This is a genomic window from Paenibacillus andongensis (genome assembly GCF_025369935.1).
Classification (GTDB): domain Bacteria; phylum Bacillota; class Bacilli; order Paenibacillales; family NBRC-103111; genus Paenibacillus_E; species Paenibacillus_E andongensis.
In genome coordinates this window covers 5,934,429-6,049,771 of the sequence record NZ_CP104467.1, presented here as the reverse complement: position 1 = coordinate 6,049,771, position 115,343 = coordinate 5,934,429, and the positions used below count along the sequence as shown (strand labels likewise).

At 44.5% G+C, this 115,343-nt stretch carries 104 protein-coding genes and 2 pseudogenes (2 of these 106 cut by a window edge); 88 read left to right on the top strand and 18 right to left on the bottom strand.

From position 1 onward, the window contains the following. Nucleotides 1-358, top strand: partial view of a solute symporter family protein gene (locus tag NYR53_RS27090; protein WP_261302200.1) — the 3' portion only. The gene continues 1,169 nt to the left of window position 1, outside the view; 358 of the gene's 1,527 nt are visible here — the last part of the coding sequence; its start codon lies off the left edge, out of view; the stop codon is at nucleotides 356-358. A 1-nt stretch (nucleotide 359) separates the two neighbouring features. On the opposite strand, the gene NYR53_RS27085 is transcribed toward NYR53_RS27090, so the two are convergent. After that, the gene (locus NYR53_RS27085; RefSeq protein WP_261302199.1) at nucleotides 360-1,160 is read right to left on the bottom strand and encodes a WYL domain-containing protein; all 801 of its coding nucleotides are present in this window, start codon (nucleotides 1,158-1,160) and stop codon (nucleotides 360-362) included. Next, a complete protein-coding gene (locus NYR53_RS27080) occupies nucleotides 1,135-2,460 on the bottom strand; it encodes a helix-turn-helix transcriptional regulator (protein WP_261302198.1) in 1,326 nt (441 codons plus the stop codon). The genes NYR53_RS27085 and NYR53_RS27080 overlap by 26 nt, the downstream gene beginning before the upstream one ends. 163 nt (nucleotides 2,461-2,623) lie before the next feature. Between NYR53_RS27080 and NYR53_RS27075 the strand changes: the two genes are divergently transcribed. The 13 genes from NYR53_RS27075 to NYR53_RS27015 all read left to right on the top strand — a co-directional run bounded on the left by NYR53_RS27075 (nucleotide 2,624) and on the right by NYR53_RS27015 (nucleotide 17,768). Continuing rightward, complete coding sequence (locus NYR53_RS27075; RefSeq protein WP_437180200.1) at nucleotides 2,624-4,036, top strand: RtcB family protein; 1,413 nt, start codon at nucleotides 2,624-2,626, stop codon at nucleotides 4,034-4,036. A 501-nt stretch (nucleotides 4,037-4,537) separates the two neighbouring features. Beyond that, nucleotides 4,538-5,653, top strand: coding sequence for a slipin family protein (locus tag NYR53_RS27070; protein ID WP_261302196.1), 1,116 nt, complete (start codon nucleotides 4,538-4,540; stop codon nucleotides 5,651-5,653). A 311-nt stretch (nucleotides 5,654-5,964) separates the two neighbouring features. Further along, a complete protein-coding gene (locus tag NYR53_RS27065; RefSeq protein ID WP_261302195.1) occupies nucleotides 5,965-6,750 on the top strand; it encodes a nucleotidyltransferase domain-containing protein in 786 nt (261 codons plus the stop codon). Nucleotides 6,751-6,765: 15 nt separating this feature from the next. Further along, nucleotides 6,766-8,187, top strand: coding sequence for an RtcB family protein (locus NYR53_RS27060; protein ID WP_261302194.1), 1,422 nt, complete (start codon nucleotides 6,766-6,768; stop codon nucleotides 8,185-8,187). Beyond that, on the top strand, nucleotides 8,184-9,491 hold the full coding sequence (locus NYR53_RS27055; RefSeq protein WP_261302193.1) for an AAA family ATPase: 1,308 nt from the start codon (nucleotides 8,184-8,186) through the stop codon (nucleotides 9,489-9,491). Before NYR53_RS27060 ends, NYR53_RS27055 begins: the two co-directional genes overlap by 4 nt. Before the next feature lie 175 nt (nucleotides 9,492-9,666). Next, a complete protein-coding gene (locus tag NYR53_RS27050) occupies nucleotides 9,667-10,521 on the top strand; it encodes a sugar phosphate isomerase/epimerase family protein (RefSeq protein ID WP_261302192.1) in 855 nt (284 codons plus the stop codon). Nucleotides 10,522-10,525: 4 nt separating this feature from the next. After that, the gene (locus NYR53_RS27045; protein WP_261302191.1) at nucleotides 10,526-11,548 is read left to right on the top strand and encodes a Gfo/Idh/MocA family protein; all 1,023 of its coding nucleotides are present in this window, start codon (nucleotides 10,526-10,528) and stop codon (nucleotides 11,546-11,548) included. A gap of 57 nt (nucleotides 11,549-11,605) precedes the next feature. After that, complete coding sequence (locus tag NYR53_RS27040) at nucleotides 11,606-12,376, top strand: glucosamine-6-phosphate deaminase (protein ID WP_261302190.1); 771 nt, start codon at nucleotides 11,606-11,608, stop codon at nucleotides 12,374-12,376. Beyond that, nucleotides 12,366-13,547, top strand: a complete 1,182-nt coding sequence (locus tag NYR53_RS27035) for an N-acetylglucosamine-6-phosphate deacetylase (protein WP_261302189.1) — start codon at nucleotides 12,366-12,368, stop codon at nucleotides 13,545-13,547. The genes NYR53_RS27040 and NYR53_RS27035 overlap by 11 nt, the downstream gene beginning before the upstream one ends. Then, a complete protein-coding gene (locus NYR53_RS27030; protein WP_261302188.1) occupies nucleotides 13,544-14,395 on the top strand; it encodes a sugar phosphate isomerase/epimerase family protein in 852 nt (283 codons plus the stop codon). The genes NYR53_RS27035 and NYR53_RS27030 overlap by 4 nt, the downstream gene beginning before the upstream one ends. Nucleotides 14,396-14,420: 25 nt before the next feature. Then, nucleotides 14,421-15,332, top strand: a complete 912-nt coding sequence (locus NYR53_RS27025; RefSeq protein ID WP_261302187.1) for an AraC family transcriptional regulator — start codon at nucleotides 14,421-14,423, stop codon at nucleotides 15,330-15,332. 22 nt (nucleotides 15,333-15,354) lie between these two features. After that, nucleotides 15,355-16,434, top strand: coding sequence for a Gfo/Idh/MocA family protein (locus NYR53_RS27020; RefSeq protein ID WP_261302186.1), 1,080 nt, complete (start codon nucleotides 15,355-15,357; stop codon nucleotides 16,432-16,434). Between the two features lie 20 nt (nucleotides 16,435-16,454). Continuing rightward, nucleotides 16,455-17,768 (top strand): Gfo/Idh/MocA family protein, encoded by a 1,314-nt coding sequence (locus tag NYR53_RS27015; RefSeq protein WP_261306536.1) that lies wholly within the window; start codon nucleotides 16,455-16,457, stop codon nucleotides 17,766-17,768. A 72-nt stretch (nucleotides 17,769-17,840) separates the two neighbouring features. Here NYR53_RS27015 and NYR53_RS27010 read toward each other — a convergent pair whose 3' ends face one another. Then, nucleotides 17,841-18,623: a helix-turn-helix domain-containing protein gene (locus NYR53_RS27010; protein ID WP_261302185.1), complete on the bottom strand. Its 783-nt coding sequence runs from the start codon at nucleotides 18,621-18,623 to the stop codon at nucleotides 17,841-17,843. Nucleotides 18,624-18,785: 162 nt separating this feature from the next. On the opposite strand from NYR53_RS27010, the gene NYR53_RS27005 reads away from it, so the two are divergent. The 12 genes and pseudogenes from NYR53_RS27005 (at nucleotide 18,786) to NYR53_RS26950 (ending at nucleotide 39,869) form a co-directional block, all read left to right on the top strand. Beyond that, nucleotides 18,786-19,553 carry a phytanoyl-CoA dioxygenase family protein gene (locus NYR53_RS27005; RefSeq protein WP_261302184.1) on the top strand — a complete coding sequence of 256 codons (768 nt, stop codon included), beginning with the start codon at nucleotides 18,786-18,788 and terminating at the stop codon, nucleotides 19,551-19,553. 186 nt (nucleotides 19,554-19,739) lie between these two features. Further along, nucleotides 19,740-20,666 (top strand): ABC transporter permease, encoded by a 927-nt coding sequence (locus tag NYR53_RS27000; protein ID WP_261302183.1) that lies wholly within the window; start codon nucleotides 19,740-19,742, stop codon nucleotides 20,664-20,666. A gap of 21 nt (nucleotides 20,667-20,687) precedes the next feature. Continuing rightward, the gene (locus tag NYR53_RS26995; protein WP_261302182.1) at nucleotides 20,688-21,563 is read left to right on the top strand and encodes a carbohydrate ABC transporter permease; all 876 of its coding nucleotides are present in this window, start codon (nucleotides 20,688-20,690) and stop codon (nucleotides 21,561-21,563) included. 22 nt (nucleotides 21,564-21,585) lie between these two features. After that, nucleotides 21,586-23,214, top strand: coding sequence for an extracellular solute-binding protein (locus tag NYR53_RS26990; RefSeq protein WP_261302181.1), 1,629 nt, complete (start codon nucleotides 21,586-21,588; stop codon nucleotides 23,212-23,214). A gap of 133 nt (nucleotides 23,215-23,347) precedes the next feature. Further along, entirely contained in the window at nucleotides 23,348-24,439 is a 1,092-nt protein-coding gene (locus NYR53_RS26985; protein WP_261302180.1) for a response regulator transcription factor, read from the top strand. Next, nucleotides 24,439-26,241: a sensor histidine kinase gene (locus tag NYR53_RS26980; RefSeq protein ID WP_261302179.1), complete on the top strand. Its 1,803-nt coding sequence runs from the start codon at nucleotides 24,439-24,441 to the stop codon at nucleotides 26,239-26,241. The genes NYR53_RS26985 and NYR53_RS26980 overlap by 1 nt, the downstream gene beginning before the upstream one ends. A gap of 349 nt (nucleotides 26,242-26,590) precedes the next feature. Next, complete coding sequence (locus tag NYR53_RS26975) at nucleotides 26,591-32,464, top strand: golvesin C-terminal-like domain-containing protein (RefSeq protein WP_261302178.1); 5,874 nt, start codon at nucleotides 26,591-26,593, stop codon at nucleotides 32,462-32,464. Nucleotides 32,465-32,556: 92 nt separating this feature from the next. Continuing rightward, nucleotides 32,557-33,309, top strand: a pseudogene (locus NYR53_RS26970) (VWA domain-containing protein); the annotation flags it as partial. Between the two features lie 164 nt (nucleotides 33,310-33,473). Beyond that, nucleotides 33,474-34,724, top strand: a complete 1,251-nt coding sequence (locus NYR53_RS26965) for a stalk domain-containing protein (protein ID WP_261302177.1) — start codon at nucleotides 33,474-33,476, stop codon at nucleotides 34,722-34,724. A gap of 59 nt (nucleotides 34,725-34,783) precedes the next feature. Continuing rightward, nucleotides 34,784-37,420, top strand: a complete 2,637-nt coding sequence (locus tag NYR53_RS26960) for a winged helix-turn-helix domain-containing protein (RefSeq protein WP_261302176.1) — start codon at nucleotides 34,784-34,786, stop codon at nucleotides 37,418-37,420. Nucleotides 37,421-37,512: 92 nt separating this feature from the next. After that, on the top strand, nucleotides 37,513-38,760 hold the full coding sequence (locus NYR53_RS26955) for an NAD(P)/FAD-dependent oxidoreductase (RefSeq protein ID WP_261302175.1): 1,248 nt from the start codon (nucleotides 37,513-37,515) through the stop codon (nucleotides 38,758-38,760). Between the two features lie 152 nt (nucleotides 38,761-38,912). After that, entirely contained in the window at nucleotides 38,913-39,869 is a 957-nt protein-coding gene (locus NYR53_RS26950; protein WP_261302174.1) for a 3'-5' exoribonuclease YhaM family protein, read from the top strand. A 57-nt stretch (nucleotides 39,870-39,926) separates the two neighbouring features. Here the strand turns inward: NYR53_RS26950 and NYR53_RS26945 are convergent, their stop codons facing one another. Beyond that, nucleotides 39,927-40,388 carry an Lrp/AsnC family transcriptional regulator gene (locus tag NYR53_RS26945; RefSeq protein WP_261302173.1) on the bottom strand — a complete coding sequence of 154 codons (462 nt, stop codon included), beginning with the start codon at nucleotides 40,386-40,388 and terminating at the stop codon, nucleotides 39,927-39,929. Nucleotides 40,389-40,655: 267 nt separating this feature from the next. Here NYR53_RS26945 and NYR53_RS26940 point away from each other — a divergent pair, with 267 nt between their 5' ends. The 11 genes from NYR53_RS26940 to NYR53_RS26890 all read left to right on the top strand — a co-directional run bounded on the left by NYR53_RS26940 (nucleotide 40,656) and on the right by NYR53_RS26890 (nucleotide 53,935). Continuing rightward, nucleotides 40,656-42,041 (top strand): amidohydrolase family protein, encoded by a 1,386-nt coding sequence (locus tag NYR53_RS26940; RefSeq protein WP_261302172.1) that lies wholly within the window; start codon nucleotides 40,656-40,658, stop codon nucleotides 42,039-42,041. Between the two features lie 55 nt (nucleotides 42,042-42,096). Next, a complete protein-coding gene (locus tag NYR53_RS26935) occupies nucleotides 42,097-43,092 on the top strand; it encodes an aromatic ring-hydroxylating dioxygenase subunit alpha (RefSeq protein ID WP_261302171.1) in 996 nt (331 codons plus the stop codon). A 201-nt stretch (nucleotides 43,093-43,293) separates the two neighbouring features. After that, nucleotides 43,294-44,394, top strand: coding sequence for an ABC transporter substrate-binding protein (locus NYR53_RS26930; protein WP_261302170.1), 1,101 nt, complete (start codon nucleotides 43,294-43,296; stop codon nucleotides 44,392-44,394). Between the two features lie 46 nt (nucleotides 44,395-44,440). Continuing rightward, nucleotides 44,441-45,811: an amidohydrolase family protein gene (locus NYR53_RS26925; RefSeq protein ID WP_261306535.1), complete on the top strand. Its 1,371-nt coding sequence runs from the start codon at nucleotides 44,441-44,443 to the stop codon at nucleotides 45,809-45,811. 8 nt (nucleotides 45,812-45,819) lie between these two features. Further along, the gene (locus NYR53_RS26920) at nucleotides 45,820-46,536 is read left to right on the top strand and encodes an NAD(P)H-dependent oxidoreductase (protein ID WP_261302169.1); all 717 of its coding nucleotides are present in this window, start codon (nucleotides 45,820-45,822) and stop codon (nucleotides 46,534-46,536) included. A 120-nt stretch (nucleotides 46,537-46,656) separates the two neighbouring features. Next, complete coding sequence (locus NYR53_RS26915) at nucleotides 46,657-47,478, top strand: creatininase family protein (protein ID WP_261302168.1); 822 nt, start codon at nucleotides 46,657-46,659, stop codon at nucleotides 47,476-47,478. Between the two features lie 48 nt (nucleotides 47,479-47,526). Beyond that, nucleotides 47,527-48,324, top strand: a complete 798-nt coding sequence (locus NYR53_RS26910) for an ABC transporter ATP-binding protein (RefSeq protein WP_261306534.1) — start codon at nucleotides 47,527-47,529, stop codon at nucleotides 48,322-48,324. Nucleotides 48,325-48,345: 21 nt separating this feature from the next. Next, nucleotides 48,346-49,683 (top strand): FAD-binding oxidoreductase, encoded by a 1,338-nt coding sequence (locus tag NYR53_RS26905; protein ID WP_261302167.1) that lies wholly within the window; start codon nucleotides 48,346-48,348, stop codon nucleotides 49,681-49,683. A gap of 17 nt (nucleotides 49,684-49,700) precedes the next feature. Next, nucleotides 49,701-50,597 carry an ABC transporter permease gene (locus tag NYR53_RS26900; protein ID WP_437180078.1) on the top strand — a complete coding sequence of 299 codons (897 nt, stop codon included), beginning with the start codon at nucleotides 49,701-49,703 and terminating at the stop codon, nucleotides 50,595-50,597. A gap of 60 nt (nucleotides 50,598-50,657) precedes the next feature. Further along, nucleotides 50,658-51,878 (top strand): amidohydrolase family protein, encoded by a 1,221-nt coding sequence (locus NYR53_RS26895; RefSeq protein WP_261302166.1) that lies wholly within the window; start codon nucleotides 50,658-50,660, stop codon nucleotides 51,876-51,878. A gap of 158 nt (nucleotides 51,879-52,036) precedes the next feature. Then, nucleotides 52,037-53,935 carry an ATP-binding protein gene (locus tag NYR53_RS26890; protein WP_261302165.1) on the top strand — a complete coding sequence of 633 codons (1,899 nt, stop codon included), beginning with the start codon at nucleotides 52,037-52,039 and terminating at the stop codon, nucleotides 53,933-53,935. Nucleotides 53,936-53,984: 49 nt separating this feature from the next. Here the strand turns inward: NYR53_RS26890 and NYR53_RS26885 are convergent, their stop codons facing one another. Beyond that, nucleotides 53,985-54,224 carry an NHLP leader peptide family RiPP precursor gene (locus NYR53_RS26885; RefSeq protein ID WP_261302164.1) on the bottom strand — a complete coding sequence of 80 codons (240 nt, stop codon included), beginning with the start codon at nucleotides 54,222-54,224 and terminating at the stop codon, nucleotides 53,985-53,987. Nucleotides 54,225-54,304: 80 nt separating this feature from the next. Then, the gene (locus tag NYR53_RS26880) at nucleotides 54,305-55,237 is read right to left on the bottom strand and encodes a hypothetical protein (protein ID WP_261302163.1); all 933 of its coding nucleotides are present in this window, start codon (nucleotides 55,235-55,237) and stop codon (nucleotides 54,305-54,307) included. Between the two features lie 161 nt (nucleotides 55,238-55,398). Here NYR53_RS26880 and NYR53_RS26875 point away from each other — a divergent pair, with 161 nt between their 5' ends. The 6 genes from NYR53_RS26875 (at nucleotide 55,399) to NYR53_RS26850 (ending at nucleotide 61,141) form a co-directional block, all read left to right on the top strand. Beyond that, nucleotides 55,399-55,839, top strand: a complete 441-nt coding sequence (locus NYR53_RS26875) for a MarR family winged helix-turn-helix transcriptional regulator (RefSeq protein WP_047676650.1) — start codon at nucleotides 55,399-55,401, stop codon at nucleotides 55,837-55,839. A gap of 33 nt (nucleotides 55,840-55,872) precedes the next feature. Further along, nucleotides 55,873-56,793 carry an AEC family transporter gene (locus NYR53_RS26870; protein WP_261302162.1) on the top strand — a complete coding sequence of 307 codons (921 nt, stop codon included), beginning with the start codon at nucleotides 55,873-55,875 and terminating at the stop codon, nucleotides 56,791-56,793. Between the two features lie 88 nt (nucleotides 56,794-56,881). Then, nucleotides 56,882-57,184 carry a hypothetical protein gene (locus NYR53_RS26865; RefSeq protein ID WP_261302161.1) on the top strand — a complete coding sequence of 101 codons (303 nt, stop codon included), beginning with the start codon at nucleotides 56,882-56,884 and terminating at the stop codon, nucleotides 57,182-57,184. 39 nt (nucleotides 57,185-57,223) lie between these two features. Then, the gene (locus tag NYR53_RS26860) at nucleotides 57,224-57,586 is read left to right on the top strand and encodes a DUF423 domain-containing protein (RefSeq protein ID WP_261306532.1); all 363 of its coding nucleotides are present in this window, start codon (nucleotides 57,224-57,226) and stop codon (nucleotides 57,584-57,586) included. 136 nt (nucleotides 57,587-57,722) lie between these two features. Further along, nucleotides 57,723-59,258, top strand: coding sequence for a PAS domain-containing sensor histidine kinase (locus tag NYR53_RS26855; RefSeq protein ID WP_261302160.1), 1,536 nt, complete (start codon nucleotides 57,723-57,725; stop codon nucleotides 59,256-59,258). A gap of 14 nt (nucleotides 59,259-59,272) precedes the next feature. Beyond that, nucleotides 59,273-61,141, top strand: a complete 1,869-nt coding sequence (locus NYR53_RS26850) for a putative bifunctional diguanylate cyclase/phosphodiesterase (protein WP_261302159.1) — start codon at nucleotides 59,273-59,275, stop codon at nucleotides 61,139-61,141. 46 nt (nucleotides 61,142-61,187) lie between these two features. On the opposite strand, the gene NYR53_RS26845 is transcribed toward NYR53_RS26850, so the two are convergent. Next, the gene (locus NYR53_RS26845; RefSeq protein ID WP_261302158.1) at nucleotides 61,188-61,685 is read right to left on the bottom strand and encodes a hypothetical protein; all 498 of its coding nucleotides are present in this window, start codon (nucleotides 61,683-61,685) and stop codon (nucleotides 61,188-61,190) included. A 205-nt stretch (nucleotides 61,686-61,890) separates the two neighbouring features. On the opposite strand from NYR53_RS26845, the gene NYR53_RS26840 reads away from it, so the two are divergent. The 13 genes and pseudogenes from NYR53_RS26840 to NYR53_RS26780 all read left to right on the top strand — a co-directional run bounded on the left by NYR53_RS26840 (nucleotide 61,891) and on the right by NYR53_RS26780 (nucleotide 75,701). Next, on the top strand, nucleotides 61,891-62,403 hold the full coding sequence (locus NYR53_RS26840; RefSeq protein WP_261302157.1) for a DUF1003 domain-containing protein: 513 nt from the start codon (nucleotides 61,891-61,893) through the stop codon (nucleotides 62,401-62,403). Nucleotides 62,404-62,509: 106 nt separating this feature from the next. Next, nucleotides 62,510-62,812: a YunC family protein gene (locus NYR53_RS26835; RefSeq protein WP_029194411.1), complete on the top strand. Its 303-nt coding sequence runs from the start codon at nucleotides 62,510-62,512 to the stop codon at nucleotides 62,810-62,812. 231 nt (nucleotides 62,813-63,043) lie between these two features. Beyond that, the gene (locus NYR53_RS26830; protein WP_261306531.1) at nucleotides 63,044-63,835 is read left to right on the top strand and encodes a basic amino acid ABC transporter substrate-binding protein; all 792 of its coding nucleotides are present in this window, start codon (nucleotides 63,044-63,046) and stop codon (nucleotides 63,833-63,835) included. Nucleotides 63,836-63,915: 80 nt separating this feature from the next. Continuing rightward, the gene (locus NYR53_RS26825) at nucleotides 63,916-64,563 is read left to right on the top strand and encodes an amino acid ABC transporter permease (RefSeq protein WP_261302156.1); all 648 of its coding nucleotides are present in this window, start codon (nucleotides 63,916-63,918) and stop codon (nucleotides 64,561-64,563) included. Between the two features lie 13 nt (nucleotides 64,564-64,576). Beyond that, nucleotides 64,577-65,299 carry an amino acid ABC transporter ATP-binding protein gene (locus NYR53_RS26820; protein ID WP_261302155.1) on the top strand — a complete coding sequence of 241 codons (723 nt, stop codon included), beginning with the start codon at nucleotides 64,577-64,579 and terminating at the stop codon, nucleotides 65,297-65,299. Nucleotides 65,300-65,552: 253 nt separating this feature from the next. Further along, nucleotides 65,553-66,221, top strand: coding sequence for an ABC transporter ATP-binding protein (locus NYR53_RS26815; RefSeq protein ID WP_261306530.1), 669 nt, complete (start codon nucleotides 65,553-65,555; stop codon nucleotides 66,219-66,221). Next, nucleotides 66,211-67,245, top strand: coding sequence for an efflux RND transporter periplasmic adaptor subunit (locus tag NYR53_RS26810; RefSeq protein WP_261302154.1), 1,035 nt, complete (start codon nucleotides 66,211-66,213; stop codon nucleotides 67,243-67,245). Before NYR53_RS26815 ends, NYR53_RS26810 begins: the two co-directional genes overlap by 11 nt. Nucleotides 67,246-67,265: 20 nt before the next feature. Continuing rightward, nucleotides 67,266-70,160 carry an ABC transporter permease gene (locus NYR53_RS26805; RefSeq protein WP_261302153.1) on the top strand — a complete coding sequence of 965 codons (2,895 nt, stop codon included), beginning with the start codon at nucleotides 67,266-67,268 and terminating at the stop codon, nucleotides 70,158-70,160. 2 nt (nucleotides 70,161-70,162) lie between these two features. Then, nucleotides 70,163-71,041: an ABC transporter ATP-binding protein gene (locus NYR53_RS26800; protein WP_261302152.1), complete on the top strand. Its 879-nt coding sequence runs from the start codon at nucleotides 70,163-70,165 to the stop codon at nucleotides 71,039-71,041. Between the two features lie 221 nt (nucleotides 71,042-71,262). After that, entirely contained in the window at nucleotides 71,263-72,558 is a 1,296-nt protein-coding gene (locus NYR53_RS26795) for a homocysteine synthase (RefSeq protein WP_261302151.1), read from the top strand. A 194-nt stretch (nucleotides 72,559-72,752) separates the two neighbouring features. After that, nucleotides 72,753-73,515: pseudogene (locus NYR53_RS26790) on the top strand (M15 family metallopeptidase); the annotation flags it as partial. A gap of 179 nt (nucleotides 73,516-73,694) precedes the next feature. Beyond that, a complete protein-coding gene (locus NYR53_RS26785) occupies nucleotides 73,695-74,714 on the top strand; it encodes a Gfo/Idh/MocA family protein (protein ID WP_261302149.1) in 1,020 nt (339 codons plus the stop codon). A gap of 30 nt (nucleotides 74,715-74,744) precedes the next feature. Further along, on the top strand, nucleotides 74,745-75,701 hold the full coding sequence (locus NYR53_RS26780) for an AraC family transcriptional regulator (protein ID WP_261302148.1): 957 nt from the start codon (nucleotides 74,745-74,747) through the stop codon (nucleotides 75,699-75,701). Nucleotides 75,702-75,758: 57 nt separating this feature from the next. Here NYR53_RS26780 and mtnA read toward each other — a convergent pair whose 3' ends face one another. Both mtnA and mtnK read right to left on the bottom strand, forming a co-directional pair. Beyond that, nucleotides 75,759-76,850, bottom strand: coding sequence for an S-methyl-5-thioribose-1-phosphate isomerase (mtnA, locus tag NYR53_RS26775; protein ID WP_261302147.1), 1,092 nt, complete (start codon nucleotides 76,848-76,850; stop codon nucleotides 75,759-75,761). Next, on the bottom strand, nucleotides 76,847-78,073 hold the full coding sequence (gene mtnK / locus NYR53_RS26770; RefSeq protein WP_261302146.1) for an S-methyl-5-thioribose kinase: 1,227 nt from the start codon (nucleotides 78,071-78,073) through the stop codon (nucleotides 76,847-76,849). Before mtnK ends, mtnA begins: the two co-directional genes overlap by 4 nt. A gap of 207 nt (nucleotides 78,074-78,280) precedes the next feature. On the opposite strand from mtnK, the gene NYR53_RS26765 reads away from it, so the two are divergent. The 15 genes from NYR53_RS26765 to NYR53_RS26695 all read left to right on the top strand — a co-directional run bounded on the left by NYR53_RS26765 (nucleotide 78,281) and on the right by NYR53_RS26695 (nucleotide 91,393). Beyond that, nucleotides 78,281-78,733 carry a Dps family protein gene (locus NYR53_RS26765; protein ID WP_261302145.1) on the top strand — a complete coding sequence of 151 codons (453 nt, stop codon included), beginning with the start codon at nucleotides 78,281-78,283 and terminating at the stop codon, nucleotides 78,731-78,733. A gap of 90 nt (nucleotides 78,734-78,823) precedes the next feature. Beyond that, nucleotides 78,824-78,994 carry a hypothetical protein gene (locus NYR53_RS26760; protein ID WP_261302144.1) on the top strand — a complete coding sequence of 57 codons (171 nt, stop codon included), beginning with the start codon at nucleotides 78,824-78,826 and terminating at the stop codon, nucleotides 78,992-78,994. Nucleotides 78,995-79,369: 375 nt separating this feature from the next. After that, nucleotides 79,370-79,690: a helix-turn-helix domain-containing protein gene (locus NYR53_RS26755; RefSeq protein WP_261300830.1), complete on the top strand. Its 321-nt coding sequence runs from the start codon at nucleotides 79,370-79,372 to the stop codon at nucleotides 79,688-79,690. Next, a complete protein-coding gene (locus NYR53_RS26750; RefSeq protein WP_367618679.1) occupies nucleotides 79,645-80,622 on the top strand; it encodes an IS3 family transposase in 978 nt (325 codons plus the stop codon). Before NYR53_RS26755 ends, NYR53_RS26750 begins: the two co-directional genes overlap by 46 nt. A 562-nt stretch (nucleotides 80,623-81,184) precedes the next feature. Beyond that, complete coding sequence (locus NYR53_RS26745; RefSeq protein ID WP_261302143.1) at nucleotides 81,185-81,754, top strand: DUF1802 family protein; 570 nt, start codon at nucleotides 81,185-81,187, stop codon at nucleotides 81,752-81,754. Nucleotides 81,755-81,921: 167 nt separating this feature from the next. Further along, nucleotides 81,922-82,752, top strand: coding sequence for a Fe-S cluster assembly ATPase SufC (sufC, locus tag NYR53_RS26740; RefSeq protein ID WP_261302142.1), 831 nt, complete (start codon nucleotides 81,922-81,924; stop codon nucleotides 82,750-82,752). A 53-nt stretch (nucleotides 82,753-82,805) separates the two neighbouring features. Further along, nucleotides 82,806-84,101, top strand: coding sequence for a Fe-S cluster assembly protein SufD (gene sufD, locus NYR53_RS26735; RefSeq protein WP_261302141.1), 1,296 nt, complete (start codon nucleotides 82,806-82,808; stop codon nucleotides 84,099-84,101). Next, on the top strand, nucleotides 84,098-85,324 hold the full coding sequence (locus tag NYR53_RS26730; RefSeq protein WP_261302140.1) for a cysteine desulfurase: 1,227 nt from the start codon (nucleotides 84,098-84,100) through the stop codon (nucleotides 85,322-85,324). The genes sufD and NYR53_RS26730 overlap by 4 nt, the downstream gene beginning before the upstream one ends. Then, nucleotides 85,311-85,745, top strand: a complete 435-nt coding sequence (gene sufU, locus NYR53_RS26725) for a Fe-S cluster assembly sulfur transfer protein SufU (RefSeq protein ID WP_261302139.1) — start codon at nucleotides 85,311-85,313, stop codon at nucleotides 85,743-85,745. The genes NYR53_RS26730 and sufU overlap by 14 nt, the downstream gene beginning before the upstream one ends. A gap of 63 nt (nucleotides 85,746-85,808) precedes the next feature. Then, nucleotides 85,809-87,206: a Fe-S cluster assembly protein SufB gene (gene sufB / locus NYR53_RS26720; RefSeq protein ID WP_261302138.1), complete on the top strand. Its 1,398-nt coding sequence runs from the start codon at nucleotides 85,809-85,811 to the stop codon at nucleotides 87,204-87,206. A 215-nt stretch (nucleotides 87,207-87,421) separates the two neighbouring features. Next, nucleotides 87,422-88,525, top strand: a complete 1,104-nt coding sequence (locus NYR53_RS26715; RefSeq protein WP_261302137.1) for a C40 family peptidase — start codon at nucleotides 87,422-87,424, stop codon at nucleotides 88,523-88,525. Nucleotides 88,526-88,618: 93 nt separating this feature from the next. Further along, nucleotides 88,619-88,858, top strand: coding sequence for a hypothetical protein (locus NYR53_RS26710; protein WP_261302136.1), 240 nt, complete (start codon nucleotides 88,619-88,621; stop codon nucleotides 88,856-88,858). Then, nucleotides 88,855-89,514 carry a hypothetical protein gene (locus NYR53_RS26705; RefSeq protein WP_261302135.1) on the top strand — a complete coding sequence of 220 codons (660 nt, stop codon included), beginning with the start codon at nucleotides 88,855-88,857 and terminating at the stop codon, nucleotides 89,512-89,514. The genes NYR53_RS26710 and NYR53_RS26705 overlap by 4 nt, the downstream gene beginning before the upstream one ends. A gap of 5 nt (nucleotides 89,515-89,519) precedes the next feature. After that, nucleotides 89,520-90,716, top strand: a complete 1,197-nt coding sequence (locus tag NYR53_RS26700) for a glutathionylspermidine synthase family protein (protein WP_261302134.1) — start codon at nucleotides 89,520-89,522, stop codon at nucleotides 90,714-90,716. Next, on the top strand, nucleotides 90,713-91,393 hold the full coding sequence (locus tag NYR53_RS26695) for a hypothetical protein (RefSeq protein WP_261302133.1): 681 nt from the start codon (nucleotides 90,713-90,715) through the stop codon (nucleotides 91,391-91,393). Before NYR53_RS26700 ends, NYR53_RS26695 begins: the two co-directional genes overlap by 4 nt. Here the strand turns inward: NYR53_RS26695 and NYR53_RS26690 are convergent. Then, complete coding sequence (locus tag NYR53_RS26690) at nucleotides 91,378-92,298, bottom strand: IS3 family transposase (protein ID WP_261306485.1); 921 nt, start codon at nucleotides 92,296-92,298, stop codon at nucleotides 91,378-91,380. The two genes, NYR53_RS26695 and NYR53_RS26690, sit on opposite strands and share 16 nt — an antisense overlap. Before the next feature lie 11 nt (nucleotides 92,299-92,309). Beyond that, nucleotides 92,310-92,630: a helix-turn-helix domain-containing protein gene (locus tag NYR53_RS26685; RefSeq protein WP_261300830.1), complete on the bottom strand. Its 321-nt coding sequence runs from the start codon at nucleotides 92,628-92,630 to the stop codon at nucleotides 92,310-92,312. 132 nt (nucleotides 92,631-92,762) lie between these two features. On the opposite strand from NYR53_RS26685, the gene NYR53_RS26680 reads away from it, so the two are divergent. Beyond that, nucleotides 92,763-93,152 (top strand): DUF350 domain-containing protein, encoded by a 390-nt coding sequence (locus NYR53_RS26680; protein WP_261302132.1) that lies wholly within the window; start codon nucleotides 92,763-92,765, stop codon nucleotides 93,150-93,152. Here the strand turns inward: NYR53_RS26680 and NYR53_RS26675 are convergent, their stop codons facing one another. From NYR53_RS26675 to NYR53_RS34360, 3 genes are read right to left on the bottom strand one after another with little or no spacing between them, the layout of a single operon-like run. Next, complete coding sequence (locus NYR53_RS26675; RefSeq protein ID WP_261302131.1) at nucleotides 93,153-94,202, bottom strand: HD-GYP domain-containing protein; 1,050 nt, start codon at nucleotides 94,200-94,202, stop codon at nucleotides 93,153-93,155. A gap of 45 nt (nucleotides 94,203-94,247) precedes the next feature. Further along, nucleotides 94,248-95,312 carry a ThiF family adenylyltransferase gene (locus tag NYR53_RS26670; RefSeq protein WP_261302130.1) on the bottom strand — a complete coding sequence of 355 codons (1,065 nt, stop codon included), beginning with the start codon at nucleotides 95,310-95,312 and terminating at the stop codon, nucleotides 94,248-94,250. 22 nt (nucleotides 95,313-95,334) lie between these two features. Further along, a complete protein-coding gene (locus tag NYR53_RS34360; protein ID WP_290428962.1) occupies nucleotides 95,335-96,036 on the bottom strand; it encodes a molybdenum cofactor biosynthesis protein in 702 nt (233 codons plus the stop codon). Nucleotides 96,037-96,165: 129 nt separating this feature from the next. Between NYR53_RS34360 and NYR53_RS26655 the strand changes: the two genes are divergently transcribed. The 12 genes from NYR53_RS26655 (at nucleotide 96,166) to NYR53_RS26600 (ending at nucleotide 108,349) form a co-directional block, all read left to right on the top strand. After that, nucleotides 96,166-96,636 carry a hypothetical protein gene (locus NYR53_RS26655; protein ID WP_261302129.1) on the top strand — a complete coding sequence of 157 codons (471 nt, stop codon included), beginning with the start codon at nucleotides 96,166-96,168 and terminating at the stop codon, nucleotides 96,634-96,636. A gap of 68 nt (nucleotides 96,637-96,704) precedes the next feature. Further along, complete coding sequence (locus tag NYR53_RS26650) at nucleotides 96,705-98,165, top strand: bifunctional metallophosphatase/5'-nucleotidase (RefSeq protein WP_261302128.1); 1,461 nt, start codon at nucleotides 96,705-96,707, stop codon at nucleotides 98,163-98,165. A gap of 112 nt (nucleotides 98,166-98,277) precedes the next feature. Continuing rightward, a complete protein-coding gene (locus NYR53_RS26645; RefSeq protein ID WP_261302127.1) occupies nucleotides 98,278-99,090 on the top strand; it encodes an undecaprenyl-diphosphate phosphatase in 813 nt (270 codons plus the stop codon). A 117-nt stretch (nucleotides 99,091-99,207) separates the two neighbouring features. Then, the gene (locus NYR53_RS26640; RefSeq protein WP_261302126.1) at nucleotides 99,208-100,341 is read left to right on the top strand and encodes an HD-GYP domain-containing protein; all 1,134 of its coding nucleotides are present in this window, start codon (nucleotides 99,208-99,210) and stop codon (nucleotides 100,339-100,341) included. A 64-nt stretch (nucleotides 100,342-100,405) separates the two neighbouring features. Beyond that, nucleotides 100,406-102,634: an MMPL family transporter gene (locus NYR53_RS26635; protein WP_437180077.1), complete on the top strand. Its 2,229-nt coding sequence runs from the start codon at nucleotides 100,406-100,408 to the stop codon at nucleotides 102,632-102,634. 129 nt (nucleotides 102,635-102,763) lie between these two features. Next, the gene (yfkAB, locus tag NYR53_RS26630; protein WP_261302124.1) at nucleotides 102,764-103,891 is read left to right on the top strand and encodes a radical SAM/CxCxxxxC motif protein YfkAB; all 1,128 of its coding nucleotides are present in this window, start codon (nucleotides 102,764-102,766) and stop codon (nucleotides 103,889-103,891) included. Between the two features lie 25 nt (nucleotides 103,892-103,916). After that, on the top strand, nucleotides 103,917-105,254 hold the full coding sequence (locus NYR53_RS26625) for a hemolysin family protein (RefSeq protein ID WP_261302123.1): 1,338 nt from the start codon (nucleotides 103,917-103,919) through the stop codon (nucleotides 105,252-105,254). A 14-nt stretch (nucleotides 105,255-105,268) separates the two neighbouring features. After that, nucleotides 105,269-106,315, top strand: coding sequence for a sporulation integral membrane protein YtvI (gene ytvI, locus NYR53_RS26620; protein ID WP_261302122.1), 1,047 nt, complete (start codon nucleotides 105,269-105,271; stop codon nucleotides 106,313-106,315). Between the two features lie 28 nt (nucleotides 106,316-106,343). Next, the gene (locus tag NYR53_RS26615; RefSeq protein ID WP_261302121.1) at nucleotides 106,344-107,045 is read left to right on the top strand and encodes an HAD family hydrolase; all 702 of its coding nucleotides are present in this window, start codon (nucleotides 106,344-106,346) and stop codon (nucleotides 107,043-107,045) included. Between the two features lie 225 nt (nucleotides 107,046-107,270). Beyond that, the gene (locus tag NYR53_RS26610; protein WP_261302120.1) at nucleotides 107,271-107,501 is read left to right on the top strand and encodes a spore coat associated protein CotJA; all 231 of its coding nucleotides are present in this window, start codon (nucleotides 107,271-107,273) and stop codon (nucleotides 107,499-107,501) included. Continuing rightward, complete coding sequence (locus tag NYR53_RS26605; protein ID WP_261302119.1) at nucleotides 107,498-107,764, top strand: spore coat protein CotJB; 267 nt, start codon at nucleotides 107,498-107,500, stop codon at nucleotides 107,762-107,764. Before NYR53_RS26610 ends, NYR53_RS26605 begins: the two co-directional genes overlap by 4 nt. A 15-nt stretch (nucleotides 107,765-107,779) precedes the next feature. Beyond that, nucleotides 107,780-108,349, top strand: coding sequence for a manganese catalase family protein (locus NYR53_RS26600; protein WP_261302118.1), 570 nt, complete (start codon nucleotides 107,780-107,782; stop codon nucleotides 108,347-108,349). A gap of 469 nt (nucleotides 108,350-108,818) precedes the next feature. On the opposite strand, the gene NYR53_RS26595 is transcribed toward NYR53_RS26600, so the two are convergent. The 3 genes from NYR53_RS26595 to nagB form a co-directional block, all read right to left on the bottom strand. Then, the gene (locus NYR53_RS26595; protein WP_261302117.1) at nucleotides 108,819-109,577 is read right to left on the bottom strand and encodes a YdcF family protein; all 759 of its coding nucleotides are present in this window, start codon (nucleotides 109,575-109,577) and stop codon (nucleotides 108,819-108,821) included. A gap of 164 nt (nucleotides 109,578-109,741) precedes the next feature. Next, entirely contained in the window at nucleotides 109,742-110,914 is a 1,173-nt protein-coding gene (gene nagA / locus NYR53_RS26590) for an N-acetylglucosamine-6-phosphate deacetylase (RefSeq protein WP_261302116.1), read from the bottom strand. Further along, the gene (gene nagB, locus NYR53_RS26585) at nucleotides 110,911-111,639 is read right to left on the bottom strand and encodes a glucosamine-6-phosphate deaminase (RefSeq protein WP_261302115.1); all 729 of its coding nucleotides are present in this window, start codon (nucleotides 111,637-111,639) and stop codon (nucleotides 110,911-110,913) included. The genes nagA and nagB overlap by 4 nt, the downstream gene beginning before the upstream one ends. A gap of 266 nt (nucleotides 111,640-111,905) precedes the next feature. Between nagB and NYR53_RS26580 the strand changes: the two genes are divergently transcribed. From NYR53_RS26580 to NYR53_RS26565, 4 genes are all read left to right on the top strand, one after another. Then, on the top strand, nucleotides 111,906-112,574 hold the full coding sequence (locus NYR53_RS26580) for an HAD family hydrolase (RefSeq protein WP_261302114.1): 669 nt from the start codon (nucleotides 111,906-111,908) through the stop codon (nucleotides 112,572-112,574). Between the two features lie 78 nt (nucleotides 112,575-112,652). Beyond that, nucleotides 112,653-112,877: a spore germination protein gene (locus NYR53_RS26575; RefSeq protein WP_261302113.1), complete on the top strand. Its 225-nt coding sequence runs from the start codon at nucleotides 112,653-112,655 to the stop codon at nucleotides 112,875-112,877. Between the two features lie 210 nt (nucleotides 112,878-113,087). Next, nucleotides 113,088-114,086, top strand: a complete 999-nt coding sequence (locus tag NYR53_RS26570; protein WP_261302112.1) for a cation diffusion facilitator family transporter — start codon at nucleotides 113,088-113,090, stop codon at nucleotides 114,084-114,086. Between the two features lie 27 nt (nucleotides 114,087-114,113). Beyond that, nucleotides 114,114-114,488, top strand: a complete 375-nt coding sequence (locus tag NYR53_RS26565) for an ArsR/SmtB family transcription factor (RefSeq protein ID WP_261302111.1) — start codon at nucleotides 114,114-114,116, stop codon at nucleotides 114,486-114,488. Nucleotides 114,489-114,533: 45 nt separating this feature from the next. On the opposite strand, the gene NYR53_RS26560 is transcribed toward NYR53_RS26565, so the two are convergent. Further along, a protein-coding gene (locus tag NYR53_RS26560) for a YheC/YheD family endospore coat-associated protein (RefSeq protein WP_261302110.1) crosses the window boundary here: on the bottom strand, nucleotides 114,534-115,343 show its 3' portion. The gene runs 309 nt beyond the window's last position; the window shows 810 of its 1,119 coding nt (coding positions 310-1,119); its start codon lies beyond the right edge, outside the window; the stop codon is at nucleotides 114,534-114,536.

Genomic DNA, 115,343 nt, shown 5'->3' with positions numbered 1-115,343 from the left:
CGTGGCATTCCTTGTCTCTCTGGCTTTTGCAGTAGCTGCTTCTGCGAACTTGCCCTTACTTGTGCTTACGCTGTACTGGCGCAGATTCAATTCAACTGGTGCCATAATCGGACTGTTAACGGGACTTATCGCTTCGATCTTATTCGTGATTCTAAGTCCCAATGTGATGGATCCATCGTCAGGCTGGATTCGTTGTGAAGCGCTGTTCCCTTTGAATAATCCAGGGATTGTTTCTATTCCGCTTGGATTCCTTGGAGGGATCCTGGGTACCTTGCTAACTTCGAAGAAGAATGATCCGGATCATTACGATAAGATGATGGTTCAATCCCAATTGGCACGGGTGGAATTGAGTGAATAATCTATGTTTCCTCATACCTAGCCAAAGCTTTTTTGGCCGATTCAAGCATTCTCCTTTGCAAATGATCGCCTTGGGTGACACGCACCCGCTTGCCCAAGAAACGAAGTTTGCTAAGGACATATTCGGCTTCATTATTTAGAAAAGTTAATCGGATTGTATACGTTTCTCGAATTTCATCATAATCAACTTGCTTCTCAAAGCAAGAGAAGGCATATAAAATCCGCGATAACTCCCGATTGTATTCCTTTATAACCTCAATCGTTGCATGAATCTGACGTTTTTGCAGCAGTTTCTCTATGTCTAAGCCAATTTGGGCGACTCGCTCAGCAGAAATGGTCAATTCTTTGATCGATTCAATCTTGTCGAGCTTTGAACTCATCATCGCCCGATGTCTGATGTGATACCAGAGCAAGTACCATTCTTTTTTTACCAAGGAATACTCAAGCTTATAGGGATAAGCCATTTCATTGGTAAAAGTCCGATCATCCTTCACTTTGTAAGTAAGTTGGATAGCAGTTTGTCTTATAATGAATCGACGTAATGCGCGAAGCATCGGGTGATAGACCTGCTTCTCCTTACTTCGAGCTTTTTCAACAAAGGCTTCAGCAAAATCCAAGGTGTTCTCATCAACTAGCACAGATTCAAGCTTTTCTAGTGTTACTGGGGTGAAGGCATAGGACGCTGAGGGGTGGTTAAGCATGGTCTTCAGCCATGACCTTTCCTGTGAGGTGATCATGAAAGTGCCCGAATCCTCCAGCCGCGTGATCATTTGATAGTTAAATATTTTCTCGAACAGGTTCATAATACGCCTCAAGCTCCTTCCACTCCGATATCATCTCATTCCGAAAATAGAGGGGTTCAAGCACCTCGCAGCTGGATCCGAAGCTTCTAATCCAAGGCTTAATTTCCGTAGTTCCATTAACCTCTATCTCGAAAATAAACCAATCTGTCGTCTCTTCCGTAATCTCTCCCCACTGCCCCTGAAGCAGGACGCGATCTTTAATGAAATTCGGCCCCGTATCACCTGGGTTAAAAAATCTTACTTTCAAGGTAACCGATCGTCCGGTATCAAGAACCCAACTATGCTTTATACTCTCTTCCAATACACTTTTCTTCTCATCAAAAAGGATGGAGTCGACACGCTCACCATGCTCAATCTGAGTCATGCCTTCCATCCGATATTTCTTGATGCCATGCCGTGAATCATAAGCGAGAAGGTACCATCGTCCATATTGGTGATCGTAGACAATTTTGAGCGGTAATGTTTTTTGGAGCTTCCCTTCCATTTCACGTTCAAATAAGGGATTTGTATTTTTCGAAGAATAGGATTGCGAATTTTTGGGCGAAAAGTATAAGAAATCGATCTTGCAGCGATTTTGAATAGCTGATAGAAGGATGGACAGATGCGCTTCATCCAAAATACGTGAATGATAATGATATTTATAAAGGAATGGTTCTATGGATGCTGGTTCCGATGAGGTCCGATTCATATGCTTTTTAAGCCCATCTCGCAGTAAATAGCCTTGAACGGACGGTACCTGCGTATTCGACATCACATCGATAAAATCATAAAGGTCAATTAGCTCATCAAGTGTAAGCTCTTGGATTAAATCATTATGTATGCGATAACGATAGGGACGTGGTCCGGGTTCTTTTTTGATGACACCGACTTCTTCCAGATATTTTAAATCGTTTCGAATCGTCTTCTCGTCAGGAAGAGAGGAATCCGTTTGGATATCTTTACAACATACGTCCAGGAGTTCAATAGCGGTAAGGGGCTGCACATTCATAGTAGCAAGAAGCGTAGATATTCGCTGACTTTCGGATTCTTTCAATGACTTTGCTCGAAATAAGAACAGCAGCATAGGATCAGTTGAATCGAAATAGCTGTAACGAAGCATCTCGGCGAGTTCTTTCTTTTGCATATCTGGCGCCTGTTGATACATCGAAGCTACGATTTCTTTTAACCGACGTAATGTTTTATCAAAAGTATGGACCGAGATACCCAGCCTCTCCGCAAATTGCTGACGACTATATGCCCCGCTAGTGAGGACAAGCATACGCAGAAATTGAATTTCTTTATCAAAGCTTTCCTTAGCCATTTGAATCCCTCGCTCTTCAATTCAACCTTTAACTATTGTAACAGGGGAGAGATATGGAGAAAATGGAAAACTTTTCACCTGTCGTCATACTTTCACCATGTTCACTCCATCTCAAATAAGCGAAGATAGCTTTAGAAGAAAAACGGAGGTTAACCAAATGGATATGAAAACAAAGATACACGGCGGTAATCATTACGAAATGACATTAGAGCATGGTAATCTTCATGTTTTTGCTAATACGGATGTGTTCCAATCCTTTGAAAACAAAGTATTTGAAATGGCAGATAATAACCTGCGGATTCCGCGAAGTGTGCATATGAGCTACACCCCGGATGCCCATGTTGGTATTGGTACTTGTATTGGGACAACGGCAGTCTGGAGCATGAAAGACGGGTTCGTTTCCCCTTCAATTGTTGGCGTAGATATCGGCTGTGGCATGCGCGTGCATATGACATCCCTGCACAAAAGTGATATTCAAGACAAGGGAATTCGTAGAGCGCTGATCAAAGCGATCGAGAAATATGTTCCAACGAATGAGCGTACGAATACGAATTACTCGGATATCGATATCATGGATGTCGTTCAAAACGGATTAAAAGGACTTCCTGAGAAATATGTTCCGAATGAACAGTGGCTTACACATGTTGAAGAGTCTTCGTTCAAATTCGACCACGCCTACCTTGAGAATTTGCCTGCAAAAATCCGTAAGTATGCCCATGGACAGCTTGGGACGCTTGGCGGCGGGAACCATTTTATAGAGATTCAGTATCTAGAAGTGGCAGAGGCACATAAGGATTTAGCTGCAAAATGGGGCTTGTTCGACGGTCAGGTTGTCGTCATGATTCACTCTGGTTCTCGTGCATGGGGAGCTATGTTGGGGCAAGAATTCACCAAAGTGTTCAGAGAAGTAATGAACAGTTGGGGTATCGTAAATCCGGATCGGAATCTCTTATATGCGCCAATTGCAAGTCATGAAGGGCAAACCTACTTAAATCTGATGTATTCCGCACTGAATTTTGCAGTAAGTAATAGACATATGATTGCTTTCGGTGTTCGTGAAGCTTTTAAAGAAGTGTTTGGCGGGGATACTGAAATGCCGGTACTCTATGACCTTATGCATAACTATGCATTAAAGGAATTTCACCGCAATCAATCCATGCTCGTTCATCGAAAGGGAGCGACAAGAGCGCTGCCGCCAGGTCATTTTCTGAATACAGCTGCCTATAAAGAAACTGGGCATCCGGCATTAATCCCGGGTTCTATGGGGACCTCATCTTACATTATGGTGGGGAAAGAGGAAGGGCTGAAAAACTTCTACTCCATCTGTCACGGTGCGGGGAGGGCAAGATCACGGAAGGCAACGAAAGAGCTTGTCACCGTCGATCAATTCGCGCAATCGATGAAAGTTGGTACGGAAGATGAGATTCTGGTTAATCATCGTTCCCTGCAAACGATTCTTGATGAATGTCCACAAGCCTATAAGGATGTGGATCAGATTATTGATAGTGTTGTGGGCGCGTCGCTAGCAGATGTAGTGGCGACTTGTAAGCCGATGGTTGCGATTAAAGGTGTTTAAGAAAATCTAGTGATGATAGACGTCAATGGACGTATAATCATAAATTTGGATGTATGTACGGATGACTTTACTAAGGCTAGGATTTCAAATAGTCCGGCAGTGCTCACACATCCCTATGTGTTTGTATACTGTAATGTTCATTTCGGCGTGCATTCCCCTGGTGCAGGGGTTCGAATCCCCTATCGTGTGGAACGATTAGCTCAGTGGTAGAGCACTCGACTTCAATCGAGCGAAAAACATCCCCTATTGATCGCGTACTGGAGTCTTCTGTGGCTTTGAAATTGCACACTGCACTAAGGCTATGCAGTCTGCAGATACCGATTACACGAATGTTTACAAAAGTTTGTTAAGAATTGGACGATAAACGGTTTGATTGTGAAACTCGACAACTCCAACTAATTTTCAAATGGCTGTTATTCATTTCTTGTACTCTTAAGCAGAATTCCGCCCTAATTGCAGGAAGACTCCAAATATGTGATCCATTATTCAAGGAGGTATAACATGTTTAAAAAAGTGACGATACAAAATGACGAACGAGGACTGCTTTTTCGTAAAGGCAGTTACTATAAATGCTTACGGCCTGGAACATATCGGTTGTCTCCATTTTCGGATGATAACGTTATTATTCTTAATATTACGCAGCCTTTTAGCGTAAAAGGAAAAGACCTTCTGCTGTTTATGCATGACGAAATACTCATACAAGAGCTGGATATCGTGCTTGTCCAAGACAATGAATATGTGCTGCATTATGAAGACGGCAAATTTGTTGGGGTGTTGATAGCCGGGAACTATGCTTTTTGGAATGTTTTGAAAAAGCACACTTATCTTCGTGCGGATATACGTAATCCTGAATTACCAAAGGAAATTGATCCAGCTATCATTCCAAAGCTAATTGGTTACTATCAGACGTTTGATGTGGCTAGTCACGAAAGTGGAGCTTTGTTTTATAACCATGTTATGCAAAAGGAGCTGGCACCCGGAAAATATTATTTCTGGAAGGGACCTATAGGAGTCGCGGTGAAAACCGTCGATCTGCGCCAACAGCAAATGGATATGACGGGGCAAGAAATGATGACGGAGGATAAGGTAACACTGCGACTCAACTTTGTGTGCCAATATCGCATTTTGAATCCGCTTAGAGCTCTTGAAATCAAGTCGTTCGAAGAGCAGATGTACATTCAGCTGCAGCTTATTTTGCGTGAGTATGTAGGTACATTGAAGTTAGATGATTTGTTGAAAATGAAACAGGAAATCACCGTTTACGTTTTGTCGCGCTTGAATGAGAAAAGTCTAGATTATGGCGTGCAGTTCTTATCCGCAGGTGTGAAAGATATTATTCTGCCGGGTGATATTAAGGATATTCTGAATACGGTCTTGTTGGCTGAGAAGAAGGCTCAAGCCAATCTCATTACGCGGCGTGAGGAGACAGCTTCTACACGAAGCTTGCTCAATACGGCTAAGCTTATGGATGAGAACCAAACCCTGTTTCGTTTGAAGGAGCTTGAGTTTCTGGAGAAGATATGCGAGAAAATCGGGACGATTTCTTTCAACGGTGGAGGTAACCTACTAGAGCAGCTGAACTCGCTTGTTGGAGATAAAAACATTTCCAAGCAATGATAAATTATATTAATGGGCACGATCATTATAATTAATCTTTCCCGTCACAACAGATTGACAGTTCTTAGGTTTGACTCGTATGATGTTTGTAAATGAATGGAAAGGAGGCCGACGAAATGATTCGCAATCAAATTTCTATGAATAACCTGACAATTGAAAAGCAAAGCATATCATCGGTCTCAACCGGACTTATGACGAATACGTAGGTACTCCTTGAGTAGGCCTAGTTTAAATTTGACATGATAAAGCCGTAGACGATGTTGGTCTATGGCTTTTTTGCGTCCACATCATACGAAGAAAGGGTGAGTCCCATGACATTTTTTGATACGAGAAAAATAGATAGTGAGCTTAAACGAATTGAACAAGAGGAAGGCGTTCGGATCCTCTATGCTTGTGAATCGGGTAGTAGAGCCTGGGGATTTCCTTCGAAGGACAGTGATTATGATGTGAGGTTCATCTATGTAAGACCCGTAGACTGGTACTTATCTCTATTCGAGAAACGAGATGTTATTGAGCGTCCGATCAGCGATCAGCTCGACATTAACGGTTGGGATTTGAAAAAGGCACTGAACTTGTTTCGGAAATCGAACCCGCCCTTACTCGAATGGCTGCAGTCTCCGATTCAATATTTGGAGCAATACGGTGTAACGGAGAAAATCCGCGAGCTTTCACCGTTAACTTTTTCTCCACGGTCCAGTATGTACCACTATTTGCATATGGCCAAAGGGAACTTTCGGGAATATTTGCAGGGTGAGTATGTGAAAATCAAAAAGTATTTCTATGTGTTGCGGCCAATACTAGCTTGCCAGTGGATTGAAGAGCGCGGCAGCATGCCGCCGATGGATTTTGAGGATCTGGTGGAGCAAATGCTGCCGGAATCGAAATTAAAACAAGAAGTATATACGTTGTTGACGCGTAAGAAGGCTGGCGTCGAGTTCGACTTAGAGCCGAAAATTACAGTAATCAACGACTATTTAGATCGACAAATCGCTTATTTTGAAGAAACTGCCAAACATATCGCGGTCTCTGGAGAAAAGCAAGAAGCAGCATTAGATGCTTTATTCCGAGATGCGCTGAGGGAGGTTTGGGGTTCGTAGAGAGGAACAAAACGTATGAAAGAAAACTATATTCAACAGGTCCAGCTCCCATCGGGAGTTGTGCATGTATACGCAGGACCTGAATTATTTAAAGCTTTGGATTATCAAGTTTTTCAAATGGCTAACAACAATTTGCAGATTCCAAATCAAGTGTATATGAGCTATACACCTGACGTACACGTTGGTGTTGGTACTTGCATAGGCACGACAGCAGTATGGAATACGCATGACGGATATGTATCACCGTCCATTGTCGGTAGCGATATTGGCTGTGGCATGAAGGTGCATATGACGAATTTGCACAAGGCTGACCTGAAGGATGTGAAGCTGCGCCGCAAGCTGGTGAAGACGATCGAGAAGTACTTACCCGTGGAAGACCACGTACGTGGACATTTCTCGGACATCCGATTGGAACACATCGTCACCAAAGGGCTGCACGGACTTTCAAAGAAGTATATTCCCGACGGCTATACGCCGCGCAAGGCGACTTCGCTTACACATGTAGAAAGCAGCAAATTTACTTTGGATGAAAATGCATTGAATCGATTTCCGGACAACGTATGGCATCGGTCACATCGCCAGCTGGGGACGCTTGGGAATGGGAACCATTTTGCGGAGATTCAATCCATAGAGATTGCGGAAGAGAACCGTGAGGTGGCTGAAGCATGGGGACTATTTGATGGTCAAGTGGTCATTATGATTCATTCGGGCTCGCGTGCATGGGGTGGCTCTGTGAGTCAATATTGCAGCAATGATATGATGAAGGTCATGCGGATGAACGGATTAGGAACAGCGGATCCAAAGCTGCTATTTGCGCCATTAGATCATCCGACAGCTCAGACTTATGTAAATTTGATGTATTCAGCGCTCAATTATGCGGTTGTAAACCGCCATCTCATTGCCTATGCCATTCGTGAGGCTGGTAAGGATGTGTTTGGGTCGAAGTTTGAAATGACGACGCTTTATGATCTCATGCATAACTATGCTTGGGAGGAAAAGCATGAGGGGGAGTCCTATTTTGTGCATCGCAAAGGGGCGACGAGGTCGCTTCCGGCAGGCCATTCAAGCAATCCGCAGCCTTATTTAAATACAGGTCACCCAGCGTTGATTCCCGGTTCAATGGGGACAGCATCCTACATCATGGTAGGAGCCCCAGGCGGCAAAGCCAACTTTCACTCCATCTGTCATGGTGCAGGACGAATTCGCTCGCGCAGCGCGACGAAAAGATTGATAACTTTAAATGAATTTGCCTCTTCCATGCGAGTAGGTACGGATGAGGAAATTGTTGTTAACCAAAGGTCGTTAGAGTCAATTCTAGATGAATCACCTCAAGCTTATAAAGATGTAGATCAAATTATTGAAAGTGTTGTCGGAGCGGGATTGGCTGAGGTTGTAGCTAAATGTAAGCCCATGGCGGCAGTAAAAGGTGCTAAATGAATTATTTTCAGGGAGTAAGTTTGGAGGAATCAGCAGTAGTAACATTTTCGAATAGGTCGGAAGGCCGCTCGCTTTCAGCATATAGGGACTATGCCTATGTGCTGGAACGCATTCAAAATGTGCTTAGTGATAAATATGAACAGCATTTTGAAGCTTATCTGAGTGATGACAGGAAAGAAGAGTATTGGGAGCTGTTGGAGCAGGATGTGAAAACCGGCAGTGATGATGTGCATTTCGTCACTAGAATCTTCGACCATATGGAATCACGTGCATTCGGAATGGATGCGGAAAGTGAAGTATCGGCCTATCGGACGTTTCCTACACTGCGCAATAACGTTTTCGCTTACCCATCCTGGGGAATCGCATTAGCTAGAGTGCCTATCTTTCGTATGAATGGCGTTGGAGAAGAGGATTTTGTTTTTGCTGTGGATGATGAGAGTCTGCTCTGTTTTTTAGAACATGCCCGGCAGCGGCGTAGGGATTTGGACCGAAGACAAGTGACTGTTTTCACGGATGGCCCTCATGGCATGGAGAAGGAATTAGCTCCTATTACACGCATGGTCGACCGTTCGGAGGTCATTATGAAAGACGAAGTGAAGACTGATATTTATCGCTCTATCGATCAGTTTTTTGCTGAGGATCGTGCTTTTTTCAAAGAGTATCAGCTTCCTTACAAAAGAGGTGTTTTGCTTTACGGCAAACCTGGCAATGGAAAAACGACGCTAGTCAAATCGATTGCCGGCAGTGTGAAGGCTCCTGTTGCTTATTGGCAAATAACGGAGAATACGGGTAGCGAATCTATTCAAGAGGTGTTTCAAGCTGCGGCGAACATGGCGCCAATGATTCTTGTTATTGAGGATATCGACGCTATGCCTCAGCGGGCGAGGTCGTACTTTTTGAACATTTTGGATGGCGCGACTTCCAAAGAAGGCATTTTCCTCATTGGGACAACGAATTATCCGGAGCAAATTGATCCGGCACTTATGAACCGGGCAGGGAGATTCGACCGTGCTTATGAAATCAAGCTTCCAGATTTAGAGCTGAGACAAATCTATTTAGAACAAAAGGGGATAGGGAAGCTTCTGAGCGAAGAGTTGATTCGAGTAACGGCGAAACAAACGGAAGGGTTTACTTTTGCCCAGTTAAATGAATTGTATGTATCGGCTGCGCTTCATAGGCATTATGAGCAAAGCGTGAATATTGAGAAGCTGGTGAAATCGATGAAGTCGGATCTGCATAAAGGGCAAACGATGTCATGGATGAAAGAAGATTCAAATGTAAAAGTTGGGTTTTTGGTTAGTTGAAAATGTGATGACAAATAAGGATTTGTCCGAAGGACGGAGTGTATTGCTTAAAAAATGTAAATATACTTCGAAAAAAACGTCAACTTTTCACAAAACTTAATTGATATGATAAGAATCAAGTAACAAGAAGGCTAAGTACTGTGGTTAGAGCATAAAGAATGGTGGGATATAAATCTTGATATTGGAACGATTAGGTGTCTTGACGGATGAGGTCTCAGCAAATTTCGAAGAAGCGTTGGATTGGGCAGTCGAACAGGATTTAAAGCATGTAGAAGTTCGTGTCATTAACGGACAGAATGTTGTCACTCTTACTGACGATCAAGCCATCGAAGTGAGGCGTCAGGTGAAAACCCGCGGGTTATTCATTTCGGCTATCGCTTCCCCCTTGTTTAAATGTGCGCTGGATCCAAGCAGACCGATTGCCGCCGGAGATACTTTCGGTCAGAAAGAAGAGAGCGTTGAGGCACACTTTGTTAAGCTGAATCGCGCGACTCAGCTTGCTAAGCTGCTTGGCACAACACGGGTTCGTATTTTTTCGTTTTGGCGTGAAGCGGAACCGCAGCTTTATAGGGAAGATATTGTCCATCAGTTGCGGCAAGCTGCTCAAGAAGCCCGGAGTGAAGGTATACAGCTTTTGCTCGAGAATGAGCCTTCCTGCAATGGCGGCTTTGCGGAAGAAGTGGCTGAAATTGTGCGCAGTGTCGATTCGCCCGCTTTAAGGGGTTTATGGGATCCGGGCAACGAGGCATACGGTGGTCGTGAAGCATTTCCCGCAGGTTACGAATTCATGAAGGACGTTTTGGCTCATGTTCACCTTAAAGACTCTTATGTAACTGCAGACGGAACAGCACGTTGTGTGCCACTTGGTTCAGGCAGCGTGCCTGTGATTCCACATCTCAAAGCATTGTTGGCAGACGGATACGATGGACTCTTCACGATCGAAACGCATTACATTCCTGAGGGCGGCAGTCAGATGACCGGAACTCGTATGACGCTCGATGCGCTGCGTTCGCTACTAAGTGAGGTATAGCAAAATGAAAACGTGGAGATTTGGCATTATTGGATGCGGATCCGTCGCTGACTTTCATATTGAGGCCATCCGCGAGATCGAGGATGCAAGCTTAACCTTTGTTTCCAGCCGCAATGAAGCAAGAGTGAAAGCGGTTGCGAAGCAGGAGAATTGTGTTTGGACGACTGATTATCAAGAGTTGATCCATAGTCCGGATGTAGATATCGTCTGTGTGACGACTTCAAGCGGAAGTCATGCCCGCATTGGGCTAGATGTTTTGAACGCTAGAAAGCATCTAGTGCTGGAAAAACCGATTGCGATGAATACACATGATGCTTCAAAACTAGTACGCACGGCGAAAGAACGAGGGGTTACACTGTCTGTTATCTCCCAACGGCGCTTTGAAGCCCAGCATCAAGCAGTCAAACGTGTGTTAGATGAAGGAGCAATTGGCAGACTTCTACTCGTGGAGGCATCATTGTCATTTTCTCGTACGCAAGCCTATTATGACGCAGCCGATTGGCGGGGGACGATTGCCGAGGATGGTGGCGTTCTTATGAATCAAGGTATACACGTGTTGGATCTGTTGCTTTGGTTTGCCGGAGAGATTCATACGGTCTTTGGTAAAATAGCCACTCAAACGCATCAAATCGAAGCGGAAGACTTGGGGCTAGCAATTTTGCAATTCAAAAACGGTGCTTTCGGCACGATTATGGCTTCAACCAACATCCAACCAGGGTTCCCGGCAACCCTTAATCTCTATGGGGAAAAAGGGACTATTAAGTTGGAGGGTTCTTCCATTGTTCACTGGACTGTTCCAGGCATTAGCGAGCCCAACTGGACCCAAGCGAGAATATACGGAGGGATTTCTGATCCACGCAGTATTGTTTCTGATTTTCATCAAAGCCAGTTTATTGATGTGATAGCATCAATCGAAAGCGGCATACAACCTCTCGTTACTGGCGAGGACGGATTAAGGGCCGTGCAATTGGTTGAAGCCATCTATGAAAGCTCGGCCAAAGGTGTTCAGCTCATTATGGAAGTATAGCATCCTGAAGGATCTCTTTCGCATAGTTATTCGGATGATCGAGAGGAGTATGGAAATATGAATGAAATACCAATTGCCTATAAACAAACGGTAGATTCTTTGAAGGTTAAAGTATTTAACGATCGTCGTGCATTAGGGGCTGCTGCAGGCGCTGAAGTTGCTGCAAGGATCAAGCAATTGCTGTCCATAAAACAGGGCATTCGAATCATTTTTGCAGCGGCACCGTCACAAAATGAGCTTTTGACCTATTTGTCGGAGGATGAATCGATTGACTGGGCCCGAATTACAGCGTTCCATATGGATGAATATAACGGTTTGCCGATAAATGCGGCGCAAAAGTTCAGCCGTTTTCTCAGTGAGCGTCTGTTTGATCAAGTAAAGCCGGGTAAAGTGCATCTGATTGACAGCTCGAATGAGAGCGAGGAAGAATGCCACCGTTACGGAGAACTGCTTCGTCAGGCACCCATCGATATCGTGTGTCTTGGAATCGGTGAGAACGGGCATATCGCATTCAATGATCCACCAGTCGCTGACTTTAATGATCAGAAGGTTATCAAAGTGGTTGAACTGGATGACGCTTGCAAGCAGCAGCAGGTGAATGACGGTTGTTTCTCTTCCTTCGATGAAGTCCCCACTCATGCGCTTACACTGACTATCCCGACTTTGTTCTCTGGATCCCATTTGTTCTGCGTAGTCCCTGGGCCTACGAAACGTAAGGCGGTTGAGCGTACGCTTAACGGATCCATCTCAACGGAATGTCCGTCTACGATATTGCGGCAACATCCGGATTGTACTCTTTACGTAGATAGGGATTCTTATGGGAATTAAAGGCATGAACTTCGAAGCTATTCATTATGCAACGGGTGAGCCTATCTCGATCTGCATAGAACAAGGGGTTATTCGGAGCATTGAGTCGATCAGATCGGAGTACTCAGAATCGTCAAAGTTGGCTATTGTCGCTCCAGGACTAGTCGATCTGCAGATTAATGGTTATGCAAGTCATGATTTTAATCAAGTGCCGTATCCTGACCAGATGGTTAGTGAAGTGATTCGCAAGCTTTGGCAGGAAGGGGTGACTTCCTGCTTTCCAACGGTCATTACAAACAGTGTTCAAGCCATTCAAGAAGCTTTGGAATCGATAGCATTAGCATGCAAACATGATCCAGTTGCAGATCAAGGAATTGCCGGCATCCATCTAGAGGGTCCGTTCATTTCGCCGAATGACGGTGCTCGTGGAGCCCATAATTACGATCATGTTAGGCCTCCGGATTGGGAGTTGTTTAACCGTTGGCAGGAAGCAGCCGGTGGACGAATCCGTATTATCACGCTGTCACCAGAATGGCCGAACAGCGCTCCATTTATCGCCAAATGTACAGAAAATGGTGTAACCGTTTCGATTGGACACACATCCGCGACACCGGAACAAATAGGTGAAGCGGTGGAAGCGGGTGCTCGGATGTCAACTCATCTTGGTAACGGTGCTCATCTGATGATGCCTCGCCATCCTAATTATATCTGGGAGCAATTGGCTCAGGATCGGTTGTGGAGCTGTGTGATCGCTGATGGTTTTCACTTGCCTGATCAGGTATTGAAGGTTGTGTTTAAAGTGAAAGGTACCCAAGCTATGCTGGTAAGTGATGCGGTTTCCTTAAGCGGACTGCCGGCGGGTACTTACACAACGCACATAGGCGGTTCCGTCGTTTTAACGTCAGAGGGCAAGTTGCATCTTGCTGAAGACGAGCACCTCTTAGCTGGATCGGCGCAAATGCTGCTCAAGGGCATTGAGCATGTTACGAACCGGGAGCTTTCAGAATTAGCGGATGCTTGGGACATGGCTTCAGTAAGAACGTCCCGTTTTATGAAGCTACCTTCAGCTGCAGGCTTAACTCCAGGAGCACCGGCCGATTTAGTACTGTTCCGTAGAGAAGGAAGCCGAATTCGGTTGGAACGAACATTTAAGTTGGGCAAACAAGTCTTCTTGAGGGAGGAAAAAGAATGAAATTTGCTGCATTTAGTGGCGTATTTTTGGAGCATAGCATTCAAGAGGCGATGCTGTTATCCAAACAGCTAGGCATGGATGGTATTGAAATTGCCGTCCGCGAACACCATCTATCCTCAGCAATCAGCCAACCGCGGATCAAAGAAATGAAAGCACTGTCCGAACACTTGGAGCTCGAGATTCCTGTCTTGGCCACCTATACAGGTGGGTTTTCTACGGCAAGCGATATAGAATCCGAACGGACGTTCGAAGAATTTCAAAGGCTGCTTGACATTGCAAATCAGCTAAGTGCCTCGATGGTTCGTGTCTCACCAGGGGGTCCAAATGCCTTTATGGCACATGATTACCACTACGTTAAGGCGGCTTACTGGCTCAATCGTTGTGCGGAAGAAGCGCAGGCACATCAAATCAATATTATTATGGAAATTCATAATCAATCACTCATTGAAACCGTAGAAAGCAGCTTGCGTCTACTTGACCTAATCGCTTACGATAATATTGGCATGATCCATGATGCGGGAAATATGTATATAACTGACACCGATTACGGCCGCGATTCCGTATTGAAATTGGGCAAGCATTTATTTCATGTGCATGTTAAGGATGAGCTGCGTGTCAGTGAAGTTGGCGTTCCGGGCACGTTTATCAATACGACCCACCGAGGTGAAGAGATATTTCTTCAATGCCGTCTTGGCGAAGGGGAGGCTGATCATCAGCCGCTGTTTGAAGCTCTTCTCGAAACGGGCTATGCCGGTTGGGTGACTTTGGAGTGCCATGCCCCATTTCCTGCTTATGAACGATTGGCACACGATTTTCAATTTGTGAAGAAGCTGATGAGTCCATCATAATGACATGATTGTAGGTGGTTGTAATATGGGGATGGAAGGGGAAATACCCTTTTATCAAAGTAAGGATCAGCTTAATAAAGCGTTTCCTTTTAAAATCTTGCGTTACTCTAGCAGTCTGCTGAAGCAGCCTATGCATAGTCACGATTATGTTCAGATCGCTTATGTCCTACGCGGGGTATGCAATCATCAATTGCGCGGAAAGTCGCTTACAGTAAGCAGAGGCGATATTTTCATTATAGCTCCCAATACCAGGCACAGTCTGAGTGCAATCGAGGATAAAGAGTTCGAAGTGGTGCTTGTCGATTTTATACATCATCTAGTACAGGATCAATTAAAGCCTTTCTCTGATACGCTAAATCCTTTACTTCAGCATTCCGATGAGGACTATAAGATTCCTTTCATACACCAATCTTGGCTTCATTTCGGGAAAAGTAAGCAGATTTTCGTCGAGCAGCTTCTTCAGGATATTCAGGATGAATTTGAGCATCGTGAAGTTGGATTCGAACATTCGATCCTGCTTAATTTAGCCAAGCTGCTGATCCTCATTGACCGTGAATACCGAAAGGCGAAGAGGAAGCCTGCTAAACAACCAGCTCTTGCGGACAAACATCCAATCGATGATGTGAAACGATACATTTATGATAACTTTAGTCAAGATATTCCGATGGAGCATGGGGCATTCATAGCGAATATGGCGCCAGCTTATTTCAGCCATCAGTTTAAAAAAGAAACGGGACAAACGTTTGTTGATTTCGTCACTGAAGTACGAATCGAGAGGGCGATGGAGCTCATCCGTCGCGATACGCATACGATTACACAGATCGGGTTTCAGGTTGGATTCCATCATCTGAGCCATTTTATCCGAACCTTCAAGAAACGTTGCGGAATCACACCTACGGAATATAAAAAAACTTTCGGCAATAAATCTGTAAATTGACACGAGAAGAGGTGTACCATTTATGAGTCAAACGGTACTGAAGGTTGGGATTATTGGACAAGGTCGCAGCGGTCGCGACATTCATGGTAATTTGCTTGTACAAATTAAGGAATATTATCAGATTGTCGCAGTAGCCGATTCGATTGCAGAACGTCAGAAACGTGCGGAACAGGAGTATGGCTGCAAAGCCTATGATACATGGGAGGAAATGGTTGCGAACGAGGAGCTGGATTTGGTCGTCAACGCATCCCCAAGCCACTTGCATTTCCCAATCACTTTGGAGTTGTTAAATAAGGGGTTTCATGTGCTTTGTGAAAAACCGCTAGCGAAATCAGTGGAAGAAGTGGATCAACTGATTGAAGCTTCGGAACAATCTGGTAAAATATTGGCAGTATTTCAGCAATCCCGTTATCAGCCTGCATTTGTCCAGATTCAAAAAGTAATTAATTCCGGCGTACTAGGCCGTATCGTTCAGATTGATTTCTCCTTGAACGGCTTCGCTCGTCGTTGGGATTGGCAAACGCTGCAAAGCAACAATGGCGGTAACCTAATGAACACAGGACCGCACCCGTTGGATCAAGCGCTGCAATTGTTCGGAACGGATGTATTACCTCAAGTAATGTGTATCATGGATCGCACGAATACATTTGGTGATGCGGAAGATTATGTGAAGCTAATACTTAGAAAACAAGGCCATCCGACTATTGATCTTGAAATCTCATCGTGCTCTGCTTTTCCTCATGAACAATTTAATATTCAAGGTACGAATGGCGGTCTCCACGGAACTGCGGGGCAACTTGAATGGAAATATTTCAAACCGGAGGAAGCGCCGGATCAACAGTTAACGAAAGAACCGCTATTCGACAGTGATGGAATGCCAGCTTACTGTAGAGAGACATTAACTTGGAGCTCCGAAAGCTGGGATGTATCGATCCCAGAGGGCAAGTCGGCGTTTGACGATATGACGGAGAAATTGTATTTGATGCTTTATCGTACTTTATGTGATGGCGCTGCATTGGAAATCACACCGCAGCAAGTACGGCAGCAGATGTGGGTAATGGAAGAATGCCGCCGTCAAAATCCGCATATCTATCACGTTTAAATGGAGGTAAGATCGTGAGCATGCATAAAAAAGTGGATCCATCCTTTAAGTCCGAAGATCAGCCTATTAAGGCTGTCATTATCGGTGCAGGAAACCGCAGTCTGATTTATGCTTCCTATGCTTTAGAGCATCCAGATGAATTACAAATCGTTGGTGTTGTTGAGCCGAATCTAGAACGCCGGCGATTAACAGCAGAACGCTTTGGTATTTCTACGGAAAATTGCTTTGCATCCGTTGAGAATCTTGTTGTTCATCCCCAATTAGCGGATGCCGCTATTAATGGAACGATGGATCGGTTCCATCTGGAGACAACGTTGCCACTTTTGAAGGCGGGATACGATGTTCTGTTAGAGAAGCCGATTGGCGTAAGTGAAACGGAAGTATTTGAACTGTACGAAGCAGCGAACTTCTATAATCGTACCGTGATGATTTGTCATGTCATGCGTTATGCACCTTTTTATTTGGAAATCCGCAAGCAGATCGAAAGCGGAATCATCGGAGATATCGTCGCCATTCAGACAGAGGAAAATGTCAGCTACCACCATATGGCGACTTCTTTCGTACGAGGAAAATGGAATAGTATAGCGAACTGTGATTCTTCTATGCTCTTAGCAAAATGCTGCCATGACTTAGATATGATTTCTTGGATGAAAGGCAGTATACGACCGAAGAAGGTTAGCAGTTTTGGCGGATTATTCCAGTTTCGGGAGGAGAAGGCCCCGGAAGGCGCTGGTACAAGGTGTCTTGTTGATTGTCCGATTGAAGCCACGTGTACGTATTCCGCCAAGAAAATGTATATGGAACAAGAGTTGTGGGGCAATTATGCATGGGACAATATGCATCTAGGTACAGTCCCTACCCACGAAGAAAAAATTGAATCGTTGCGAACATCCAATCCATACGGACGCTGCGTATGGCGCTGCGATAACGATGTTGTCGATCATCAAACGGTCATCATCGAATTCGAGGACGGAAGTACGGCATCGCACAATCTAACAGGCGCCACCTCCAAGCCGTGCCGGACGATTCATATCACGGGGACCAAAGGCGAAATTTCCGGCACGATGGAAGATGGTTACTTCTTGGTTAGGCAACCGGATACAAGGTCGGGTCATGTATACAAGGAAGAACGTATCGAGCTTAATGTAGCAGCTGACATGCATGGTGGCGGTGATTTGCGGTTGGTTGCAGATTTTGTTCGTACTTTACGGGGAGAAAAACCTTCTCTGTCTTCGACAGCTCTGGAGAAATCGATTTATGGCCACCAAATCGGCTTTGCAGCAGAACGATCTAGATCCGAGAACACTGTTGTAGAAATTTGTCCTTTAGTATGAGTATAAACAACTTAAATAAAAAATCTGCTCGAGCTACATTTCGGTAAGTATTGAAAATGGTAACAGTATTTTTTAAAATCGATAAGTTCTTCGGTAAGCCGAAGGGCTTATTTTTAGTTTGGCAGTGAAAATCCGACTTAGATAAAAGCCGTTTTGGTATCCGCATTGCTCAGCGATATGATCGATTGTATGGTCAGTGTCGATAAGTAAGGACTTTGCTCTCTGGAGTCGAAGTAAGGTTACGTACTCAATTGGCGAGTATCTGTATGCAGCTTGAAACCGGCGGGATAGTTGAGAATTACTGATGCCAAGTTTTTCAGCCAAGAGCTGCATGCTTAATTTCGCTCCAAATGCGTGCTGATTTAGATAAGCCATGGCCTGAACGGTGAGAGGGTCTTGTTTATCTTGGGACTGTTGTTCAGCTAATTTCTGTTCTCTGGCACTCACAAGCAGTAGATCATTAATTAAATGGTTTGCAAATTCATGATGGTCTTCTAAGGGTTCCTCGGCGATTTGTCTGAGGTAGCTGAATGTTGAAGAAAGGCGTTGAAAGTCTCTGATGAGAACTTTGCCTTTGGCATATTCTCCATCCATTGTAAATTCAATGAAATGAAAAGAGACAGGCTCTAGAACCTTTCTTGTTAAGACGACATGAGGAGGGCAAATAACGAGATCACCAAATCCAGCTTCGTTATACACAGGCTCTTTAAGTACCGCTGTTTCTTCTTCGAGAGAGAATTGAAATCGACCGGACTCCACGGCAAGAATGACCCATCCTTCATAAACATCTTCCTCCAGTGAAAATTCTTTTCTATGCGCCGTATAATAACACCTTGTGAGGCGGATTTTGTTCATAGCAGCTCTCTACTTTCTATTATGTAATGCAAAAAAGTATATAAAATATAAAAAAGGAATGTATGTTAATTGAAAATAATCAGGAGTATCATGAGAAATGAGGAATCATTTAAGTGAAGTAATTATATGATTTCCAAAAAAAAATGTAAAGGGGATTAGGGGATGAAAAGGATAAACATTCTTTCTAATGAGCAAATTCAGAGCTACAAGGACAAAGGGTATCTCGTTCTGCGTAATGTATTTAGCGAACAGGAGGCTAAGGTGCTGCAAGTAGAATGTGATAAGCTGCTCACACTCAGTCAATATACGGATATCCATAATATCCGAGCAGGACATAAGCGTTATGCGAACGGAGAAGTTAAGATCGAGCGTTTAGATCCCGTCCATGACATTTCCGCGGTATTTGATAATTTGGTTCGAGATGAACGTATTTTGGCACCCTTGCGTGATATTTATTTGGATGAACCGCTATTGTTTAAAGATAAATTGATTTTTAAGCTGCCTGGAGCAAATGGTTATGCGATGCATCAGGATGCTGCTTGGTGGCAGGGTTTTTCAATAGAAGGACTTATCAGTGTGATGGTGGCCATAGACGGAGCGACAGTGGTTAATGGCGGGCTTGAACTATTCCCGGGTTACCATCATCACCTTCGTTCCGATATAGGAGAATTACGAGGCATGAATGCCAAAGAGATGGCTGAAATTGATCTCAAAACTGGGGAGATTGTGGAAACCAATCCTGGTGATATGATTCTGTTTCACTCTTTTACACCGCATCAGAGCGGTGTGAATACATCAGAGCACAGCCGTAAACAGCTGTATTTGACCTACTCGCCAGCTAAGAATGGGCAGTTGTACAACGCGCATTATCAGCATTTTCAACGGTATTCCTTGCTGGACAAGGATAAGAGTCACTACTATTTCCTATAGTGCCATCGTAATCGTATATACCATACCATGCCTCCACATCATAACTCCGCATGATTGTCATAGATTTCTCGTTCTTGTCTGGTTGCTAGGGCTTACGGTATATCCATATAATTAAGATATACCAGAGGAGAATTGAGGTGTACCTTGGCAAGGATAACAGAACAGCACATGCTAGGAGCTATGGATATGGGATTGGCACCTAGTAAAAAGAATAACCTGTCGAAAAGAATCATTCAACATTGGGATCTCTATATGCTCATAGCAATTCCTTTGCTGGTTTTGCTAGTTTACAGCTACGTCCCTATGGTTGGAGTAGCACTCGCTTTTAAAAATTATAAAGTTTTCGATGGCTTTATGGCTAGCAAATGGGTGGGATTAGATAATTTTAGGGTGCTTTTCTCAGACCCGAAATTTTTGAGTGTTCTGGGTAATACACTTTTAATCAATTTGTACAAATTGATTTTTCAATTTCCGCTGCCCATTATATTGGCATTGCTGCTCAATGAGGTGAGGAAAGGGTTTGTGAAGCGAATAACACAGACACTGACCTATCTTCCTCACTTTCTTTCATGGGTTGTGATCGCTGGGATTTTCGTCGATATATTGTCGCCAAGCACGGGGATTGTCAACTCGCTGCTTCGCTCTCTCGGCATATCGCCGATTCAGTTTCTCGGAGATGAGCGGTTTTTCCGCAGCGTGCTGGTAACCTCAACCGCATGGAAGGAAACAGGGTGGAGTGCTATTATTTATCTAGCGGCTCTTACCTCGATTGATCCGGAACTTTATGCAGCAGCTGAAGTCGATGGAGCCGGAAAACTGAAGCAAATCTGGCATATTACACTTCCCGGAATCGCAAGTACAATCGTATTCATTATCATACTTCGCATATCTCAAATGTTGGGTAGCGATACAGAGCAAGTATTGTTATTCTATAATCCACTTGTCTATAAAGTGGGCGATGTTATTGGTACCTTTGTGTACAGAGAAGGCATACTTAATGCCAGCTACAGCTATACAACTGCTGTCGGGATGTTTACTTCCGTTATTGGCTTCATATTGTTGATCATTGCGAACAAGGTCAGCAGCAAATACTCCAACCGTGGAATCTGGTAGCTGAAAAGAGGGATTCAACCCATGTTCGACAAAAGAATGTCTCATGGAGAAAAGGTATTTACCATCTTTAATTACTGCTTATTAATCGCAATAAGTTTAATATGTTTACTGCCCTATGTCACCTTATTTGCGAAATCGGTTAGTGACGAGACCTATGTAATTAGCGGACAGGTTAGCTTATGGCCGAAGGGTTTTCACTTCGATGCTTATAAAGCTTTAATTTCAGCAATTGATTTTCGCACTGCTTTCCGAAACAGCCTATTCGTCACAATTGTAGGCACGTTGGTGCAAGTGTTTTTTACCGCGTGTGTTGGGTATGCCATTTCCAGAAAGCAATTACCTGGACACAAGATGATCAATATCATGTATGTGCTTACGATGATGTTTAATGGCGGCTTGGTTCCAACCTATTTGATCTATAAGGAAACTGGCTTAATGAATAATTTACTCGTGCTTGTTATTCCAGGTATGGTAAGTGTGTTTAACCTAATTCTGATTCGCAACTATTTTGAATCGCTACCGTCTAGCCTAGAAGAATCGGCAAGAATAGACGGAGCTGGCAATCTAACCGTGCTGTTTCGTATCATGTTCCCTTTATCTAAACCAATACTTGCAACTATCGCGATTTTTTCGGCCGTTAGTATTTGGAACAGTTACATGGACCCGCTCATGTATCTAACAAAAAAGAATGTCATGGTTTTACCCTTATTTTTGCAAAATGTCATTTCTGCCGCCACCCAGAATGGTACAGATAATTCGGAGGTACTTGCCCATATTGCCTCAGAAACGTTCAGAGCTACTGCGATCTTTATCTCCTCGTTGCCAATCTTGCTTGTATATCCTTTCTTGCAAAAATATTTTGTAGCTGGATTGACGCTAGGCGCTGTTAAACAATAATCGTTAATTGGGGGAATGAAAAATGAAAAGGGGTTTCACTTACACAAAGGTTGTATCTGTTTTGTTAGCGCTTACACTGGTGTTACTTACCGCTTGCAGCCAAACAAAAGAGACAACAGGAGAGAAAGGTACTACAGCTACAGATAAAGAGACGAATGCTGTTGCAACGCCTAAGCTTGATAAAGACGCTAAAATTCGCATTGCAGTTCCAAGCAATAGTGGAGTCAAAGGATTCGAACAAGGCGCAAGTGAAAGTGATAACCAGTTTTTAAACGCAATTAAAGAGAAAACAGGCTATAAAAATGTAGAGTGGACAATTATTCCAGCAGCAAGCCAGCTTGATAAATACAATTTGATGTTTGCATCAGGTGATGTATACGATCTTATTTATACGAATGATTTGACGATCTTCAAGAGATTCAGTGCACAAGGTGCGCTCACACCCGTTGAACCTCTGGTCAAACAGTTTGGCAGTGAGATTGAAAAGCACGTAACTGACAACGCATGGGCTGCTGTAACCTTAGACGGGGCAAAGCTTGCCATACCGGCTTCACCTTTTCAAAAATATAAAGACCAGGATTTAGGAAGCGGTTTCTTGGTTAGACAGGATTGGGTGGATAAGCTAGGCTTGTCGGCTCCGAAAAATCTCGATGACTTGTATACGTTTCTAAAAACAATCAAGGATAAGGATCCAAGTGGCAAAGGTACAATTCCATATGTAGCTTCTGCTGGAAACAATGGGAATCCATTGGACGGTTTAGATGTAATTACAGGTGCATTTGGTTTATCCGGCTTAAACAACCTTGCTGTGCCGTTCATTGTCAAAGACGGAAAGTTGATAGATGCACAAGATGCCTATTTAAAAGATATGCTCACGTACTTGGCTAAGCTGTACAAAGAAGGGCTTATAGACAACGAATATTTGTTCAACAAATCGCAGCAGGTTGCGGAGAAAATATCATCAGGTAAAGCAGCTTCTGGATACTTTGGCTATTATGAGCCTAATGGGTTCCGTCCTGCGTTGGTCAAAACAGACCCGAATGCCAAGCTCATGTATATGCCGCCAATTGAGGGGAAAGACGGGCAAAAGGGCTATATCATTCCAGCACCAGTATCCAACTATTATATGGTTCCGAAGAATGCAAAAAATAAAAATGAAGCGATTGATTTACTGAATACATATCTGAAGGACAAAGATTTGCAATTATTCATCAACTATGGTAAGGAAGGCGTTCATTACAATAAGGATGCAAGCGGTAATTTAGTACCTATCAAACCCATTTATGATCAAATTATTTATAAATTATATTATAGAATGTGGACGACTCCAGAAATCTGGCTGCCCAATGCGATACTTGCAGGCCTCAATCCAGACATGAATTCCTATGTGGCAGCTGGACCCCATGATATTGTGTTCAATATTAATTACTATAGACCGCAGACGGATGCGGAGCTATCCAAAGGCAGAGCGCTGATGGATCTACGTAATGAGTATGTATCCAAGATCATTAATGGGGCGCTCCCCATCAGTGCAATAGATGAATATTTCAAAAAAGCGGATGCAAACGGCAGACAGGAAGTCATCAATGCCTCCCAGGATTGGTTTACGAAAACTGGCAAAGCACTTTATAACAATCTTACCAAAAAATAAGCGGACGTGGATTTGAAAGTATAGGGGGGCGTGTGCCTCTCTATACTTTTTTGCGATAATTTTAGCTATATCTGATGGTCAATCTAGTGTATTGTTTTATTAGCACCTCAAGCTAATCATTGGAGGTTGATTTATGCACAAATTACTGCTTGTCGATGATGATTATATTACCAGAGAAGGTTTAAGGGATTTAATTGACTGGAAAAGTTTGGGAATTATAATTGCCGGTGAAGCCGAGGATGGTGCAGAAGCCTTGAGAATCGCTCGGACGATCGTTCCGGATTTAGTCATAACCGATGTTGTCATGCCAGGCATGGATGGTATTAAGCTTGTAGAGGCGCTGAAAATCGAATTCCCTGATCTCATGGTCATTATGATTAGTGCACATCAAGATATCCAATATGTGAAAGCCTCGATAAAATTGGATGCAATTGATTATTTGCTAAAGCCTTTCAATCGTGAAGAGATGATGCAGGTTGTTGGCAAAGTAATCGGTAGAATGGAAAAGGAACGCGAGTATAAACGGCTTAAGGACGATATCAGCCATTATTATGTGGACAGTACTGCACCTGCAGAGCTTACGATCATTGTAGATTTAAGAGAACGTATCGTTAAGCTGACCGGCAGCGGATTGACTGAAACACTAATCGACGAGTTAAAGCAGTTTTTTGCTTCCATTCGGCTCTACAAAATGGACAGTATACTGATTCTGGCCATCCTTTGCAGTGAGCTTCTTATCAAAGCTTTTCGTTCTGCAGCTGCCATCATCGGACATGAAGCGGTCAAAGAGATGCAGGATTCACTGCAGCAATTTAGAATGATGCAGAGCAGCACCGAGATAGAGACATTTGTATTCGAAAAGTTTCTTCACATCGAACAAATCGTCAATGAATCGCGCAACAATAAATCGCGTAAAGTAATTCGCAGTGTTGAGGCGATTATACGGAAGAGCTACAATCAAAACCTAACGATTCAACAACTTGCGGAAGAGGTATATATGTCATCTGGCCATCTTCAGGGGTTATTTAAAAAAGAAACGGGTCAAACGATTAATGAATATATCACGATGGTGAGACTTGAGAAGGCTCAGGAGTTACTACGTGATCCCGCAATTAAAATATACGAAGTAGCTAATCTAGTCGGGTATCAAGATACTTATTATTTTACGAAAATATTTAAAAAGTTGGTGGGTGTTATTCCTGTACAATTTCGGGAGCGTGGCTGATGAGAAAATTAGCGGATGTACTGAGCGGGTTCTATTACAATCTCAATTTGCGCACGAAACTAGTCTTCTCCTATTTAATTCTGATCATTGTTCCGGTTTTCTTGCTGGTTTATTTCACCTATACAACGATTCACAAGTCGGTTGTGGAGCAAACCGGAAACGCGTATCTAGAAGCGCTTAAGCAAGCGGAGAAGAATGTAGCATTTGGACTTGACGTGGGTTATGATATCGCAGATTTGGCGCAAAGTAATTATGATATTCAAAAGGTATTGCAAACTGTAGCCGAACGTCAACTGACTTCGGCCGAAGTTATCGATTTCTTCAATGTGCTCAATAAAAATGTTACCAATTATGAAGGGAAAAGAAATGTACTTAAGGTGAGCTTTTTTATGAAGGGCAATCCGGCATTCCTATCAGCAAATCCGAATTTTTTCAGCATAGGGGAGCTTGAAAAGGATTCTGCAATAAAGCCATTGCTGAATGAGAGCAAGAAGCAAGCCTGGTTTCATGCTGATGTGATTCAGCACTTACAATTAGCACAAGCAGACGAGGTGCTCTTTATTAAAGAAATTCACGATATCAACCATATCCAACAAATACTTGGTTATGTGATGATTGAGCTTGATTCGAAGTTCATTTGGGATATTCTTAACGATCTAAGGCTTCCTGATGGAGCAGAAACGTTAGTGCACACAGGTGGTGTAAGGATCGGAGTCAAGCATCTCCCCTTGGGTGATGTCAAGTTGGAACAGCAGTTTTTGTCCTCGTTGCCCACCCGTCAGGAAGGGATCACCCATTTCGGTCCCGGTTTAGGTACTTATTATGCAGTCAATAGCAAGTTGAGCGGGTTGGACTGGAATATTTCTCTACTGATGACCGAGCAGCATCTGGGCATGAATAGTAGATCCATTCAAAATTTCATGTTCGCCTTGGCTGCATTCGTTTCGATTCTTGCCATTATTACTGCTTTTTTCATTTCAGGCTCTATTACTAAGCGCCTAAAGAAGCTTATTCGTTTAATTAAACTTGCCGATGTAGGACAATTTGAAACGGAAACAAATATTCGTGGTAATGATGAGTATGCTCGATTGCAGCGTTCTTTTAACCAGATGAGTATGACGACCAAAGCATTAATAGAAGAAGTGTATCAGGTGAAAATTAGCAAGCAGGAGACAGAGATGAAGCTGCTGTATGCGCAGATCAATCCACATTTTCTATACAACACGCTTGATATCATCCAATGGAGTGCCCTACGCATTGATGCGAAGGAAATTGCAGAAATTACGGAATCCCTGGCCAAGTTTCTTCGGCTCAGCCTAAACGAGGGCAAAGAGCATATAAGACTGTCCGAGGAAGTAGAAGAGGTCAGCCGTTATATGCACATTATCAATTATCGTTATCGCGGAGCAATCCGGTTTGAGACCGATATCGAAGAGGGGATTGCGGGCGTTGTGATTATCAAGATGATTCTGCAGCCTTTAGTTGAGAACGCTGTCATTCATGGTATTAGACCTAAACCAGGTAAGGCGGGTATCATCACGGTTAGGGCATATCAACAGGAAAAATATGTATATTTGGAGGTAAGTGATGATGGTATCGGAATGACAGAAGAGCAATTGAAGGGGGTTTTAGAAATAGAAACTCGCGGTTATGGCGTGAAAAGTGTAAATCAACGAATCCAGGTTCATTATGGTGAGGAATGTGGTCTGCAGTTTTTTAGCCAGCCAGGATCAGGTTGTCGAGCAGTAGCGAAACTTAAGCCTCAGATGCTAGCTATCCCAAAGTCACCCTCGTACTCGTAATCATCAATACAGATGCAACGTCATAGGAAGAACCAATGGGATAGTTCCGTATTTTTGTCGGACATATCGCGTTTCTGTCCTGTTGTGCAAGCTTCGTGCATTTCCTTATAATGAGTACCATACCACTTGAGAATGGAGGTGTATCTCGGATTAAATGAATGGATTCTAGGTTTTCTAAAAAGATTTGGCAACACTTGCATCTCGGTAAAACTTAAAATGTAAGCGCTAACAAACGAGGTGGTTTATTGAATTCTTGTGGGATTGAAGAACCGCAGCAGAAAGAAAAAGCTTGAGAGCGGGTGTATTATGCTGGATTCAGTAGAGACAACAATTTATTGGAGGTGTAGGTATGGCGTATAGAATATTTCCGGATTTAGTTGGAAGATACCGCTTGCTCAAAATATCGATATGTATGATGTTTCTTATATCTGCTACCTTACTTGCTGCGTGTTTGATGGTCGTACCATCAGCTTCCGCAGACGGTGAAACGGACAACTTCACCAATACTGCAACATGGTACCGCGATTTCGCTCCGGGCATCATCAACCCGAGTGAAGGGACAATTGAGCTGACAGCGCGTATTGATAAGCCCTATTCGGATTTTGGAAGCGAGTATGACTTCTTATTTCGATTGATTCCCGAACAGAGTGGTCCGGGATTCACTTTAATGAGTGCCCTTATCCCAAAACTCGAAGCAAGGCCGACGGGGTCGACATACGATCAGCCGCTTAGATTTTTCGTGAGAAATGGGGTGGCCACCGACGAAGCGAATGCTTACGCGCAGCCGAACCAGCTGGACTATGTCATCGGCCAGCCCTTTAACCTTGCTTTTACATGGAAAATGGGCGCTGGCGGTTACACAGCCATCTACAAGGACGGTGTCTTGCTAACCAGCCAGCCGACCACGGTTAATGCCGTGATGGAGAAATTCATGCCCTATGAATTTATGATAGAGAGGGGAGCCCCTTATAACATTACCAATGTGAAAATTTCCACTCGGGCGCTAGCGGCTAATGAATTGGAGCATAGCACTAGCACCTTTACCCATGGTGTGGACACGGCTCTGCTGGCGGATGCCACACTGGGGCAGCCCATTCAATCGGAGAAATATATTACCCCCTGGCATACATCCTCTCAGTACAGCGTTGTCAAACCTGCATTCCGAAGTGAGAAAGAGGTTTTCTACCGTAATGAAGCAGCCGTTTATCCTGTGATGACAGTTAATTATGGAAATACGGATAAACTCTACTCCGTTAATATTAAAGCGACCGATCCATACGGTAATTCGTTTACCGAACAGAAGACCGTTACTGTCCCGGCGGACGGCACCTATCGGATGGAGGAGCTGACGTTACCGCAGTTAAACGGATTAGTAGGTTTGTGGTACTTAGAAGCAACGGTAAGCTCAACTTCCATGGACGCCATCGTTTATCGAAGTGCAATTTCCAAAGTACCAACGAACGACACAACAGTTACCGATGGTGTCTATGCTGATTATTACGGGACACACTCCAGCTACAGCTACGATATTTCGCCATGGAAGAAGATCAATACAAGCGCAACTCGTACTTGGGATGATGCAAAGATTTTTCAATGGAATAAAATTGAGCCGACGAAGGGGCATTTTACTTGGGAGCATACGGATCAATATGTAAAAGCTGCAACTGATGCTGGCATAGATGTACTGGCCGTAATGGGTTATCCTTCGAACTGGGCATCAGCAAGGCCGCCTTTTAGCGAGATACCACCTGCAGGTTTTCAGTCAAGTTACCAATACTCGCCGGAGCGCTGGGTTTCCAAAGATATTCAAGATCAGAATGGGATCCCCGGAACAGGTGCAGATTGGACCAATTACGTTTATCAGACGATGAAACGATACGCGGGCAAAGTAAAATACTACGAAATCGTAAATGAGGTGAACTTCCATCCTCCGTCCTCTCCAGCATCTTTCTCGGGGACAACGGAACAATATTTTCTGATGCTGAAGATTGCTCATGAACAGGCTCAAAAGGTAAAGGCAGAGTATTTGACGGAAACGGGAAATAATTTGGAACTGTATGTAACAACGAGCGGTTTCTCCATGGTTGCCGATCGCCAAATGATGAGAGATGCCTTGAAAGAAACTTATGTTGGATACTATGACATCTATAATGTACATGGCTATCAGGGGATTGCTCAAATTACGGATGTACTAGGCGATTATGCTCAGGCTAAAATCACACATCCGAATTTAAAGTTGTGGCAAGGCGAGTACTTTCCTATGGATGCTACTAATGCCTCCTTGCCATCGAAGTTATATGAAATGGTGCAGAGGTATATGGAATTCATGGCATCGGGATTCTCAAAATTTTTCACGATGGGTGTTCCTAATGCAGATACATTCGTAACACGGTACTCACAGTCTCCAACAGAAGTTTTTCAGACAACCGCTATTATGCAAAATGAGATTAGAAAGGTAGATCAGTATGTAGGATCTTATTCTGGATTCCCTGGAGAGGGTTATCTGACGGTTAATCATTATTTGCATCGAACAGATGGAAATTATCTCAGCATTCTGTCTGCGAAAAGCCAGTTGCTCAACATCATCGTGACTAATAGTAATAAAATCATTCGTGTAGTTGATAATTATGGAAACCCAATATCGGTAGATTCCAACGGCAAAATGGTGAAGAAGAATACGGTCTTTGTCGTCAGCAGCGAGCCGCTTGCTATCGGCAGTGTTACGGGGGATGTGCCGCTTACAATCATCCGTAACGGAGATATCGAGAAGCTGTCGGGTGATCCGATCGGAGGGCCAGCTGCTATTACCATCGATAATTGGGGCATGGGCGCAGGCTTTTACGGTACAAATGCCTATGTGAACAAAACAAGCCCGTTTCAGGGCGTGAATGCTGTGGAGTTTAATTCGGCGGGAGCAGCGGGCAATCGAACTTACATGTACCAGACGTTTACCATCACGAAGCCGGGCACCTATGTGCTCTCCGCATATATCAAGAAGTTGGAGGGCGGAACGGACGTTCAACCCGAGCTGAACATTTGGGCTGGGAACAGCGACCATCAATTAGCTCCAGTGACCCTTAGCGGCCAGTACGCTTATTATGCAAAGATGTATACCGTGACGCAACCGATGGACATCACCGTCAATATTGGCATTCTGTCAGGTGCAGGAAAAGTGGTGTTCGACAACGTATCATTTGATCCCGTACCGGATGTCGAGATCGCGATGGACAATTCAGATGCGACGGGAGTGACGTTTACCGGCACCACCAACGTCTGGGACAATACGAAAACGAATAGCGGGGCAAACAAAGGGGATTTCGCACTGAATACGAGCAAGGAAGGCAAATCAAGCGTCATCTACACGCCGTCCATTCCTATTGCTGGGATGTACGATGTATACGAGTGGCATCATTCAACTAGTGGTACGACGGATGCGCCGTTTACGATCAATCACGGAGCGGGCTCTACGATCGTGAAGGTGAATCAATCGACGAACGGAAATAAGTGGAACAAGATCGGCAGCTTCCCTTTCAATATGGGCTCAATGGGCAGCGTTGTCCTGACTAACGGTTTTACCTTAGGCAACTTTATGCTGGCGGATGGGATAAAGTTTGTTCGGACTGGCAACCTGCCGCCTGTTTTCGCAAATGGCAATTTTGAGTCAAAATCGGGCGACTCACTTGGCGGACCGTCGTCCGTTACATTTGACAACTGGAGCATGGGCTCAGGTGTATATGGGACGAATGCCTATGTGAACACAAACAATCCTTATCAGGGTGGGGCTTCGGCAGAGTTCAATTCGGCAGGGGCATCCGGCGGTCGAACCGATCTCATTCAGAAATTTACGGTACTTCAGCCAGGAACGTATTCGCTGTCCGCTTACATTAAGAAGCTGTCCGGCGGGTCGGACGTCCAGGCGGAGCTTAATGTGTGGGACGGGGTGAGCGACCATCAGATGGCGCCGATCGCGCTGACCGATCAATATGCTTATTATGCCAATACGTTCGTCGTAACGCAGCCGATGGAGATCACCATCAAGACCGGTATCCTTTCGGGCTTGGGGAAAGTCTTATTCGACAACGTGTCGTTCGATCTCATACCGGACAATGTCGAGATCGCGATGGACAATTCAGATGCGACAGGCATCAAATTTACAGGATCAAATTGGGATAATACGAGAACAAATACCGGTGCGAATAAAGGGGATTTCGCATTAAATGCGAGCAAGAGCGGCAATGCAAGCGCCATTTACACCCCACTCATTCCGATAAGCGGTATGTATGATGTGTATGAGTGGCATCATTCGACGGCCGGAACGACGGATGCACCATTCACCATTAATGGGGCTACAGGCTCCACAGTCGTGAAGGTGAATCAATCGATAAACGGCGGCAAATGGAACAAGATCGGCAGCTCCCCTTTTCTTGCGGGTTCATCGGGAAGCGTCGTCATCACAAACGGGTTTACCACTAGTAACTTTATACTAGCAGATGGAATCAAATTTGTTCGGATAGGGGCAAACGTGCCGGTACAAAGCGTAATGGTCACGGGAAATCCTTCGGCTGTCGTACTGAAAGGCGCTGCCCTACCTATGATCGCGGCGATACTGCCGGTTACCGCTACGAATAAGGCGGTCGTTTGGAGCGTCGTAGACGGAACAGGCAAGGCGGTGATCGATTCCGCGACCGGTATCTTGACTGGCGTGGAGACCGGTATGGTTACCGTTAATGCTGCAGCGGCCGACGGTTCAGGCGTAAAGGGCCAACTGCAGGTGAATGTAATCACGCTGGATCATGTGACGCTGACTGCTAGTAAACCCATCATGAAGAGCGGTGATCAGTCGACCTTGACTGTCATCGGCATTATGAGCGATGGATCGCAGGCTGACCTCAGTACAGCAGGCCTTAACTTCTCTAGTGATCGTGCGATAGCTACGGTGGACGCACAAGGGATTGTGACAGCGACAGCTTCAGGTGAGGGGACCGTTCATCTTAAAGCGACTGCAACGCTTGGGGGAACGAGTGCGGAGGCAACCGTGGCTCTACTCGTGGACAATACCAAGCCAACGACCGTTGCTACAGTAAGTCCTTCTGCGCCGGATGGACCAAATGGCTCGTACGTGAATCCGGTCTCGGTAACATTGACCGGCACCGATAACTTGTCGGGTGTGGCGAAATCGGAGTACAGTCTGGATAACGGGACGACATGGCAGCTTTATACGTCGACTGTTACGTTTGACAAGCAAGGCCAGTATACCTTGATCTATAAGTCCACGGATCAAGCGGGAAATGTTGAGCTTCCTCAGAATCTTAGTTTTTATTTTGCCACAACTGCTGTAAAAATCCAGCTAAAAGACAGCAACGGAAATCCGTTGAGTGGCGGAACAGTCAAATACTATGATGGAGGATGGAAGGATTTTGGCGTAACCGATGCTTCCGGAACGGTGAGTAAATCTTTACCGAATAAAAGCTACACTTTCGCGATGACTTATGATGGAACGTACAAGGAGAAGGTGCAAAATACTGGAACTGATGCAGTGGTCGTATTCCAGACGGTTAACGTCAAGGTACAGCTGAAGGATAGCCAAGGGAATCTGATTGACGGCGGAACTGTGAAATTTTACGCAGGCAGCTGGCGCACCATCGGCAATACAAGCGGCGGCGAAATCTGCAAGGAATTATTGTCCGGCTCCTATACCTTCGGTATGACATATGAAGGAACGTACAAGGAGATTGTGCAAAATACAGGAACTAGCGCAGTAGTCGTATTCCAGACGGTTAACGTCAAGGTACAGCTGAAGGATAGCCAAGGGAATCTGATTGACGGCGGAACTGTGAAATATTATGCAGGAAGCTGGCGGACCATCGGCAATACAAGCGGCGGCGAAATCAGCAAGGAATTATTGTCCGGCTCCTATACCTTCGGGATGACTTATGAAGGAACGTACAAGGAAATTGTGCAAAATATAGGAACGGCCGCAGTGGTCGTATTCCAGACGGTTAACGTTAAGGTGCAGCTGAAGAATAGCCAAGGCAATCTGGCCGACGGCGGAACTGTGAAATATTATGCAGGAAGCTGGTGGACCATCGGCAATACAAGCGGCGGCGAAATCAGCAAGGAATTATTGTCCGGCACCTATACCTTCGGGATGACTTATGGTGGAACGTACAAGGAAAGTGTAAATAACATCACAACAAATCCAACTGTAGTATTCCAAATGTAAGAATTCAGTAAAACGGCGGTCTTTGGATCGTCGTTTTATCGACTTGGTAAAACCAAAATCAGTGGATGGATTTCCATTCGGGGCCGATGTGAGATGAAATTGTGAAACGGCTTTCGAAGGATCTGCGCCGAGCTGTTACTGGTGCCTTGAATCGCAGGCAGCATTCGCCGCTGCCGTCGTCCACAGGACTGGATTGGAACACAACCATCCGCAAATATCTCAAGCACTACGACAAAGAGCGCGGTCTATTGCTGCCCGAACGAGTCTACTTTTTTGATCGAGCGCGTCGGAGCAAAGAGTGGACGGTAATCCTAGATATCGACCAAAGCGGTTCGATGGCGGGCTCCGTCATATACGCGTCCATTATTGGTTCGATTTTCGCCAGTATGCCGGCTCTGGACACGCGCGTGGTTGCTTTTGACACCGAGGTCGTTGATTTAAGCGAGCAGTGTGCAGAAGATCCCGTAGATATGCTGTTTGGGATTCAACTAGGCGGGGGAACGGATATTAACAAATCCATCGCTTACTGCGAATCTTTTATCACGGAGCCCAAGAAAACGCTGTTTATCTTGGTATCGGATCTATATGAAGGCGGCAATCGGACGGAGATGATTCAAAGGCTTGTCGACATGCATCAGGCGGGCGTGAAGACGATCTGCTTACTCGCTTTATCTGATCAGGGCGTGCCTTCTTATGACGATGCTGTTGCTAAAAAGTTGGCTCAATACGGCATTCCTTGTTTCGGATGTTCTCCTGAGAAGCTCCCGGAATTCATTGAAGGTGCATTAAAAGGGCATGATCTTGCGGTGCTTGCGGAGCGGGTTAGGCATGGTAAGGGGATGTAGAATAAAAGACGGATCACTATTGCATTTATTGTGATAGTGGTCCGTCTTTTGTTAGAAAGTATGAAAAATAATTTTTTATACTTCAATGAAGTATATTGGCAACTTTTTACAGTAACAAGCGTAAATTCAATGAGCAGTATTTTTTGGTGAGAGGGAGTGTGCTCTTGAGAGGTAGGATTCACGGATTGCTGTGTTTTGTTTGCTTACTGGGTCTGTTTATCAGCTTTGTGACGCCTACGGCATATGCTTGTTCCCGCGGGCCGACAACGTTGGAGGAAGATTTTCTGGAAGCGAGTGCGATCTTTACGGCAAAAGTCACGAGCGTAGATGACGTGTATCCGTCGCAGAAAGCGGCAGTGGTGGAATCAGATAAAGTATTCAAGGGGCAGTCTCCGGCCTTTGTTTTGACCAATGATGATTCGGACCAATGCGGTGCCGGTATCGAAGTTGGGGAAACCTATCTATTTTACTCCCGTGGATGGGATTTACCCTACGTTAGTGTATTCGATACGCATCTTCTTAGTACGGAAAGAGCAGAAAAGCTGACTCAGTGGCTCTCAGATAGGACTCAGAAACAACAACCTATGCCTCCCCGCACTGAGAGTATTCTTGCCCATAGACAGGGAGAGATCCGGATATTTTTTGAACATCATGATAGAGGGTACTCGAAAAAGTCGTTCATAACGAACAACTCCATTTATGTTCCTTTTTCTTTTTTCAGTGAGTCACTTTGGTATTCGGCAGACTGGAATGAGGATAAGAGGGAAATTGTCATCGATACAACGAACCGTTTAGATTTCGAGGAGTCAGATCCCAATGTCCTACTTCCTCCCCATAGTGAGGCGCCTAAAGTAATAAGCGCAGCGTACAATGAGATTAAAATTAAAGTGAAAAGTGAAACCCTAGAGGAACATCCGGAAGCGTTTGTTTCGGGTGATGAAATCTTTGTCCCTTTACGCGTTGTCGCAGAAAAGCTTGGTTATGAAGTCGAATGGGTACATACCACTTCTTCTGTCATTCTCCACCTCCCCCTTGAACAGCAGAGTGGGCCCAAAACTTTGGCTATGAGATATATCAATAATACCGGGTTGGAAGGTCATCTTGAGATAGAACGTTTAACGGCGAATGAGATCACTTATCGGGCTTACCAGGGGCATCTGCCTGAAGACATTGAAGTTAAGCCTGAAACAGTTCCTTTTGAGGAAATGTTAAAAGAAGAGCTTGGATATCGAAGATATGGGATACAATTTTATTTGAAAATGGATAAACAGGACATTCGGCTGTTAGTGTCTCATGAACTCCTTCGCAAAATCGAAAGTGACGCTTCATTTCGTGAAAAAGTTGGAGCAAATTTGGGAGAGCCGATGAAAAGATTACCTAATAATGGGATTTTGACTGAATTAGACTTTGAATGAGTTTATCAGGATAAAGATGTATGGGTGGGAGTCCCCCAAAACAAGGAGGACCGGGTGTAATGGATCAAAAAGCAAATTCTGAATTCAGTAAATCGCTGTTCAACGATTATCCCTTACTGACCACGAAATTATATATTCCGCAGCAGCCATCGTATCATGTGTCCAGAGAACATTTGATGGAGAAGATGTCTAAGGCGTTGAGTTGCAAAGTGACTCTGGTCACATCCCCTCCGGGATTTGGTAAGACGACACTGGTAAGCCATTGGTTACTAGACCAGCAATTACGCGCAGCTTGGATCTCTTTAGATCAAGGTGAGAATGACGTGCTTAGGTTTTGGACTTATGTGATTGCGGCAATTCATCGGCTTTATCCCAGCGTTGGCCATAAATCGCTTTCTTTGCTGCAGACGATATCATTTTCGTCCGAACAGATGATTTCATGGCTGATGAACGATTTGTTTGAGATTCCAGATTCAATCCAGCTGGTATTGGATGATTACCATATGATTGAGTCCGATGAGATTCATCGTTTGGTTGCTTTTTTTGTTGATCGTATGCCGTCACAGGTACACCTTTGTATACTTAGTCGCAAAAAACCTCCAATCGCTGTTGGCCTACTGCGCGTCAAAGGTCAACTCAACGAAATCGGCTTATCCGATTTGAGATTTTCGCAACGGGAAATATCAGCTTTTTGGCTTCGTCAAACAGGCGTTTTGCCTAACGAGCAATCACTTAAGCTGTTATCTGACCGCACGGAAGGTTGGGTTGCTGGATTACAACTGGCTGTATTATCCCATTTGTCGGGTCAACAAGATGCGCTGCACCAATTTAAGGGGAACAATCGCTACGTTGTTGACTATTTAATGGAAGAGGTTTTTGTTCATTTACCAGAGTCGATTCGTACTTTTTTATTGAAAACATCGATTTTGGAAAGGATGAATGCCAAGCTTTGCTCGGAATTGACGGGTCAGCCGGTCGAAAAGGAACAGCTGCAAGAGATGGAGAAGTCTAACTTGTTCGTGATTCCATTGGATGCAGAAGGCAATTGGTATCGATATCATCACTTATTTGCCGATTTCTTGCGCAGCAAACTAGAAGATAAAGGTGAAATCATTACGCTGCACAAAATGGCCTGTGACTGGTTTGAAAGGCACGGCTATATGGGGGAAGCGATTGAACATGCTCTGGCTGCAGGAGCGTATGATCAAGCATGCACCCTCATCCTAATCGTTGCGACAGAGCTGTTAAAAAGAAGGGAATTAACCACGCTGCACCGCTGGTTGCTGCAGTTGCCTGCTGCTATTAGAGAGCGTCCCGCTTTGCTGATCATTCTAGTATGGACAGAATTATTAATGGGGCGCAAGGAACTGATGGATAAGCATATTGAAACCTTGCAAAAGGCGTTGGATTCACCTAATAGCGTAGAAACATCGCTTTATGTTGGCATACGGGAAGATATGAAGGTCGCTACAAACTTTCAGTCAATGTTAACCGGCAATTACAAGTTGTGTTACTCCCTATTGCAGGCTATGCATGAGGATGACAATCTCCCAGATATCAAAGGTCTGCCCATGCTATTTGGTTTGGGCATGGAGCTGAATGACGGGGCAATTCCATTTATCCGGAGTTACTACGGTTTTAATGGACGAATCAAACAGGCAGAGCGCTATCATCGGTTATATGATTCCTTTATTAATAAGCATGAGTTTCACCAATATCCGTTTACGGCTTATCAACGGGCAGCCATGAGCGAGATCTGTTATGAACGAAACCGATTAACGGAGTCATTACGCTTGGCTGAAGATGCCATTCGGATTGCAAAAAGGAGCCATGTAATCGGGGCCTATGTGCCCGCTGAGATCATCCGTTCAAGAATCCTTTGGGAGAGAGATGCTAAAGAAGAAGCGATTGCCATCATTTACGAAGCAATGGAACATCTAAAGCTTACCCATCATCATAGCTCGCATTGGCACGGTTTGCTGAACGCTTATCTGATTAGCTGCCAATTGGAGATAGGAGAGATGGAAGCTGTTGATCACTGGATGGAAATATCCCCGTGGAGTAGGCAAAGTGAAATTATTGGCGATCAGGATTTCGAGATTCTGACATTTATCAGGGTTTTAATGGCAAAAGAAAACATCCATGACGCATTCTCTTGGTGCGAACAGCTCTTAAAAAAAGCCAAGACATCTGGAAGAATCATGACGGAGATTGAAGCTCAGTTATTCCTATCACGTATACACAGTAAAATGAACAACCCCCATTCCTGTTTGCTTCACCTGCATCAAGCTCTACTCCTAGGGGAGAGGGAAGGTTACCTTCGTATTTTTGCGAATGCGGAACTGGAGCCGCTGCTCCATCACTATGCGGATGTACGGAAGAACAAGTACATGGCGGAAGTACAAACGGAAGGGGTTTCCCTTCACTACCTTCAAGTCGTTTTAACCCTTGCCTCCGATAAGATGAATGTTGATCCAACTTTCAATAACAAGGCATCCTCAATACATATGCTGACTGTTCGGGAACAAGAAGTACTGCAGCTCATTGCGGACGGATTGTCCAACAAAGCCATTGCAGAAAAATTAGTGCTGGCTGAAGGCACGGTGAAGCTTCACTTGCACCGGATTTACAGTAAGCTGCAAGTTAACGGGAGAATCCAAGCTATCCAGAAAGCAAATCAGTACCGATTACTTTGAAAAAGATATAACCATCGTATATATCCTTCGTTGGATGGCCCCGTCCTTCCCTTCTGATAAGCTGATAGAGTCAGAAACTGAGGAGGGAAAAAATGTTAAAAAAAGACTACGATGTTATTATCATCGGAGCGCGGGTTGCCGGTTCATCACTCGCTTACGAGCTGTCGAAAGCTGGATATGAGGTGCTTCTCGTTGATCGCAGCTCGTTTCCAAGTGATATCCTGTCCACGCATAACTTTTTCAATAATTCGGTAGCGATGCTCAGGGAGATGGGGGTATTAGAGCAGCTGCTTCAAACTGGTACGCCAATGTACAAACGGGCTTTCGTTCAAATGGATGACGTGATCATCGATGGGATTTATCCCGAAGTAAACGGTGAAACTCACTGTTTATGTATTCGACGTAAGTATCTAGACCGAATCTTGTTCGACCATGCAGCTGCTCAAAATCAGGTGACCGCCATGGAAGGCTTCCGCGTCACGGATGTTCTCATGCATAAGGATAGGGTGTCAGGGATTGTAGGGGTAAGCTGCGATGGTAAAAGAGAGGAATTTACTGCTAGGCTCGTAGTCGGAGCCGATGGTCGTCATTCTACGCTGCGTGATTTGGTGAAAAGCGAGCGGAAAATGGCTGTCCCTACTGATTTTGCATCGTATGTGGGGTACTTCTCTACTTATCGCCAAGAAGGCGAGCGTTGTGTGGAATTTTATAAAATGAAAGATAATTTGGCCATCATTTTTCCTACGAGCGACGATTTGTTTGTAGTAGGGATCATGTTCCCGTTAGAGAAAAAGGAATGGATTGAGAAATTTAAAAGTAACCCAGAAGCTGGATTCCGCGAGCTAGTCGATGTCGGCTTCTCCGACACAACTTTCCCTGAACGTTTGCGAGAATCTTCCTTAGTAGAACAGATTAAAGGGCTGTTGGGCTACGATAACGACTGGTTTCAAGGGATGGGCAAGGGATGGGCACTTGTTGGGGATGCTGTTTCTTTCAAGGATCCCGCGGTTGGGCAAGGTATGCATGACGCGATCTACGGTGCGCGCTTGCTGACTGCTATTTTATCCTATACGGACGACTGGGAAACAAACTGGGAGCTTATGGCTGATAAGTACCAGACCGCCATGGAGTCGAAAATGATGTCCCGTTATCACATGGCCTGCCAAATGACGAAGAACACACCAGATACCATGGAGCAAACGGTCGTGAATGGATTAATCGGCAGCAATCCCGATGCGGCACGAGCTTTTCTTGGCATCTACAACTACGCTAATGAACCTGAAGCATTAGAGCGGACATTGATGAGTTTGCTTCAGGAAGGGAAAAGCGTTGAAGAATGAGCCGTGGTAGTCCCGGCTAAAGCTGTAGGTAAGGGCCAGCTGATTTCATTTTCGAAATCGGTTGGCTCATTTTCGGTTTTCTATCATTTTCTATTCATTAATTCGATCCAATTCGTAGTATAATGTTCCTAATGACATATGGAGGAACTAAAATGACGTTAATTAAGCAATTGCAAGCACCAGAAGAGTTTGTGGGCTTTTACCTCATTAAAGAGTTAGAAGTCAAACAAACGAATACCACGCCTGCCAAAGATTTCATGGACATTGTTCTTTGCGATGCTAGTGGGCAGATCTCAGCAAAACTATGGGATGCTAGCGCGACCGATAAAGAAACGTTTTTCCCGATGACGTTGGTCAAAGTTCAAGGCTTAGTCCAAACCTATCGCGATAAACTACAGGTGAAAATCGGTAGATTGCGCAAGGCGCTGCCAGAGGATGGCGTACATATTACGGATTTCATCCGTTCAGCTCCGATTAGTCCAATTGATCTTATTCATACGATAAATCAAGTTCTAGAAAGTATTGCGAATCCGACCATCAAGTCGATTGTTTCGTTTTGTGTGACCAAAGTAGAAGAGAAGCTAAACCATTATCCTGCTGCCAAGACTCATCATCATGCCTATTTCGGCGGCCTTGCTTATCATATTGTACGGATGCTGGAAATTGGTGAATTTATTTGTAAACAGCGGCCATTTCTCAATCCCGATTTAATTAAAGCGGGCATCATTCTGCATGATATCGCCAAACCCGAAGAAATGATCGCGCAGCTAGGAATCGTTTCGGATTACAGTGTGCAAGGAAAGCTGCTCGGACACATCTCGATGGCGTCGAACTGGATTACGGAAGCTGCTTTGCATCAGGGGATTGATCTCCAATCCGATGTTGTCATTGGTTTGCAGCATATTGTGCTGTCCCACCACAACTTACCTGAATGGGGAAGTCCGGTACTGCCTCAAATTCCAGAAGCTGTTGCTTTACATTACATTGATTCGATGGATGCGAAGCTGCAAATGGTGGAGGATACTCTGCTGACAACGCCGGAGACAGAAGCATGGACGCCGATGATCCGCGGACTAGAAAATAAGGCGATGTATCGTTTGAACTTATAATTTATCAAAATAACGAAAACTGCGTGAGCCCAATGCTCGCGCAGTTTTTTTGTCTTTTCACAGTTCCAATCCTGTCCCTTGTTTAAATCGTTTAATGACGACTTGTGTGTTAACGCGTACGACGCCTTTCAATTTGTAGATATTTTGGTAGAGGAAGTCTTCGAGCGCGGCATCGTCTTTGAGCAAGGCATGCATATGCAGAGAGCTGCTCCCTGTCATTTGATAAATACTGATAACGTTGACGTCAGCGGAGAGCAGATTGCCTACTTCCTCAGCGAAACGCGGCTCAACTTCGACTTCGAAAAAAGCGCTAACGACTTTACCTAATTTTGTCGCGTTCAACCGAATGGTAAAGTTCTCGATGACCTCTTTCTCGATGAGATTTTCGACTCGTTTTTGAATCGCAACACGTGAGAGATTAAGCATTTCCCCGATTTTTGCATAGGATATCCGCCCGTTCTCATGAAGTAACTTGATGATTTCTTGATCCACCTGATCGAGGTGAGGAAGTTCTAACACAGGCATGACTCCTTTTGCGAAATATATACAGTTGTTAATATTATCTTAGTATTCTCATGAAAATAACAAATTTTACGCAAAAAATCAAACTATGTTAATCGAAATAACTAATGTTATGTTAAAAGTGTAACTATATACAGTGATTACATTTACAAATGGAGTTGACGGTAAAAAGGTTCATCCATATAATGATGTTAATTAACATTACACAAAATTAAAAATAATAAATTAATGTTAGATTATATAACATAAAAGAGGGGTGGTAACATGTCAAACAAGTTAATTTACAACGGTACGGTGTTGACCATGAATGCCACCAATGAGATTTTCAAACCTGGCTATGTGTATATGGAGCATGATGTGATCCATGAAGTGGGGGAATGGAGATCCGACGGGAGCTTGGACCATTTAATCTCTCGATCTTCGTATACGTACAATGCTGCGGGAAAAGTCGTCATTCCTGGGATCATCAATGGTCACACCCATTTATTTCAAACGTTCATGAGAGGGGTATCGGATCACTCGCCGCTGGCACAATGGCTGAAAGAAATTATTTGGCCGATGAGCCTCGCAATGGAGCCTGAAGATTTTTATTTAGCTGCTTTAATTGGGTGTATCGAAAATTTAAAATCGGGCGCGACCTATATGATGGATCATCATTATATCCACACGTATTCAGAGAATGATGCAAGTGTTCTGCAAGCGATGGTGGACTCAGGGATCCGCGGACATTTGGCCAGGGGTGGGTCGGATTTGTCCGGAGAAGTCCGATTAAGGGAGACAGAGGAACAGATATTCGACAGTACAGATCGATTGCTCGACGATTGGGATGGCGCTGCTTTCGGCCGGATTCGAATTGCACTAGGGCCGCTTAATTTATATGGATGTTCTCGAGGGTATCTAGAGCGGGCGGCCGTCTTTAGCCGGGATCGCAAGCTGATTTCTCACGTACATGTCGCTGAAACGAGCGAACAGATCGACACGACGATGGCTCGCTATGGGCTGCGCAATTTGGAATTGCTGAATGAAGTAGGACTGCTGGGCGAGCAAACGCAGGTTGTTCACGGTGTGTGGCTTGATGATGGAGAATTAGAAATGATTCATGCAAAGCAAGCTTCCGTCATCCATTGTCCAGTATCCAATATGTATTTAGCTTCTGGTGTTGCCAGAGTACCTGAAATGCTGCGTATGGGCATTAATGTCGCCCTAGGTACGGATGGTCCTGGCAGCAATAATTGCCAAGATAACTTAGAAGTGCTGAAGTTCACAGCATGCTTGCATAAGGTGAATGAGCTGGATGCTACCTTATTGCCGCCGATGGATGTGCTGCGTATGGCTACTGTGAATGGTGCAAAGGCTGTTGGAAGGAGTGCTGATTTGGGCAGTCTTGAACCTGGCAAGAAGGCAGATTTAGTGACCGTAGATATGATGAAGGCCCACATTAGTCCCGTGCATCGCGCTTCTTCAGCGCTGGTTTATAACGCGAACGGCAATGATGTCGATCTCGTTATTGTTGGCGGACAGATTGTTGTTGAGAAGGGAATAAGCACATGGATCGATGAGCAAGAAATTCTGCAAAGGGCCCAGGCAAGGGTTGATGCTCTGCGCAATAAGCTGGCTGGGCAATATCCTATTTTTTCAAATATAGAGTAATTCATCTTAAGCTTGCGCTAACCAATTTTCATAAACGTTAAGGAGGATGATTTCAATGGCTTTACAACGTCTACATGATCCTGTACTTGAAAATGATTGGCACGCTGTGTACCTCGCGTCTGAACTGAAAGACCAACCTGTAGGTGTCGTCATTTTGGGTGAAAGAGTTGCCATTTACCGCTCTAGCAAAGGGGTTCATGCGCTGCAAGATCTATGCGTTCACCGCGGAGCTATGCTTTCCAAAGGGTGGGTACAAGACGATGTTCTAGTCTGTCCATATCATGGCTGGCAGTATGATTCATCTGGGCAGTGTGTCTGTATTCCGGCGCAGCCTAAGGGAGAAAAGATTCCTCTCAGAGCTAAAGCGCAAACTTATGCCTGTGAAGAGAAGTACGGCTTCATCTGGGTATGTATGGGTGAACCCATGGCACCTTTGCCTCATTTCGAAGAGTTTGCAAATCCGGAGTTTCGTCCATTACCATGCGGCCCATATAAAGTTGAGGCAGCTGGGACTAGGGTGATTGAGAATTTTACAGACTTTGCACATTTGATGTTCGTTCATCAGAATCTGCTCGGACACCCCGACTATGCGGAGCTGCCTGACTTTCAGGTTATTAAAGAAAAGGAACGCATTTATATCGAAAATATCCCGATCTTTCAACCGGTTGCCCATTCTGGCTCGGATAAGAGTGAAGGGACGACTTACGTCTATATGAAAGAAGTTTATCGGCCTTTATCCGCTCGATTGTCCAAGGCAGATCCGAGCAATGGCCAAACCTTGTGGATTATGTTGACGGTGTTACCTGTAGCCGCAGAAGAATGTGTCGTGTTCATGATAGTATCGCGGAATTATGCCTATGATGTAGATGACGCTAATTTTATTCGCTTCCAGGATATCGTGTTTGAACAAGATGCAAGGGTAATCGAGACTCAGAAGCCGGAACTGCTGCCACTGGATCTACAGGTCGAACTCAACCATAAGGTAGATCGTTTCTCCATTGCGTATCGTCGTTGGTTGAAAGAATTAGGCGTGGTGGTTGGTACGATTTGAGACAATGTTCGTGTTTTGTGTGATATTAGTGCATTTATTAAAAATAACTCTTGGAAAAGTAATAAAAAGGCGTACTTTTATTGTGTATAAATACAAAACGTTAGTCTATTCGTTGACTTGAACAGGCCATCAACTCTATATTTGACTAAAGATTGATAAGTTCTTTTGTAGAGAAAACCAAACATGGAGGGGAAGTTTAATATGAAACCATTTAATCTTACTAATCCGCTTGCAGCGAAACGCCCAGTTGTTTTGTCCATTAGCTTAGTTATGATCTCAAGTATGCTTGCCGCATGCGGTAATGCGGGCTCCTCGGTTTCAACGTCAGCGCCTACTACAGCACCATCGGCGCAAGCGACGGCTTCCACTGCTCCAGCAGCTTCACCGGCTGCAACTGCAGCTACCAAGGCAGTCATACCTGCAACTGTTGTTTTAAACTGGTTCGCTGAACCCGAACATGGTGGGAACTTTGCGGCTTCCGCCAAAGGATTCTATAAAGACGCTGGATTTGATATGACGCTTATGCCAGGTGGTCCGCAGGTTTCCTCTACGCAAATTGTCGCTTCAGGCAAAGCGCAATTCGGTATGGCCAATGGCGATGATATCCTGGTAGCCAGACAAGAGGGTATTCCGATTGTAGCGATTGCAACCTCCATGCAAAAGAGTCCACAAGCAGTTTTTTATCATAAAGAAGATACGGCGATTAAAGATTTTGGTGATTTAAACGGACATAAGGTATATGTGGCTTCAACCGCCAGCTTCTGGCAATTTATTAAGAAGAAATACAAATTAGACAGTGCCCAAGAAATGAAATACACAGGTCAACTAGTTAACTTTGTCAGCGATCCTAAGGCACTTACGCAAGGGTATGTAACTTCTGAACCGTTCACGCTCGCACAGCAAAAGGTAGAGCACGGCACGCTCTTGGTTGCTGATTCGGGTTATAACATTTACGCTGGCGTGTACTTCACTACGGAGAAAATGATTGCTGAACATCCGGACCAAGTGAAAGCTTTCGTCGAAGCTACGGTAAAAGGCTGGGATTATTACAAGGATCATTCCGAGGAGATCAATCCATCCATTCAAGTGAAGAATCCAGATATGGGCTTAGATATGATGAAATTTAGTGCAGCTAAAGAGATGGACTTTGTATTCGGCGGAGATGCAGCAACCAAAGGTACAGGAATAATGACCAAAGAGCGCTGGACAGAAGTTCAGAAGCAGCTTGTTGATGTAGGTGTTCTAAAAACAGCAGAGAACATCGACAAAGTGTTCACAACGCAATTTTTACCTAAGAAGTAAGGGATAAAGATTAGGAAATAATCAGGGGGTGACGGCATTGGCTTCTATGATGAATATGGATTTAGTGAACGTTCGATTGCCAATGGAGGATGAGGGGCATTTGTTTCGTCTCTCAGTTCGTGAAGGCATTTGGACTCAGATTCAGAAGCAAGAAGCTAATGCTGCCCTTTCTGGTGCTATTTCATTGGAACAATGGAAACCGCAGCTTAGTACTGGTGAATCGGGCGTTTCGCTAATTGACCTCGAAGGGAAAATCGTATTGCCGGGCTTCGTAGATGCTCATATGCATTTAGACAAATCTTTCTCGCTAACTTCCGTTGAGAATCGGAGTGGTACGTTAGAAGAAGCCGTGCGCAATTATTCAAGTGCATCATCGTCTTTTACCAAATATGAGATTAAATCAAGAATAATGCGTTCTGCTTTGCAAGCTTTGTCATTTGGTACAACGCACATTCGTACACACCTTGATTTTAATTTGAGAGCCTCACGTGAGGTAGCGTTACGTACGATTGAGGCTGCTTTGGAAGCCAAAGAAGCCTTAGCACCTTATATCGGCTTGCAGTTGTTTCCGATGTGTCCCTACAATTTCATGTCACTAGATGTTGATGCTGTAGAGGAAGCACTACGGATGGGCGTCGATGGGATTGGTGGAGCGCCGCATTTGTCATTAACCCCTAAGGAAGATATCGATTATATATTCAAATTAGCAGAGAAATATGATGTGCCGATTGACCTGCATTGTGATGAAACAGATAATCCAGCTATGCGTACCATCGAACATATCGCTTTGCGAACGAAATCAGAGGGTTATTCAGGAAGAGTTACCGTCGATCATCTATGTGCGTTAGCTTCGATGACGGATCAGGATGCTCACGGCATCATAGAACGTATGGCTGACGCGAGGCTTAAAGCAGTCTCCTTACCTGCAGTCAATTTGTATTTGCAAGGAAGGCACGACAGTTTCCCCGTTAGACGTGGCGTAACTCGTTTGAAGGAGATTTGGGAAGCAGGCATTCCTATTGCCGTGGCTTCAGATAATATTCACGATCCTTTTCACCCTTTTGGCAGAGGCGATTTATTGCAAATTGCTCTTATTGGCTCCTATGCCGCTCATATGGGAGGACCGTATGATCTTCGCACACTGCTGCGCATGATCACAGATGTGCCCGCCAAGGTGCTGGGTCTAACTTCCTATGAGGTAAAGGCTGGTCATCATGCGAATTTTATTATCATAGACGGAAGTACGCCGGAAGAGCTCTTTACCATGCTGCCTGAACGCCGCTGGGTATATAGTCAAGGAAGCTTTGTGCGGATGGCTGCAAATAAAGCGGAGTGGCAGGATAAGACCTTAGCTCATTATTGGCAAGAGGCAAGCGAGAGTGTATCCTTCCATAAACCTCAATTCGTGAAAGGGTGAGGTTCTTAATGGCTAACCTGTTGGTCATCTATTACAGCGCATTCGGTCACGTATTTCAAATGGCGCAGGCTGTTGCAGATGGAGCTAGCCAATCTGGAGCACATCAGGTCAGGGTCGTTCGTATTCCGGAAATGATTGCTGTTCAAAATCGTGTTATTCAGCAAGATGAAGAAAGATCCAGAGCGGGAAATGAGCAGTTGGCAAGCGCAGCGACGCTTTCTAAGCAATTTCGCTTAACAGATCGTTACAGTAAATATGAAGCTACGCAAGCCTTACAGCAGGCTATTCCTATTGCGACGAACGATGATTTGCGTTGGGCGGATGGCATTCTATGGGGATTTCCTACGTATTATGGCACGATGCCTGCCCAAGTTAAGTTATTTCTTGAAATGGCTGGAGAGCTTTGTATTGAAGGTGCTTTGGAAGGAAAACCGACAGGTATTTTTAATAGTACAGCTTCCATTCATACGGGACATGAAGCTGCTATTTTAACCGCTATGGTTCCCTTATTTCATTTTGGCATGATATTCGTTGGACTGCCATATTCGGAGAATCCCGAATATTTAACCGCTGATGCGATTGGCTGCTCGCCTTATGGGGCATCCACTTTAGCGGGGCCAGACAGTTCGCTATCTCCGGATCCAAGAGAGCTTCTGATGGCCGCTCGATTAGGAGAGAGGGTTGCTGATGTAGCCGCTGCTTTACAGCTATTCCAATCAAGATAAGCTTAATTTTATTAATTTTGAACGACGCTAATTTGAAAGCTTAGGATCCGCTCTTCACTTTCGAGTCTGGGTCTTTTTTCATAAGAGCTTATGCGTACTATAATATCCACTCACTTGGAGGTGCTCAACTTGTCATTCAATCGTTATCAAGGTAAGGCGTGGGATCGCTGCTTTTTTCCCCGCTTAAGTAAGCTCGAGGTTGCTCAGGTTCCCAAAGATGATGCGCTCATCGTTCTGCCGGTTGGCGCAATTGAGCAGCATGGTCCGCATATGCCAGTGTTTACCGATACATTAATTTCTGAAGTGCTCTTAACTGAGGCTTTCGAACAGCTTCCCGATGATGCGAATATATGGCTGCTGCCCGCCATTCCGTATGGGAAAAGTACAGAGCACCTTGGCCATCCAGGGACCATAACGTTATCGGCAACTACATTAATGGCTGTCGTGATGGATATTGCAAAAAGCCTGAGTAAAAGCGGATTTCAGAAATTAGTACTAGTGAATACGCACGGGGGTAACACGGATTTATTAAATATGATGGGCCGGGAAATTCGTATTGAAACAGGATTGGCTGTATTTCGGTTAGATCCTGGCGGACTCGGTGCTGCTGATGAGTGGATAACGCCGCTGGAGAAGCAGGCTGGGATTCATGCGGGTGATATGGAAACTTCCTTAGTGATGTCGGCTAAGCCCGATTGGGTTCATATGGAGCTTGCTCCTACGGAATATCCGAATTATCCGGATTCGCGTTATTTGGGCCTTCGTAATCGTGCTTTTGCTTGGGTGATGGATGATTTATCCCATTCAGGCATTTCTGGTGATGCCACGCAAGCAACGATAACGAAAGGCCGTGCGATGTCCGAAAAGTACGGTGCACATATCGCCGAGGCGCTGCTCTCCTTTCAAGCTTTTGAGATGGCGTCTTTGAAAAAGAGTCAATAACACAGGGTTGGCCCCAAAAAACAAATACAGGAGATGAGGTAAATGGCTATGAATTCTTCTCTGATCCATACATCTAACTCACAAATATCCGGCCCGAAATTCGTTAGCATGGAGAATCTCTCTAAGACGTACCCCAACGGAACGATTGCTTTGCAAGATGTAAATCTAACAATTCAAGAAGGAGAGTTCCTTTGCTTTGTTGGTCCGTCTGGTTGTGGGAAATCAACGATTTTCAAAATGATCACAGGGCTTGCCAAGCCGAGTAAAGGGACGTTAGATGTATTCGGAACGACGCCGAAAGAAGCACGAAAACAAAGTGATATCGCCTTTGTTTTCCAAGATCATACGCTGCTGCCTTGGTCTACGGTAGAAGCTAACGTAAGATTGCCGCTTGAATTGCGCGGTGTAGATAAGAAGACACAGAAAGAAGAGGCCCAGCGCGTATTGGAGCTAGTCGGCTTGAAGGACTATATGAAGGTGCTGCCTAGACAGCTCTCCGGAGGAATGAAGATGCGTGTCTCCATCGCGCGCGCTCTCATTTCGAGACCAAAGCTGCTTCTCATGGATGAGCCCTTCGGCGCCTTAGACGAAATTACGCGTCAAACCTTGCAAATGGAGCTGCTCCATATTTGGCAGCAGGATAAATCGATGACCGTGCTGTTCGTCACGCATAACGTATTCGAATCGGTGTTCTTATCCACAAGTGTTGTTGTGATGACACCGCGTCCCGGTAAAATATCGGCGAGGATTGATATTCCCGTCCCTTTTCCTCGAGATGAAAGCTTCCGTACAACGACGCAGTTCAGTGATTTAGTTCGTGAAGTAGCTGCCGCTTTGGATCATTGATACGAAAGGGTGAATAAGCTCATGGCCATGAATATAAGCTGGGAGAAAGAGATGCAGGAGCAGCTTGCTAAAGAAATCGTGTTTGTTGATGGCGAAACGAGAGAAAAGCTCTCTAAAGATTATTACTGGTACTCCCCTGTGCTTAATCGTCAATTACAGCATATGAAAGCGGCCGATGTCGTTGCCATACCGCGTAATGAAACTGAGGTGGCTGAAGTGTTAGCCTTTGGTTACCGCCATAATATTCCCGTTACGGTTCGTGGAGCCGGTACAGGCAACTATGGTCAGGCGGTTCCCTTGCAGGGCGGTATTGTCTTAGATCTAAGCCGGATGGATGAAATTCTTGAAATCGGAGCTGGCTATGCTCGTTTACAATGTGGAGTTCGTCTAGGCGTCATTGATAAAAAGGCTCGCGAAGTCGGACAAGAAATTCGCATTTACCCGAGTACTTATGTTAAAGCGACGGTGGGCGGCTTTGTGAGCGGTGGTTCCGGCGGAATCGGCTCGATTACCCACGGAAACCTATGGGACGGCAATGTGCTGGAAGCCGTCATTTACACCATGGAAGAATCTCCGCAGCGCTTGGTTATCAAAGGGCGTGATTTATTTGATTACATTCATAATTATGGGACGACCGGCATTTTGACCGAGGTGACCATCCCGCTTTCTCCTCGCACCGAGTGGGCTCAGGCTATTGCTAATTTCGAGACCTTCGAGCAGTCGATGCGATTCGGTGAGGCTCTTGCCAGAGAAGAAGCGATTCTGAAACGACTCATTGCTCCGATGGAGTGGCCAATTCCCTCTTATTTCGTTCCTTTTGCCAAAGTGATTGAGTCTGGTATGGCCGCTGTCATGCTTGAATTCGCTGAGGATTCACTGCCTTTAGTTGAAGCTCTTGCCCAAAGCTACGGCGGGCACATCGGCCATCTCATTGAGGCTAAGAATTACCGGAAAACGATCGGGGTATCTGATTTTACATGGAATCATACGACGTTATGGGCAATGAAAACGGACGCTTCCATGACGTATCTGCAAGCTGGCTTTAAACTGGATAGCTATATGGAACAAATTAAGAAGATTAAAGACCAATATGGGGAAGAAGTTTACTTGCATTTTGAATGGGTACGCAGCGGTGGGGAAATATCGCCGAATTCGCTTCCGGTTGTTCGCTTTGAAAGCGAAGAACGCTTATATGAGATCATTCAATATTGTGAATCCATCGGCGTGAAAATATTTGACCCTCATACCTGGGTGTTGGATCATGGCGGACGCGGTGAAGTTGGCAGCATGGAGCGTAAGAAACGTGAGAATGACCCAAGAGGTCTGCTGAATCCAGGGAAAATCATTTATGAGATGTAAAGGAAGGAGGACATACAATGGCTGTAGATTCTAACTACCTGCAAATGCTGCCGGATGAAATATTCCCTGCCCGCGAACGGGCTGCTTGGGCTAATCGATTGGAAGACGGGGCCTCGCCAGGGCGTAGGCTTCTGATGCTGCTTAAGCATCTTTTGCCACCGCTGGTCGCCTTTATTGTTTTCATTGGAGGCTGGGAACTCATTGCTTATTTAGTGAAAGCGCCTGTTTATCTCGTACCTAAGCCTTCCGATATTGTCGCAGCAGCCGTAGAAAACAGACATGGACTATGGGTATCTGTAAGGACAACGACGCTGGAAGCTGTGCTTGGATTTTTCCTCAGTATTATATTAGGCGTTACTGGTGCTATTCTATTGGCAAGCTCCAAATGGATTGAGAAGAGTGTGTATCCTTATGCGATTATTTTACAAACGATCCCGATTGTCGCCATTGCCCCTCTCATTGTGATCTGGTTCGATGCGGGTGTGAATGCGATTGTCATTATTACATTCTTAATCGGATTCTTCCCCATGCTTTCGAATACGTTAATCGGTCTGAATTCCACGGATCAAAACATGAGTAACCTGTTTTATCTATACAATGCGAATCCGATTCAAACGATGTGGAGGCTGCGCATACCAGCTGCCCTTCCTTATATCGTAGCTGGCCTTAAAATTTCATGTACTTTATCCGTAGTCGGGGCTATTGTCGGTGAATACATTGCCGGTATCGGCGGAGGTCAAGGCGGACTTGGTTATGCGATTACGTATGCCGCTGCACGCTTAAAAACACCTTATTTATTCGCTTGTGGACTTTCAGCATCAGCACTGGGCATTATTTTCTTCCTGTTAGTCAACGCTTTCGCCAAATGGCTGCTTAGTTCGTGGCACGAATCCGAGATGAAAAAGGATAACTAATATGGCACCAAGGTAAAGAGGGTGAGTTAGCTGCTGGATATTGTATTTCGTAACGTGCGTATGCTTAGACATTCAGAGGATCAAGGTCCTGTAGATATCGGTGTAAAATACGGCAAAATCGCCATGCTTGGAAGGATTGCCGAACAAGGGGAACGCGAAATCGATGGCATTGGTCACCTGCTGCTCCCTCCGTTTGTGGAGTCTCATATTCATTTGGACACTGTCCTAACGGCGGGGGAGCCCGCCTGGAATGAGAGCGGGACCCTATTCGAAGGTATCGGATTATGGCAAAAGCGAAAACAAGCGCTCACCTACGAAGACGTCACCGGGCGAGCAGAGAAGGTGCTTCGGATGCAGATGGCTGCCGGTATCCTGCATGTGCGTACCCAAGCAGATATCTCTGACCCGAATTTGACTGCTCTACGTGCACTTCTTGCCTTGCGCGAGCGCGTAAAACCATACATGAACCTGCAGGTTATCGCATTTCCTCAAGATGGCATTCGCGCTTGTCCCGATAATGAGCGCCGACTTGAGCAGGCTCTGGAGCTTGGCGCTGATGGCATAGGAGCGATTCCGCACCTCGAGCCTACGCGTGAGGAAGGACTGGCCTCGCTGGAGATTTGCTTCAATTTAGCAGAGAAGCATGGCTGCTTCGTACATGTGTTTTGCGACGAAATGGACGATGCTCACTCCACGTTCTTAGAAAGCGTGGCCCAATTCGCCATTCGTTCTGGACTACGCGAGCGAGTGACAGCTGCGCATACGAACGCTGCGGCCTATTATGGTGAAGCTTATTACCAGAAGGTGCAGGGAATGCTGGCGCGCTCGGGTGTGAATGTTATTTGCTGCCCACTCATCAATAGTGCAATGCAGGGCAGATACGACGGCTATCCCAAAGGCAGAGGCATCACCCGGATCAAGGAATTATGGACGGCTGGCGTTAATGTTAGCATCGCACATGATGATATTCAGACGCCTTTCTATCCGCTGGGTACAGGTAATATGCTGCAAGCAGCCCATATCGCTGCTCATTTAGCACATATGACGGGGCGCGAAGAAGTGGCGGAACTTGTGCGTATGATTACGACACGTGCAGCGAAAACTCTGCAGCTCAAGGAATACGGGCTCGAGATTGGCCAACCTGCCAGCTTTATCATTTTGCCTGGAGATGATGCTATGGATCTTGTTCGTGAACAGCCTTGTTGTCGGTATGTTGTGAGCCATGGCCGCATTGTTGCTGAAACTTTGCCTGCAAGGAGTAAATTGTTGATTACATTGTGATTTCTTCAATAAGCAGTACCCCCTGATGTTATTTAACAGGGGGTTGTTTATGTTTGTTTTTCAAATGTTTACCATCTAATAAAAAGGGAATGCAAATAAACTTGTCGAATTTATTATATTGTTAATTACTTACAGTTTTCTTCGGGGGAGGAAAATAAATGAAATGGATATCTCGAGAACTCTGGACAACAATGTTGGTTCTGATTGTTTGTTATGGATTCATGTCTTCCCATGTTTCTGCCGATGAGCAAGCGGATTTGAAACCGATTCCAACGTGGAGTATATTGTGGAATGATTCAGCCGAAGGAATTGATAATGTCGTGATTCCTTCACCTACCAATAAATGGATAACAGTCAGAAATGGCGACTTGCCTCCCGAGAAACCGAAAGAAGTTTCCTCGGCATGGGTTCGATTCCAGCTTCCGCCTGATGTCCCCAAAGACTATGGCATTTACATTGAACAAATTTATGCCCAGCAACTCTGGGTATATATTGGCGATCGATTAGTTCGAGAAATAAACTTTGAGTTTCCAACTGATGAACAGAGAAGCTTATTTCCTGTAGGTAGTGAAGATGGGGGGGAATTCGTATATTTAAAGCTGGGGACATCGATGGATCGATTGGGTTTACACTCAGAAATTAAACTGGATCATTATTCAGCTTTGACTCGATCATTTATATTTCGGGATTTGCAGAACATCATTCTAGGCTGTGCATTTCTTTTTATTGCAGCGATTATGCTGATATGTTCTTTCTTTTTGAAGCAAATTCAACTTGCAAGCTGGATTTCACTAAGTTTACTTATTTTAGCTCTAGGCACTATTTTTATTACGTATTCGCCTTTCATGTACGCAAATTTCACAAATTATGGCGACCTATTTCTTGATTTATTTGATATCTCTCTTGCTGTTTTTTTACCAACACTCACCTATTTCTTTGAAAAAATATTTGATAATGGGAACTTTAAGTGGATTAGAGCGTTTAGGAAATTCCAGATTATTTATTCCGCAATTTCAATTGCCTTTATGTTTATTAATCAACTCAATAATTATCGATTTATCAAAGCGTATTTCATTGCGTCTGTTACCGTTTTGGGGTCTATTATGATTATTCAATTCATTTTAATTATTGGATTATCCATTGTATTCGTAAAAAGAGGGAACAAGGAAGCTGTTATTTTTTCAACCGGTTTTTCCTTATTGGCTCTAATGAGTGTCCTAGATTTAATGTGCTACTATGCCAGTTCTCAAAAATATCAATTTTTCTTGTGGAAATGGGGCGTAGTAGGATTTATAATTGCCCTCATTGTTATATTAGGTAGACGCTTTGCAATCAATCAGGAGCATATGATCAACTATTCTAAGGAATTAGAGTTTTACAACCATCAGCTTCAGCTCTCGGATAAGATGGAAATGATAAGCTCGTTGGCGGCATCTGTCGCGCATGAGGTGCGAAACCCTTTGCAAGTAACGAGAGGATTCTTACAGCTTGTCGCAGCTAGAACAGATGATAAGAACAAAGAATACATGGGAATAGCAATAGAAGAATTAGATCGGGCTTCGCTAATCATTACGGACTTCCTGACATTTGCAAAGCCACAGCTGGATGAACTCGTTGATTTAAATGTTTCGAAGGAAATTAGTCAAATTGAAGGTATTATTGTACCATTGGCCACATTACACGGTGGGCGGATCACGGTTAGTGTTCCTAATGATTTGTTTATACAAGGGAACTCATCCAAATTGAAGCAAGTGCTTATAAATATTATTAAAAATAGTATCGAAGCCTTTCAGGTTGATGGCCAGATTCATATATGGGCATATGAGAAAGATGAAGAAGTATATATTCATTTCAAAGACAATGGAGAAGGAATTGAACCTGCGCAGTTAACCAAATTAGGGGAGCCTTACTATTCCACGAAAACGAAGGGGACCGGATTAGGACTCATGGTTACTTTTCGAATTATTGAAATTATGAAGGGGCACATTGAATTTAAAAGTCAAAAATACGTAGGTACTGAGGTAGTACTTAGGTTTCCATCCATAGCTGTAAAATAAAGAAGAGATGCTGCGCGTAATTGCGTGGCACCTCTTTTATATTTTGTTCTTACCAGATGCTTTCAACAGCATTCGTAGTAACTAATACTTTCGCGGGATTCGTAGGGATGACGAGTACAAACTCTGTTGAGGTTTCTTCAACTGCTTTAACTTTGATGTCATCAGGAAGAGTGATGCCAAATGCTTGTTTTAGCGCGGCTTTGGGATTAGCAATAAGTTGGTTCTTGAATGCTTCATCTTCCCAAGCTTTTTGAATAATTTTTTCTTTTAAAATTCCATTGTTCGACATTACTAATCACTCCTAGTCAATTGGGTAATTTTTCCTACAAGACAGATTATAGCACGAATATTCAGAATAATCTATCAAAATTAACTAGTTTTCGACAAAAAATAATAGAATCCACCTAATGTTAACATTTTTCTATTTTCTTTGATTTCAAGGGCTACTTTTTGAATGTTTTGCACAAGAGAATCATGGAAATTGATCATTTGTGTCATAGATATTTGCAAGCCTAGTAATTTCGCATGATGAGTAGTTGCGATTTGCCCATAGAAATCCAGAAAGTCATGCACGTACAACTGCTGCTTCACCATTTCAGGAGATATAGGACTATCCGTTGAAAGCTGCAACTGCTTACGCATCGAAGCTAATAAGCAGTTGTAAGATCCCTCTTCCAAATCTTCTTCCCAGTCAGCCCAATCATCCAGCATTTGCAAAGTGATAAGTGTTTGTTCAACAGCTTCCGTGACGACAGGGATAAGGTGAGCTTGGTTTGATAATAGAAGAGCACCGGTGCTGGCATTTTTGACTGGGCTTGCTTTCTTAGCGACCTTGTCAATGTCTTGATGGAAGTGATCGGATTGCTGCTCATTGGAAACAGCTTCAGACCATTCCGTAACATACGTCTCATAGTAATTCCAGAAAGGCGACCCAGTTGGGAACATTTCTCTATAAATGGCTAGGAATTGCATATGAAATAAATTGGCGAGCGGCAGCTTGTCCTTGTGCTCACCTTTGGCTGAATCCATGATATCGTCTTGTATAAAATAGTAGAGCATGACGAATACATTCGCTAATGAGAGTTTATTCATTGACTCTGGCGGCAGTTCACTGATGTCTTTCATCCAATACGGAAGAAGGTAACAGATATAATTTTTAGTGCTATCTTCTTTTCTCCCGTCAAATGTAGCTAGATAGGCAAGTCCGAGGTGATCTAACGGTGCTGGAAATGCGCTAATGATCCCCTCTGCCTCTGCAAACACGTCAGCAAGATCTTTCTCATGAGCATTGAACCAGTTCATAGGTCATTATCCCCTTTATTGGTATATTCTTGAAACTAGCCTAGCACGAATTCAGGGAGTATACAATTAGTGTTTTTCTTGACAGAGGGATTAATTTTATATACATTTGAAACAAATCGATTGTTTACAATATGACTACGGATAGAAAGGAAACCAATTCAATGAGCAGCAGTGAATTTTTAAAGCTAGAAAATCAACTGTGCTTTAGTCTATATGCAAGCTCGAGAGCCATTACTCGTATGTATCGCCCTTTTCTTGAAGGTTTGGGGATTACCTATCCGCAATATTTGGTGCTGTTGGTTCTCTGGGATCAAAAGGAAAGCACGGTTAAAGAGCTCAGCGAGAAGCTTGATCTTGATTCGGGTACTTTGACACCTATGCTAAAGCGGATGGAAGCTCAGCAATTGGTTCAAAGGAAACGATCTTCGGAAGATGAACGTGTCGTGAATATTCAAATTACAGAAGCGGGTCTAGCCCTATACGAGAAGGCGCTTTGTATTCCACAGTCGCTGCTTGCGTCAAGCGGGCTATCTCCTGAAGAAATTTACACGTTCAATGAACAGTTAAAACGTATTATCAGCAGCGTAAATGCGTTCGACTAGAACGACTATAGGTTTTTGAAGTGAGGCTCTGGAATGAGTTATTTCATATACATTTTGGTGAATAACATTGTACCTATTAGTATAATGATTGCGATTGGCGTGGCGATGTACCGCGCATTCCACATTGATATTAAGACATTATCGAAGCTGAATTTCTATGTGTTTTCACCAGCGCTCGTTTTTGTTAAGCTGTATGAGTCCGAAATGAACTTGCATGTTTTAATGCAGGTTCTCTTGTTTTTTGTCCTTTTCTTTAGTCTCCTTTTTGCCAGCATTGAGGTTTTTATTCGGTTGAAAAAGATGAAGCGAGGAATGCGTATTGCCATGCGTAATAGTGTTATTTTCTACAATAGCGCTAATTACGCACTGCCGCTGAATCAAACCGTTTTTGGTGGGAATGCTTATACCTTATCTATCCAAATCGTGATCATGATTATGCAAACGCTAATTCCAAATACATATGGCATCTATACTTTAAATGCACATAAATCGACTTGGAAAGCAACGATGAAAACCATTCTTTCCTTACCGGTCATTTATGCCATTCCGATTGCGCTTCTGCTGAGATATTTCCATTTACCTGTTCCGGGATCGATTCATATACCGCTGCAGTATATTTCAAACGCTTTTATGGCGACAGCCTTACTGACTCTAGGTGTGCAGCTTGGTGGTATGAAATGGGAATTTCATTTTTCCAATGTGCTCGTTTCTAATATACTCAGACTTGCCGTAGGGCCGCTGCTCGGATTTTTCGTTGTTTGGCTGCTCGGGATTGAAGGAATTACGGCCAAAGCATTGATCCTCTCGTGTGCTGTGCCCACCTCTCTAAGCAGTGTGCTGCTCGCTATTGAATATGAAAATGAACCGGAGTTTTCTTCACAGGCTGTCTTTACTTCAACTTTATTTAGTATGTTTACAATCCCAGTTGTTATCTTTTGTTTGAATTTTATATGAACATAGTGGGGAATCATGAAGTTAGCAGGAATTTCGACATTTTTCAGCGAATTGGTAACCATACTTATCTATAAGGGGGACTTCCTTCATGCGTTACCAATTTTGTCAGTATGTTACGATTGTGGATATGAATGAAGAGATTTTGTCAGAGGTATTATTTGACCATGGCGATTATGATTCGAATGCATTAACGATTGGTTCATCTGTTGTGATTTATCAACTTGGCTTGAGACAATTTGACGTTGTTTATGACAAAAGAGAAGGCAAAACCGCTCGTAACAAGGTTGTAGACATTGAACTCGATCTTATCAAAAAGCCTTCGGTTACGCGAGTATTTTTGGAGCCTGTGCGGTTAATTGTCGGTCAGCATGATATTGGCGAAGTGGAATAAATAAATGAAATCTTTATGGAAGGGAAGAAGATGAAAATGATGAAACTTTTTTTGCTGTTAGGCAGTGTGAATGCGTTTCTTTCTGTCGCTTTAGGCGCTTTTGGGGCACATTACTTGAAACAAAGGATTCCGGATAAGATCGATGTGTTTCAGACAGGGGTACAATATCACATGATTCATGCGATAGCCCTCATCCTTATTGCTCTTTTGTCGGATAAGCTGGCAAATAGCTCTATGGTGAATGCATCGGGGTGGGCCATTTTTATCGGGATTATCCTGTTCTCAGGCAGTTTATATGCACTGAGTTTGACTGGACTCAAGTTTTTTGGACCTATTACCCCGCTAGGCGGGCTGAGTTTCTTGGTTGGATGGATACTTCTGGCCGTGGCCGCTTACAAATAAAAAAAATGGAAAGAGTCAGGGAATCTGACTCTTTTTTCATTGTTTTGTGTCTGCTTAGCAGGAAAAAGCGCGGATCATGTAGAAAGTAGTCCATGACGGATACGATCATTCTTCCTTCATTGAGAGGATGTGGCGCATGGCTGATATCATGGGGAACCAATCAGAAACGGGGAAGCCAATTGCTTCGGAACTAAAGCTACTTACAAACCAGGAGTTATATCATCAATTGTTTGGTTGCGCAATCATTGCAATGGCAATCGTTAGTCTGGACGGCAAGTTACTCTTGGTGAATCCATCATTATGCCGCCTCTTGGGCTACACAGAAGAAGAACTGATTGGTCTGCATATTCAGGAGATTTCACATCCTGACGATGTGGAAACCTATGCTGAGCTATGTGAACAGTCCCTTCGTGGCGAGCGGGATTCTGCTCAAAAAGAGAATCGCTATGTCCATAAGGATGGCTCCATGATATGGGGAATTATTCAAGTTTCTTCCATTCGTGATACAGATGCCCATCCCAATTTTGCAATAATTCAGATTCAAGATGTATCAGAAAGAAAGCATTTGGAGCACAAGCTTGAGGAAAGCAGACGCAGCTATCAATCCCAGTTGAATCATAACCATAACCAACTCATTCTAAATGCCGTTTCAGAGGGTATGTTTGGCATCGATGAGCATTATGGCACTACGTTTTGGAATAAAGCTGCGGAGTGCTTAACGGGTTACACCTATGAGGAAATGGTGGGGAAGAATCCTTATCTCGTTTTGACACGTGCTAGCGGAACCGATAAAGATTTGCAAAACAAGAATGAAACTGTGTTAAATCGAACGATGATTGAAGGGGTTTGTGAATGTTCAAACGAGATCTTTTACAAAAAAAATGGAGACTCGTTTCCGGTTGAATACATGAGTTCACCGATCTTGGATCAAGATCAAATCATTGGAGTTGTCCTATCTTTCATCGATATTACTGAGCGGCAGCACTCGGAAGAGCTGCTCCGCAGGTCAGACAAGATGTCCCTTATCGGGCAGCTTGCTGCTGGGGTTGCTCACGAAATTCGTAATCCATTGACTACGCTCAAAGGATTTATGCAATTTCTGCAGCAGGGTGCTGCAAATAAGAAAGAATATTACGATATTATGATGTCCGAACTAGAACGGATCGAGTTAATTACTACCGAAATGCTCGTTCTGGCTAAGCCGCAATTCATACACTACCAGCCCAAAAGTATCGAGAATATCATTAAAAGTGTCATAACCCTGCTTGAAACACAAGCCATTATTAGTAATATTCAATTCATTGTCACTATGGAGCTTCATTTGCCGTTTGTTCATTGTGAGGAAAACCAACTGAAGCAATCCTTCATTAATTTGCTCAAAAATGCAATGGAAGCAATGCCAGATGGCGGACAAATCGATATTCAACTGTTTTCAGTTGGAGACAAAGCTGTACGTGTATTGTTTCAAGATAGAGGGCATGGAATACCGAATGATGCAATCGCTAGACTTGGTGAGCCTTTCTACACAACAAAGGAAAAAGGGACTGGGCTTGGCATCATGATTACGCATAAAATCATTGAGGATCATCATGGCCAGTTTATGATTGAGAGTAAAGTGGGAGAAGGAACGGTTGTCAGTGTGACGCTTCCTATTACCTATAGTGAGCAGTAAGAGGAGGCTAATTTGTGAAAAACCGGCTCTATATTGGCGGATATCTGTTAGTCGCCATATTCGTAAGCTTTTACGTAAAGCCGTATGCTGCATGGATTTGTTTGCTTGCCTCACTCGTGCTGCTAATTGTGCTGCTTAGAAAGGGTGGAAGTAAAGAATCCTTGAAAAAGGAAATGCCGCGGGATCATACGTATTTAAACGTGCTTGATTCCTTATTCGAGCATAATCCGAATGCGATTGGTATTTTTGATCAAGAGGGTAGATTTATTCGGATTAATTTAGCGGCAGAAACCATCCTAGGCTACTCCGTATCGGAGTTGCTAAATCAACCGTTTATCAGTTTTGTTACACAAGAGCAGCTGGAGCGGACAAGCAGCCAGCTTGAACAAGTGAGAAGCGGGACTCCTGTCACCTTTGAAACAGCTGTCATACATAAAAGCGGCTATCGGGTGGATTTGAACGTGACGGCTGTTCCAGTTGATTTGCAGCCTAATTCCAAAGGGAATATTCTCATTTGCCAGGATATCACTGAGCGGAAGCGCGGCGATGAGCAAGTTCGCTATATGGCTTATTATGATGATATGACAGGGCTGCCGAACAGGCGCATGTTCAGAGATAACTTGAATGAACGGCTAAGTATTTCCAGATCTATTGGACAAAAGGTAGCAGTCTTCTACTTAGATATTGATCGCTTCAAGCTGGTCAATGACAGCTTCGGATATGATTATGGAAATATGCTGCTGCTGCAGCTCGCGGAGCGTTTCACGCGAGTTGTAACGGACAATGATTATCTGGCTCGTACGGAAGGCGATGAATTTGCCTTTTTCTATACGAATGTAGCCGATTCGAATGACGTAATTGCGGTTATAGCAGAGATTAATCGTGTCCTCGAAAAACCGTTTCTTTTAGAACAATATGAACTACATATTACAGCTAGCATCGGCGTTGCGATATCCTCGGATGACGCCGACGATGCAGATTTACTTATGAAATATGCCGACATTGCCTTAGCCAGAGCCAAAGAGAAGGGGCGCAACGACTTTCAGATCTTCAATACGGATATGAAGTCAGTTTCAATAAACCGGCTCAAGCTGGAGAGTGAGCTTCGCAGGGCGATTGTCGGGGATGAGTTCGTCTTATACTATCAACCACAGGTTGACATTGAGACAGGGCGTATTGTTGGTGTTGAAGCTTTGATCCGCTGGGATCATCCGGAGAAAGGCCTTATTTCTCCAAACTATTTCATTCCTTTTGCTGAGGAATCCGGATTGATCGTACCGATCGGTGAATGGGTACTGCGAGCTGCATGTAAGCAAAATAAAGCATGGCAGAACCAAGGGTATCCGATGATGCCGATATCTGTGAATCTGTCGATGCGGCAATTTTTTCAACACAATCTCAAAGGCAAGATCAGACATGTTTTAGAACAAACAGGACTTGATCCGCAGTATTTGGAACTTGAAATCACCGAAAGCATGACGATGGATGTTGATCATGCCATTCAGTCCTTGCTTGAGCTTAAAGAATTAGGTGTGAATGTAAGCATTGATGATTTTGGGACAGGCTACAGTTCCCTGTACTACTTAAAGAAATTTCCGATTGATAAGCTGAAAATCGATCGTTCCTTTGTTCGAGATATCATGGTGGATCCGAATGACGCGGCCATCGTGGCCACGATTATTGCGATGACGCACCATCTGAACTTGAAGGTCATTGCTGAAGGTGTCGAAACCGAAGATCAACTGCATTTCCTGCATCAGAATCGCTGTAATGAGGTGCAGGGCTACTGGTTTAGTCCACCCGTAAGTGCGGATGAACTAGAGAAAATGCTAAGATCGGGCATCCCCAACGCTTCAGCTGCTGCGTCTGTCCATGCGAAATAAAATAAGAGGGTATCCTTGTACGTATTAGGATACCCTCTTACTTTATTTAGAACGCAACATAATCATCAATTTCATTCAATTTGAATAAGTAGACCTTCTTCTCATCTACATGATACACCGATACATTTTGATTACTGCTATCATAATTCAAAATACGGCACGGGAGATTAAGCTTGATTCCTTGCCCTTTGATAACCGTTAAACGGATTAACGTATTATTCGCTTTGAAACCTTCCAATTGCTCAATAATTTTATCTGAAGCTCCATTGTTGGTGGCGGCTTTGGCCGCAGCTGTTACAGTTGAAGGTGGGACAGCAGCCGTTTTTTTACTTGGTTGTAACGGTGGGGTGCTCTCATATTTCGTGTTAAGTTCGATCAACTTGCCAAGTTGAATGCCTTTAATTATTTGGTAATCCTTGACTGTATCAACATTCAGAAGATGTAGAAGCTTTTCCATGGCAAGGCCATTTGTGGCATCTTCAATCAGAATTTCGACGGTAAATAAATGTCCATTCGGACTTGTGCTTACTTTTTCTTGACTCATATAGCCTCCTTGCTGCCTAGATACTGCTCTTGCACTTACTATATCATGATATCATACCCAAATATAGCTTGCTTCCCGCAAAGATTAAGAGTACTTTCAACATACAAAATAAAGAACCCTATTGCAATGTTGGAGATGATAAAATAATTGGTGAGGAAAGTATGAATGTTAATACTATTTCAATAACAAATAAAGGCGTGATAACATGGAAAATGAAAACACAAAAGATTTAAAAGAGTATGCAGGTAGAATTCAACGATTAGTTGATAATTTTCAAAGCAATATACATGAACATTTAAACGAGGATTATATAAAATCAACAAAATGGTCAGATAAACTCGCCGATAATGTCGCTAGTTTTGTCGGAAGTTGGAAATTCATTAATATTTTCATGGTATTTTTGGCTGTATGGGTTATCTTAAACTCTCTGGCGATCACTAAGGTAATTCATTTTGATGAACCGCCTTTTATTTTGTTAAATCTTCTATTGTCTTTTCTTGCTGGATTCCAAGCGCCAATTATCATGATGAGTCAGAATAGACAGTCAGCAAGAGATAAGCAAGAGGCTATTATTGATTTTGCGATTAATTATAAAGCTGAACAGGAAATAGTTGATATACAAGGACATTTACATAGACTTGAGGCAGATTTTGCTGAGTTTAGGAATGATGTGAAAGAAGAACTTACTGAGATTAAAAAACTTTTAAGGGGAGAATGAAAATCCATTTCAGGATATTTACCTGATATTTTTCAACCTTTCTTACACCGTACTAGCCGAGCGCGCATATACTACCGTAAGACTGCGAAGAGGAGCTGTGCAGAGCATGATGCGCGTAGAACCCATTCTCCTTGAAGGACATACAGCAATCGCTATAGAAGTGAAACTGCCGAAAACAACGCTGCTGGTAGTGACAACGGATAAAGGTTACATTATGTGTGGCGCTCTCGATGTTGCGCTGCTCAATGAACGCTTGAGGGACAGGAATATTGTAGCTGCACGGGCAACGGGGGTTCGCACAATTGAGGAACTTCTGGAAGCGCCGCTTGAATCGGTGACACACACCGCAGAAGATTTGGGCATTGTTGCTGGGATGACGGGAAGGGAAGCTATTTTGAAAATGATGTAAAGTGTAATTTGAATGATAATAATTAGAACGCTTGGGGTCTTAGGATCTAAGCGTTTTTATTTATTTGAGCATGGTGACCAATCAGCATTCTTTCTATTGTGCAGATATCTAAAATTGTGGAAAATTAGCTATTTTCAATATATTTCTAACATATTTCCTTAACAAAGGCGTTGTTATTTTATTGACCAAGTGTTAAAATATGATTCGTCCATTACATAGAACGGGGGAATAATTTTGAAAAAATTAATGTTTTTTTTACTAGCTGTAGTTGTAGTTGTTGCTCTAGCAGGTTGCGGTTCTAAAGGGACTGGTGGCACGAAGTACAAATTTGCTACTGATGCTGCCTATGCACCAATGGAGTATATGGATAAAGATAAGATGACAGGCTTTGATATCGATTTTCTTGCAGAAGTGATGAAGGAAGCAGGTCTTTCCTACGAAGTCACGAACACAGGCTGGGATACAATGCTAACAAGTGTGAAGCAAGGTAAAGAGTTTCAAGCCGGAATTTCCAGTGTCTCAATTACAGATGAGCGTAAACAAACCTATGATTACTCCATCCCTTACTTCGAATCGACGAACATGATTCTTGTTAAAGAAGGCAGCCCGATCAAAAGCGCGGCAGACTTGAAAGACAAGAAAGTAGCTGTTCAAATTTCTACAACAGCGGATACGCTGATGAGCAAGATTATGGGTGAGAAGAACCCATCCTTGAAACGTCTGGATAATAACACATTAGCTTTAATGGAGCTTGAGAATAACGGTGTTGACGCGGTTGTTGCTGATATTGCTATTGTTCGTGAATATGTGAAAAATAATCCGAACAAGAAGTTCACAACGATTTCTGATCCGAAAAACTTTGATTCCGAGTATTACGGTATTCTACTTCCCAAAGGCAGCGAGCTTAAAGCGAAGCTAGACCCGGCGATCAAAAAAGTTATTGAGAACGGTGCTTACGCTAAAGTGTACAAAAAATGGTTCGGTCAAGAGCCTGATACAAAGAAATTACTTGAACAAAAATAATAGGTCAACAGCATGCGTGACTTCAACCTTACGCATGCTTTTGTTCTGTAAAGGCAGAATAATAAGAAAGGAAGTGTGGAATGGATTTTCGTTTTGACATCATTATTGAATATATACCTTTATTACTGAAGGGTACGCTTTGGACCATTGGCATATCCATTCTTTCCATTCTCTTCGGTTCGGTTTTAGGGTTGGCTGTTGGGTTAGGTAAAATGTCTCACCGTGGCTATCTAAGATGGCCGACTAGTATTTATGTAAACTTCTTCCGCGGTACACCGCTGCTCGTTCAAATATTGCTCGTCCACTTTGGTGTTGTTCCACTATTCTTAGGAACGACTAATGCGATTGTCGCATCAATCGTTGCCTTATCTCTGAATTCAGCAGGCTACATGGCCGAGATTTTCAGAGCTGGTATTCAATCCATCGATAAAGGCCAAACAGAAGCCGCGCATTCGCTAGGATTGACCCATTACCAAACCATGAAATCGGTGATTTTGCCTCAGGCGATTAAACGTATGATTCCTCCATTTGGGAACGAATTTATCGTGTTAATTAAGGACTCCTCTCTGTTCGCTGTCATTGCTGCACCAGAATTGATGTATTGGTCCAATGCGATGCGCAGCCAATATTTTAAAGTGTGGGAACCTTATTTGACAGCAGCTCTTATTTATTTCATTCTCACTTACTCTCTAAGCAAGCTGCTTGCTTATCTGGAAAGGAAAGTGTAGAGCTATGACCGCTATGATCGAAGTTAGAAATCTTAAAAAATCGTTCGGGGACAATGTCGTCCTGCGAGATATTAGTGCAGATATTCAGAACCAAGAGGTTCTTGTTGTGATAGGACCTTCCGGGTCAGGGAAATCGACATTTCTACGTTGTTTGAACTTGTTAGAACAGCCGGATAGCGGCAGTATCTTGATTGAAGGTAAATCGATTATGGATCCGATGAATAAGATCAATGAGATCCGTATGGAACTCGGAATGGTCTTCCAACGGTTTCATTTGTTCCCGCATATGAAAGTCATTGATAATATCATGCTAGCGCCTCTTCAAGTGAGAAAATGGCCGGAAGATAAAGCGCGTAAGAAAGCGCTGGAGCTACTTGATAAGGTAGGGCTGGCGGATAAAGCCAATGCCTTTCCAGACTCGCTTTCGGGCGGTCAGGCGCAGCGTGTTGCTATTGCACGGGCGCTCGCTATGGAGCCGAAGATTATGCTGTTCGATGAGCCTACATCAGCTCTTGATCCTGAAATGGTTGGAGAAGTGCTTGCTGTCATGAAGCAACTGGCCAAAGAAGGGATGACCATGGTTGTCGTCACACATGAAATGGGCTTCGCTCGCGAGGTCGGCGATCGTGTTATGTTTATGGAACAAGGCGTTATTGTCGAAGTAGGAAAGCCCGAGCAAATTTTTGAAAATGCCACGCAAGAACGTACGAAATCATTTTTGTCTAAAGTACTCTAGCACTTTTTTAAAGCATAGAAGTAAGCGAAGAGGATCGCATGTCGGTCCTCTTTTTTATTTGTATCTTTTTGGTAAAAGATAGATTTATAATGAAGATAACTCTCTTATATGGAGAATAAAGATGATTTATTCCACATCATTTGCTCATTCATTTAAGCGCTTCCAAATAAGTGTACTTCTCTATTTGCCTGGTCATTCGATTCCAATTCTAAAAGAGGTGCTAGCTTTGAATACGTATGAAGATCAAGTGCCGATGGTGCAAGCAATTGGCGTTACACGTGTTTTTGGGAAAGGACCTGGAGCCGTTCACGCTTTGCGGGGAGCTCATTTATCTATTCCCAGAGGCAGATTAGTCGCTTTGCGCGGGAGATCCGGATCCGGTAAAACAACGCTGCTTAATATTTTGGGGGCGCTCGACCATCCGTCGGAAGGTGCCGTTTATTTAGAAGGCATGGAGATTAGCCGTCTATCCGAGGCGAGGCGCAATGAAGTCAGACGGAAGCAAATCGGTCTTATTTTCCAATCTTTTGCCTTGGTGCCGTATATGTCAGCCTACGAGAATGTGGAGTTTGGATTGCGTATTTCGGGTATTCACCCCAATCAATTTAAGAGTTTGGCAGAAGAGGCACTAGATTTCGTCGGATTGAAGCCGAGAATGAAGCATCGTCCCTACGAACTTTCCGGAGGAGAGCAGCAGAGGGTTGCGATTGCCAGGGCCATTGCGCACAAGCCAAAGTTGATTTTGGCAGATGAGCCTACCGCTGAGTTAGATAGCAGAATGGGTCTCCAGGTGCTTAAACTGTTCAAAGATTTGGTGCAAGAAGGAATGACAATTATTTTGACAACGCATGATCTCGCTATTATGGAAATTGTAGATGAAGTGTATGCATTGGAGGATGGTACCATTGTCGATGAAGGTTAATAGATTCGCTTGTCAGCTAGTTCTAATAACAAGTGCTGTGATTTTACTAGCAGGATGCTCGCTGCTGCCCAAAGAAGAGGAAGCGCTTAAACCGCCTTTAGTCAAACCCGTGAAAGAAAATTTCGATCTTTATGAAGTGAAGAGAGGCACAATAACGAAGAAAGTCAGCGTTGTTGGAACCTTTAAGTCTAGTAAAACGACTAACTATTATTTTAAAGAGTCCGGGCATCGGTTAGCTGGACTGCGTGTTAAACTAGGCGATACCGTTAAGAAGGGGGATGTGCTTGCTGAACTGGAAAAGGGCGACTTAGAAACTCGGATTGCGCTTCAAAAACTGAATCTGGAGAAAGCCCAGATTGCTAGTGTGCAAACGAGGCAGGTTGACCCCGATCAAGTGCTAGCCAATCGTTTGAAGGCTATAGATGTTGAAGCCGCGCAGCTTCAATTGGCAGCCCTCCAAGCTGAACTGGACAAGACGAGGTTGACGGCCGATTCCGAGGGAGTAGTAACTTATTTAACCGATGCACAACAGGGCAATGTCGTGGATGCCTTCAGTACGCTTGCAGTCGTAGCTGATCCTACTAAGCTTCAGCTATCTTACGAATCTTCAGATACGGGTGCTCTTTCCGGTATTGAAGTTGGCATGGATGTTGAAGTGAAGATTGGTTCCTCTGGAAATAAGATACAAGGCAAAGTACTGAGAACGCCCTCAAGTGCACCAGCAACAGACAACAAAGCACAAGCCGAAAGAAATGCAAAAACGATTATCGTCGGGGTTCCCGATGGAACTGACGGAGCAGTTATCGGTACATCCGGAGACATAACGATCGTCGTTGAGAAGAGAGAAAATGTCATTGTCATACCGAGAACTGGTCTTCGGAGTTACCTAGGCAGGGATTACGTTCAAGTGTTGATTGGCGAAAGTCGGAAGGAAATCGATGTTGAGAAAGGGCTTGTAACACCGACAGAAGTGGAAATCCGAACCGGACTAAAGGAAGGTCAGAATGTTATTTTAAATAACTAGCATTCTTTAGGAGGAAAGCAATGGCTTTATTTCTGATGATTCTCCGTAAAATGGTCAAAAACCGCTGGCTAGAGCTGAGTTTATTGGCAGGGCTAATTATATCGGTCGCACTTGCTAGCTCTATGCCCATTTATACTCACGCCATTTTACAGCGTATGCTGATCAAAGATTTGGAAGTTTTACAGACCAACACGCAGCAATATCCTGGGCATGCCTATAATTCTGCCTACTTAATGGGAGAAAGCGGTGATCGTCTTTTAGCGGAAACGGATGCCTATATGGCAGAACAAAGCCAGCAATTTGGCTTGCCAATTCTCCTATCTACCAAGACGCGCAGCACAGTAAATTTCGAGCTTAAACCAAGCGATCCAAGCAAAGTAGACCCTAAAGTGAACCGTTCAGCTGAATTAACAGCGATGTCAGAGTTGGAGAAACATATTCGCATTGTTGACGGTGTCATGCCTTCTACGGAACCTGTGGATGGTGTATATGAAGCTTGGGTATTCCCTGAACTGCTGACGCAATTAAAAATCGTACTGGGCAATGAATTAACCATAGTTGACAAAGATTTGAAACAAAATATTCGAATAAAGCCGGTGGCTGTTATCGATCGTACCGATTATGCCGATCTGTATTGGACGAATAATATGGGTGACTTACGTTCAAGATTTTTCATTCCCTTTGCCTTATTTGAGAAGGATTTCACGAAAAACAAAATGTTTCCCAACACATTTTCCTATTGGGATTACATTCTCGATTATCACCAATTGAAGCTGGAAGGACTTGAAGCCTACACCAGCACTCATGAAAGGCTATCAAGCTATTTAAGCAATCATTTCAACACGTTTACGGTCAAAAATCCAGCAATTACCACATTGAAATTGTATGGTGAGAAAGAGAAGAAACTCAGAATTATGCTGTGGTCGCTTAATGTGCCCATTAGCATTTTATTGGCCTTCTATCTATTCATGGTTGCCAATTTGATTACAGAACGACAGAAAACAGAGATTGCCGTGCTGCGCAGCAGAGGAGCAAGCCGGACTCAAATTCTGCTAGGTTATGTGCTGGAAGGTATTTTTTTAGGGGGAGTTGCCCTTCTAGTTGGTCCGCTAATTGGCCTGCAATTAACGAAGATTTTGGGTGCATCGAATGGATTCCTAGCGTTCGTCCAGCGCGCAGCGATGGAGGTCAAGCTGAATAAGGAGGCTTATCAGTACGCTTTAATTGCCGTAACCGCATCGGTTTGTATGACTCTTATTCCCGCTGTACTCGCCACTCGCGCTACAATTGTAAGCCATAAACAAACCATGGCGAGGAAAAACAAGCTCTCATTTGTACATAAAATGTTTCTCGATGTTGTCTTATTGGCAGTGTCTATCTATTTACTACAAAGCTTTAACCGACGGATGAATGATCTGGTAGCCTTAGGTCTGGACTCAATGGACATGAAAGTAGATCCACTCCTTTTCGTAGTCCCGGCTTTATTCATATTCGCCATGGGTCTTTTCCTGCTTCGGATATACCCGTGGGTGATTCAGTTATTCTATTTCATCGGCCGAAAATGGTGGCCCCCCTATTTGTATTCAACGCTGCTCCAAGTTGGCAGATCAACCACCCAATATCAGTTCATTATGCTGTTTATCATCATGACACTGGCAACAGGGTTATTTAGTGCCAGCGCAGCTAGGACGATGAACAAAAATATTGAAGAGAAGATCCGTTATAAGAATGGTGCGGATATTGTTCTGCAAACCAAATGGGACAATGATGCACCGCCTCCACAGTCAGGATCTTCAGGCTTTCCAGGGGAAGCGAGTTCTAATGCTAGTCAACCAGTTGCTAAGAAGCGGGTCCAATATACGGAGCCTCCATTCTTGCCCTTCACACAGCTGGCAGGTGTGGAATCAGCGGCTCGAGTGTTTAATAAGAAAGATGCTTATTTCGCACTTGGCAAAGAAACGAAAAAAATTGCGTTAATGGGCATTGATACCGATGAATTTGGTCAAACGGCTTGGCTCCGCGATCATTTGCTCGATCATCACTTTTATGAGTATTTAAACCTATTGGCAGGTGATTCCAAAGCGGTGCTTATTTCCAAATCAATTGCTGAGGAAACCGGAGCCAAAGTGGGCGATGTGGTACATGTAGGATGGAGTGATATAGAGGGAGCCACTTGTGTTGTGTATGGAATTATTGATTACTGGCCGAGCTGGAATCCCAATCCGATCTTAACCGCTGGAACCAAAACAGGGAGCAGCTCTGACTCGACGAAGCAAAGTAAAGTGGATGCACCGAAATTAGTTATTGGGCATCTCTCTTTCATTCAAAATAATATGGCTGTAGAGCCGTATGATGTTTGGCTAAAGCTAAAACCGGGTATGACGAGTCAAGCTTTGTATGAGGAGCTAGAGCTTAAACATATACCGCTCTCAAGTTTAATAGATACGAAGCAAATGCTGGTTCTCTCCAAGAATGATCCGTTCCAATTGGCTGTGAATGGTGTTATGACGCTTGGCTTCCTGATTGCTATTGGCATAAGCTTCATTGGGTTTCTCCTGTACTGGGTGCTTTCTTTGTCCGGGCGGATCTTACAATTCGGTGTGCTTCGGGCGATGGGGATCTCTTTTGCGCAGCTAATCGGAATGCTAGTGGCTGAACAATTATTAACTTCTGGAGCAGCGGTTCTAATTGGCATGATTACGGGGAATACGGCTAGCCGATTATTTGTTCCTTTATTCCAATTAACGTTCGATTCTTCCAGTCAAGTGCCGCCTTTTCAAGTGAGTTTTGATCCCAATGATCAGCTGCATTTGTATGTCATTGTTACTGTGATGATAGGGATGGGACTACTACTACTCGGCACGATGCTGTCCAGAATTAAGATTCATCAAGCCGTTAAGCTTGGGGAGGATTAAGGATGATTCACTGTGAAAATCTAGTTAAAATTTATAAAACGGCTGACATTGAAGTCGTCGCTTTACAAGGGCTTGATCTCCACATTGAGGAGGGAGAGCTGATGGCGATTATCGGCAACAGCGGCAGTGGCAAATCGACGCTATTGAATATGCTGGGAGGGTTAGATCGACCTTCGGCAGGTAATCTCCACGTAGATGGGAAGGATTTGTTGAAATTTAAGGAATCAGATCTGGTGAAGTATAAAAGGGAAACCGTTGGCTTCGTCTGGCAAAATAATGCACGTAACCTGATTCCCTATTTGACAGCTTTGGAAAATGTAGAGCTACCCATTCTGCTGCAGGGACGACGCAAGCGCCATCGGGCACTAGATTTACTGGAAGCTGTGGGTTTGACCCACCGAAGAAAAAATAAGCTAAATGAGCTTTCCGGTGGAGAACAGCAGCGTGTGGCTATAGCTATTGCGCTTGCTAATCAGCCAAGGCTCTTGCTCGCTGATGAGCCGACAGGGTCTGTCGATACGAAGATGGCGAATCAAATTCTCGATCTGTTCCGTGAGCTGAACCGCAGCTTCGGTTTAACGGTTGTAATCGTCACACACGATCCGCTTCTAGCTAAGAAAGTAGACCGTGTCGTTGCTATTCGGGACGGCAAAACCTCCTCGGAGATACTGCGGCGCAAATCCTACCAGGAAGAATTGCTGGAGCTGGAGCAAGGCATCGTTGCTGCTGATAATGACTCTCATGTCGAATACGCGGTCGTTGACAAGGCGGGCAGACTACAAATTCCTGCTAACTTCCTCGAATCGATTGGTGCTTCGAGTACGAATAAAGTTCGCGTTGCGATGGAAGATGGACGAATTGTTCTTCTTCCGCCAGAATAATCTGGAGAAAGCCCGCTTTGAATACATTCAGAGCGGGCTTTTGTATATGAGGGGGGGCAAGGACTCCTATCAAAAATGGTATAGAAAAATATCCCAATATGGTATATTGACTTTACCTAGATATTTCCATTAGAATGATTGTATACTATTCCAGTAGGAATTATCAAGTTTAATTCATGACGGCATTTATTCAAATTATTTTATCCTAGGAGGCATGTGCAATGTCAGATTCAGAACGCCAGTACTTACCGGAAACGCTAGCCATTCATGCAGGTCAACAGGTTGATCCAACGACTAATTCAAGGGCTGTACCGATTTATCAAACGACGTCTTATGTATTTAACGATACGGAGCATGCTGCAAATTTATTTGCGCTCAAAGAATTTGGCAATATTTATACGCGAATTATGAACCCTACGACCGATGTATTTGAAAAACGGATTGCCGCGTTGGAAGGTGCCCCAGCCGCTCTCGCTGTTGCATCCGGTCAGGCTGCCATTACCTTCTCAATTCTGAACATTGCCGAGGTTGGAGATGAAATCGTTTCAGCTTCTTCCTTGTACGGCGGTACATACAATTTATTTTCAAATACATTGCCTAAACTAGGCATTAAAGTGAAATTCGTTGATCCGAGCAATCCGGAAAATTTCCGAGGTGCGATTACGGACAAGACCAAAGCCATTTATGCGGAATCGATCGGTAATCCTAAGGGGGATATTCTCGATATTGAGGCTGTAGCAGCTATAGCACATGAAAATGGCATTCCTTTGATCATTGATAATACATTCCCGAGTCCTTACCTGCTTAGACCGATTGAGCATGGGGCCGATATCGTTATTCACTCCGCAACCAAGTTCATTGGTGGACACGGAACTACGATTGGCGGTGTTATTGTAGATAGTGGTAAATTTGATTGGGCTGCTAGCGGTAAATTTCCTGGTTTGACGAAGCCTGATCCAAGTTATAACGGTGTCGTTTACACTGAAGCTGTCGGTCCAATTGCCTACATCATTAAAGCACGGGTTCAACTGCTTCGAGATTTAGGCGCTTCGTTATCTCCTAACAGTGCGTTCCTTTTATTGCAAGGTCTTGAGACGCTGCATTTGCGTTTGGAACGCCACAGTTTCAATGCGCTTAAGGTTGCTGAATATTTAGAGTCACATGAGTCGGTAGAGTGGGTGAGTTATGCGGGCTTAGAAAGTCATCCTTCCTACAAACTTGCCCAGAAGTATTTGCCGAAAGGTCAAGGCGCTATTTTGAGTTTTGGTATCAAAGGCGGTATTGCAGCAGGTAAGAAGCTGATACATAACGTTAAATTATTCTCGCATTTAGCGAATGTCGGAGATTCCAAATCATTGATTATTCATCCGGCAAGCACGACGCATGCACAATTGAATGAGCAGGAACAAGTATCTGCGGGTGTGTCTCCAGGACTTATTCGATTGTCCGTTGGTACGGAAGCGATCGAAGATATTATCTACGATTTGGAACAAGCGATTGCATCAAGTCAAGGCTAGAAGTACATCAGGAATTATTTTAATAATACAAAACTTGTAACCACACACGAATACGCATAAAATAAGAAGGCTGTAATCTAGGCTCATAACCTAAAATTACAGCCTTTTTAATTTGCGATGCAACTTTTGCACGAGCTCAGAAGTCTATTTCTTATGTAAGTTTTTATATTAATTGAGGAGGCATTCCAAAGATCATGAACAACAAGTTAACATACTCACTCGCCATATTTGTGGCGTTATCCATAGCATCAGGATGCAGCAAAGGGGAAGTGGCTCCTTCAGTTAGCCCCACTGCGACGGCTACTCCGCCGGTTAGTGAAGGAAGTCCTACGCCATCTTCGAACCCTTCTCCATCGCCTTTAATTATTCCGAAACCCTCAAATGCTCCTACGGCATCCCCATCAACTTCTGCTGTTCCGCCAAAGAGTGGAGCTATCCAAGTTGTATCGAAACCGGAGAGTATAACTGTTCTTGTAAATAAGCAAAATTCACTGCCATCGAGCTACGAGCCGACTGATTTGGTTTATCCTGACATTCCATTTATTTTTGCTGAGAAAAATGAAAAACGTAAAATGCGTAAAACCGCAGCCAGTGCGATCGAAAAGCTCTTTGCTGGAGCTGATAAGGACGGTATCCACCTTGCTGGCGTTTCGGCTTATCGTTCTTATGCGACGCAGAAATCTATTTTCCAACGCTATGTGCTTAAAGACGGCGAAGAGAAAGCCAAAACGTACAGTGCTGTTCCTGGAACCAGTGAGCACGAAACGGGACTCGCCATAGATGTAACGGGAAGTGACGGGAAGTGCGCGGCGGAAGATTGTTTTGGTGGGACTAAGGAAGCGAAATGGCTTGAAACACATGTGGCTGAGTACGGTTTTATTATTCGTTACCCAAAAGGGAAAACAACGATTACCGGTTATCAATACGAGCCATGGCATATTCGTTATGTGGGTGTAGATGTTGCGAAAGAATTGGTAAGCAAAAGCTTAACAATGGAAGAGTTTTACAATGCGGTGCCTGTAACCAAGTAATGAAAAGATGTCGTTATTTTGCACCTTATATTGTCGCTAATTCGAAATTTATCAAGATGTTATGGCATGTTACAATGAAACCAAGTCACTTATTTGGAGGTTAACATGATTAGAGTAGCGATGTTAAGTTTTTGGCACGTGCATGCAAATGACTATGCAAAACAGGTAGAGGGACATCCAGATACCCAGATCGTTGCGGTTTGGGATGAGCTTCCAGAACGTGGGCAAGCCGAAGCTGCGAAGCGCGGAGTAAGCTTTTACTCAGATCTAGCAGAGTTATTAGCAAATAAGGAAATTGATGCTGTTGTTGTGGATACACCGACCAACCTACACCGAGACGTAATGATCGCTGCTGCGAAGGCAGGTAAACATATTTTCACAGAAAAAGTTATTGCACCAACCTTGCATGAAGTGAATGAGATTCTGAATGCGGTTAATGAAGCAGGTGTGACATTGACAGTTTCATTGCCTCGTTTGAATCCAACGTATACATTAGCGATTCAAGAAATTATCCAGAAAGAATTATTAGGTCAGATTACACTCGTTCGTACACGCTTATCTCACAATGGCGGCATTTCTACGAATGAAAATCCAAACGGATGGCTGCCAGAGCATTTCTACAATGCAGAGCAATGTGGCGGAGGCGCCCTAATTGATCTCGGTTGTCACCCTATGTATTTAACTCGTTTATTGTTGGGGCTGCCTGAAGCTGTAAGCGCTTCTTACGGCTATGTAACAGGCAGGGAAGTTGAAGATAATGCCGTAGCAACTCTCCAGTATGCAAATGGTGCACTAGGCATCGTGGAAGCTGGTTTTGTGAACGCAGCTTCACCGTTTGTGATTGAGGTTCACGGTACGGATGGCAGTGTGCTCTATTCCGACCATGATGGAAGAGTCTTGCTTCGTACGAATAAACTTGCTGATGCAAGCAAACAATGGGTGGCATATGAGAACGGTCCAGCAGCGAAGCCAACTGCGTTCGATCAATGGGTAGCTCATATTCAGAATGGGACAAAAGCGGCCCAAAATATTGAGCTTGCTGTGGATCTAACGAAGCTGATGGAGGCTTCTAATCGTTCCGTTGCAGCCAAGCAGCAAGTGCGACTTGATTCACTACATCAGTAATTTTTGCAGGTAAGAAAGGAGGGTCTAATGATGAGCCAGCCATTTTACTTTGAACCCATGGTCGAGAATCCAATGGCATTGGATCGCTTGGAGTTAAGCTTCAGGTGGGGTTCTTACGGACTTCGAGTATTGCGCTGTCATCTGACTTCCTTTCCTGCAGGTATGATCATAGATTTCCATCAACATTCCGAGTATGAAATTCATTACATCCCCTATGGCAAAGGCAGAGTCATTCTGGACGGTGTTACGCATCCCCTTCAAGAAGGCATGCTTTATGTAACGGCACCAGGCGTCAGTCATCGCCAAGAAGCCGATGAGCGGGAAGCGATGGGCGAACTTTGTCTGCATGTGGATATCGTAAAGCTGGATCAAGATGAAGATGAGCGAGGTTCTAAACCCGTCTCTGAAGCATGGGGAGAAGCTTGGGAGATTGCTGAGGCAGATGCATGCTTAAGGCAGCTGAGCGAGCTTCCTCATGTCCCTGCTTTAGACCGACAGGAAGCCATGAAGTGCTTTCTTATAGCTTATGAAGCTTGGCGAAGCAATCAGCTAGGGCAGTACACGATCATTAAGCAATCCATTGTGCAAATGTTGTTAAGGACAGTGGGGGCCTATAAGGCGGACCAGCAGGGGGTGAATCTGCCTGCGCGTGATATGAAGAGCTATCGTTATCAGCTTGCTATTCAATTTATTGAAGATAACTTCCGTCGTCCACTGACGCTTGAAGGAGTAGCTGAACGCTTACAGATCAGTTCAAGGCAGCTTCAGCGCATCTTCAAGGAGCAGGCGAACATCTCGTTCAGCGAATACTTGGAACAGGTACGTTTGAAACATGTATGCAGTGAACTGCTTCAAACCTCTTTGACCCTTGACAAAATTGCGGAAAGCAATGGTTTTGCCTCTAGTAATTATTTGCACTATGTCTTCAAGAAAGCGCATGGTGTCACGCCGAATCAATATCGGGATCAACTATTGAATCCTGTATAAAAGAAAAAGGCTGTTCCCTCGTAGAATGAATGAATCTACGCAGGGAACAGCCTTTTTTTATTCGAATAGCTTCCTTAGGTTTTCCGTATAGGGAGCTTGTACGATACCTTTTTCGGTAATAATGGCTGTCACATATTCGTTAGGTGTAACGTCGAAGGCTGGATTAAACACTTTCACCCCAAGAGGAGCTGTGCGTTTACCGAAGCCTTGTGTAATCTCATCCTCATGACGCTCTTCAATGGGGATGTCTCCGCCCGTAGGCGTATTCAGATCGATCGTAGAGAGCGGGCTCGCCACGTAGAACGGGATGCCGTGCGCTTTCGCCAGTACGGCTACACTGTAGGTGCCGATTTTGTTGGCAACGTCACCGTTAGCCGCTACACGGTCTGTTCCTACGATGACAGCCTGGATCCAGCCCTTCGACATAACCGCGCCGGCCATGTTGTCACAGATCAGCGTTACGTCAACGCCGGCTTGCTGCAGTTCAAAGGCGGTCAACCGTGCGCCTTGCAGCACCGGACGAGTCTCATCCGCGAACACTTTGATGTTCATGCCTTTTTCCTTAGCCAAGTAGAACGGCGCTAACGCTGTGCCGTACTTGGCAGTAGCTAAGCCCCCGGCGTTGCAATGTGTCAGCACGCCGAATCCATCCTCGAACAGCGTTAGCGCATGTTCGCCGATCAGGCGGTTCGTCTCCTCGTCCTCCGCTTGAATCTTCTGCGCTTCGCCCAGGAGAGCTTCCTTGAAGGCAGCCGGGCTTCCGCCCGCAGCTGCCAAAGTCACTGCTTGCGCTCGCATGCGATCGAGCGCCCAGAACAAGTTCACAGCTGTCGGACGCGATGTCGCCAGGTAGTCTGCTTGCTTCTGGACTTCCGCCAGAAGCCCGGCGAGCGGAGCATCCACTTCACGGATGCCGAGGTATACCCCATACGCTGCGGCGATTCCTATCGCTGGTGCGCCGCGAACCTTCAAGTGCCGGATCGCTTCCCACACCTCGATTGGTGTCTCCAGCGGCAAATATACGATCTCTTCAGGCAGCAGCCGTTGATCGAGCAGATCAAGCTGCTTGCCATTCCAACGCAAGGATTGCAAAGCACCTTGGTTTTCCAGGTTTTGCACTTCTAAATCTTTATTGTTTGTGTTTGTCATAGGGCAAATCCTCTTTCTGCAGCAGATTCTTGGGTGGCGATGGCAATAAGCTCATCGATGGATTTCACTTGACGATGGGTACGAATGGATGATGTGCCAATGGCTAACGCTAAGCGCTGTGCACGCTCTCTATCAGCAGCATCTTCGATTTTATCAATATCAGCCACATGTGCAAGCCCCACAATGCGGCGAACCATTTTGGCTCCGGCGAATCCGACTGTGTCTTGGAGCAGATTGGCTAGGAAGTAGTTTTGATAGCCAGGTGTTTGAAATACACGATCTACACCATGCTCATTCCATAAAGCGCGGAAATTCGTTTCGAAATGGGTCCATACGTCCTTCACGGTTTGAAGTAAATAAGCGCGATAGGAAGCACGGCTCTCACTATCCTTACTCCAGCCCTCTTGAGCGGCATAATTGAGGAGCAAATTCGCAAGTACAGCACCAATATCGAAGCCCATCGGCCCATAATAAGCGAATTCAGGATCAATCACCTTCGTGGAATCAGGTTTGATAAAGATACTTCCTGTGTGCAGATCGCCATGAAGGAGCGCTTGTGCACTCGTAAGGAATTTGTTGCGAAGGATAGCTACCTCAAAGTGAAGTTCGCTGTCCGCCCAAAGCTGTTCAGCCGCATCGTGGATGTGAGCTTCAATATTATTCGTTTCTGCATCGCGATACGGATCATCGAAGATCAAATCCTCTGTGATTTTGCAAAGCTCGGGGTTGATGAATCGACCCTGTTGGATTTTCTTTTCTTGTTGATTTTTGCCTAGGTCGGAAGTGAAAAATAACGTATTTGCTAGAAAACGACCGATATGCTCAGCAAAGAGCGGGTACTGGTTACGTTCAATTAACCCTCTGCGCATAATGACATGGTCACTCAGATCTTCCATTACGGTAAGCGCCAAATCCGCATCATAGGCATAAACGTGAGGTACGAGGTCTGGATTCAAGCCTTCTTCAATCAAGAGCGCTTCACTTTCAATTCTTGCACGGTCGAGTGTTAACGGCCAGGATTCGCCGACAACTTTGGCATAAGGGAGGGCTTGTTTTAAAATAATACTTTTTCCTGTAGCTGTTTCCGATATGCGAAAAACGAGATTTAAGTTGCCGTCGCCGATTTCATGACTAGTTAAGTCTGAGCCAGGTTGAAACAGATTTGGAATTTGACGTGCGTATTCAATAGCTTGGGCTTCACTTAAAGGATGATAAGTGGACATGTAGTAACCTCCTATGATTTATTGGATTTAATTCCAACTAACTTACTGTGTTTTAATCGTCTTTTCCTAGTATAAGACAAAAAGTAGCTGCTTGAAATACTAACTTTGGAAATGTTGCACAAATTACATAAAATGAGTGCTTCTAACGTAAATTAACGCGTACGTGAACAGAATTTAACCGATTAATCAAAGATAAGGAGGCTTACTATGGTGACAACGTCCTTAACCCAATCTATCCAAGTTATTCTGAATAAGCAAATTGCAAACTGGGGGTTGCTTTATGTCAAGCTGCACAACTTTCATTGGTATGTGAAGGGCAATCAGTTTTTCACGCTGCATGTTAAATTTGAAGAGCTATATAATGAAGCTGCCCTACACGTGGACGAGCTGGCTGAAAGGTTGCTATCAATTGGTGGTCAGCCGGCGGCTACAATGAAAGCTTTTATGGAATTATCGTCCCTAAAAGAGGCTTCGGGTACAGAAACCGCTACGAAAATGGTCGAAGCTGTTATTGAAGATTTCACGATTCTTACGCAAGAATTAAAAGCTGGCATGCAGGCTTGTGAAGAGGTTCAGGATGAGACGACGTCGGACATGCTTTTAGCCATTCAAACTTCCTTGGAAAAGCATCGCTGGATGCTTCAGTCATTCCTTGGATAATCTATGTTTACAAAATATTTAATCTGAACAAACATCTGGTTGATGAAACTTGGCTATACTTGAGGCAAAACAGTTCTGGAGGATATCAATGTGATGAAAATCCTGAATCTGCTGCTCATTGTGGCCGCATGCTGCTTCTTGCTCATAATTGCTTTCGATGCAGACTCTCCCAGCACGGCTGCTGATCCTAACCCCATGAAACAAAATCAAGATCAGTTTACCCGGATGCAACCAACCTATTACGCTGAAACTTCGAAATAAAAGAAGGTAAAGGGATGGCCCCAGTCGAATAGGGCCATCCCTTTTTTATTCGTGTGCTCAGATTAAACGCGGACGCGCAGGATAGTCTGCGGAGAAGCCGATTTTCGGCTTCTCCGACTCTGTGGGCGAGCTTCGCCTCGCAGAGCTCTCGCTGTAAGCGCGTTTTCCGCGCTTATTTGTTCAGATTGCTTGTTTGGGTTTGAGTGAGCTTAATGAGAAGAAGTAACTGTGGTTTTGGTAAGCCTGCAATTGTACATGCTTTTTTTCTTCGACTAGCTCCTATTCGTACATTCCTGCAATTGCTCCTAGGCCCCCTAATTAAACTGGAGTCCTCCCACCCAATAATTTAAACTAGGGACAAGGAGATGATTCAGTATGGGGAAAAGGCTGAAAGAAGAAGCACGGCTTAAAATTGTTAAGGAAGCATTGGCTGGTATTAAGGTGGGGGTATTAGCCCGCATGTATGACATCCATCCTGAAACCATCCGTTTGTGGATCAGAGATCACCGTGACTCTATTCCTCCGGAAGAAATCCCAGTGGCTGACGAGCATCTGCAAGAATTGCAGCGTCTACAAGATGTAGAACAACGCTATGAAAAAGCCGTTAAAGTACTTGGCGAGAAAGAGCTAGAGCTTGAGATCCTGCGCGAATTGCTAAAAAAGAAAGACCCCGCTTATCCGAGAAATTCGAAGTAGCAGAACCATTTATTAAGCGGGGTGAACCAGTAGCGTTGGTTCTGCGTATCCTTGGCCTTTCAGAGTCCACCTATTACGATCGTAAGAAGAGAGCTACCACCCCGCTATCTGAATGTTCCAAAGAAAGCCGGAGAGGGCGCCCTGTGCCTGGATACTCACATACGTTTACGGGTGAACAAGTGTGTGACGAACAAATCAACGCGTGGCTGCTTGAGCTCATAGAGGGCGAAGAACATGTCTATGGCTACAAGCTTCTTGCACAATGTATTCGTGACCAATATAACGTGAGGCTGGACAAAAAGAAATCGTATCGCTTATGCAAAGAGTTAGGCATTCTTCAAAAGCCACGCCAGCGCATACAGACACATCCGCGCAGGCTGCCGAAGAACCGAGTAGTAACAGGCTCCAACCAATTATGGCAAATGGATATCAAGTACGGATACGTCATTGGACAGGAGCGATTCTTTTATATGCTCAGCATCATTGATGTGTTTGACCGTGTCGTCGTTAAACAGTACAGAGGTCCGGTATGTGAGGCCAAGCATGCGGTCCAGACGCTTTGTTATGCGATACAGAGCCGGCTAAACCCTGGAGAAGAGATGCCTGTAATCCGTACAGATAACGGCCCGCAATTCGTAAGCAAACTGTTTGGAGATATGTGCGAGTGCCTAGACGTCGTCCATGAACGCATTCCGCCAAGGACGCCGAATATGAATGCTTACATTGAGTCGTTTCACAGTCTACTTGAACGTCACTTGTTCGGCATAAGAGACTTCATGACCTTTGAAGAGGCTTATGATGCACTCGATCGTTACATGGACTTCTACAATAATCGCAGGATGCATGGTAGTTTAAACCGAAAACCTCCGAAGATGTTTTCAGCATGGGTCAAGACGCTGGATGACACTTCTGCCTTTCATAAAGCGATGTAATACCTTGAAAAAACGCGGTATTCTACGCATGAATCATTTTTGGTGGGCAAGACTCCGGTTTTAGGGGGCCTAGCCGATTGTGCAGGCTTTTGCGGTCTTTTTTTAATTTCTGTATGGAAAAGCTAAAATTCCTGCATAATAGCAGGCTTTTCCTCTATTCAAACGATTTTAGCAAAAATACCTGCACTTTCTCGCGCAGTTATTGTGGGCCTTTGAATATTCGTTCTCCTCGAGGAACGGTGGTAAAGCCCTAAGGGGATACAACTGCAAAGTTAAAACTTTTGTAATTAAAGCCTAATACTTTGAAAAAAACGACTTTAACAACGCTTGGAACCCACGCCCCTCCCTATATACGAAAGAATGGGTTTACACCAAGGACCTGAGGCAGAGCCTGAGGTTTTTTGTTCGGTCGCTCTAGATTAAGCACTTTATTATTCATAGGACAAAAAGGTGTCAATCCACATTTTCGAAGTTTAGCCACACGCCTCTATGTCACATTGTTTTGCGGCTTGAGATTCCTTATAATAGATAAGATTAATGAGGAGAACGAGGTGTTTGCTTTATGGGGAAACCAAAGGCTCTGAAAGAATGGGCATCGGCTGTTAAAGCACTGGAAGATGGAACGCAAATTTTTATTATGCGCAAGGGAGGAATTGTTGAGGAAACAAAAGATTTTCAAGTGGAATCCGCTGATTTCTTTCTCTATCCAACGTATGAACATCAGAGAAAAGAATTATTGAAGGAAGCTTATCGCGGTGTTATCGATGAATCCCTCATAGGCTGGAGTGCAGAGGATACGCGCGTAACGATTAGCAGCTTTGCACGGATGGTTGAAGATATTGAGGTCAGTGATCAAGAGCAGTTGAATAAACTGTATCCTTATCACATTTGGACGGAAAATTTCACGGAAGAAAGATTGAAGTGGAAACGTAAGAATCCGCTTCATATCATGCTGTTAAGGGTATATAATTTGGAACAACCCTTGCAAATACCGATCGAACAAGCCTATATAGGCTGCAAGTCATGGATTGAGCTTGAGGCTGATATACCGGAAGAGTCTTCTTTGGTTCCAGTTTTGAGTAATGAGGAGTTTGCTGCGATGGTTGCTGAAATAAAGCATACTTTGGCGTAATAAAAAGGTAGCATTTTCAGAAAATGACCTCCTTTTTCAAGCAAATGCCCTTTCTTGATTTAACATAGTAAGTTATAATAGAATTATTCTAATGAGAATCAATGATAATCATTCGAAATGGTTGTCGTTTATCTTGTACATTCCAACACATTATGGAGGCTTAAGAAATGGCGAATTCATCAACATTTACAATAGACGGTCTAAAAGCGAACGTCGAAGGAAAGGAAATTTTGAAGGGTCTTAGCCTGGAAATCAAAGGCGGAGAAATTCATGCCATCATGGGACCAAACGGTACAGGTAAAAGTACGTTGGCTTCCGCTCTGATGGGGCACCCGAAATATGAAGTAACAGAGGGTTCTGTAACATTAGATGGTGAAGATGTTCTAGAAATGGCTGTTGACGAAAGAGCACGCGCTGGTTTGTTCTTAGCTATGCAGTATCCAAGCGAAATCACGGGCGTAACGAACGCTGACTTCTTGCGCAGCGCAATGAACGTACGTCGCGGTGAAGGCAACGAAATCTCGTTGATCAAATTCATTCGTCAAATGGAAGCGAAGATGAAGCAGCTAGAAATGAACCCAGAGTTCATGCACCGTTACCTGAACGAAGGCTTCTCCGGCGGTGAGAAGAAACGCAACGAAATTCTTCAAATGCTTTTGCTTGAGCCAAAGTTTGTCATTCTAGATGAAATTGACTCCGGTCTGGATATCGATGCATTGCGTATCGTTGCTGAGGGTGTTAATGCTATGCGCAGCGAAGACCGCGGCTTCTTGATCATTACACATTACCAACGTTTGCTGAACTACGTTAAACCTGATTTTGTACATGTTATGATGCAAGGCCGTATCGTAAAATCCGGTGGTCCTGAGCTTGCAGAGCGTCTGGAAGCGGAAGGTTACGATTGGATCAAAGAAGAACTCGGTATCGTGGATGAGACCGTTGGTCAAGACACGGAAGAGTTCAAAGTTCCAATGAACACGTCCGGACCGAAGTACTAAGAGAGGAGAGACTTTGATCTAAGGGTCAAAGATCCCTATAAATGGAGGAAACCATGAGTAGTCAAACAACACTTTCCATAGATACTAATGCTGTCATCGAGCTCTCCCGCAGCAAACAAGAGCCGGAGTGGGTGACTGCCCTTCGTACAGAAGGGTTAGCGTTAGCGAATTCTTTGGAATTACCTGCGCTAGAAAAGACGAGAATTGACCGTTGGAGCATCTCCTCCTATGGTTCCTATAAATCGCAAGCCCCTTTGGCATCCCTCGATGCTTTACCCGAAGTTACCAAAGGTTTAGCTAATTCCGAGAACTTGATCGTACAACGCAACTCCGGCATCGTGTTCAACCAAGTTTCGGCAGAATTGAAACAGCAAGGCGTTATTTTCACTGATTTGGAAACAGCCATTCGCGATCATGCGGATTTGGTGAAACCATATTTCATGAAAGCTGTAGAAGCTAATGAAAATCAATTAACAGCTTTGCATGCTGCACTATGGAACGGTGGTATTTTCCTTTATGTACCGAAAAACGTTCGTGTGGACCTTCCACTCCAAGCGTTATTTGTAACCGATGATGCCGAAGCGACTTTTGCACCGCATGTTTTGATTGTTGCAGAGCAGTTCAGCGCTGTTACTTATGTAGATAATTTTGTATCCTCTGTAGCAGGTGCTCCTTTGGTACAAAACGGAATCGTTGAAGTATTCGTGAAGCCAGGTGCGCGAGTTAACTATGCATCCGTTCATAACTTGGAAGAATCCGTTACGGATTTGACATACCGCCGTGCGATCATCGATAACGATGCGAGCATTCAGTGGGTAGTTGGTGAAATGAACTACGGTAACACACTTTCGGATACAACATCGATCCTCAAAGGCAAAGGTTCCGACTCCGATGCTAAAGTGATCTGTGTTGGAACTCAGGAGCAGAAGTTGAACCTGACTACACGCGCTGTTCATTGGGGCAAAGCATCAACAAGCGACATGATTACTCGTGCCGTAATGAGAGATGGCTCAACAGCGATCATCAACGGGATTACAAAGATCGAAAAAGGCGCAACAGGCTGTAACGGTCAGCAAACAGAGAAAGTGCTTATGCTCAGCCCGAAAGCGCGTGGCGACGCGAATCCGATTCTTCTTATTGATGAGGACGATGTTAAAGCTGGTCATGCGGCGAGTGTTGGTCAAGTCAATGCTGAGCAAGTTCACTATCTGATGTCTCGTGGGATTACGAAGGAAGAAGCTCAGCGCTTGATTATTTACGGATTCTTGGCGCCAGTCGTTTCCGAAATTCCAATTAAGAGCGTCGAAGAACAGCTGCAAAGCTTAGTAGAGAGGAAGCTGGGACAATGAATACCTCGGAGATACGTGAACTTTTTCCCATTCTGAAGCAAGAGGTGAACGGTCATCCGCTGGTGTACTTGGACAGTGCTGCAACTTCCCAGAAGCCTATTCAGGTGATTGAAGCACTGAAGCACTACTATGAGTGGGACAATGCGAACGTTCACCGCGGGGTTCATACCCTAGGTTCCCGTGCAACGGATGCATACGAAGGAGCCAGAGCCAAAGTGGCTAAGTTCATCGGCGCATCCAGTGAGCAGGAAATCATTTTCACTAGAGGTACGACAACGGCAATCAACATTGTAGCAAGCAGTTATGCGAAATCTGTACTGCGTGAAGGCGATGAAATTGTCCTTACACCGATGGAGCATCATAGCAACCTGATTCCATGGCAGCAAGCTGCAAAGGCTACAGGCGCTACTTTAAAATATATTCCTTTACAGCCTGATGGTTCGATTTCGCTTACAGATGTTGAAAACACGATAACCAATCGTACGAAAATTGTTTCGGTTGTGTATGTTTCCAACGTTCTTGGTGTCGTAAATCCGATCAAAGAAATCGCCCAAATCGCCCATAAACATGGAGCGAAGATGATGGTCGATGGCGCACAAAGTACACCGCATATGAAGGTGGATGTACAGGAATTGGATTGCGACTTCTATGCGCTTTCCGGTCATAAAATGTGTGGTCCCACCGGAATCGGGGCATTGTATGGGAAGAAGGCATTGCTAGAAAATATGGAGCCTGTCGAGTTTGGCGGCGAAATGATTGATCATGTGGATCTCTATGAGTCCACTTGGAAGGAACTGCCTTGGAAGTTTGAAGGTGGAACACCAATCATTGCTGGAGCAGTAGGTCTTGGCGCGGCTATTGATTTTCTACAAGAAGTCGGTATGGACAATATTTATAAACACGATATTCAGCTCACGAACTATGCGATGGAGCGTATGGCTCAGATCGAAGATCTGACGATCTATGGTCCTAAAGCTAATCGTGCAGGACTCGTTACGTTCAATCTAGGTGATGTTCATCCTCATGATGTGGCAACCGTTCTAGATGCGGAGGGAGTTGCTGTACGCGCCGGTCACCATTGTACTCAGCCTTTAATGAGATGGCTAGAAGTAAGTTCCACGGCTCGTGCTAGCTTTTATCTGTACAATACAGAAGCAGATATTGACCGTCTTGTGATGGCCTTACTAAAAACAAAGGAGTACTTCGGCCATGCAATTGGATGATTTATACCGTAGAGTGATTATGGATCACTATAAAACACCGCGCAACCGTGGGAAGTTTGAGTCTGGCGAAGCTGTTACCATTGATCTTAATAACCCGACCTGCGGTGATAAGATTTCCCTGCAGATGCAGGTGGAAGATGGTGTTGTGAAGATGGCTAAATTCACAGGTGAAGGCTGTTCGATTAGCTTATCCTCTGCATCCATGATGACGGATGCGGTCAAAGGTAAGACCATCGAAGAGGCGCTGAAGATGGCCGATAATTTTTCAGGCTTGATGAAGGGCGAACCTGTGGAATTTGAATATGAAGATATAGAGGCGTTATCTGGGGTGAATAAATTCCCTGCGCGGATCAAATGTGCGACCCTTGCATGGAACGCACTACGCAAAGGAATTGAACATTCCCAAAAAATCGATAACTAACGCAAAAGCGATCCCATATGTAAGATGTTTTTGCAACACAAAAAAACTAAGGAGGAATTCACCATGGCTAAACAAATGCCAGATCTCGAGGATTATAAATATGGTTTTAGAGATGAGCACAAATCGATTTTTCAATCGGGTAAAGGCTTAACTCGTGAAATCGTTGAAGAAATCTCCAGAATTAAAGGCGAACCTGAGTGGATGCTAGAGTTTCGTCTGAAATCCCTGGAGCAATTTTTCAAAATGCCAATGCCGCGTTGGGGCGGAAACATGGATGATCTAGATTTCGATGATATCCAGTACTACGTAAGACCGTCCGAGAAGCAAGGCAAAACGTGGGAAGAAGTTCCTACAGAAATTAAAGAAACATTCGACAAGCTCGGTATTCCTGAAGCGGAACAAAAATTCTTAGCTGGTGTATCGGCTCAGTATGAATCTGAAGTTGTTTACCACAGTATGCAAAAGGAACTTGAAGACCAAGGCGTTATCTTTACAGATACGGATACGGCGCTTCGTGAGTACCCAGAGCTATTCAAACAGTATTTCGGAACTATTATTCCGCCAAGCGACAATAAATTCGCTGCGCTCAATAGTGCTGTATGGTCCGGTGGTTCTTTCATCTATGTGCCTAAAGGCGTAAAATGTGAAGTTCCTTTACAAGCGTACTTCCGTATTAACTCCGAGAACATGGGGCAATTCGAACGTACATTGATCATTACCGATGAAGAAAGCTTTGTACACTACGTAGAGGGCTGTACAGCTCCTATTTACAGCACAAACTCCCTTCATAGTGCGGTAGTTGAAATCGTATGTCTCAAAAACTCCCGTGCACGTTATACAACGATTCAAAACTGGGCACCGAACATCTACAACCTCGTTACCAAACGTGCGGTTGCAGAAGAAGGCGCTACTATGGAATGGGTCGATGGTAACATTGGTTCCAAGCTGACGATGAAGTACCCAGCTGTTGTGCTGAAAGGCCGCGGCGCTAAAGGGATGGTTCTTTCCATCGCTGTAGCTGGTAAAGGGCAACACCAAGATGCTGGCGCGAAAATGACGCATCTGGCGCCTGATACAACTTCGACAATCGTATCCAAATCGATTTCTAAACACGGCGGTAAAGTAACATACCGTGGTCTGGCTTCCTTCGGACGTAACTCCCAAGGTTCCAAAGCGAATATCAAATGTGATACTTTGATTCTCGATAACGAGTCAACGTCAGATACGATTCCATATAACGAAATCATGAATGACAACATCACGCTTGAGCATGAAGCGACAGTATCCAAGGTATCTGAGGACCAATTGTTCTACCTCATGAGCCGTGGTCTTACGGAGGCTGAAGCGACGCAAATGATCGTTATGGGCTTCATCGAGCCGTTCACGAAAGAACTTCCAATGGAATATGCCGTGGAGATGAATCGTCTCATTAAATTTGAGATGGAAGGTTCCATCGGTTAAACGATATTTACTTAAAGCGTGCCCGAATTATTCGGGCACGCTTTATTAATTGAATCCTATTCTAGCAATTAAGTCTCTCTGACAAATGGACCAACTAGTCTAAAGCTTCCAAGATGATCCAAGCTGTTCAAATGGCCTTTTATGCATATTTGCATGTCACTTGTCTCACTCTATAGAGGATAATAATTATGTGTCCCTAAAGGAGAATAAAAGCGATGTGGAAAAGGCTGAAAGTAGCAGCAATTGGCAGTATAGTAGTCATGATGGCAACTACAACCGCTTGTGGAAGGGTTAATACCAGCCCCAACCAAGCAGCACCAACACAAAATCCTACCGTACAGTCAGGGACAGGCAGTATGCAGTCACAAAGCTTGTCACAACCAGGACAAGGAACGACATTAGGCACTGATGACGCTGTTATACCAATTAAAGTGATTAACAATGTCAAGTATGTAGCAGCACGTGAACTTATCCAAACCCTAAAGTTCCAGTCAAACTGGGAAGAAGGCAATCAGAAGCTGTTAATTGGCGATAATGACGCAAACTTCGAAGTGACAATGAATTCGACGAAAGCTATGAAAGATGGATCAGAAATCAAAGTTAGCCAGCCCTTTATTAAGGAGGGTGATTCGGCCTACTTGCCAGTCTCCGCATTGGCAGATTTGTTTCAAGAAGATATGTCATATGAAGTGAAAAATGAGCAATTGTTGATTCATGCGGCTCCGGTTGCTCCAATAGAACGTGAAGATGACAACGACCCTCGGGCTAATACCGCAGAGCTTGAGTTTGGCGATGATCCAACGGATCCGTTCAAAGGCGAAGGTAAGGGAACGCACCCTGCATCTATGCAACAAAATGAGGATGACCTTGAGGTGTGGGCATCCACTAATCAAGATGAAGTAATTCCAGTACTTAAGAACATTGATATTAATGCAATGATTAACAAGGGTATGCAATATCTAGGTGTGAAATATCTATTCGGTGCTGGACCTTATCCGCAAACAGGAAAATTTGACTGTTCAACGTTTACTCAATATGTATTTGGAAAATATGGCGTAAAACTTCCAAGGCTTGCTCGCCAACAAGCGGCGGTAGGACAGCTGGTAAGTCGAAAATCCTTGCGCAAAGGCGATTTGTTGTTTTTCTATGTACCAGGTCGATTCAAAACCAATAAAACTGTTGGACATGTTGGTATTTACATTGGCAATAGGCAAATGCTGAATGCTTCACCTGCGCCAAAGAATGGCGTTCAAATCATTAATATTGATAAACCGTATTGGAAATCAACGTTTCTACGAGCAAAACGTGTTGCATATTAATCCTTTAAGCCTATCCTTAGGATAGGCTCTTTTTATTTTCGCTAAATTGAAACAAAAGGTCTGTTCGTGCGTTTTATTTAGTATACAGATTGGATGGAGGAAGATGAATCGATGAATATCACGCTCTTCGAAAAATTGACGGACGGACAACTGCAAAAAATTAGTGAACGCCCATGGGATGAAAGGCTCATTCAAGCCTTAAATGTTGCAAATTTTGTTCTTATTGGCGGTAAGGAATATGAAATGATCGAAGGAAGACTGAACTTAGATCTTAATGTTTTTGAGCTTCTGCTGGTTACGGTAGGCTCAGAAGGGGGAGGGAACCGGCATTGAAACGACCGCTCAAAGTGCTTTCTGCTTCTATTGGCATCATGCTCGTTAGTCATATGTTGCTGCTTTCAGCACATGCCGCAGAGTCTCCTAGTCCGAGTACTGGAGCAGGATCATCTAAGCTGGTTGAATGGTCTTCGGAAGACGTCAAAGCCTATTATGATCCTGCGGTTGATTGGAGTTTGCCTGTGCCCGTGCAATCGGATAATAAATCACCTTCGCCTTCTCCGTCTCCAACGCCTGTTGCAGGGGGGAGTTCAACGGGCACTGGAGGAAGTACGACCCCCATCATTGTGAATCAGGTAACCGGAGGCGGTGGTTTTGGTTGGGATGATCTTCTACTGTACCATTTGATCTTTAATACGGTAAGTCCTTACTCATCGAGTAGTTGGGGAAGCAATCATCGCTCTTATTATTATCGATCGAATACACCCTATGTGACGAAAACCTATCAACCGAGTTCGTTCTCGAATCGCTCCACGACGAAGACACCAACAACCTCAAGTGGAACCGGCTCGTTTACAACTAATAAGTCATCGTCAAACAGTACGAGCGGCGGAACAACATCAAGCTCCAAATCGACCTCAACCTCTTCCGGTAGTATAGGCGGTAAATCAAGCGGTTTCAGCTCTTCGTCAAGCTCCAGTTCAGGAGGTTAATTGCTTTGATATATGAAGTCATAGGGAATCCTTCTGCTAACAGAGATCGCAGGGTGCAGCAGCTGGCGAACCTTGGATTTACATGGGCAGATATGGAAGAGGAAGCATACTGGATTGACCAACTTGTAGTTATGCAGCGACATGTATACGAAGAACTTATCCATGCGGCAGGAGCTTTGTGGAACGTGTTTGATAAGACGGTTCGTTATGTGAAAGGGAAGAGGGAGTTATATGAGCTCTTGTCTATTCCTGAAGTGCTGTGGGATGGGCTAGATCAGCTTGAGCCTGGTGCCGCAGGTTTCATTAGTCGATATGCCAGATTTGATTTTACAGTGAATCAGCAAGGCGAAATCAAGCTTTTAGAGCTGAATGCTGACACACCTACGGGGTATGTTGAAGCAGCGATTGCTACACCCTGGTTATGTGATCAAATGGGAATAGAATCACCGAACCATGCTATGAAAGAACTAATCCGCTTAGCATGGGAAATCGAAGCGCCTGACTTTGCTGCCTGCACCGCGTATGGAAAGCATGTTGAAGATACAGGAACTATTGATGCCCTTGTAGCGCATAGCGGAAGAAAGATGACCTGTGTCGATTGTTTGGATTTGTGGATCGATGAAGGCGTTGTTAAGGTTGGAGAGAACCAAATCATCACTAAAATGTTTGCGCTGTATCCAAAGGAATGGATGGGCATTGATGATGGGGGAGAGGCTTTCTCTTATGCGATTGAAGAACAATTCATACAAGTGTTCAATCCATTACACGCGGTCATCTTGCAGTCAAAAGGCTTGCAAGCTATCATATGGGGCTTACATGAGGAAGGCGCAGAAATGTTCACCTCTGACGAGCACAAGGCAATAGGGAGCTATATGCTGCCTACTTATATGACGCCTGAGCTTACAGGTGATTACGTATCCAAATCTATGTTTGGCAGAGAAGGCGGCTCAGTGGAATTGTATAACACGCTGGGTGAATTAGAGGTCAAAGATGAAGTTGGTTTTGATACGAGTGTGTTTTTCAAGCGTGTTTATCAGCAGCGAGCCGATTTGCCCGAGCTATCTTTTGCTCATGGAAATAAACATTTATTAACAGGTCTCTTTGTTCTCAATGGAATACCATGCGGGTTATTAGGGAGAGCAGGTGGGATGATTACAGGAAATGCGAGTCAATTTGTACCGATAGGAGTGAAAGCACCTTGAAACAAGGACGATTTTGGCTTATGGCCGCGGGCTTCGTTGTATGCATCCTGATCATTTGGGGCATTAGCAGCGCTTTTAATAAGAAGCCAGCTGTCTTGAGTAAGGCGACGGCGGGAAGTCCGGCAAGCATAAGCAATATGAGTGGTGAAGTACCCTGGGATTATCAAGTACAGCAGGCAAAAGTCGGGGATTTATTGGATGGGGATATGGTCCTGCTGCCGAATAATGAACGGATTTCGAACGATCAGAATTTTGCTACAGGGGACCAAGTATGGGTACTGAGCTATATGCAGGCAACAATGAAAATGGATAATCAAGGGAAGAATGATGTAACACTTTCGCAATGGAAGCCAATCAAGACGTTTAAAACGAAAGAAGAAGCTGATAAAGATGCAGGGGAGTTAAAAATAGAAATTAAAACGGATGTGAAATTAGTAGGGGTTTACAAAACGGAGCAGGATGGCAAATTCCGCTATTTCGCGGTAGCTGATCTACCAACAGGACAGAAAGTGAAGCAGCCCATTCCTGAGGAACGCTATGTAAGCTTTAAAAACAAGAAGGAAGTACAGGTTATTTTAGAGGAAGCGGCTAGGCCCCCTAAAACCGGAGTCTTGCCCACCAAAAATGATTCATGCGTAGAATACCGCGTTTTTTCAAGGTATTACATCGCTTTATGAAAGGCAGAAGTGTCATCCAGCGTCTTGACCCATGCTGAAAACATCTTCGGAGGTTTTCGGTTTAAACTACCATGCATCCTGCGATTATTGTAGAAGTCCATGTAACGATCGAGTGCATCATAAGCCTCTTCAAAGGTCATGAAGTCTCTTATGCCGAACAAGTGACGTTCAAGTAGACTGTGAAACGACTCAATGTAAGCATTCATATTCGGCGTCCTTGGCGGAATGCGTTCATGGACGACGTCAAGGCACTCACACATATCTCCAAACAGTTTGCTTACGAATTGCGGGCCGTTATCTGTACGGATTACAGGCATCTCTTCGCCAGGGTTTAGCCGGCTCTGCATCGCATAACAAAGCGTCTGGACCGCATGCTTGGCCTCACATACCGGACCTCTGTACTGTTTAACGACGACACGGTCAAACACATCAATGATGCTGAGCATATAAAAGAAGCGCTCCTGTCCAATGACGTATCCGTATTTGATATCCATTTGCCATAATTGGTTGGAGCCTGTTACGACTCGGTTCTTTGCCAGTCTACGAGGATGCGTCTGTATGCGCTGGCGTGGCTTTTGAAGAATGCCTAGCTCTTTGCATAAGCGATACGATTTCTTTTTGTCCAGTCTCACGTTATGTTGGTCACGAATACATTGTGCAAGAAGCTTGTAGCCATAGACATGTTCTTCGCCCTCTATGAGCTCAAGCAGCCACGCATTGATTTGTTTGTCACACACTTGTTCACCCGTAAACGTATGTGAGTATCCAGGCACAGGGCGCCCTCTCCGGCTTTCTTTGGAACATTCAGATAGCGGGGTGGTAGCTCTCTTCTTACGATCGTAATAGGTGGACTCTGAAAGGCCAAGGATACGCAGAACCAACGCTACTGGTTCACCCCGCTTAATAAATGGTTCTGCTACTTCGAATTTCTCGGATAAGCGGGGTCTTTCTTTTTTAGCAATTCGCGCAGGATCTCAAGCTCTAGCTCTTTCTCGCCAAGTACTTTAACGGCTTTTTCATAGCGTTGTTCTACATCTTGTAGACGCTGCAATTCTTGCAGATGCTCGTCAGCCACTGGGATTTCTTCCGGAGGAATAGAGTCACGGTGATCTCTGATCCACAAACGGATGGTTTCAGGATGGATGTCATACATGCGGGCTAATACCCCCACCTTAATACCAGCCAACGCTTCCTTAACAATTTTAAGCCGTGCTTCTTCTTTCAGCCTTTTCCCCATACTGAATCATCTCCTTGTCCCTAGTTTAAATTATTGGGTGGGAGGACTCCAGTTTATTTAGGGGGCCTAGGAGGAAGTACATGATTACAGCAATTTTGATCAATCCATGGCGAAATTTCGGGGGTGGGCAGAATGATTGTTTTGGATATTGTCATTAGTTTATTTGTGATTGTTCTGCTGCAATTCGCAGGTATGTATGTGTTTAGTTTAATGACACCCTACCGCGATATGGAAGAAATAAACAACGGCAATGTAGCCGTCGGTATCACCATGGGCGGTAAATTTGTAGCTACGGCGATTGTTTTGTGTATTGCAGCTTACACCAATTCATCAATTTGGCATATGAGCTTATGGTTCGCGGTAGGGTATGCATGTCTACTTGCTACGTATTGGATCTTTGATTGGCTCACGCCTGGTGTGAAGCTATCTGATCAACTAAAGGATGGGAATGTAGCTGTTGGCACCCTGCTAGCAGCTGTCTATATTGGAATCGCAATTGCTGTTAGCAGTCTTATTATTTAATTAGATCGCGATTTGCGTTATTTCTACGTCGCCAAGCTGTGACAGATCCAAGAATTGATTATTGATGTTAATTAAAGGTCGGAAGAAATCGCATGGATTTGTCATGACGATCGTACCGACACGTCCGTCACTGAGTGACACTTTCTTACCGATAAAATTAGGAATCATGTTGCGGATAAATATTTGCGTTATTTTCGGATCTAGTTGGCCAAAACTCATGCGGTGCAGTTCCTTCAGAACGATTAGAAGATCACGTTTTTGCTGATAAACTCGGTTGCTGATCATAGCGCTATAAACGTCTGCAACCGCAATTATCAGCGAGTACGAATGGATTTCTGTACTCTTTTTGCGTAAAGGATAGCCTGTACCATCCATACGTTCATGGTGCTCTAGAGCAACGAGAGCAAGGATATTGTCATTTAAGGATTGTTTGATGATTTCATAGCCGTATATCGTATGTTTCTGAATTTCACCGTACTCATCATTGGTTAGTTTTGAGGGCTTATGTAGAATATCCGTATGGATTTTGCTTTTGCCAATATCGTGTAGATAGCCGGCTTTTCCAATATGAAGGGCTTCTTTCTCACTTTTATTCATCCACTTGGCAATATAATAGGATAACATGCCTACTTGCACACTGTGCTGGTAGGTATAGTCATCTTTGCTGTTCAAAGAGAGAAGTAACGAAACAACGTCTTTCTCCTCCTGAAAGCTTTGGATCATCGGATTGAAAGCGGATTCGATAGTTTCATTTTGAATGGATCCACCGTTTTCGACGACCGAAAATAAATCTTTTATACCGGAGATTGCATTGTTAAAAGTGTGTAATTGCGTGTTAGTTGCGTGCCGGACTGTAGGCTCATCTAGTTCGTTAGTGGCTTCACTCGCTCTAGGCTGTATATCGACATAATCCACATTGTGGCGATTAAGCATCAAAATATCTCCCGCATCGACAACCGTGCCTGATGAAAGAAGATGAAGTCCTACCATATTGTAGGAATCTGAAATTAGTTTATCACCAACAATAAGTTGAAGCACATGGATACGCATAGAAGCTCCTCTCCTAGTCCTATAATCCGTAGGTATATAGTTATACTACATCCCAATATATCGGCTGTAAAGACTTTTAGCCTGAATTAAATCTTCGGTTCCTTGGATGAGAACACGGCCATCTGGAAAGATGATCATCTGCAAATCTGGGGATGCTTGGAATTTTAAAAGGAAGCGATTTTTGTCCACCGGACCAAGCGGTTTTAATCGTTCTTCCCAATATTCAAGCGGTTTATCGGAAGGAGCTACCGGATGAATCTGGACGGAATTACGACCGCATAACGATTGAATCGTGTCACTTTCCACACCGGCTTCTAAGTAATCGTACTGCTTCATTGCACAGGCGGGACAGTCAGATTTATGAGCGCCGGCTACACTAATTGCTGAGTTCTGGTTGAACCATAAGTCCCATTGCTGCATTCGGAGATTAAGCTGATCTTTCGCGCCAACAAGCAATTTAAGAGCTTCCGTGGCTTGAAAAGAAGCTACGACATGAATGATCCCGCCAATAACACCGGCAGTATCGCATGTTTCAGTTGTACCTGCTGCGGGGGCTTGTGAGAAAAGGCAGCGAAGGCATGGGGTTTGTCCCGGTATGATCGTCAAAGAGACTCCTCTAGAGGCGACCGCACCGCCATAAATCCAAGGAATCCCTAGTTTGATACTCACATCGTTAATTAGGAAGCGAACCGAGAAGTTATCGGTTCCATCTAGAATTAAATCAACATCACTTAAGAGCTGTTCAGCATTCAAGGAATTCAGATCGGTTACATGAGGCTCTATCGTTACCTGAGAATTAACAAGTTGTAACCGTTTAGCTGCTGCAATTGCTTTGGGTGTTGTGCTAGCAGCGTCCTCTTCATCGTAGAGCATTTGTCGTTGGAGGTTGCTAGTATCGACAAAATCACGATCGATCAATCGTACGTAACCAGCCCCTGCGCGAACCATATGGTTGGCAAGTACCGTACCTAGCGCACCCATGCCTACGATAGCCACTCGACTTCCTCCGAGCTTGCGCTGTCCTTCTAAACCAATGGGGGAAAACAGAACTTGTCTGGAATAGCGTGTATCTACGTCATCATTATGATCTATATGTATATGTGTGTCCAAGTGAGGTCATCTCCAGTCTCGTTTATTCGAATTGTGGCGTTTGGAGCGGGTTCCAAGGACCTGTTTGGCTGCCTTTCCACTCCGAACCATCTTCCCATATTTCTTTTTTCCAAATAGGTACGATTTGCTTCAGGCGTTCAATCGCATACCGACTCGCTTCATAGCAATGCGCCCGATGCGGAGATGAAACGGCAATAACGACGCTAGCTTCGGCAATAGCGACCTTGCCCAAACGGTGTGTAATGGCACAAAGCGTGCCTGGCCACTGATTATCTATCTCTTCACCGATGGTTTCCATGGTTTTGAGAGCCATCGGTATGTAGGCTTCATATTCCAAAAGGACGGTCCGCTGTCCATAAGTCATCTCCCTGGTTGTCCCGATGAAAGCAAGCGAAGCGCCGTGATTAGGGTGATTGACTTTAGAAGCTACCTTGCCTGCATCAATCGTATCATGAGTGATTTCATACATAGAAGGTTGTCCACCTGAAACAGGAGGAATCAGTGCAAGTTCATCTGCAGCTGTGACGATTTCCTGATCTCCCGCATAAGCTTGGTTTTTAGCAAAAAAACAGGTTGAGAGTTGAGTGGAAGCTGCCGGATAAGCGGCTGTGATCTGCTGTTTGAGCTGCTCGATAGAAATGGCTTCTTGTTCTATTTGTATAATTAAGACGGAAGTCCCGAATAGGTCTACCAGACCTGCAAAGAGTTGGATGTGTATGTTCACGGTTCTGCTCCTAATGGCTTAGTTAGTGGAATTCCTTACAGCATATCATATTTTGACCTGAAAATGGTATAATGGGTAGAGCCTTTTGGCTGAGAAATAGAGCTTAATTAGGAGAGGGGAAATGTATGGATGCAAGTGGATAATCACATACAAGTGTCAGACCTATATATAAAGAATGAAGCATTCACTATAACCGAAATGGTTGCTCTTGCTGAGCAGCAGTTAGCGCTTCAAGAGCGTGTGCCGGATGTGCAGGGAGATGCTTTTGATTTGAAAAATTGGTATCGAAGCTGGAAGAGAAACCGCAACGTGGAGCATGCTGAAGAACCTACACATGTGAAAGTGGAGGCAATAGACGAATTTCAAGCACTCATGCCTTGGTCTCAATTAGACTCTGCCTTGTTTCTGTATGCCCAAGATGGACAGGCGCTCAAGAAAGGTTATCCGATTCGCCTTTATGTACCTGATGGCAGCAGTGAATGTCTCAATGTCAAAAGTGTTGTTAAAGTGTGGTTTCTTCATGATCAGGCGCTCGGGGAAGAAGCGACATTCGGCTTCAAAAACAGAGTGGCACTTGATGAGCTAAAATTCAAGAAATGATAGGGGATTCTGCTGCATAAGATTAGACATGCTTCGGATCTGGCTTACAACGAAAAGAGGTGATCGGTGTGTCTGAGCCCTTGCAACGACTTGTTATTTTACATACGAATGATATTCATAGTCATTTTGAACAGATGCCCAAGATTAGCGCGTATTTTGATCGCGTACGTCGACTGTGGCCTGCTGATCAGGTGTTGACACTTGATATTGGCGATCATATGGACCGGATGCGGCCTGAAACGGAAGGCACGAATGCTTCTGCCAACTTAGAAATTATGAACGCAACCGGCTACGAAGCGATGGTCATGGGTAATAATGAAGGGCTGACATTCACACCGGAATTGTTAAGAACAGTTGTGAAAGAGCATGCCAAATTCCCAATTATCGGCAGCAATATTGTAGAAGTAGCGACGAATAAGACGCCGGATTGGATGCTTTCTACACTCACGATTGAGAAATCGGGTCTCACCATTGGCATCATTGGGGTAACAGCAGCTTACCAAGCGTACTATGAACTGCTTGGATGGCATGTAACGGACCCGATCGAAGCCGTAAAGACCTATGCTAGGCTTCTGCGCCCAAGAGTGGATATCATTATCGTCATGTCCCACTTGGGATTGCGTTCGGATCAACGTATGGCTGAGGAGCTGGAAGGCATCGATGTGATCCTCGGCGGCCATACGCATCACGTACTTGAGGAGCCGCTCCTGCTCAGCGGCACCTATATTTGCGCGGCCGGCAAGTTCGGTCAGTATGCCGGCCATATTGAACTTGCTTACGAACCGGCGCAGCGCCGGATCGTAGAATTAAACGGCCGCGTCGTTCCAATGACGGACGCAAGTGAAGAAGACAGCAGCGTTACCACGCTGCTGGAGCACTACCGCATCGCCAGCGCAGCGGCGCTGGATGCGGAGGTGGCTCAGCTGCGGGAACCGCTGCGCCTCGATTGGTACGGCGAATCCCCGCTCGGCAACTTGCTTGCTGCAGGGATTCGCCGCTGGACCAGCGCCGAGATCGGGCTGGTCAATAGCGGCCAGCTCCTTCAGGGACTGAAGGAGGGGCGCCTGACACGCGGCAGATTGCTGGAAATCTGCCCGGGTCCGATCAACCCCTGCCGAGTGCTGCTCAGCGGGGCGGACCTGCTCCAAGCGCTCGAAGAGTCGCTGCTTGGCGAGTTCATGGAGAAGCCGATACGCGGCTTCGGCTTCCGGGGCGAGGTGCTGGGCGTGCTATGTGTCGACGGATTGACCGTCATGACCGACAGCACCCGTGCACCTTACGAACGCATCATCGCTGTGAACGTTGGCGATGAGCCCTTGGACCTGAGCCGTGACTATGTCATTGGCACGATCGATATGTTTACTTTCGGCTCAGGTTATTTATCGCTCAGTCGTGGTAAGCAGATAACGTATATGCTGCCTGAATTTATCCGTGATGTACTTGCTTCTGAACTTCGGGATGAAGACGCGATCCTAAGCAGTCATTTCCAAAGATTTACGGATAGAAAGCTACCTGCTCATATGGAATAAGTCGAACAACCACAACCTTTGTCGAATAAGTTGTCAGATCTACCAAGTTACAGGTAGAATAGATAATTGGACAGGAGTACAACTATAAACTCTCAATTCATAGGGGGAACACATGCATACTATTTTTGAAGCGATCATTATCGGGATTGTAGAGGGGTTGACCGAGTTTTTACCGGTTTCTTCTACGGGGCATATGATTCTAGCACAAAGCCTATTAAACACCCAAAATGATGAAGTAATGAAAACCTTTGATTTTGTCATCCAGCTTGGCGCCATTATGGCTGTCGTCCTGATTTATTGGAAACGAATTTTATCTTTATTCGGGCTAGTGAAAAGAAAAAGCGAGAGTAAGACGGGGAAGAAGCTCAACTTGCTGCACATTCTTATCGGTATCATACCTGCTGGTGTCATCGGAGTCTTGTTTAATGATTTTGTCGATGAGAAGCTTTTTAACTCAACAACCGTGTTAATTGGGCTTGTTCTAGGCGGTATCCTGTTGATTATTGCAGAGAAGAAAAAGGAACAGCCGAATGCTGTAGTTTTAGATGATTTGACTTATCGTCAAGCGTTCTTCATCGGTTTGTGGCAATTGGTATCCATTTGGCCAGGATTCTCCCGGTCTGGATCGACGATTGCGGGTGGCATGCTGTCCGGCGTAAGCCGCGCTGCTTCTGCAGACTTCACGTTCATCATGGCGATTCCAATTATGTTTGGAGCATCTGGTGTTTATTTTCTCAAAAACTACCATGCACTCTCTTCGAATGACTTAACTTTCTTTGTTGTAGGATTCGTCGTTGCATTTATTGTTGCACTACTGGCAGTTGTTACTTTCATCAAGTTTGTTCAAAATATGAGATTAACCATTTTTGCTTACTATCGATTTGCAGTAGCCATTATCTTCGCTCTTTATATGTTCTTAAAGTAATCATCAACTTTCATTTATCGAACCGCGTCGAATGATGCGGTTTTTTTTATTGAACTTTTTTGTGAAATCTATTACATTTAGATAGAAAGTAACGCTCACCTATTCGGGGGTCCTGAAATGCTGTTAATGCCGATCAACATGTGTCATCCTGGAATGAGGTTGGCCAAGAATATTTACAACGACGATGGTATGGTCCTGCTGGCCGTTAATGTTGAGCTTTCTCAGAGACTCATTGATCGACTTTTTACATACGGAATCGACTACATATATATTCAAGATTCTCGGACCAATGACATCATTCAAGAGGATGTTATTCAAGATGAAACGAGAACAAAGGCTGTTCTCGAAATCCGTAACACCTTTAAGAAGGTAATGGAAGATTCGAACAAACGCGGAGCCGTTAATTATTATGATATCGGACGTAATTTCCGTGATGTGATGAAAATGATTATTGACGATCTAAGCGCTCATCAAGGGGCTATGGTTATGCTCAATAATATGAACGTTAAGGATAATTACTTATTTCAGCATTCTGTGAATGTAAGTATTTATGCCATCATGCTGGGAATTAGCTTTGGATATAGTCGCGAGAACCTCGAAACACTTGGATTAGGCGCTTTACTTCACGATATTGGGAAGACGAAAGTACCACTTGGTATTCTTCGTAAGCCTTCGCAATTGACTGAGCAAGAGTTTACCGAGATGAAGAATCATACGACATACGGTTTTAACATTTTGAAAGACGAACCGAACATTCCTCTATTGTCAGCACACTGTGCTCTTCAGCATCATGAGCGAATTAACGGAAGCGGGTATCCGCGTGGGATTCAAGGAACAGACATCAATGAATTTGCCAAATGGGTTGGCTTAGTCGATTCTTATGATGCGATGACGACAACACGAGTATATAGAAGACCTTTACTGCCGCATGAAGCTATGGAGCAACTGTTCGGGGGTTCTGGCACGATGTATGATCAAAGTCAGATTGCCTTATTCCGTGATAAAATCGCCATTTATCCATTAGGCATAACCGTTCGATTGAATACGGGGGAGTTTGGCATCGTATCCAAGTTAAACGTAACCGTTCCTCATAGGCCGATCGTTCGCGTTCTACAGGATGAATCCGGTCAAGAGCTGAAAGAACCGTACGAAATTGACCTGTCAACGAAGCTTTCTACATTAATTTCAGAAATTGGGGAAATTAAAGTAGGGGAATTCGAACCTGATGAAAGTATGCCGACCATATTTTAAGATAACATATAGATAACAAGCACGAAGAACCTGGGAATCCAGGTTCTTTTTGCAAATTAGGGGGATGCCTGTGAGAGAATCAGCTGTGAAAGGGAAGTTCTGGAGATGGGGATATGCGATGCATCGTTTCCGATGGCTCGTGCTAGTTATTGGCGTGCTTCTGCTTCTCAGCTTTGCTGTTTTTGCTCAGAAAACGCCGGGAATGCTCAAAGACAACGGCTTTACCCCTAAAGGCAGTGAGTCCGATCGCGGACTCATTCAAATGCGGGATGAGCTTGGTATTCCACTTACGATGATTAACCTGGTTTATACAGGGGAAGGGCTCGATATGACGGACAAAGTCCATCAACAAGCCATTATGGATTCGCTTAGCGAATTAAAGAAACTCTCCTATGTTGAAAGTGTGAAATTCGTCGCAACACCTCGTAACGAAGGGCATCGGGATGTACTGGCCGTAAATGTGTCTCTAAATCTAGATACTGACCCTGCTCTGGAGAAATATCCAGAGCTTAAGGAACGCGTGCATCCGCCAACAGGCATGAACGTATATGTGACGGGTGGACCTGCTATTTTGCATGATATGCAGGAAGCGAGCAAGCATGATATTGCCAAATCAGAAGCGATTGGTTTACCGATTGCGCTGATTGTCTTATTAATCGTGTTTGGCACCCTTGTCGCGGCGCTATTACCTATGATAGTAGGGCTTATGAGCGTTACCCTTACGTTGGGGATAACCTATTTTATCGCCCAGCACCAATCCTTATCGAACTTCCTTCCGAATATGGTGACGATGCTCGGTCTTGCCGTAGGGATTGATTACGCTTTGTTTCTCGTCAGTCGCTTTCGAGAGGAACTCAAGGTTGAGAAGAATGTGGCTGAAGCTGTGGCCATGACGTGTCAGACGGCTGGGAAATCGATCTTTTTTTCCGGTATAGCGGTATTGATTGGGCTGCTTGGCATGTTATTTGTAGATCTAACCTTTTTCCGCTCTTTGTGTTTAGGCGGCGTCATTGTCGTATCGATCTCCGTTATAGTCGCGAATACCATGCTGCTGTCGCTTCTCGGTATACTTGGTGAACGGATTAACTCCCTGCAGGTCGTTCCTAGACGCTTTCGCAAGCAAGAAACGTCCCGCTTTTGGGAACGGATCGCTTATGCAGTAATGAAACGGCCCGTACTGCTGGTCGTCATTGTCGGGGGTGCCCTAATCTACACCATGAGCCCGATGGGTCATATAAAGTTAAATGTACCGAATGCTGAGGTGCTGCCTCCCAGCTACGAATCCCGATATGGTTCTGAATTATTGAAGGCGGCCTATGATCCGCGCATGACGGGGCCTATCCAAATTGTTATTCATACAGAAGGAGAAGTGTGGGAAGAGGCTTCGATTCGTCAAGTTCGGGCTTATAGTGAACAGGTTAAAGGGGTATCCGGTGTAAAAGAAGTACAGAGTTTTATCCATTCACTGGGTCAACATTCGGATGCCAAGTTAGCAGCTATGCTAAAGGATTCAAATGTCAAAGCTCAAATAGAAGGCAATAAATTGGCAAAAGGACACACGGCTCTGATGGTTGTAGTGCCTGAGAAAGATACCGATGATCCTGCGACGGATGGCCTTGTCCGAGAACTTCGCAGCTTAAGTAAGGACGGACTTGATATTGCAGTCACGGGCGGGCCGGCCTATAGGCTGGATATTATAGATCGAATTCAGAATGAAATTCCTGGAGTATTAACTTTCGTGATGGGGATTACCTATATTGTTCTATTGCTTGCCTTTAGGTCCGTTGTGCTTCCGCTCAAAGCTGTATTAATGAACATGCTTAGTCTTGGCGCGAGTCTCGGTGTTGTTGTGTTAGTATTCCAGCATGGCTACATGGCTGATTTGCTGCACATAACGTCCATTGGTTATGTCAGTGCTACGCTGCCAGTTATCATTTTTTGTGTAGTGTTTGGCATATCCATGGATTATGAAGTATTCCTGATTTCTCGTATTATGGAGGAGTATGAGGCAAGCGGTGACAATGATAAAAGTACGGCTGAAGGGCTTAAGAAAACGGGAAGCTTAATTACAAGCGCAGCTTTCATTTTAGTTGTAGTTGTAGGATCATTTATTTTTACAGATATCGAAATCATGAAGGCGCTAGGGCTCGGTCTAGGTCTCGCGGTTCTGATCGATGCAACCATTGTTCGAGTGATGCTCGTTCCTGCGCTTATGAAACTGCTTGGGGATGCGAACTGGTGGGCGCCTAAGTGGTTGCGAATGAGTTCGCATTTGAAAGCAGAGAAGGAATAGCGGGCTTCACATGATCTTGCCCGCCGTTTCCTTTTTTGCGAATCATAAGTTACAATAAAGGGCATAGGTATAGGCATGATAGGAACAATTAGTTAGTGAATAGGAAATGATAGGTCAGGTGTAAACAGCATGAATAAGAATGGAACAAGCTCCATCTTACCGGAGCTAACCCCCGCATACGATCCATGGGACCCTATTCGGTCTTTTCGCAAATACGGGAAACACGTACTAACAAGTGTAGAGCTTACAATAACGAATTTATGCAATATGCGATGTGAGCATTGCGCGGTAGGGGATTCGTTAACTATGACGGAAGGTCCTCGCATCCCCTTGCCGATCATTTTGAAGCAGCTGGATCAGGTGGAGCATTTAGAAACGATCAGCTTGACCGGCGGAGAGCCGTCGTACCACATCAAGATCGTCAAAGACTATATGCTGCCAATCCTTAAATATGCACGAGAGCGCGGTATTCGTACACAAATCAATTCCAATTTAACGCTTGATTTAGCCCGGTATGAACTTCTCGCTCCTTATCTGGATGTCATGCATATTTCTTTCAATTACTTGAATGCGGACGATTTTCATCAAGTCGGCTTTGTGAATAGCGGGCATCCGGTTAGTTATGATACCGCGGCGCGCATGTATGAACGCATGGTTGAGAATACGATTGCGCTTAGCAAAGGTGGACTTTATGTCTCAGCGGAATCGATGATTAATACACGCACACATGAGAAATTACCTCAGATTCATAAGCTGATTGAGGAAATGGGCTGCAAGCGCCATGAGGTTCACCCGATGTATGCCAGTTCCTTTGCTTCACATCTTCCAATGGTATCTCTGGACGAATTAAGAACGAGCATTCATCGGTTGTTAGACAGCCGAAATCGTGACATGTGGATGCTGTTTGGCACATTGCCATTCTTTGCTTGCAATGATCATCAAGAGGACAGAATACTGGTTAAAAGGCTTCGCGATGAGCCGAATGTAACCGTACGTAATGATCCGGATGGACGCAATCGCTTAAATGTGAGTACTTTTACAGGCGAGGTGTTCGTTACGGATTTTGCAAATGAACCGCCTCTTGGTAATATTCATGATGACCGGTTAGATACCATTTTTGCCCGTTGGGAGAATAATCCGCTGAATCAGCGTGTAAACTGCTTCTGCAGCAGCGCCTCTTGTTGTGGCCCTAACCTGTTGGTAGCGGACTCGTATTACCGTACTATTGATTTTAAAAGCCGCAAAGCTATCATCTAATTATTTTACTGAAGGAGATATACGCTTGCCACATACTTCGTTTGATTTCGGTTCCATTGTTCTTAACCTGATAGTAGTCATTATATTAGTGCTTCTCAATGGTTTCTTCGTTGCTGCTGAATTTGCGCTTGTGAAGGTTCGACAATCGCGCATCCAACAGTTAGTCAATGAAGGCAGCGGCAAAGCCAAGTATGCGATCAAGGTAACGTCGCAGTTAGATACTTATTTATCAGCAACACAATTGGGGATTACACTTGCCTCTCTGGGACTAGGCTGGGTTGGTGAGCCTGCCATCTCGGAGCTGATCATGGAACCCCTCTTACATACGTTTGGCGTGGAGACTTCGGTATATACGACGACATTGTCTTTCATAGTTTCTTTCGGATTTATTACGTTCCTGCACATCGTGCTCGGTGAGCTGGCTCCGAAATCGTTCGCGATTCAAAAAGCGGAATTAACTTCGCTATGGCTCTCAGCGCCGCTGCTCTTCTTCTACAGGCTGTTTCGCCCGATTATCTGGGTGCTGAATGGTACAGCAAATAAATTTCTATCATGGATTGGCGTAGAGCCGGCAAGCGAGCATGAGGCAGCCCATACGGAGGAAGAGATTCGAATCCTGATGGATGAGAGTGTCAAAAGCGGCCATATCGATCAAGATGAAATGGTGCTTTTCGATAATATTTTTGAATTCTCAGAACGTATTGCCCGTGAGGTTATGCTGCCGCGGACAGATATGGATTGTCTATACCTTGAGCTAAGCTTCATTGATAATTTACGTATGGTTCATGAGACGAAGCATACACGTTATCCAGTAGCTGATCAGGATAAGGACAACATCGTCGGTTTCGTTCACATTGCTGATTTACTGACAGCTGATCCGGATGAAGAGCAGGAAATAAAAAACTTTATTCGTCCCATTCTCAATGTTCCAGAGTCGATGGAAGTCAGCCGTGTATTGAAATTAATGCAGAAAAAACATTCTCAACTTGCTATCGTTATTGATGAATACGGTGGTACGGCAGGACTTCTAGCACTAGGGGACATCCTGGAGGAGATCGTTGGCGAGATGCACGATGAGTTCGATATCGATGAGCGGCCAGGTGTTGAGGTGAAAGATAAGTATACATCCGTAGACGGCCGTGTCCTGATTGAAGACTTGAATGATATGCTGGATTTGGACATCGAGGACGATGATGTGGACTCCATCGGTGGTTGGTTGTTTAAGAAGCTTGAAGGTGCACCTGTCAAAGGCAAAAGAGTAGCTTTCGGCAACCACGTGTTTGAAGTGTCCGAAGTTGATCGCCTGCGTATCGTGCGCATTCACATAACGAAAATCAACCCTGTCAGACCTGTAGATGAATAAGCGGAGGAGTACTAATGTCGCCTAAGACGATCTTAATCATGGTGCTTGGATTGCTGCTATTGTACGGATTGTTCACCATAGGTTTGCCATTTCTACTCGCGCTCGTGACAGCTATTTTCTTGGACCCTTTAACCGTGCTTCTCATGCGTGCTGCCAGGGTGAATCGATTAATTGCAGCTACGATCATTTGTACCGTCTTTACACTGCTGACGCTGACCTTATTTTATTTCATTGGGTTAAATGTCGTCACAGAGCTCATTGACCTTGGCCGCAAAGCGCCAAATTATATGGATGAAGTGAACAAATACATGGATCAAGCGGTCAACCGCACACAATTGTTCTATGATTCCTTATCACCAGATATGGCGGCACAAGTGCAAACTTGGTTGGAAAGCAGTACAGAAACCCTAACAGGGGCTTTAACCAATGTTTTAAGCGGCATTTCTGGCTTCTTTTTAAATTTGGCTGGAAAAATTCCAAACTTATTTATCTTACTGCTCATGTACGTCATTGCTTTATATTTGTTTATGTTTAGTTTACCTAAGCTTAGGTTATCGTTTCTGTCCATGTTTGAAGAGCATTCCAAAAGTAAGATGGAAAACGTGCTGACTTACTTACGAGAAGCTATCTTCGGCTTCATTCGAGCGCAGCTCATCATGGCTGTATTGACCTACTTAGTCACGTTTGTAGGCTTACTAGTCTTACAAGCTGAATATCCGCTAGCCATTTCCTTATTAGTGATGGTTATGGAGTTCGTTCCAGTGATTGGCACCGGGCTTGTGTTTATTCCTTGGCTCGTCTATCAACTGCTGATTGGTCACACGGGAATTGGCGTTGGATTATTAGTCCTATTCCTTGCTTTGACGATTTTCCGCCGTATTGTAGAGCCTAAAGTGCTCAGTGATGCTGTAGGCATTAATGCCCTCGCTGCTTTGATCAGTTTGTACGTTGGTTTCGAGCTATTAGGAATAACGGGTCTCTTTCTAGGGCCGTTGGTTGTTATTATTTATCAAGCTATGCGTAAAGCTGGCCTGTTGAACTTAAATATAAAGCTGGATTAAGCCGCAGTATAGGAACAGGTGGTAGGGTATGAAGTTAATTTTATTTGATTTGGATGATACGCTGTTTGACTTCTCAAGTACGTGGAATATCGTGATGAAAAAGATGTTTGCGGAGCATGAGGTGACAAAGAAGTATGACAACGAGGCGTTCTTCACTGCATTTCAAAAGAAAAGCGACGAGCTATACTACTTATATGAGCAGCGCATTTGCACCGTTGAAGCATATCGTAACCGAAGACTGATCGAAACATTAGCTGATCATCAGTATACGATGTCGGAAGATGAGGCAGAAGCTTTCAACCTCCAATACATCCAACAATATGAAAAAAGCTTAGAGCCCGATCCTCACGTGCTGGAGCTGCTGCTGAAGCTCAAGGACCGTTATCAGCTAGGAATCATTACGAATGGACCTCACGATATGCAAGAGGGTAAAATAATGCGTCTAGGTCTGAAGGAATTGTTTCCTCCCGAGCAGGTGTGGATCTCTAATGTCGTTGGAATAGCCAAGCCTGATCCGCGTATTTATCAACTGGCCCTTGATTATTTCAATGTGCTGCCAGAGGACACCTTATTCGTTGGTGACTCTTGGGAAGCAGATGTAGCCGGTCCGCTGAAAATAGGCATGAAGGCAGTTTGGCTCAATAAATATGGTACAACGCCTCCAGCCTCCGATAAGAAACCGCTCGCGATCGTTAGTCAGCTTCATGAACTTATTCATTTTTTAAATTAGAACTCCTCTGGGGTTCATAAATAAAAGCCCCTGCTTCGTTGCCAAATGGCGACGCGGCTGGGGCTTTTTTCAATATACGGCTTAGCGCCTAGGAAGATTGATTTCCCATACCATGTGGAAATATTGGAAAACAGGTGATTTTGGCCAAGTCATGCCGCATATAACGAGCATATAGGCCAATGTTGCTACGTCTGTTTACTCCCAAGACAGAAGAGGAGGAGAGATATGCATTCGCATTCACAATTTAAAAAATATTTCCCATTTATCGGTCCCTTTGATCCTTGTCCACCCATTCGAGTGAAACTTTATAACACACCGCCACAATTATATATCCACTTTCAACCGCCTGGCTTGCCGCAGTTTAGTCCCTATGAAGCATTGAGAAAAGGAACGCTCTGGCCGGCGCTTTACGGGCCTTATGAGTCTAAAGCGGTAGAAGGAGGCCCATTGACATGAGTGAACCCATGTTACCAGACTCATATTACAGACAGCTTCACGATCTGCAAGCTGTAGATTTCGTCTTAGTTGAGCTGACATTGTATTTAGATACGCATCCTGATGATCTGGGTGCCATTCAACAATACAATCAATTCGCACAGAAGAGGATGCAAATTGCTGGGCAGTTTGAGCTGGAATTCGGCCCCCTCATGCATTTCGGTCATAGTTATACCAAGCAACCTTGGCAGTGGATTGAACCTCCATGGCCATGGCAAGTCTGAGAAGGAGGAGAGCGCATGTGGATTTATGAAAAAAAGCTGCAGTATCCGGTCAGAGTCAGTAAATGCGACCCTCGGATGGCTAAACTCCTGCTCGAGCAATATGGTGGCGCTGATGGGGAGCTTGCTGCGGCACTACGATACTTGAATCAACGCTATTCGATCCCAGATAAGGTGGTGGGGCTTCTAACGGACATTGGGACGGAAGAGTTTGCCCATCTCGAGATGATTGCTACGATGGTCTATAAGCTGACCAAGGATGCGACGATAGATATGCTGAAAGCTGCTGGTTTAGATGATCACTACGTAAGTCATGACAGGGCGCCCTTTTATCAGAATGCGTCCGGAGTGCCTTGGACGGCTGCTTACATACAAGCCAAAGGAGACCCCATTGCGGACCTCTATGAGGACATTGCCGCAGAGGAGAAAGCAAGAGCCACCTATCAATGGTTGATTGATCTAACCGACGACGTTGATTTGCAGGACAGTCTTAAGTTCCTCCGTGAGCGGGAAATTGTGCATTCCCTGCGATTTAGAGAAGCTGTTGAGATTTTGAAGGATGATCGAGAGGCGCAGAAGGTTTTTTAAGCAGGCGGTAAGGTCAAGGAAGTAGGATAAATCAAGAAACAATTAACGGGCCGAGAGGCCTGTTTTTGTGTATATAGCGCGCCAAACCAAGCTAGGCAGAACTGATTGATGAAAATAAAAGGAAAGAAAGAAAAAAAGAAGCCGCAGTTGTCCGTAAGCAATTACAGCGGATGAACAACTTGCATTTCATACATGACAAACTATACAAAAAATAGTGTTATAGGGGAGGACCTGCAAAAGATACATCTAAATCAACACTTTATTCGCTATTAGGCGCCTTTTGATCAAATGAGATGCAGATTTTACAGGTAAGCACCTTGAAAACAGCAAATCATCTAAAATAAATGTACTTTTTGCAGGAGGTGTTTCCGAGCCTATCCGCCAATACACCATTTCTCAGTGTTTCAGAAACAAAAAAAGCAAGGATAGCCGTCGTTGCTTGAATGAGCACAACAAGCGGTGCTCCGTTCTAATTGTTCCTAGCTGCAAACAAGCCTAAGAATTCCTTCAGTGCAATTGTTGTGGTGGATAAACCGCTGGAAGATGGAATGAATTTGTTGATACTAAGCTGCTGATTCTGCCCAGAAATATAGTCAGTAGGGTAGGGGATCACGTCAATTTTGAGTTTTTGGAATTGCTTAACGGATCGGGCCATGTGGAAGGCAGATGTGATGAGAATTGGAGCTTTCCAACCTTTTTCTGTAAGAATAGCTTGTGTATTCACGGCATTTTCCTCGGTATTGCGACTCTTATCGTCCATGGAAATGGACGATTCGGGAACGCCAAGCGCGAGAAGGTGCCTTTTAGCAATCTGAGATTCATTGCCGGTGTCACTGAACACTTGACCGCCAGACAAAAGGATAGGCAGCTTTGTGCTTCGGTATAGCTCAGCAACTGTTAATACACGTGCGGCTGTGTTTCCTGTCAGATATCCTTCCCCTTTGGTAAGAGGGTCTTCATGATCTAAGGTTGCGCCTCCAGTGAGTAGAACTAGCACGTCGCCGGACACTTGAACCGGTGGTGTGTATCTTTTTTCAATGGAATTTAGTAACGTATTGCCGAAATAAGGCATGGAGGATACGCCTAAGAGAAGTGCGGCTAAACCAACAAGAAGTGTGCCGAGGTACTCCTTTTTTTGCTTCAGCCATAAAGCAATAGCTAAGAGTAGAAGTATGATAATTCCAGGAGGGAATAATATCGTGTAAGCGATTTTTATCAAATATATCATATTAGGCGTCAAACCCTTTCTTGTGTGAGCTCAAGTATGGTGTTAGGGATTTTCGACAAAAGTTGGTATTTTCCTGCAAATTTACAAGAGCTTCAAAGAGTGGAGATGAAAAAAGCCCCGGCTTCGCGATTAGACGAAGTCGGGGTTTTGTGCGTCAAGCCAACTTATGCTGTAATTTCCTTGCCGCGAACCCACACATGTTCGAGCTCTAATTCAGGGCTGACAAGCAGCAAGTCAGCCTGCTTGCCCTGCGCAATCGAGCCGTGCGATGCCTCGAGGCGCAGCAGCCTCGCAGGGTTGCCGCTCGCGAAGCGGCTCGCGTCTTCGACGCTGACACCGACCTCGCGCACCATAAACCGGAGCGCTTCGATCATCGTCAGCGTGCTGCCGGCGAGTGCGCCGCCTTCCGTCAGCCGGGCTACGCCCGACTGTACGGTCACGGCTTGCCCGCCCAGCTCATACTGCCCGTCGCCGAGTCCCGCGGCTGACATGGCGTCTGTGATCAGCAGCAAGCCATGCGGCTGCTTTACCATAGCCAGCAGGCGGATCGCTGCTGGGTGCACGTGGTGCCCATCAGCGATCACTTCGCCGCTGACGCGTTCGTCGGTGAGTATCGCACCGACGGTTCCGGGCTCGCGATGATGCAGCGGCTTCATCGCGTTGTAGGTGTGCACCGCATGCGTAAGCCCTTCGCGAACCGCTGACTGAATGTCGGCATAGGTCGCGTCGGTGTGGCCGCAGGCGGCAACGATGCCATGATCGCGCAGCCACGCGATCATTTCGAGGCCTCCCTCGCGTTCGGGGGCCAGGGTTAACTGCTTCATGAGCTGCGGATAGCGTTCGTGCCAGTCTTCAATCCATGAGAGCTGAGGCGGTACCATGAGGTTCGGATCCTGCGCGCCTGCCCATTTGGGTGAGATGAATGGACCTTCCAGATGTACGCCGAGCAGCTGAGCGTAAGGCATCTCCTGGCTCTTATAGCGGTCTACTTCACCAAGCACCCGATCAATCGCCTCTCGAGTCGCTGTCATCGTCGTAGCCAGCATGGAGGTTGTGCCGTGTAAGGCATGAAACCGAGTAATAATATCAAGTGTCTCTGGATTCGAATCCATGAAATCGGCGCCGTATCCACCATGAACGTGAACATCGATGAATCCTGGCAGCAACCAGCTTCCATGGGCATCGACGGACCTAGCGGCAGAACCGGCAGATGAGGGGTCCCACTGGGACATATCGCCAACAAAAGCGATAAAGCCATCCTTCACATGAAGGATGCCCCGCTCGATGATTCCTTGCTCAGTAACGATCTTAGCCCCCGAAATCACAAGTTCACTCATTCAAAAAGCCTCCCCGCCTCAGCATCAAGAAGAACGACAAGGTGTGGGTGAGTTTGCAAAAGAGTTGCTGGTATTTCCGTAGTAATCGGACCTGTAAGTGCCCGATGTACGATCTCGGCTTTATCGGCTCCACGAACGATCAACAGGATCGTTTTGGCTTTCAAAATGGTGCCCACTCCCATAGTTAAGGCATGAGTCGGAACCTCATTGATGGAGTTGAAGTAACGTGCATTCGCTTCGCGTGTCTCCGCTTTTAATTCTACGCGGTGTGTACCGCTGATCAAGGAATGATCGGGCTCATTGAAACCAATATGCCCATTATGGCCTAAGCCGAGAATTTGCAAATCGATCTGCTTCGCTTCTTCCAAAAGTTGATTATAACGCTCGCATTCCGCTTCTAGATCCGCTGCATTTCCGTTTGGGATATGGGCTCTATCACTAGGTAAGTCGATATGTGCAAACAAATGCTGCTGCATATAAGCGTGATAGCTTTCTGGGTGATCTACCGGTAGACCGCAATATTCATCCAAATTAAAGGTTGTGACGGATTTAAAGCTAACCCTTCCTTTATCGTAAGCTTTAACTAGCTCCTCATAAATGCCTACAGGCGTTCCGCCAGTGGCTAAGCCGAGTACCGCTTTAGGCTGCATTTGGACAAGCGAGGTAATAATGCCAGCTCCTGCTTCATTCAGCTCTAGTTGATTTTGAAAAATATGAAGGTTCATGATCGTCTTCCTCACTTTCATAGATAAGTTATCAAATAGGGATGTTTGCAAGGGGTGATACCTATTTTGATTAATTATGATTGAATTTTGCATAAAAATATCATTTTTAAAACAAATTACTCTCATTTCAATCATAACCGAATTTTTTCTTATCGGCAACAGGCTTTTTCCTAAATATGAACATTGACTTACTTGGGTATGTTTGCCATTCTTATCTAAGATCATTTTAATCATTTTCGATAAATAAACGTAGAAGGAGCATGAGAATGAGTAATCAGAGAAAACAACCAGAAGCGATGCTATTTGACTTGGATGGAACACTATTTCAGACGGAGACCTTACTTCTGCCTGCTTACCATAAGACGTTCGATGAGCTTCGAGCAAAAGGCCTTTTTACTGGGGAGACTCCACCGGAAGAACGAATTCTAGGGGCGTTAGGCATGTTGCTTGAGCACATCTGGGAACGGGTAATGCCGGATGAGCAGATTGCGACTCGACAGGAAGCAGATAAGCTGCTGATCAAGTATCAAATGGAAGGGCTGCAGCAAGGGCAAGGGGTGCTGTATGAAGGTGTCGCTGAAACCTTACAAGTTTTACATAGCAAAGGAATTCGTTTATTTGTAGCGAGCAATGGACTCGAAGATTATGTGAAGCATGTCATTGAAGCTAAAGGTGTGGGGCAGTTTTTCGAAGGATTGTACAGCGCAGGGCAATATCAAACGAGATCCAAGGTGGATTTAGTCCAAATACTGTTGGAAACACATCATATACAATCAGCCTGGATGGTAGGCGATCGCTCTTCCGACGTAGAGGCGGGACTACGAAATAACCTAACCGTAGCCGCTTGCGATTATGCAGGTTTTCGAGAGTCGGGTGAGCTGGAGGGGGCACATATACGAATCCGCAGCTTCGCTGAACTGCTTGAATATTTGTAATTGAGGGTAAGCTGTCGCAAATTTGGCTAGGTGGGCATACACTGTAGAACTTTGATAGATAAAGGGTGCTGATCAGAAATGCCTTCTTTTGTAGGAATATTCAACATTAATAGAAATGAAGGAAGTCTGGTAAACGGTGATACTTTCGTAATTGCTCCAACAAGTGCATCCAAGTCATATTCCGGCGGCGGCGGTGGAATAACGGGAGATTTCGCGGTATCCAATACGCTGTTTAGCGCAACGATTACGTTTGACCCGGATGGGATAGAGGCTGGTGCGAACAAAGTCGCAACAGCGACATAGCTGGCAGTTAGACAATCATTCGTTAGATCGATTCAGGCTCATGTGATGTGAGCAGATGAATCGATCTTTTTTTTTTGCAGAAGCCGTATTGACATCAGCCTGTTTAAGTAACTATTATGAATATATGAGTAAATGCTCATATATAAGATCACTTATAAATCAAATAGCGGTACACCATTCTAAATGGTTGAGACACAGGGAGGGAATTCTATGCATCATCATGAGTCTGAAGTGCAGTCACATCAACACAAAGATTATTCTAATTGCAGCGGTCACAAGGGTCACCAAGGACACGATCATGCACACCATGGACATCATCATGGACATCACCACCATGGCCACAGCGGAAATAAACAGGGACTTCTGATTGCATTTTGTATAACAGCGGGCATCATGATTTTAGAGTTTGCAGGAGGTTTATGGACCAATAGCTTGGCGCTGCTCTCGGATTCGGGTCATATGTTAAGTGATGCAGGCGCTCTGCTATTAAGTCTCGCTGCCCTTTGGTTCGCAGCTAAGCCGTCTTCCGCACATAAATCCTATGGGTTTCATAGAGTTGAAATCTTAGCCTCTCTGTTCAACGGTGTCACACTATTTGTAATAGCAGGGCTTATTATCTGGGAAGCAGTTGGGCGATTTATGAATCCTCCTACTGTTGCCAGTGGTTCCATGATGCTCATTGCATGCGTCGGTTTAATAGCCAATTTGCTTAGTGCTTGGGCTCTGATGCGCAAAGGGGATGTGCATGGCAATCTCAACCTGCGCAGCGCTTATCTGCATATTCTAGGGGATGCTTTGGGCTCTGTTGGAGCTATTTTAGCCGGTGGGGCTATGCTGATTTTCGGTTGGTATGTGGCTGATCCAATCATTAGTATCATTGTGTCTCTACTTATTCTTAAAGGGGCTTGGAGTGTACTGAAATCAACGATTCATATATTGATGGAAGGAACTCCCGAAGCCGTGTCTTATAGTGATGTCAAACACGTGCTCGAGAGCATTGATGGTGTTATCAATGTTCACGATTTACACATTTGGACGATTACTTCAGGTCTTGATTCTCTGAGCTGCCATTTGCTCATTGCGGATGATCGTGATAGTCAGATCGTTCTCCAGCAAGCTATTCATCAAATCGAGGAACGATTTCAAATCACGCATGCTACTATACAAATTGAAAACTCGACTAACACCCACCCGGAACTAAAAGTATAGCTAAGCAAGCATTAAGGAGGGATAATCATGGGAAAAATAGGGATAGAAGCAAGTGAAAGAGAGGACACATGTGCTTGTACAGGTGCTGATTCGGTAGAACTTATGCAGGAACCTCAAATAACCGAGGAGCAAGCGGTAGGGATTGCGGAGGTATTCAAAGCCTTAGGCGACCCGACAAGGGTTAAAATGATCTATTACCTGCAGCAAAGGGAGCTATGCGTACATGATCTTGCAACGCTTCTTGCGATGGGGCAGTCGGCTGTCTCGCATCAGCTTCGCTACTTGCGGGATTTGCACATTGTCAAAAGACGTAAAGTGGGTAAAACGGTCTTTTATTCGCTAGACGATAATCATATAGAGCAAATTTTTGTTCAAACATTGGGACATCTTCAGCATATGTAGGACGGAAGCTGGCTAGTCATTAGCTGATGCTTCCGATTGCTTGCACTATGATTCGTTTTTTTGTTCTTCTATTTTTATTTTCTTTTGTTTCATCATCCAGACAGCATATTCAAGTGGTCTTGTAACCGCCTTCTGATAAATCGAATGTTGGCCAATTTTGCGAAAAACTTCGCGTGATGGCTTCGGATTGACTTCAAGAAGCCATACATGACCTTTAGGATCTACGGCAATATCCATGCCTAACTCGCACAACTTGCCGAATTTAGTTTCCAAAAAGTTAGCGAGCTTATAGGCAAAGCTGTTCATCTCTTTCTTGATTGCATCCATTTTTTCTTCAGAAGAGAAGCGATAGGCTAACAGTTTTTCCTGCGTTACCGCACTTCCGCCCCCATGCAGATTCGAAGTGATACTGTGATGAGGGCCAATACGGCCCGCACAACCGGTTACTTCCCACTCGCCTTGGCCATTTTTTTGAATTAGCAAACGATAATCATGCACCCGGCCATCCCTCAGAGTTAATTGGATTCCTTGTTGAACCACATAATCGGGGCTCAATTTCAGGGTATGCAGTTTGATCGCAAGCTGTTTTTCCGTAGCGCGGAATGGAGCGATGATGGTTCGCTGCTGATTCCTTCCTTGCAATAAATAAAGATCTGAACCGAGCTGTTCAATTCGTAATATTCCTCTTCCACCCGTGCCATTCTTCGGTTTTACGTAGATTAACTTGTGCTTCTTTAGCACCTTCAGCAGCTCCTGTACGGAGCTAAATCGTACAGTAGCTGGTAAATAGGGGCGAATGCTTTCATTCTCTGAAAGGGTTTGATGCATCGACCATTTATTAGCTAAAGGTCTGCT

Excerpts from the sequence above, each read along its gene's own strand:
- NYR53_RS26745 (WP_261302143.1), top strand. The coding sequence starts at position 81,185 with ATGGGGAAACCAAAGGCTCTGAAAGAATGGGCATCGGCTGTTAAAGCA.
- NYR53_RS26875 (WP_047676650.1), top strand. The coding sequence starts at position 55,399 with ATGAGCAGCAGTGAATTTTTAAAGCTAGAAAATCAACTGTGCTTTAGT.
- NYR53_RS27045 (WP_261302191.1), top strand. The coding sequence starts at position 10,526 with ATGAAAACGTGGAGATTTGGCATTATTGGATGCGGATCCGTCGCTGAC.
- NYR53_RS26910 (WP_261306534.1), top strand. The coding sequence starts at position 47,527 with ATGAATTCTTCTCTGATCCATACATCTAACTCACAAATATCCGGCCCG.
- NYR53_RS26935 (WP_261302171.1), top strand. The coding sequence starts at position 42,097 with ATGGCTTTACAACGTCTACATGATCCTGTACTTGAAAATGATTGGCAC.
- NYR53_RS26730 (WP_261302140.1), top strand. The coding sequence starts at position 84,098 with ATGAATACCTCGGAGATACGTGAACTTTTTCCCATTCTGAAGCAAGAG.
- NYR53_RS27000 (WP_261302183.1), top strand. The coding sequence starts at position 19,740 with ATGGGATTGGCACCTAGTAAAAAGAATAACCTGTCGAAAAGAATCATT.
- NYR53_RS26600 (WP_261302118.1), top strand. The coding sequence starts at position 107,780 with ATGTGGATTTATGAAAAAAAGCTGCAGTATCCGGTCAGAGTCAGTAAA.
- NYR53_RS26685 (WP_261300830.1), bottom strand. The coding sequence starts at position 92,630 with ATGGGGAAAAGGCTGAAAGAAGAAGCACGGCTTAAAATTGTTAAGGAA.
- NYR53_RS26655 (WP_261302129.1), top strand. The coding sequence starts at position 96,166 with ATGCAAGTGGATAATCACATACAAGTGTCAGACCTATATATAAAGAAT.
- NYR53_RS26795 (WP_261302151.1), top strand. The coding sequence starts at position 71,263 with ATGTCAGATTCAGAACGCCAGTACTTACCGGAAACGCTAGCCATTCAT.
- NYR53_RS26635 (WP_437180077.1), top strand. The coding sequence starts at position 100,406 with ATGCCTGTGAGAGAATCAGCTGTGAAAGGGAAGTTCTGGAGATGGGGA.
- NYR53_RS26920 (WP_261302169.1), top strand. The coding sequence starts at position 45,820 with ATGGCTAACCTGTTGGTCATCTATTACAGCGCATTCGGTCACGTATTT.
- NYR53_RS27020 (WP_261302186.1), top strand. The coding sequence starts at position 15,355 with ATGAGTCAAACGGTACTGAAGGTTGGGATTATTGGACAAGGTCGCAGC.
- NYR53_RS26880 (WP_261302163.1), bottom strand. The coding sequence starts at position 55,237 with ATGAACTGGTTCAATGCTCATGAGAAAGATCTTGCTGACGTGTTTGCA.
- NYR53_RS26610 (WP_261302120.1), top strand. The coding sequence starts at position 107,271 with ATGCATTCGCATTCACAATTTAAAAAATATTTCCCATTTATCGGTCCC.
- NYR53_RS26810 (WP_261302154.1), top strand. The coding sequence starts at position 66,211 with ATGAAGGTTAATAGATTCGCTTGTCAGCTAGTTCTAATAACAAGTGCT.
- NYR53_RS26640 (WP_261302126.1), top strand. The coding sequence starts at position 99,208 with ATGCTGTTAATGCCGATCAACATGTGTCATCCTGGAATGAGGTTGGCC.
- NYR53_RS26870 (WP_261302162.1), top strand. The coding sequence starts at position 55,873 with ATGAGTTATTTCATATACATTTTGGTGAATAACATTGTACCTATTAGT.
- NYR53_RS26865 (WP_261302161.1), top strand. The coding sequence starts at position 56,882 with ATGCGTTACCAATTTTGTCAGTATGTTACGATTGTGGATATGAATGAA.
- NYR53_RS26900 (WP_437180078.1), top strand. The coding sequence starts at position 49,701 with ATGGCTGTAGATTCTAACTACCTGCAAATGCTGCCGGATGAAATATTC.
- NYR53_RS26615 (WP_261302121.1), top strand. The coding sequence starts at position 106,344 with ATGAAGTTAATTTTATTTGATTTGGATGATACGCTGTTTGACTTCTCA.
- NYR53_RS27060 (WP_261302194.1), top strand. The coding sequence starts at position 6,766 with ATGAAAGAAAACTATATTCAACAGGTCCAGCTCCCATCGGGAGTTGTG.
- NYR53_RS26925 (WP_261306535.1), top strand. The coding sequence starts at position 44,441 with ATGATGAATATGGATTTAGTGAACGTTCGATTGCCAATGGAGGATGAG.
- NYR53_RS26565 (WP_261302111.1), top strand. The coding sequence starts at position 114,114 with ATGGGAAAAATAGGGATAGAAGCAAGTGAAAGAGAGGACACATGTGCT.
- NYR53_RS26570 (WP_261302112.1), top strand. The coding sequence starts at position 113,088 with ATGCATCATCATGAGTCTGAAGTGCAGTCACATCAACACAAAGATTAT.
- NYR53_RS26680 (WP_261302132.1), top strand. The coding sequence starts at position 92,763 with ATGATTGTTTTGGATATTGTCATTAGTTTATTTGTGATTGTTCTGCTG.
- NYR53_RS27030 (WP_261302188.1), top strand. The coding sequence starts at position 13,544 with ATGAAATTTGCTGCATTTAGTGGCGTATTTTTGGAGCATAGCATTCAA.
- NYR53_RS26820 (WP_261302155.1), top strand. The coding sequence starts at position 64,577 with ATGATCGAAGTTAGAAATCTTAAAAAATCGTTCGGGGACAATGTCGTC.
- NYR53_RS26895 (WP_261302166.1), top strand. The coding sequence starts at position 50,658 with ATGCTTAGACATTCAGAGGATCAAGGTCCTGTAGATATCGGTGTAAAA.
- NYR53_RS27035 (WP_261302189.1), top strand. The coding sequence starts at position 12,366 with ATGGGAATTAAAGGCATGAACTTCGAAGCTATTCATTATGCAACGGGT.
- mtnK (WP_261302146.1), bottom strand. The coding sequence starts at position 78,073 with ATGTCCACTTATCATCCTTTAAGTGAAGCCCAAGCTATTGAATACGCA.
- NYR53_RS26785 (WP_261302149.1), top strand. The coding sequence starts at position 73,695 with ATGATTAGAGTAGCGATGTTAAGTTTTTGGCACGTGCATGCAAATGAC.
- NYR53_RS26930 (WP_261302170.1), top strand. The coding sequence starts at position 43,294 with ATGAAACCATTTAATCTTACTAATCCGCTTGCAGCGAAACGCCCAGTT.
- NYR53_RS27070 (WP_261302196.1), top strand. The coding sequence starts at position 4,538 with ATGTTTAAAAAAGTGACGATACAAAATGACGAACGAGGACTGCTTTTT.
- NYR53_RS26755 (WP_261300830.1), top strand. The coding sequence starts at position 79,370 with ATGGGGAAAAGGCTGAAAGAAGAAGCACGGCTTAAAATTGTTAAGGAA.
- yfkAB (WP_261302124.1), top strand. The coding sequence starts at position 102,764 with ATGAATAAGAATGGAACAAGCTCCATCTTACCGGAGCTAACCCCCGCA.
- NYR53_RS26995 (WP_261302182.1), top strand. The coding sequence starts at position 20,688 with ATGTTCGACAAAAGAATGTCTCATGGAGAAAAGGTATTTACCATCTTT.
- NYR53_RS27075 (WP_437180200.1), top strand. The coding sequence starts at position 2,624 with ATGAAAACAAAGATACACGGCGGTAATCATTACGAAATGACATTAGAG.
- NYR53_RS26605 (WP_261302119.1), top strand. The coding sequence starts at position 107,498 with ATGAGTGAACCCATGTTACCAGACTCATATTACAGACAGCTTCACGAT.
- NYR53_RS26975 (WP_261302178.1), top strand. The coding sequence starts at position 26,591 with ATGGCGTATAGAATATTTCCGGATTTAGTTGGAAGATACCGCTTGCTC.
- sufD (WP_261302141.1), top strand. The coding sequence starts at position 82,806 with ATGAGTAGTCAAACAACACTTTCCATAGATACTAATGCTGTCATCGAG.
- sufU (WP_261302139.1), top strand. The coding sequence starts at position 85,311 with ATGCAATTGGATGATTTATACCGTAGAGTGATTATGGATCACTATAAA.
- NYR53_RS26710 (WP_261302136.1), top strand. The coding sequence starts at position 88,619 with ATGGAGGAAGATGAATCGATGAATATCACGCTCTTCGAAAAATTGACG.
- NYR53_RS26885 (WP_261302164.1), bottom strand. The coding sequence starts at position 54,224 with ATGTCGAACAATGGAATTTTAAAAGAAAAAATTATTCAAAAAGCTTGG.
- NYR53_RS26905 (WP_261302167.1), top strand. The coding sequence starts at position 48,346 with ATGGCCATGAATATAAGCTGGGAGAAAGAGATGCAGGAGCAGCTTGCT.
- NYR53_RS26845 (WP_261302158.1), bottom strand. The coding sequence starts at position 61,685 with ATGAGTCAAGAAAAAGTAAGCACAAGTCCGAATGGACATTTATTTACC.
- sufB (WP_261302138.1), top strand. The coding sequence starts at position 85,809 with ATGGCTAAACAAATGCCAGATCTCGAGGATTATAAATATGGTTTTAGA.
- NYR53_RS26985 (WP_261302180.1), top strand. The coding sequence starts at position 23,348 with ATGCACAAATTACTGCTTGTCGATGATGATTATATTACCAGAGAAGGT.
- NYR53_RS26855 (WP_261302160.1), top strand. The coding sequence starts at position 57,723 with ATGGCTGATATCATGGGGAACCAATCAGAAACGGGGAAGCCAATTGCT.
- NYR53_RS27025 (WP_261302187.1), top strand. The coding sequence starts at position 14,421 with ATGGGGATGGAAGGGGAAATACCCTTTTATCAAAGTAAGGATCAGCTT.
- sufC (WP_261302142.1), top strand. The coding sequence starts at position 81,922 with ATGGCGAATTCATCAACATTTACAATAGACGGTCTAAAAGCGAACGTC.
- NYR53_RS26765 (WP_261302145.1), top strand. The coding sequence starts at position 78,281 with ATGGTGACAACGTCCTTAACCCAATCTATCCAAGTTATTCTGAATAAG.
- NYR53_RS27040 (WP_261302190.1), top strand. The coding sequence starts at position 11,606 with ATGAATGAAATACCAATTGCCTATAAACAAACGGTAGATTCTTTGAAG.
- NYR53_RS26825 (WP_261302156.1), top strand. The coding sequence starts at position 63,916 with ATGGATTTTCGTTTTGACATCATTATTGAATATATACCTTTATTACTG.
- NYR53_RS26575 (WP_261302113.1), top strand. The coding sequence starts at position 112,653 with ATGCCTTCTTTTGTAGGAATATTCAACATTAATAGAAATGAAGGAAGT.
- NYR53_RS26940 (WP_261302172.1), top strand. The coding sequence starts at position 40,656 with ATGTCAAACAAGTTAATTTACAACGGTACGGTGTTGACCATGAATGCC.
- nagB (WP_261302115.1), bottom strand. The coding sequence starts at position 111,639 with ATGAACCTTCATATTTTTCAAAATCAACTAGAGCTGAATGAAGCAGGA.
- mtnA (WP_261302147.1), bottom strand. The coding sequence starts at position 76,850 with ATGACAAACACAAACAATAAAGATTTAGAAGTGCAAAACCTGGAAAAC.
- NYR53_RS26805 (WP_261302153.1), top strand. The coding sequence starts at position 67,266 with ATGGCTTTATTTCTGATGATTCTCCGTAAAATGGTCAAAAACCGCTGG.
- nagA (WP_261302116.1), bottom strand. The coding sequence starts at position 110,914 with ATGAGTGAACTTGTGATTTCGGGGGCTAAGATCGTTACTGAGCAAGGA.
- NYR53_RS26715 (WP_261302137.1), top strand. The coding sequence starts at position 87,422 with ATGTGGAAAAGGCTGAAAGTAGCAGCAATTGGCAGTATAGTAGTCATG.
- NYR53_RS26980 (WP_261302179.1), top strand. The coding sequence starts at position 24,439 with ATGAGAAAATTAGCGGATGTACTGAGCGGGTTCTATTACAATCTCAAT.
- NYR53_RS26780 (WP_261302148.1), top strand. The coding sequence starts at position 74,745 with ATGAGCCAGCCATTTTACTTTGAACCCATGGTCGAGAATCCAATGGCA.
- NYR53_RS26955 (WP_261302175.1), top strand. The coding sequence starts at position 37,513 with ATGTTAAAAAAAGACTACGATGTTATTATCATCGGAGCGCGGGTTGCC.
- NYR53_RS26675 (WP_261302131.1), bottom strand. The coding sequence starts at position 94,202 with ATGCGTATCCATGTGCTTCAACTTATTGTTGGTGATAAACTAATTTCA.
- NYR53_RS27085 (WP_261302199.1), bottom strand. The coding sequence starts at position 1,160 with ATGAACCTGTTCGAGAAAATATTTAACTATCAAATGATCACGCGGCTG.
- NYR53_RS26835 (WP_029194411.1), top strand. The coding sequence starts at position 62,510 with ATGATGCGCGTAGAACCCATTCTCCTTGAAGGACATACAGCAATCGCT.
- NYR53_RS27010 (WP_261302185.1), bottom strand. The coding sequence starts at position 18,623 with ATGAACAAAATCCGCCTCACAAGGTGTTATTATACGGCGCATAGAAAA.
- NYR53_RS26840 (WP_261302157.1), top strand. The coding sequence starts at position 61,891 with ATGGAAAATGAAAACACAAAAGATTTAAAAGAGTATGCAGGTAGAATT.
- NYR53_RS27080 (WP_261302198.1), bottom strand. The coding sequence starts at position 2,460 with ATGGCTAAGGAAAGCTTTGATAAAGAAATTCAATTTCTGCGTATGCTT.
- NYR53_RS26800 (WP_261302152.1), top strand. The coding sequence starts at position 70,163 with ATGATTCACTGTGAAAATCTAGTTAAAATTTATAAAACGGCTGACATT.
- ytvI (WP_261302122.1), top strand. The coding sequence starts at position 105,269 with ATGTCGCCTAAGACGATCTTAATCATGGTGCTTGGATTGCTGCTATTG.
- NYR53_RS26960 (WP_261302176.1), top strand. The coding sequence starts at position 34,784 with ATGGATCAAAAAGCAAATTCTGAATTCAGTAAATCGCTGTTCAACGAT.
- NYR53_RS27055 (WP_261302193.1), top strand. The coding sequence starts at position 8,184 with ATGAATTATTTTCAGGGAGTAAGTTTGGAGGAATCAGCAGTAGTAACA.
- NYR53_RS26815 (WP_261306530.1), top strand. The coding sequence starts at position 65,553 with ATGGTGCAAGCAATTGGCGTTACACGTGTTTTTGGGAAAGGACCTGGA.
- NYR53_RS26890 (WP_261302165.1), top strand. The coding sequence starts at position 52,037 with ATGAAATGGATATCTCGAGAACTCTGGACAACAATGTTGGTTCTGATT.
- NYR53_RS26860 (WP_261306532.1), top strand. The coding sequence starts at position 57,224 with ATGAAACTTTTTTTGCTGTTAGGCAGTGTGAATGCGTTTCTTTCTGTC.
- NYR53_RS26595 (WP_261302117.1), bottom strand. The coding sequence starts at position 109,577 with ATGATATATTTGATAAAAATCGCTTACACGATATTATTCCCTCCTGGA.
- NYR53_RS26580 (WP_261302114.1), top strand. The coding sequence starts at position 111,906 with ATGAGTAATCAGAGAAAACAACCAGAAGCGATGCTATTTGACTTGGAT.
- NYR53_RS26645 (WP_261302127.1), top strand. The coding sequence starts at position 98,278 with ATGCATACTATTTTTGAAGCGATCATTATCGGGATTGTAGAGGGGTTG.
- NYR53_RS27065 (WP_261302195.1), top strand. The coding sequence starts at position 5,965 with ATGACATTTTTTGATACGAGAAAAATAGATAGTGAGCTTAAACGAATT.
- NYR53_RS27005 (WP_261302184.1), top strand. The coding sequence starts at position 18,786 with ATGAAAAGGATAAACATTCTTTCTAATGAGCAAATTCAGAGCTACAAG.
- NYR53_RS26990 (WP_261302181.1), top strand. The coding sequence starts at position 21,586 with ATGAAAAGGGGTTTCACTTACACAAAGGTTGTATCTGTTTTGTTAGCG.
- NYR53_RS27015 (WP_261306536.1), top strand. The coding sequence starts at position 16,455 with ATGCATAAAAAAGTGGATCCATCCTTTAAGTCCGAAGATCAGCCTATT.
- NYR53_RS26950 (WP_261302174.1), top strand. The coding sequence starts at position 38,913 with ATGACGTTAATTAAGCAATTGCAAGCACCAGAAGAGTTTGTGGGCTTT.